We start from the raw sequence: 112,560 nt of genomic DNA, 5'->3' as shown, positions 1-112,560 counted from the left end.
AATCGCGTTGTAGATTGGGCGGCCGCTGACTTTGTCCCAGACCACCGTGGTTTCACGCTGGTTGGTGATGCCGATGGCGGCGACCTGGTCATGGTGCAGGCCGGCTTGTGCCAGGGCCTCGACCATCACGGCGCTCTGGGTCGCGAAGATTTCCATCGGGTCGTGTTCGACCCAGCCGGCTTGCGGGTAATGCTGGACGAATTCGCGCTGGGCTGTACAGACCACGTTGGCGTCGCGATCGAAGATGATCGCTCGGGAACTGGTCGTGCCCTGATCGAGGGCAATGATGTAGTTCTTATTCTGTGTGTCGGTCATGTCGATTGCCTTGGACGGAAAGAAGGAGTGGGTACGTAGCCTGGGAGGTAAAAAACCGCAGGACCCAGGCTGGCGCGTTCAAGAAATTCGGCTGTTGCCGCTGGCGACAGGTTCAATTGCATCAGTTGTAGCAGGTGCGGCGTTGGGCAGGTGACGGGCAATCAGCCCGCGGTACGCTGCGGCGCCGAGGCAGGCACCGACAATCGGTGCAAAGATCGGAATCAGGAAATAAGGAATGTCACGCCCGCCGGTGAACGCCATTTCACCCCAACCGGCAAAAAAGGTCATCAGCTTGGGGCCGAAATCGCGGGCCGGGTTCATCGCAAAGCCGGTCAGCGGCCCCATGGCGCTGCCGATCACGGCAATCAACAGGCCGATCAGCAGTGGCGCCAACGGGCCACGGGGCAGGCCGTTGTTGTCGTCGGTCAGGGCCATGATGACCCCCATCAGGATTGCCGTGATGACCATCTCGACCAGGAATGCCTGGGCGGTGTTCAGCAATGCATGAGGATAGGTGGAAAACACCGACGCCAGTTCCAGGCTGGCCTCTGAACCACGGATCATATGGTGGGTTTGTTCGTAATCGAAAAACAGATTGCTGTACAGCGTGTACACCAATGCGGCCGAGCAGAATGCGCCAGCGATCTGGGCAATGATGTAGAACGGCAATTTGCGCTTGTCGAAATCGGCAAAAATGCACAAGGCGATGCTGACCGCCGGGTTGAGGTGAGCACCGGAAATGCCGGCGCTCAGGTAGATCGCCATGCTGACGCCGATCCCCCAGATAATGCTGATTTCCCACAGACCGAAGCTGGCACCCGCGACCTTGAGCGCGGCAACACAGCCGGTGCCGAAGAAAATCAGCAACGCTGTGCCGAGGAACTCGGCCATGCATTGGCTTGAAAGCGACGGCTGTTGAAAAGCAGTTGTCATTGAAAACCTCAGTTCTTTTTTTTGTTTGGCGCTTTGCCGAAAGGGGCAAATGCGCGATTTTCACCGCTCCAGGATCCCCATCCTGTTTGCGGCTTACTGCTCGGACACCGAAGGATAATGCTTACGGTATTCGGAAACGAAAAAATATAGACAAGAAACACCGCTGTCAAAGGTCGAAAGTGAACTGTTGGTCATTTTACAACTATTGGTCTCGTGAATGATCGCGGCGGATCCGTACGGAACCTTGGCTGGCACGTGATAAGCGGCTGCGCGTATTTGCCGCGCAGGCGCCTGTAATAGAGCGTTTTGCTGCGGCTTGGCCTAGAATCGTGGTTTGGTATTTCCACATGTATCCCAAGCCTGGAGCCTTCATGACGCCCGCATTGGACCTGTTGAAAAAAGTTCGCGCCGAACATCGCATTCACAGTTATGAACATGACCCAAAAGCACCGTCCTATGGCCTGGAGGCCGCGGAAAAGTTGAGTCTTGATCCAGCGCAGGTGTTCAAGACCTTGCTGGCCAGCAGCGAGAAGGGCGAGTTATTGGTGGCTGTGGTACCGGTCGTCGGAAGTCTGGACTTGAAGGCGCTGGCGCACGCCGCCGAGGTCAAGAAAGTCGAGATGGCCGACCCGGCAGCGGCGCAACGGGCTACCGGTTATTTGCTGGGTGGGATCAGCCCGCTGGGACAGAAAAAGCGTCTGCGCACCTTTATCGATGTCACGGCGCAGCCTTTTGCGACAATTTTTGTCAGCGCGGGGAGAAGAGGGCTGGAAGTGGAGTTGGCGGCGTCAGTATTGGCCGAGCATACCCAAGCCAGCTTTGCGCCGATTGGGCGGGCGTGAAAGAACCGGTAGGAGCAGGCAGAAACCTGGCTCCTACAGAGGGCAGGTAGGTCAGTGCGTGCTGTAGCGCCGCACGCCTGAGTCAACCTGCGGAAGGTGTGCCGCCGTACTTCCCGAGGCCTGGAACAGCACCAGATGTTCTGCCGCCACGCGAATGCCAACCTCGCTATCGATCTGATGATCGGCATGGCTGGGGAAGATGGATTCCAACTGAGCGCCGGTGGGCAACAACAAACGGTACAAGGTCGAAGCGCCCAGGAACGTCTTGCCGACGATCCGGGCTTTCAAGGGGCTGTCCGGGGCATAGACAATATCATCCGGACGCAGCAACACATCTACCGCACCGCCGATCGGCCAGGTATAGGCGCGGTTGCCGCGCAGTTCACCCAGCTCGGTACTGACCGACTCCGGGGTATTCAACTGGCCACGGATGAAGTAACCCTGGCCAATAAAACTGGCGACGTAAGGTGTCAGCGGTTCGTGGTAGAGGTTGTAGGGCGTATCCCATTGTTCCAGGCGACCCTCCTTGAAGACGCCGACATGGTCACTTACCGCGAAGGCTTCTTCCTGGTCGTGAGTCACCAGAATCGCACTGGTGCCTCGCGCCTTGAGAATGTCGCGCACCTCATGACTCAGCTTGCGCCGCAGTTCGCCGTCGAGGTTCGAGAAGGGCTCGTCCAACAATAGCAATTGTGGTTCGGGTGCCAACGCACGGGCCAAGGCCACCCGTTGTTGCTGGCCGCCGGATAGCTCATGGGGGAAGCGCTTGCCCAGGCTTTTCAGATTGACCAGTTCCAGCAATTCACCCACGACATGCTCTTTTTGCGGATGCTTGCGAATGCCGAAGGCAATGTTTTCGGCCACGCTGAGGTGCGGGAACAGTGCGTAGTCCTGGAACACCATGCCAATCCGGCGTTTCTCGGGAGCCAGGGTAAAACCTGCGCTGGAGAGGGTTTCACCGGCGAGGGTGATTTCCCCTTCGTGTATCGGCTCAAACCCGGCAATCGCCCGCAGCGTGGTGGTCTTGCCACATCCCGAGGAGCCCAGCAGGCAGCCGATGTCGCCGGCATTGAGGTGCAGATTGAGGTTCTGCACCACCCGTTGATCCTGATAACCGCAGGCCAGGTTGCGCAGATTCAGCAGAAGTGGCTGACTCATGCGTGGTGGTACGCCGGCGGGACCAGGAATTCCAACAGCGCTTTTTGCGCGTGCAGACGGTTTTCCGCCTGATCCCAGGCCACCGAGCGTTGATCGTCCAGCAGGTCGAGGCTGATTTCTTCGCCGCGATGCGCGGGCAGGCAATGCATGAACAGCACGTCCGGCGCGGCCAGATCGAGCAAGGCGCGGGTGACCTGGAACGGTGCGAACGTGGCCAGGCGCTTGGCGCTTTCGTCTTCCTGGCCCATGGAGGTCCAGACGTCGGTACTCACCAGGTGGGCACCGACCACGGCGTCCCGGGGGGCGCGGAACAGCTGCACGCGACCGCCGGCTTTGGCGAGGAATTCGGCGCTGGGCTCGTAGCCCTCGGGGCAGGCAATGCGCAGGTGGAAGTCGAACTGGATCGACGCTTCTATATAGCTGTTGCACATGTTGTTGCCATCGCCGATCCAGGCCACGGTCTTGCCTTGGATCGAGCCGCGATGTTCGAGGAATGTCTGCATATCGGCGAGCAACTGGCAGGGATGCAAGTCATCGGACAGGCCGTTGATTACCGGTACGCGGGAGTTGGCGGCGAATTCGGTGAGGGTGCTATGGGCGAAGGTGCGGATCATCACCGCATCGAGCATGCGCGACATGACAATGGCGCAATCGCTGATCGGTTCGCCACGGCCCAGTTGGGTATCCCGGGGCGAGAGAAAGATGGCCTGGCCACCGAGCTGGATCATGCCGGCTTCGAAAGACAAGCGGGTGCGGGTCGACGATTTCTCGAAAATCATTCCGAGCACGCGGTTTTTCAGAGGCTCGAACAGTACGCCGCGATTACGCAGGTCTTTAAGCTCAATGCCTCGACGGATCACGCTGACCAGCTCTTCGGGCGTGCAATCCATCAGGGAGAGAAAGTGCCTTGCGCTCATCATTAACTACCTTTTTGCAACAGGCCGCAGATACTCAAAGCCTTGTTTATTGTGACAACGGGCGAGACCTGCGGCGAAAGCCGCACGGGGCGACGAAATAGGGGAAGGCGCGATATTGACATTAAATGTCGCGTCTTACCAATAGGCTACGGTTTTTTTGGGGTGTTCAAAGGGGCGGGAAAAGCACTTTTGAAGCCTGTTTCCTGACTGCAGCGGGTCATTTGTACACTGGCGTCGAGTCCCTTTGCAATGCGCGAGGGCGGATGCAGGCCGGTCTGTGTCGGTTTCGGCAGGTGTTTTGGGGGGCTGCGGGGAGTGCTGAAACATTTTCTAATGTTTGCCCATGGCTCCTCCTGATGCCTGCCGATTCATGCGACGAACATTGCTGGCGCCGTGTGCGGTGGCAGGCCATAGTTTTATGCACGTGCTTATTCCGATGACGCTGTATCCCATAAAAGAGACTGGCCATGACCAAGACTCTCCATCACCGTGCCTGCCATCTGTGCGAAGCCATCTGCGGCCTGACCCTGGAAACCACGACCTCGGACGAGGGCGCAATGACGATTACGTCGATCAAGGGCGATCCCCTCGACACGTTCAGCCGTGGTCATATCTGCCCCAAGGCGGTAGCCCTGCAGGATATCCAGAACGATCCGGATCGGCTGCACCAGCCCATGTTGCGGGTGGGCCGCGAGTGGCAGCCGATCTCCTGGGACGCGGCCTTTGCACTGGCGGCCGAGCGGCTGGCGGGTATCCAGGCGCGTCACGGCCAAAATGCGGTGGCCGTGTACCAGGGCAATCCCAGCGTGCACAACTATGGCTTGATGACTCACAGCAACTACTTTCTCGGGCAGTTGAAAACGCGCAATCGCTTTTCCGCCACCTCCGTGGATCAACTGCCCCATCACCTCACCAGCCACTTGATGTACGGCCACGGCCTGTTGTTGCCGATCCCGGATATTGATTGCACTGATTTCATGCTGATCCTCGGCGGTAACCCGTTGGCCTCCAACGGCAGCATCATGACCGTGCCGGATGTGGAGAAACGCCTGAAAGCCATTCAGGCCCGAGGCGGCAAAGTGGTGGTGGTCGATCCACGGCGCAGCGAAACGGCGGCCATGGCCGATCAGCATTTGTTCGTGCGCCCTGGCGGCGATGCGGCATTGCTGTTCGGACTGCTCAACACCTTATTCAGTGAGAACCTGACCCGCGCCAGTCACTTGCCAGTGGACGGACTGGACGAGGTGCGACAGGCCGTCGCCGGGTTCACCGCGGAGGCCATGAGTCGCCAATGCGCGGTTCCGGCCGAGCAGATACGTCAGCTTGCGCGGGATTTCGCGGCGGCGGACAAGGCGGTGTGTTACGGGCGGATGGGCGTATCGACCCAGGCGTTCGGCACGCTGTGTCACTGGTTGGTGCAGTTGATCAATCTGGTGACGGGTAATCTCGACCGAGTCGGTGGTGCGTTATGCACGGAACCAGCGGTGGATCTGGTGGCGGCGACCTCCGGCGGGCATTTCAATCGTTGGCAGAGTCGGGTTTCCGGGCGCCCCGAGTACAGTGGAGAGTTGCCGGTATCGGCTCTGGCTGAGGAAATGCTCACCGAAGGTGAGGGACAAATCCGTGCCTTGGTGACGGTGGCGGGTAATCCCGTGTTGTCTACGCCCAATGGACGGCAACTGGAGCAGGCGCTGGACGGTCTGGAGTTCATGCTCAGTATCGATCTCTATATCAACGAAACCACGCGCTACGCCGATCTGATCCTGCCGTCGACCTCGGCCCTGGAAAACGATCACTACGACACCACCTTCAATATGTTCGCAGTGCGTAACGTCACGCGCTTCAACCGGGCAATTCTGCCCAAGCCCGAAGGTGCGTTGCATGACTGGGAGATCTTTGTCGGGCTGGCGCGGGCGTTTGCGGCGCAGACCGGCGCGGTGCTGAAGCCGACACTGCCGCCTGCGCAGATGATTGACTTGGGCCTGCGAGCCGGGGCGTATGGCGATGCATCCAGTCACAAGCTGTCGGTAGCGGCCTTGGCTGATTATCCCCACGGGCTGGACCTTGGCCCGCTCAAGGCCAATCTGGCGGGGCGCTTGAAAACCGCGAATGCGCGTGTGCAGGCCGCGCCTGCGGTCATCCTGGCGGACTTGGCACGTTTTGCCGCCCAGCCGCTGGCGCGGGTGGACGAATTGCTGTTGATTGGCCGCCGTCACGTGCGCAGCAATAACTCGTGGATGCATAACTATCATCGCCTGGTGAAGGGCAAGCCCCGGCATCAACTGCTGATGCACCCCGATGACCTTGCCAGCCGCCAGTTGAGCGACGGCCAGCGTGTGCGGGTCAGTTCGCGGATCGGCGTGATTGAAGTCGAAGTGCTGGCCAGCCTGGAGATGATGCCTGGCGTGGTCAGCTTGCCCCATGGCTGGGGCCATGGTCGCCCTGGGGTGCAAATGAGCATTGCCAGCGCGCAGCCCGGGGCGAGTGCCAATGACCTGACGGATGAGCGGCAGTTGGACGAACTGTCGGGGAACGCGGCGCTCAATGGGGTGCCGGTCAAGGTAGCGGCGGCGTGACGCAGAGAGTCTGTCGGGGAGTCCGAGCGTCGTGCCGGGCTTTGCGTTACAATGCGCCACCGTGCCGGCCCATGAGTCGGAAAGTTCCAGCCGAGGTGTTCCATGGATATCATCGAAACGATTAAAGAGCAGATTGCCAACAACACTATTCTGCTTTACATGAAGGGCGCACCTAACGCGCCTCAGTGCGGCTTTTCCGCGAAGGCGTCCCAGGCCATCATGGCGTGTGGCGAGAAATTCGCTTACGTGGATATCCTGCAAAACCCGGAAATCCGCGCCAACCTGCCGAAGTACGCCAACTGGCCGACCTTCCCGCAATTGTGGGTGGCCGGCGAACTGGTCGGCGGTAGCGACATCATCACCGAGATGGCGGCTGATGGTTCGTTGCAAGCACTGATCAAAGATGCTGCGGACAAAGCTGCTGCGAAGACCGAAGCCTGATCTTGCAGGCGCTGGCTTGCCCGCGAAGGACTTGAAAGCGCCGCGTTCCACCAGGAGCGCGGCGTTATCGTTAGCGTTTTTCGCGGGCAAGCCGGCTCCTACAGAAAGCCGGTCAATAAAAAGCCCCGCGTCTCTGAAAGAGAGCGGGGCTTTTTAGTGGTCGCGAACTAAGGGTTATTCACCCATCTGCGATTGCAGGTAGTTTTCCAGTGTCACTTTGCCGATCAGGCCGACTTGGGTTTCCAGCCAGTCGATATGCTCTTCCTGGTCTTCGAGGATGTCTTCCAGCAATTCACGACTGCCGAAGTCACTCGCCTTTTCACAGTGAGCGATGGCGGCCTTGAGGTCGGCCAGGCTTTTGCGCTCGAAGTTGAGGTCGCAGTTGAGCATTTCCTCGGTGTGCTCGCCGATGTTCAGCTTGCCCAGGTCCTGCACGTTCGGCAGGCCTTCGAGAAACAGGATGCGCTTGATCAGCTTGTCCGCATCCTTCATGGCCTGGATCGATTCCTTGTATTCATGCTTGCCCAGCTTTTCCAGGCCCCAATCTTCATACATGCGCGCATGCAGGAAATACTGATTGATCGCGACCAGTTCATTGGCAAGGATTTTGTTGAGTTGCTGGATGACTGAGATGTCGCCTTTCATGACTGGGGTCCTGCCCTGTATTCGCTGTATATAAGGCGGAGTTTGAGCTGCACGCTGATTACTGTCAAACCTAAGTTGTTGAATAATAAATGAAAATTAATCGGAATAAGAATGTTTGTGTTCCGCGTCTTGGCGCTAACTGTTTGAATTACGGACATAAAAAAACCGGACCCTAAGTCCGGTTGTTTAAAATACGTTGATTTAAGCGTGTGTAAATTCTGCCGAGTAGGGGATCGCCGCCTGAGCCGTTTGCAGTTGCGTCAGGGTTTCCCGTACCACTTGCTTGGCCAGGCAGGCGCATTTGCCGCATTGGCTGGCGACGCCGGTGGTTTCACGCACTTCCTTGTAGCTGCAGCAACCTTCGTAGATTGCTTCGCGGATTTGTCCGTCGGTGACGCCAGTGCAGAGGCAGACATACATAAGGGAGAACCGTCGCGGTTTAGGCTTAAGTGCGATGGATCTTAATGTTAACGAGAATGATTGTCAAAGTAGTTTCTCAAGCCTTTGCGCCTGGACGCCTGTGCACTGACGAACGGTTTTTTCAGTGTATGATGATCGGTCTTCACGAAGCGTGACCGCGTCACAGGCCTGTCGTTTATACGCGGCAGACTTGAGGTCGGTCCTTTTACTTCATCGTCACCCCTACATCAGGAGATATCCAATGAGCGTACTCGTCGGCAAACAAGCCCCGGATTTCGACGTACCTGCCGTCCTCGGCAATGGCGAAATCGTAGACAGCTTCAAACTGTCTGAAGCCATCAAAGGCAAATATGGCCTGGTGTTCTTCTACCCGCTGGACTTCACTTTCGTCTGCCCGTCGGAGCTGATCGCCCTGGATCACCGCATGGACGATTTCAAGGCGCGTAACGTTGAAGTGGTAGCTGTTTCCATTGACTCCCACTTCACCCACAACGCCTGGCGCAACACCGCCATCAATGATGGCGGTATCGGCAAAGTCAAATACACCATGGCTGCCGACATGAAGCACGACATCGCCAAGGCCTACGACGTAGAGTCCGAAGGCGGCGTGGCTTTCCGTGGCGCGTTCCTGATCGACGACAAGGGCGTTGTCCGCTCGCAGATCATCAACGACCTGCCGCTGGGCCGTAACATGGAAGAGCTGATCCGCCTGGTTGACGCCCTGCAATTCCACGAAGAGCACGGCGAAGTCTGCCCTGCCAACTGGAAAAAAGGCGACAAAGGCATGAACGCTTCGCCAGAAGGCGTTGCGGCTTACCTGACCGAGAACGCTGGCAAGCTGTAAGCCGCGTCGAGGTACAAAAAAACCGGCCTGAGAAGGCCGGTTTTTTTATGCGCGGGATTTGCCTTCAATCGTTGAAGTCTTCCCAGCCACCCATCTGTTTCCAGCGGTTGACGATGCCACAGAACAGGTCGGCGGTCTTCTCGGTGTCGTAGCGCGCCGAGTGGGCTTCGCGTCCGTCGAAGTCGATACCGGCAGCCTGGCAGGCTTTTGCCAATACGGTCTGGCCATAGGCGAGGCCGGCCAGGGTCGCGGTGTCGAAGCTGGAGAACGGGTGAAACGGGTTGCGTTTCATGTCCAGGCGCGCCACGGCGGCATTCAGGAAGCCGAGATCGAAGCTGCTGTTGTGACCGACCAGGATCGCGCGCTTGCAGCCGTTGGCCTTCAAGGCCTTGCGCACGCCGCGGAAGATATCGGTGAGGGCCGCTTCTTCACTGACCGCCATGCGCAACGGATGGTCGAGTTTGATCCCGGTAAACTCCAGGGCCGCCGCTTCGATGTTGGCGCCCTCGAAGGGTTCGACGCGGAAGAAATGGGTGTGTTCCGGATACACGAAACCCTGTTCATCCATGCCGATGGTGGTGGCGGCGATTTCCAGCAACGCATCAGTGGCGCAGTTGAATCCGCCGGTTTCTACGTCAATGACCACCGGCAGGTAGCCACGAAAGCGTTCAGCCATCGGGTGGCGTGAACCGCCGCCATGACCTTCGTGTTCGTCGTCGAAATGATCTTCACTCACGCGTGTTCCTCCAGCAGGCGCCAGCGCAGTGTTTCACCGGCGCGCAGCGGGATAACGGTCAGCTCGCCAAATGGCAGGCTGGCAGGGGCGGTCCAGTCTTCACGGACCAGGGTGATGCGGTCGGTATTCGCCGGCAGGCCATAGAAACGCGGGCCGTTCAGGCTGGCGAAGCCTTCAAGCTTGTCCAGCGCGTTACGTTGCTCGAACGCTTCGACATACAACTCGATCGCCGCGTAGGCGGTGTAGCAACCGGCACAGCCGCATGCGGCTTCCTTGGCGTGCTGGGCGTGGGGCGCCGAGTCGGTGCCGAGGAAGAACTTTTCGTTGCCGCTGGTGGCGGCATCGAGCAGTGCAACCTGGTGGGTATTGCGCTTGAGGATCGGCAGGCAATAGAAGTGCGGTCGAATCCCGCCCACCAGCATGTGGTTGCGGTTGTACAGCAGGTGGTGCGCGGTAATGGTCGCGGCGACGTTGGCCGAGGCTTCGGTGACGAATTGCACGGCGTCGGCGGTGGTGATGTGTTCAAACACCACTTTCAAGCTCGGGAACAGTTCGACCACGCGACGCATGTGTTCGTCGATGAAGATCTTTTCGCGATCGAATACATCGACATCGCCACGGGTCACCTCACCGTGGATCAGCAGTGGCATGCCGACTTCGGCCATGGCTTCGATCGCCGGCAGGATCTTGTCGATGCTGGTCACGCCGGAGTCGGAGTTGGTGGTCGCGCCGGCCGGGTACAGCTTGGCGGCGTGCACAAAACCGCTGGCGCGGGCCTGGCGAATTTCTTCGGGCTGGGTACGGTCGGTCAGGTACAGCACCATCAACGGTTCAAAGCGGCTGCCGGCGGGGCGCGCAGCCAGGATGCGCTGGCGATAGGCGTCGGCTTCGGCGGCATTGCGTACCGGAGGTACCAGGTTAGGCATAATGATGGCACGGCCAAACGTGCGCGCTACATCGGCCACGGTGTGGGGCAACGCAGCACCATCGCGAAGATGAATATGCCAGTCGTCGGGACGCAGCAGGGTCAGGCGGTCGGACATTGGGGATTCCAGGCGGGTCAATCTGGTGGGAATGCTACCGGAAAAGACACTCGCAGGCACCCGCTATCAAGTTTTGCTGAATGCTACCGATATCCCTGGGTATGCCTTAACGACGTATGACGCCTTGATGTGTTGTAGAAACCAGTGGAGCCGCCCGTGCGCCAGCATTATCTAGCCCTGCTCAGCGTATTCGCCAGCTTGCCCGCGATGGCCCTGACGTTCCAGACGCGCCTGGAGAATGTCGAGTGGAAGGTGGAAGGCGACAAGTTCGAATGCCGCTTGAGCCAGCCGATTGCCGATTTTGGTTCTGGCGAGTTCTTGCGCCGCGCCGGCGAGCAGGCGACATTTCGCCTGAAAGCCTACAACGGTTCGCTGGGCGCTGGTTCCGCGACATTACTCGCGGCCGCGGCGCCGTGGCAGCCGGGACGCGGTGATATCAATCTCGGCGCAGTGCGCGCCGGCAGCGGTGATGTGCTGTTCAACAGTTCCCAGGCCCAGGCCGGGCGTTTGTTCAATGGTCTGTTGGAGGGGCGTAGCCCAACAGTGCGCCACTATTCACGGGATGGCGGCTATTCCGAAATCCGCCTGTTGCCGGTGAAGTTCAACAAGGCCTACAACGACTATCAACTGTGTACGGCAAAACTGCTGCCGATGAACTTCGAGCAGATCAAGCAGACCCAAGTGGGCTTTCCGGGTGGCGGCATCGATCTGGACCCGGCCGCCAAGGCCAAGCTGATGGTCATGCTGGAGTTCATCAAGGCCGACCCCACCGTCAACCATATCGAACTGGACGGCCACTCGGACAACAGCGGCAATCGCCTGGCCAACCGCGACCTTTCCCGTCGCCGTGGCCTGGCCGTGATGGATTTCCTCAAGGCCAACGGTGTTCCCGAGTCGCAGATTGTCCTGCGTTTCCATGGCGAACGTTATCCGCTGGTGCCAAATACCAGCCCCGCCAACCGGGCGAAGAACCGGCGTGTGAATATTCACCTGGACCGGGTGCCTGTCCCCGAGAAACCGGCGCCCCAGGCCACCGCCCCGGCGAACGCGGCCGCCACCTCCTGAGGTGCGGCCATTCGTCGCGAGCCCGACATAATCTGTCGCTTTATCTTCATTTGCTGTCGCGCCCCTGTAATTTCACGGTTTTGAACGGTAGAATCATCGGCTTTCCGTAAAACCCCGTGGAGTGATGGCATGGCCGACGTAAACAAGGTCGTTCTCGCGTATTCCGGCGGCCTGGACACTTCGGTGATCCTCAAGTGGCTGCAGGATACTTATAACTGTGAAGTGGTGACCTTCACCGCTGACCTGGGTCAGGGCGAAGAGGTCGAACCTGCACGTGCCAAGGCGCAAGCCATGGGCGTGAAGGAGATCTACATTGACGACCTGCGCGAAGAGTTCGTCCGCGATTTCGTTTTCCCGATGTTTCGCGCCAACACTGTCTACGAAGGCGAGTACCTGCTGGGTACCTCCATCGCACGTCCCTTGATCGCCAAGCGCCTGATCGAAATCGCCAACGAAACCGGCGCCGACGCCATTTCCCACGGTGCCACCGGCAAGGGCAACGACCAGGTCCGTTTCGAATTGGGCGCCTATGCCCTGAAGCCAGGCGTGAAAGTGATTGCCCCTTGGCGTGAATGGGATCTGCTGTCCCGTGAGAAGCTGATGGATTACGCTGAAAAGCATGCCATCCCGATCGAGCGCCACGGCAAGAAAAAGTCCCCGTACTCGATGGATGCCAACTTGCTGCACATCTCCTATGAAGGCGGCGTGCTGGAAGACACCTGGACCGAACACGAAGAAGACATGTGGCGCTGGACCGTCTCTCCAGAGAACGCGCCGGACAAGCCGCAATATCTGGAACTGACCTACCGTAACGGCGATATCGTCGCGTTGGACGGCGTCGAAATGACCCCGGCCACCGTACTGGCGACGCTGAACCGTATCGGCGGCGAGCACGGCATCGGTCGTCTGGATATCGTCGAGAACCGTTACGTGGGCATGAAGTCCCGTGGCTGCTACGAGACTCCGGGCGGTACCATCATGCTGCGCGCCCACCGCGCTATCGAGTCCATCACCCTGGACCGTGAAGTCGCTCACCTCAAAGACGAACTGATGCCCAAGTACGCCAGCCTGATCTACACCGGCTACTGGTGGAGCCCGGAGCGTCTGATGTTGCAGCAGATGATCGACGCCTCCCAGGCCCACGTGAACGGCGTGGTGCGCCTGAAGCTGTACAAGGGCAATGTGATCGTCACCGGGCGCAAGTCCGATGAGTCGCTGTTCGACGCCAATATTGCCACCTTTGAAGAAGATGGCGGCGCTTACAATCAGGAAGACGCCGCAGGCTTCATCAAGCTCAATGCGCTGCGCATGCGCATCGCGGCCAACAAGGGTCGCAAGTTGTTCTAAACTGTTAGAACGATCATAAAAAATGGCTCCTCTAACGAGGGGCCATTTTTTTATGTCCGGAAAAGCTGTAAGCATATGTTTATAACTGTTTAAGATGCTGCCGAATATTCGGCAGAAGTTGGCCGTGTACGATATATCTATTTTTGCTGTGCTATTTTTTAGTTTGGCAAGTGCTTTCTATTTGAGTGGCTATAAAATTCAAAAAAACCTGTAGGTTATAACGTGTTTGTCAGCCAAGTCGGCGCCTGACTGCAAGATGTGCCTGGGAACTTTTCTCCAAGGACCTTTCTGCACGTGGATAGCGTCAGGTTTAACGTTTGCAAGGGACATTTCCTGAAACCCGTGTGCGGCGCGTTTATATTGGCCACGGAGTATGGCTATTTTCATTCGAAATATGTTTGCCTGCGGAAAGTTCTGAAAGCTCGAATGGAATATGACACGTCCTTACAGGCGTTTTTTTGTAGGTTAATTCCCATAGCTTTGTGGGGACGGTCTCTGCTTGCTGTTACTTGGGGGGGAGTGCTATGCCAAGAAGGAAACGACTAGGCTATTGTGCGGGCTCTGAATAATTCGAACAGCGAAATTGGACTTGCCCATGAATAAAGTGCTGATCGTGGATGATCATCCCGTCATTCGCCTTGCTGTACGGATGCTAATGGAGCGTCATGGATACGAGGTTGTTGCGGAGACCGATAACGGTGTCGATGCATTGCAACTCGCTCGGGAGCACATGCCGGACATTGTCATTCTGGATATTGGAATTCCTAAGCTCGATGGCCTGGAAGTTATTTGCCGGCTATCGTCAACCAAACAGGCGCAACCCTTCAAAGTGCTGGTGCTGACGTCCCAGGCTCCTGGCCACTTTTCCATGCGCTGCATGCAGGCGGGGGCGGCGGGCTACGTGTGCAAGCAACAGGACCTTACCGAGTTGCTCAGTGCGATAAAGGCAGTGCTGTCTGGCTACAGCTACTTCCCCAACCAGGCGCTCAATTCGGTGCGGTCCACGCAAGGGAATGCCAGTGAAGCGGACATGGTCGAGCGGCTCTCGGGCCGGGAGATGATGGTATTGCAGCAACTGGCGCGCGGGAAAACCAACAAGGAGATTGCCGATGGCATGTTCCTTAGCAACAAAACCGTGAGTACCTACAAGACTCGCTTGCTGCTCAAGCTCAATGCTCGATCGCTGGTGGATTTAATAGAACTCGCGCAACGTAACGGTCTGGTATAAACGTCAGGTGCAGTGTCGGGCGCCGTCGACGTCCGCACACAAAAAGCCTCCCGGCGGAGGCTTGTGGATGTGACCCGCTGGATTAAAGGTCGAAGTCGTAATCGGCCAACTGTTTTTGCAAGCGTCGCTCTTCCAGAAGGTTGTCGATTGTGCGGCGTTTGCTCAAATTGGTCTTGGCCACTTCTACAGGCGCTTCAGTCGCCTCATCCGAGTCCGTGGCAACAAAGTCATCCTCTACATCCACATCCAGTTGTTCTTTGCCAGTGCTCATAAGGTTAACTCCAGGCTAAGACTGCCATTGGCGCTCCTTATATCGACAAACGTCGGCCGGGTAAAAAAGATTTTTTCAATCGACTGATCCATAAAACCCATGGTTGCTCAATCGTCGGACGTCTTTTCCTTGTATTCGCACAAATCTTCGATCCGGCAGCTGCCGCAGCGGGGCTTTCGAGCCTGGCATACGTAGCGTCCATGCAGGATCAACCAGTGGTGGGAGTCGAGCAGGTAAGGTTTGGGTACAAACTTCATCAGCTGTTTTTCCACCTCCACCACATTTTTTCCTGGTGCGAGCCCGGTGCGGTTACTGACGCGGAAAATGTGCGTGTCCACCGCCATGGTCAATTGGCGAAACGCAGTATTGAGCACCACATTGGCGGTCTTGCGACCGACTCCTGGCAGGGCCTCGAGTGCCTCACGGGTTTGCGGTACTTCGCCGTTGTGACGCTCCACCAGCAAGCGACACGTCTCGATGACGTTTTTTGCCTTGCTGTTGTACAGGCCAATGGTCTTGATGTAATGCGACAACCCTTCAACCCCAAGCGCATGGATCGCTGCCGGTGTATTGGCCACGGGGAACAATTTGGCGGTGGCCTTGTTGACGCCAACGTCTGTCGACTGTGCGGACAAAATCACCGCGATCAGTAGCTCGAACGCTGAGGAGTAAGCCAATTCGGTTTTCGGTTCCGGGTTGTCTTCGTGCAGCCGACGGAAAATTTCCAGGCGTTTTGCGGCATTCATGGCGCGAACGGTTCCTTGCAAGCGGTCAGTGTGGTTTTGAACGGTGGGCCCAGGCCTGCCATCCGGCGAGCAGCAGGCCGAGCAGAATAAGCCCGCACGGGGCGAATGTGGCGAAGTGACTATCGATCAGGACGCGTGACAGCGTCATTGCCCACAGCAGCAGGCTGAATACGACAAACAGGCGAAACCGCAGCTTACCCTGGCCGGGTTGGAAGAACCCAGCCTGTTCGAGCAACACACATTGAACACCCAGCAGCAACAGATAAGCGCTCAGGTCCGCGGACACCTCCAGCGCCACGACCTGTACCGCCAAGTCGCCGCAACTGATCCAGGTCGCCGCCAGCAACACGCTCGCCATACGCAAACGGTGGCCACTGAGGTGATGACGAATCAGCTGCATGCTCACACTGTAGATCGTCACAATCACTGTCGAGACCATCCAGAAAACCAAGGCTTTCACCCAGGTGTCACTGACGCCAAGCACCGCTGGCAGTATCAACGCACCTACCGGCCAGACGGACTTACTCATCGGCGGGCCGCTCCAGCAAGTGCTGACGGTGCTCGTCAAAATAGCGCAGGGCGTCATGGATTGCGTTGAGCACGGCGCGCGAAGTGACAGTGGCGCCGGCCATTTGATCGAATTGTCCTCCGTCTTTTCTCAGGGCCCAGGCCCGCTCTTGCGGAGTGTTTGGCGCCAATCCCTTGAAGGCGGCAAGCCAGGGATGACCGGGTTCGGCAATGTGCCCGCCCAGACCAGGTGTTTCCGATTGCTTGAGGGTTTTTACCCCCAGTAATTTTCCATTGCTGGCGATTGCGATCAACAATTCAATACTGTCGTTGTAACCGATGGTTTGTGAGTGCAGGACCACGGCGCTTGGCTGCCCTGACAGCGTCGCGAGATAGCCATTGAGCAGTCGACTGTTGTTCAGCGCTACCGGACTCGCGAGCAGCGGATGCGCCAACGGCTGATTGTCGTAGCCAGCCAGCGGCAAGACATCCAGCAACCTGCGGTGTTGCAGATCGCGCTGTTGGGCGGCAATGGGCTGGGTGGTCAGTTGCTGCAGGGTCACGGTCAGGCCAGCGCCGGCGATAGCCACCAGCATCACGATGACTATTTCTCGTGTGGGCTTCATCCATCCACCGCCTGTGGCTTGGGTGCTGCCAGGCGTTCAAGCGCGGGCACCGCCAGGTTCATCATCAATACCGCAAACGCCACGCCATCGGCGTAACTGCCGCATGTGCGGATCAGGTAGGTGAGCAACCCCACGCCGATACCAAACAACAAACGCGCACGTGGGCTTTTAGCTCCGGATACCGGCTCGGTCACAATAAAAAATGCCCCGAGCATGGTTGCGCCGGTCAGCAGATGAAACAGCGGGGCGCCATGGGAATCCGATCCGGAGCCGTTCCAGCACACCAGGCTGATGACGAACAGGCTGGCGAGCATGCCCACCGGCGCGTGCCAACTGAAAACCCGTTGTTGAAGCAAAAAGACACCGCCGGCGAGAAACGCCAGATTGACCCATTCGCTGCCTTTGCCGGCGATGTGGCCGAAAGCCGGGCTATTGGCAAACAGTTCGTCGATGGTCAGGCTCTTATTGATTCGCAACGTATCGAGGGCCGTGGCCTGGGACCAGGCATCAGGTGCGTTGCCCGGTATGCCCAACACCTGTTGCAGACCCGCCAACAGGTCCATGCCATGGGGAGCAGGCCAGTGCGTCATCGGTTGCGGGAAGAGCACCAGCATCAGTGCATAGCCGAGCATGGCCGGGTTAAACGGATTCCGGTTGCCGCCATACAGGTGTTTCCCCAGCAGCAATGCACTGGCGACGGCGGCCACACCTATCCACCACGGGCAGTAAGGTGGCAGGGCCAAGGCCAGCAAGGTTGCGCTGACCAAGCCGCTGATATCACCGGGCGGCAAACCCAGCTGGTGCCTGCGTAGATGACAAATGCTGGCTTCCACGATCCATGCGCAAGCGCCTGCCAGGATCAGATTGATCAACACGCCCCAACCGTAAAACCAGAACAGCACCACCACCCCGGGAACTGTCGCCAGCAGCACGCGTTTCATTGCCTGTTGCTGATGGTCGACGGTCTCAAGTGTTGACATGCTTATCCACCAGACGTTGAGCGTCATCGAGCCGGTGTCGGGCGGCGGTCAACTCGGTTTCGCTGGTGCCCGGCTGACGCTGCAGTTTGCTCAGTGCGGCGCGGTGCATCGCCAGCTGGATTTTTGCACGCTTGAGATCGGGATCCTGATCCGGCGTGGGGGGCGCTACGACAGGGTTGTTCGCTTCGAGCAAAGCCAGCGCCTGCTCGGCCGCTTCAAACTGCTGCTGCAGAAGAATCAACTGCGACTGCTGTTCAAAGGTCGGCGGATGGCCAAAGGCTTTCAGGGATTTATTGAGTTGGGCCCGGCTCATCGCGAGGGTGATCTTGGCCTTTTTCAGCGCAGCGTCCATGTCTGCGGTTTTTTGTGCGCGGACGCGTTCAATCGCTGCCTGCAGCGGATTGCTCTGCATTTCCTCACTGGGCGTGGCGCGCTGGGTGCGAGCCAGGCGTTCGGCAAGCCGGAGCGCTTCCTCACGCTGCAGGCGCGCATTGCGCTGTTCGAAACGACGTCGGGCACGCTCGCGCTTGGTCGCGCGGGCTTGGTGCTCCTGGGCGCTGGTGGCCAGGCCACCGACAATTGGCAGCGTCTTGCCCGGTGACAGGGGGTGCATCTCAATGCAGTCCACCGGGCAAGGCGCGACACACAGGTCGCAACCGGTGCATTCATCAACGATCACCGTGTGCATCAGCTTGGCCGCGCCGAGGATCGCATCCACCGGGCAGGCCTGGATGCACTTGGTGCAACCGATGCATTCGGCTTCACGGATAAACGCCACTTGCGCCGGCGCTTCGCCCCGTGAGGTATCCAGCTCCACTGGCGCCACGTTCAACAGCTGTGCCAGGCCGGCGAGGGTCTCTTGACCGCCCGGTGGACACTTGTTGATGGCTTCGCCTTGGGCGATCCCTTCAGCATAGGGCTTGCAGCCAGGATGCCCACATTTGCCGCATTGGGTTTGTGGCAGCAAAGCGTCGATACGTTGAATCAGGCTCATGGTTTGATCATTGCGTTGAAACCCAGGAAAGCCACGCTCATCAACCCGGCACCGATCAGTTCCAGCGGCAGGCCTTTGAAGGGCTGGGGAATAGCGTTACCGGCGACACGTTGGCACAGATCGCTGAACAGACCGAGCGCCAGCCAGAAACCGAGGCCGGTTCCCAGGCTCAGGAGTGCCATGTCGACCAGGCCCTGATCGTTCCGGGCATCCGCCAGCACTACCCCGAGTACACCGGCGTTGCCCAGTAGCAGCGGCCATAGTCCGTCGAACGGTAGCCGTGGTGCCCACCTCGACAGGACGCGCAGCAACGGTTGAATCAGCCACGCGGTCATCGCCAGCCACATAAACAGTCGCAGCGAAACCAGCGCCGACGGTAGCAGCAAATAGTGATGCAGCAGGTAGCCCGATACGCCACTGAGTACCATCAGCAACAGGGTTGCGAGTCCCAGGGCATGCACCCGTCGACGCTCCGGAAACTGATCGTCGGGCAGCGGCATGCGCAACACGAAGTGGCTGATCAGGGCGGCGCTGGCAAGAGGGACAAGCATATCGGTCATGGTCGGGCCGGTTAAGCGAACAGGGCCTGATTATCCGGCAAGCACGGGGAGGGCACTACCTGAAACCGCCCGATAGCGAGCCATTGTCGTGACTATCGGGCGGTTTCAGTGTTACTTGATGCGCTGGCCAGGCTTGGCGCCGCTGTCGGGGCTCAGCAGGTAGATTTCCTCACCGCCGGGGCCCGCGGCCATCACCATGCCTTCGGAGATGCCGAAGCGCATCTTCCGTGGCTTGAGGTTGGCAATCATCATGGTCAGACGGCCTTCCAGCTTGGCCGGGTCCGGGTAGGCGCTCTTGATTCCGGAGAACACGTTGCGTTGCTCGTCACCGATGTCCAGGGTCAGGCGCAACAGCTTGTCAGCCCCTTCAACCGCTTCGGCCTTGAGGATCAGCGCGACGCGCAAGTCGACGGCGGCGAACGCGTCAAACTCGATTTCCGGGGACAGCGGATCCTTGGTCAGTTCGCCATTGCCCGCGGGTGCTGTTTCACCGGTGTCGGTCTGGCTGGCGGCGAGGTCTTCTTTCGACGCGTCGGTCATGGCCTGGACTTTTACTGGATCAATGCGGGTCATCAGCGGTTTGAAGGCGTTGAGCTGATGGTTGCTCAGCAGGCGGGCGTGGTCGTTCCAGGTCAACGGCGCGACATTCAGAAACGCCTCGGCATCGGCCGCCAGCAACGGCAGGACCGGCTTGAGGAAAATCACCAGTTGGCGGAACAGGTTGATGCCGGTGGCGCAGATCGCCTGGACTTCATCCTGCTTGCCTTCGAGTTTGTTCAGCGACCACGGCGCCTTGTCGGCGATCCAGGCATTGGCGCGGTCGGCCAGGCCCATGATCTCGCGCATGGCGCGGGCGAAATCGCGGGCTTCATACGCGTCGGCGATGCTTGGCGCGGCAGCCAGGAAGGCCTCGGTCAGCTCTGGCGCGGCATTCACCGGGACCATGATGCCGGCGTTGCCCTTGTGGATAAAACCGGCGCAGCGGCTGGCGATATTGACGACTTTGCCGACCAGGTCGGAGTTGACCTTCTGTACGAAGTCTTCCAGGTTCAGGTCCAGGTCGTCGACCCCACGGCCCAGCTTGGAGGCGTAGTAATAACGCAGGTATTCCGGTGACAGGTGATCCAGGTAGGTGCGCGCCTTGATAAAGGTGCCACGGGATTTGGACATCTTCTGGCCGTTGACCGTCAGATAACCGTGCACATTGATGCCGGTCGGCTTGCGGTAGCCCGAACCTTCGAGCATCGCAGGCCAGAACAGCGCGTGGAAGTTGACGATGTCCTTGCCTATGAAGTGGTACAGCTCGGCCGTGGAGTCCTTGCCCCAGAACGCGTCGAAATCCAGCTCAGGCGTGCGGGCGCAGAGGTTCTTGAAGCTCGCCATGTAGCCAATCGGCGCGTCCAGCCATACGTAGAAATACTTGCCCGGCTCATCGGGGATTTCGAAGCCGAAGTACGGCGCATCCCGGGAGATGTCCCACTGTTGCAGGCCGGCGTCCAGCCACTCGGCGAGCTTGTTCGCCACGGCGTCTTGCAGGGTGCCGCTGCGGGTCCAGGTCTGCAGCATCTGCTGGAAATCCGGGAGCTTGAAGAAGAAGTGCTGGGAATCCTTGAGCACCGGAGTGGCGCCAGAGATGGCCGACTTCGGGTCCTTCAGATCGGTAGGCGCATACGTCGCGCCGCATTTTTCGCAGTTATCGCCGTACTGGTCTGCCGTACCGCATTTCGGGCAGGTGCCCTTGATGAAGCGGTCGGCCAGGAACATTTTCTTTTCCGGGTCGAAATACTGGGTGATCGAGCGCGTGGCTATGTGCCCGGCGTCACGCAGCTTCAGGTAGATCTGGCTCGACAGCTCGCGGTTTTCTTCGGAGTGGGTCGAGTGGAAGTTGTCGAAGTCGACCAGGAACTCGGTAAAGTCGGCGCTGTGTTCAGCCTGCACGTTGGCGATCAGTTGTTCCGGGGTGATGCCTTCCTTTTCGGCGCGCAACATGATGGCCGAACCGTGGGCGTCGTCCGCGCAGACATAAATGCATTGATTGCCGCGATGCTTCTGGAAGCGCACCCACATATCAGTCTGGATGTACTCAAGCATATGGCCAAGGTGGATCGAACCATTGGCATAGGGCAGGGCGCTGGTGACGAGGATCTTGCGTGGCTCGGACATGGGGCTCGGCTACTTGATGAAACGGAGGTCGGCCACTATAAAGCGCCGGGAAATATATTTCACCCCGTGCGGCTGTTTCAGCGTTTTCCAACGTCGCGAAACATGCCCTTCGCCGCCGGAACGGTTAGGATAGCCGCCTGTTTTAGTCTGTCTTTTCGGGAGTAGCCCATGAGCGCCGTTAATCGTGCAGCGGTGGAAGCCGTCCTTCGCCAGTACACCGACCCCTATCTGAACCAGGACCCGGTCAGCGCCGGCTGTGTCCGGGCCATTGACGTACGGGGCGATCAGGTCACGGTCCAGCTTGAGTTGGGTTACGCCGCGGGACTGTTCAAAAGTGGCTGGGCGCAGATGCTGCAAATGGCGATTGAAGGCCTGGACGGTGTCAGCGCCGCGCAGGTCGATATCCAGTGTGTGATTGCGCCACACAAGGCGCAGGCGCAGATTCCGGGCATGGCCAACGTCAAGAACGTGGTAGCCGTGGCGTCGGGCAAGGGCGGCGTGGGCAAGTCCACGACAGCAGCCAACCTGGCGCTGGCCCTCGCCCGCGAAGGCGCGCGGGTCGGGATTCTCGACGCCGACATCTATGGTCCCAGCCAAGGCGTGATGTTCGGCATTGCCGAAGGCACCCGCCCCAAAATCAAGGACCAGAAATGGTTCGTGCCGATCGAGGCTCATGGTGTGGAAGTGATGTCCATGGCGTTTCTGACCGACGAGAACACGCCGATGGTCTGGCGCGGGCCGATGGTCTCCGGCGCCTTGCTGCAACTGGTCACGCAGACCGACTGGGGCAATCTGGACTACCTGGTGATCGACATGCCGCCGGGCACTGGCGATATCCAACTGACCCTGGCGCAAAAGGTCCCGGTCGCGGGTTCGGTCATCGTGACCACGCCGCAGGACCTGGCGCTGCTGGATGCCCGCAAAGGTGTGGAAATGTTCCGTAAAGTCAGCATCCCCGTGCTGGGTGTCGTGGAAAACATGGCGGTGCACATCTGTTCCAACTGTGGTCATGCCGAGCATTTGTTCGGTGAGGGCGGCGGTGAGAAGTTGGCCACGCAATATGGCGTCGAACTGCTGGCGTCGTTGCCGCTGTCGATGGGCATTCGTGAACAGGCCGACGGCGGCAAGCCAACCGTGATTGCCGAGCCCGACGGCCAGATCGCCATGGTCTATCAGGAACTGGCCCGTCATGTGGGCGCGCGAATTGTCCTGCAGGAAGCGGGTTCACAGGCAATGCCGACCATTACTGTCAGCGACGACTGATCGGACTGAAAGTAAACAAGCCTCGACCTTGTCGGGGCTTTTTCTTGTGTGGCGCAGTTCCTGGACGGTGCCGATTACGCTTTTACCCGGTTGCTGGTGTAAGCATTCGCTTACTTTTTCGTAAGCGTTCGGTCTATTTGCCCTCCCGGCACGTCTCGATGGGTCAGCTGAAGTTTCTATCTCATTGAAAAACAACATCTATTTATTCTGTTTCAAGTGGGTCAGCAGTCAGTGATTGCGATGGGTTCCGTTTGAACTTAATCGGGAAGTCTCTAACATCAGTCCTGTGTCCACGGATTGACACAGTCATCAAGGAACGATGATTCAGGGAACCTCGCAGGATGCGATTCATCAGGATGATGAAAAGGAACACAGGGACTAGGGAAAAAATGTGGGCGGGTCAAACCGCCCCTTTTTTTTGCCTGTAGAAAAGTAGAAAGCCCTAAACGCAAAAAGGCCCGCAAGGGGCCTTTGAAGAACAGCGACGCAATCAGCGTTCGAGGTCTTTGATCTTGCCTTTCACGCCATCCCACTCTTCTGCGTCAGGCAGCGATTCTTTCTTCTCGGTGATATTCGGCCAGATTTCCGCCAGTTCGACGTTCAACTGAATAAACTCCTGCATATCCTCCGGTACTTCATCTTCGGAGAAAATCGCAACGGCCGGGCATTCTGGCTCACACAGGGCGCAGTCAATGCACTCGTCCGGGTGGATGACCAGGAAATTCGGGCCTTCGTAAAAGCAGTCCACCGGACACACTTCTACGCAGTCGGTGTACTTGCACTTGATGCAGTTGTCGGTGACGACGAAGGTCATTTCTAATTCTCTCCTCAGGCGGCGGCAGCGAAACCCCTTATGGCAGGGCTCGCGAGGTTCGGGAGCGATAGTCTGCGAACCAGGCTAAAAGCCCGCAGCATCCCAAACCGCGCGAGATAATATCAGCTTGCAAGCGTCTGCGTTAGACCCGTGTCTTCAGTGCATATAGCAATTCCAACGCTTTTCGCGGAGTCAAGTCGTCCAGGTCAAGCTTTGCCAACTCATCCAGCACCGGATGCGGCAGGCTGGCGAACATATCGCTTTGCTGCGGCACGCCCGGTTTGCTGGTGGCTTTGGCTGGGCTGGCGACCACCGACTCGTGAGGCAGCGCGGTGGTTTCCAGGCGGCTCAGGTGTTCGCGCGCGCGGCTGATGACAGGTGTCGGGACTCCGGCCAGTTGGGCCACGGCCAAGCCATAGCTCTGGCTGGCCGGGCCCGGTAGCACGTGGTGCAGGAACACGATGCGCTCGTTGTGCTCGGTGGCATTGAGATGCACGTTGGCCACCAGCGGTTCGTTTTCCGGCAACACCGTCAGTTCGAAGTAGTGGGTGGCGAACAATGTATAGGCCCGCAGTTGAGCCAGGCGCTCGGCCGCCGCCCAGGCCAGGGACAGGCCGTCGAAGGTGCTGGTGCCGCGGCCGACTTCATCCATCAGTACCAGGCTGCGTTCGGTGGCGTTGTGCAGGATATTGGCGGTTTCGCTCATTTCCACCATAAAGGTCGAACGGCCACCGGCCAGGTCATCGCTGGAACCGATACGGGTGAAGATGCGGTCCACCAGCGACAGTTCGCAACTGGCTGCCGGCACGAAGCTGCCGATGTGCGCCAGCAGCACGATCAAGGCGGTCTGGCGCATGTAGGTGGATTTACCGCCCATGTTTGGACCGGTAATTACCAGCATGCGGGTATCGTCGTCCAGCGACAGGTCGTTGGCCACGAATGGCGTGGTCAGCACCTGCTCCACCACCGGATGGCGGCCCTGGACGATACGCATGCACGGCTCGCTGACAAAACGCGGGCAGTTCAGGTCCAGGTTCAGCGCACGTTCGGCGAGGTTGCTCAACACATCCAGTTCGGCCAAGGCGGCGGCGGTGTCTTGCAGCGGCGCGAGGCGGCTGATCAAGTCTTCGAGCAAGGCTTCATAGAGCATCTTTTCGCGCGCGAGGGCGCGACTTTTGGCCGACAGCGCCTTGTCTTCGAATTCTTTCAACTCCGGCGTAATAAAACGCTCGGCACCTTTAAGCGTCTGACGTCGCTGGTAATCGATCGGCGCCTGCTCGGCCTGTTTGCTTGGCAACTCAATAAAGTAGCCGTGGACGCGGTTATAACCGACCTTCAGGTTGGCCAGGCCGGTGCGGGCTTTCTCGCGAGCTTCCAGGTCAATCAGGAACTGCCCGGCGTTTTCGCTCAGCGATTGCAGCTCATCCAGTTCGCTGTCGTAGCCGGTCTTCAATACGCCGCCATCACGGATGATCGCCGGCGGGTTGTCGATGATGGCTTTTTCCAGCAGGGCCGCGAGGTCCGGGTAGGTGCCGGTGGTGACGGCCAGCTGCTGCAGGTGCGGCGTGTCCAGTTCGCTCATCGCTATTTGCAATTGCGGCAGGGCTCCGAGGGCATCACGCAGCCGCGCCAAGTCACGGGGGCGCGCGTTACGCAGGCCGATCCGCGCCAGGATGCGCTCGATGTCACCGATTTCCTTGAGCTGCGGCTGCAGCTTTTCAAAGCGATAACCATCCAGCAGGCAGGTAATGGACGACTGACGCGCTTGCAGCACCGTCAGATCCCGCAGCGGGCGGTTCAACCAGCGGGTCAGCAAGCGGCTGCCCATCGCGGTCTGGCAGCGATCGACCACCGATTGCAGGGTGTTATCGCGGCCGCCGGCGAGGTTGGTGTCCAGCTCCAGGTTGCGACGGCTGGCGCCGTCCAGCACCACGGTGTCGTCCAGGCGTTCATGGCGCAGGCTGCGCAAGTGCGGCAGGGCGGTGCGCTGGGTTTCCTTGGCATAACTGAGCAGGCAACCGGCAGCGCCGATCGCCAGGGTCAGTGTTTCACAGCCGAAGCCCTTGAGGTCTTGCACCGAGAATTGCTGGCACAGGCTTTTCAGCGCTGAATCGCGCTCGAAATCCCACGGAGCACGACGCTTGGTCCCACGGCGTTTTTCCGCCGGCAGGTCCTTGGGCCAGTCATCCGGGATCATCAGCTCCACCGGATTGATGCGCTCCAATTCCGCCAGCAGGTTTTCCCAGCCCTTGATTTCCTGCACGCTGAAGTTGCCGCTGGTGATATCCAGCACCGCCAGGCCAAACAGGCGCTCATCCCCCAGCACCGCGGCGATCAGGTTGTCACGACGTTCATCCAGCAACGCCTCGTCACTCACCGTGCCCGGCGTAATGATGCGCACCACCTGGCGTTCCACCGGTCCCTTGCTGGTCGCCGGATCGCCGACCTGTTCGCAGATCACCACCGACTCGCCCAGCTTCACCAGCTTGACCAGATAACCTTCCAGCGAGTGGTAGGGAATCCCGCACATCGGGATCGACTGCCCGGCCGACTGCCCACGCGCGGTCAGGGTGATGTCCAGCAACTTGGCGGCCTTCTTCGCGTCCTCATAGAAGATCTCGTAGAAGTCGCCCATGCGATAGAACATCAACTGGTCCGGGTGCTGGTTTTTCAGGCGCCAGTACTGTTGCATCATCGGGGTGTGGGAGGACAGATCGGAAGTGTTTTTACTCATCAGATACTTAGCGGATTCGTTGAAAGTGATGGGGCAAAGGGGGCACTTGGCCCTAATGCCGATCAGTTAAGCCTTTTTCTGTAGGAGCGAGCTCGCTCGCGAAGAACGCCAAGGCATCGCGTTTACCCAGAATGCACGCGTTATCGTTGATGTTTTTCGCGAGCAAGCTCGCTCCTACAGTAGTCGGCGTTCCTTTAACTGACCGGCATTTGGCGCTTGGCCCAGCATTTTTTGCGATGGACGCAAGGTTAACACGCAAGGTCAGTGCTTCGCAGCGCGTAGACGGCCAAGCGTAAAAACGGTTTTTATGCATGAAATATGCAAAATAGCATTTGCCATCGATTAAAACTGGCCTCAATATCCGCGCTATGCAAAAACGCAACGTTTCTATCGTATTAAGAGAGCTGCTGGATCGCGACGCAATCTCCCCCACGGAGCTGCATCGCCGCACCGGTGTGCCTCAATCCACTCTGTCCCGGATCCTCAGCGGCAAGATCGTTGATCCGTCGGACAAGCATATCTCGCGCATTGCCGATTACTTTCGCGTCAGCACCGACCAATTGCGCGGGCGCGCGGCCGCAGTGTGGCAGGATGAGCGTGATCCGATGCATTCGGAACTCAAGGACATAAGCCTGTGGGACGACGATACCCCCGTCAATGATGACGAGGTCTCGATCCCCTTTCTGCGCGAGGTTGAATTGGCTGCTGGATCAGGAAGATTCGTCATCGAGGAAAGCGAGAAGGCCAGCTTGCGTTTCGGCAAGCGCAGCCTGCGTCACAATGGTGTGCAATTCGACCAGGCCAAATGCGTAACGGTACGTGGCAACAGCATGCTGCCAGTGCTGCGTGATGGTGCGACGGTGGGCGTCAATGCTGGCAAGAGCGGAATTGGTGACATTGTCGATGGTGACCTGTATGCCATCAATCACAACGGTCAATTGCGGGTCAAACAGCTCTATCGCCTGCCTACGGGCATTCGTCTGCGCAGTTTTAATCGCGATGAACACCCGGATGAGGACTACAGCTTCCAGGAAATCCAGGAAGAGCAGATCAGCATCCTCGGTCACGTTTTCTGGTGGGGCATGTACGCCCGGTAACCGCAGTCTGTAAGAAACCAGCCCGCTGCTACGCGGGCTTTTTTTCGCCTGTAAGAAACCCGATAAGTGACTGACCGACACCGCCTTTATGCGTTCGTGCATTGCACTGCTAAAAATAAATGCATTTATGCATTGACTGTATATGCATACATGCATATTCTGTGTCTCAAGCCAGCCGGAAACGCTGGTGGAGGCGGCAAGGATGCCGCCAGGAAAGACAAGGATGTCACGCAATACCGGCATGGACGCCACCGAGCGGTGGCAAGGATGCCAGGCAACACCGGCAGGACGCCGACGCTCTTTAGTTTCACGGTTTTACCACAGGCAGCGATGAACCGGCCTTGACGGTTCAGAGGGTTGGCAACTGACCCGGGTGTGCAGCGTAAAGCACCAAAAGCAGTTATCCGGCGGACAGGGATCGTGGTCGGAAAAACATCTAGGAAAGATCCGTACCGCGCCAGTAGCGCCGAAAGATCGAGGACTGCATTACTGAAAAGCCTGGGCAACCGGGCTTTTTGGAATGCTTACCGCTAAACCATCCACCCATTCATCAAAACACCGGCGACGTGCCGGTTTTACTCATTCCAGGAGGCGTGACATGACAGACGAGCAGCAAGCGTTAGCGGAAATGCCTATCTGGCTGGTCATTATATTGGCCCTGATCGGCGGGGTTTCAGGCGAAATGTGGCGAGCCGACAAGGAGGGCGCTCGCGGTTGGTCACTGGTGCGGCGGCTGGCCTTGCGTTCCGGGGCGTGCATGGTGTGCGGGGTGTCGGCACTGATGTTGCTGTACGCCGCCGGCATGTCGATCTGGACCGCCGGCGCCCTCGGTTGCTTGACCGCGATGGCCGGCGCCGACGTCGCCATTGGCCTTTATGAACGTTGGGCGGCGAAGCGGATCGGGGTGAATGAGCCGCCAGGTTCCCGCCCGGACCAGCCGTGACAGTTGCAAGGAAGCCACACCATGACACTGATTGAAAAACCTTCACAGCTGCCGATTGCCGTCGGCGAAACGCTGCGCGCCGCGTTCCCCGATCTGCGGGTGGGCAGTCCGCAGGACTTCCTGACGACAGATAAAACCGGCGTGTTGATCACGCTCGAGCGCAATGGCCCGGCTGTGCGCTCCCTTGAAGGGCGCAAAGCCCATGAGTTGTCGGTCTCGCTCAAGGTCGTGGTGGCCCGCGGGGCGCCGCCCTTTGAAGCCTGTGATCTGGCGAGCCGGCTGATGGACCTGGTACTGGATAACCGGTGGAACCTGCCATCGGTCCAGTGCGACGTGCCGATGGGTATTGTCGCCGTGCCGTCGACGTTGGCGGGAGCTGAAACCGATTATGACGCCTGGACCGTTTCTTTCACCCAGACCCTGTATCTCGGCCCACCGCTGCTCGACGACCCCACAGGCACGCCGCTTTTTGCCTGGACGTGGGACGTTTCGGATATCGACGATCCCGATCAATACCAGCCATTGCAGGGGTAGCCCATGTTTGACGCGTTATTACGCCTGCAATTGACGCCCATCATCGAGCGTCTGGCGCAAATGGAAACTCAGCTTGAAGACCTGTACCGGCGCGCCGAGAGTTTTTGTCGGATCGGCGTGTGCCAGGAAGTCGATGCGGCCAGCAATACTTGCAAGGTCAGCCACGGCGAGCTGCTCACCCCGGCCATTCGTTTTTTCAATCCCAGCGCTGGGGCGCAAACCGAAACACGCATCCCCACGGTCGGTGAACAATGTCTGTTGCTCAACTATGGCGGCGGCGAGGGTGGAGCGCAGTCGGTGGCGCTGTTCGGCCTGAACAGTGATCGTTTTCCGCCGCTGTCCAGCGTCGCGACGCTGACCCGTCGACGGCATTCGGACGGTACACAAAGCGACTACGACGCCGCCGGCCACGTCCTTAACTGGATTAACGGTCCCACGGCTTTCACCGGCTCGCGCGAACAGGTGGTATTGAGCCTGGGCGCCGCCAGTTTTACCGTGACTCCCGAGACCATCAGCCTGCACGTCGGCGCAGTCGGCATGCTGCTGAACGCTTCTGGGGTTCATTTGAGTGGCCCGGTGGTGGATCACCAGGGCCGAGTCATCAGCACGGCATAAGGATTTGCCATGATCGGAATTGACAGAAATACCGGGGTCGCGGTGGACGATTGGCTGCAATTCGTCCAGCGCGCTACCCGGGCGCTGACCACGCCATTGGGCACCCGGCAAAAGCGTCCGCTTTACGGCTCGATGGTCCCGCAATTGCTTGGACAGAACCTGGGAGATGATCTGTTGATCCTCGCCCAAAGCCACGCCGCCCAGGCGTTCTACAACCCCCACAATGGCATTGCTGATTTTGCTCCTGAGGTCATTGTCGCCAATCGCCAGGGTGCCGGTTTGCTGTTGCGTTTCGCCGGCACCTGGAAAAACCGCAAGCAATCCTTCGAGGTGGTGACATGAGCATGTTGATACCGGGGCAGAATCAGTTGGCTCCTCCGGCGATGGTTGCCGTCGACGAATTCGAGCCGTTACTGGCTGAGTTCAAGGCATTCGTCGTGGGTTACGTCGCCGAGCGTTCGCCGCACAATGCAGCAAAACTCAAGGTCAGCCTGGAAAACCAGAGCGAATTGCTGACGCTGGCCCTGGAGGCTTTTTGCGTTCGGCTGCAAACCCATGAACGCAAGTACAACGCCCGCATCCAGCAGATGCTGGCCTGGTGGGCCACCGGCAGTAACCTCGACGCGCGCCTGGCCGACATGGGCCTGGAGCGCCAGGTGCTGGATCCCGGAGATCCAGCAGCGTTTCCGCCCGTGCCACCGATCCTGGAAAGTGACGATGACGCACGCTTGCGCTATTACCTGGCGCCCCACGCGCCGGCGGCGGGTTCGCGGATGCAGTATCGGCGGGAAGTGTTCACCCTCGGCGAGCGACCCGTGGTGAAGGTGCAAAGTGCGGCGCCAGGTGTCGTGACCGTCAGCTATACCTTCGACCCGGATGGTTACGCGGCGCAGGTCAAGGATGGCAACGGCCGCCGCACCGCGCCCGGTGAAGTGATGGTCACGGTGTTATCCCGGGAAGGCAACGGGCAGCCCTCGACGGCGTTGCTTGACGGTGTGCGTCGACATTTCGCACGGCCGGACGTACGACCGGAAACCGATCGAGTGAGCGTGCAGGGGGCGCAAATCCTGCCTTACAAGATTCGCGTGGTGGCCAAGATCAACGCCGGCCCGGATTCCGGGTTGACCCAGGTGGCGGCCCAGCAACTGCTGCAAACCTATGCCGAGTCTTGTCATCGTCTCGAAGGGCGCGTGGATCCAAGCTGGATCGACTACACCATCCATACTGCTGGCGCCGTGCAACTGGAGATTCTTGAACCGCTGGAGCCGATTATCACCACGGCCTTCCAGGCCCCGTATTGCACGGGCGTCGAGGTCGAGGTGCGCACGCTATGAGTAGCTATGCACCGAGCCTGTTGCCGGCCAACAGTTCGCCGCTGGAAAAGGCACTGGATCTGGGGCTGGGGCGCTTGCTCGACCGGGTCGCTCCACCCTTTCCGGGGTTGATGAATCCGTTGCGGACACCGCTGGAGTTCCTGCCTTACCTGGCGGCCGACCGTGGTGTCAGCGAATGGAACGCCGACGCCAGCGAGGCCGAAAAGCGCCTCACGGTGGCATTGTCCTGGCAGATCCAGCGTCAGGCTGGCACACCCAAGGCGTTGAGCCATGCCGTCGAATCCCTGGGGTTCACCCCCAACATCCTGGCCTGGTATCAGCAACGACCGCAGGCCCAGCCTTACACCTTCGACGTGCAGGCAATCGTCGGCGCCAGTTGGTCCAGCGGTGACCACAACCGTTTGATCCGCCGCATCAACGCCGCCAAGAGCGAGCGGGATCAGGCCACCATCACCATCGTTTATCCGTTGGCAGGGGGTCTTTCCCTGAGCAGTGCGGTGCATGCCCCGTTGTGCGAGGGCGAACTATCGCTGGGGGGCGCGCTGCCTGAACGGGTGCTGGGTGCTCGGCTTAACAGTGCTGGCGTGGCCCAGTACTACACCATTAACGACTACGACCTCAGGGCGCAGCCATGACAGATGACATCACGCGCCTGGTGCGCTTCACCTCCAAGGGTTTGGATGAAGTGCTACAGGCAAAGAACCAAGGCTTGAAAGGCGAAATCACCCACATCGGCGCCGGCACCGGTCGCTACACCCCCTCCGGCACCGAAACCGCCCTGCGCAACGAGCGCCAGCGGGTAGCCATTGTGGATTACGAGGACTTGGGTAACCGACAACTCAGGATGGCCGCGCTGTTTGATGGCGAAGGGGAATATGAAATTGGCGAGTTTGGTTTCTATCTCGCCAGCGGGACCTTGTTGGCGGTGTATTCCGTTGCAGGGAAGTTGCTGACGTATAAAGCGGCGGCGGCTCGGGTGCTGCAAAAGTTCACGCTGGATGTTTCGCCGTTGCCGGCGGATAGCGTGACGATTGTGGTGGGGAATGAGAATTTGAATGTGTTGTTGACGGAGGAGTTGGCAGCGCTCTCGGCTGCCAGCATTGACCACATGACCCGAGGTCTAGGCGTTATGTTTCGTGTGATGGCGTTGGAGGCAAAGGCTACATAATCAATTTGCCGATGTTGGGACAGGTTTTTCACCTGTCTGATAGCACTTCAAGGAAGAGCTCATTACATACAAGGAGTTAGAACATTGAGTACAGAACAGCAGTTGGCCGCCGTAGTAAGTGCGGCAAATAACCTGACAGGTGTGGTGACAGGTAAGGTTGGAGAGATCGACAAAGCTATTGCGGAGGCCCGTCGAAAATATGAAGAGCAGCTAGCGGGTCTGGATCGCCGGTTGCCCCGGTTGGCCCTAACGAAGAACTTCACTTTGGCGCCGGATGCCACAGGTGAGTTGATTGATGGTTGGGCTGTGCATCAGCACGTTACTGCTAAGAAGTTGCGTACTCTCACTCAGCTCTCTCAAAGTGCCGGTCGCCCTCAGAGTGATATCGATTTTATGCGACAAGTCCAGACTGATGTGAGTGAGCAGTTTCCCGGCTTTAATATTGGCGCCTCTGAATATTGGCGAAAAGATATTAACGTCTGGCAAATGAAGTGGTCGGTAAACACTGGAACTCATTGGCTTGCATTTCCCTATGCTATCGATAGCGATAGGGTCAGCGGGGGTACGCCTCTGACTTTGAACACACACTCGACCATTGGCGCTTTTGTTCGAGTGTTAGAGGGGACTGTTAGTGGGGTCTGGGCTACTGGAAGCGAGAAAGGCAAGTGGCGCTGGTGTTCGGTTGTGATCCCACCGACTGGAATTTTTTCACATTACATGCATATCCATCCCTCGCGCTCATCGGACGAAGGCGTGGTCGAGGTGATGCTCGCTGGTGCCTGCACGGGTGTTGTTACTCATCCAGCCGACTGGGGAACTATGTTGGCTTTGGGTTAAGGAGAATATTGATGAAACCTGAATTTGTACCCGCTGAGTTGCATCCGCTAATCAAGTGGAAACTGGTCCGCGCCTCCCGCGACGCCGACCTGGCTGCCAGCGATTATGCGGCGATGCCTGATTATCCAATGCCGGATAAGGACCGGCCGGTGTTCATGGCTTACCGTCAAGGACTGCGAGACATCCCCGATCAAGGTGCTGACCCGGACGCGGTGGTGTGGCCTGAAAAACCGGCCTTCCTGAAGTAATCCCCACACCGCGAAAGCGGTTTTTTTTCGCCTCCCCAACGCCCCTCCCGCAGGGGCTTTGGCGTTTTATACCCGGAGATTTTCCATCATGGCCAACCGCCAAACCTACACCGTCCTCATCCCGTTCCCCATCGGAGGTGGCCATTGGTCCACCGTCGGTCAGGAACTTGATCTGCTGGACGTCGAAGCATCTGCCTTGCGCACCGCCGGTCGTCTGGAGCTGACCAGCATCCTGGATGCCGCCAAGGACACCCACCCGGCCACGCAGGCCACCACCGAGAAGGCTGAATAATCATGGCTGAGGTTTTGAACTTCGAGCATAACGGCATCACCGTCAATGCCACTGAATCCCCCGAGGCCATGGGTGGCCTGGGTGACAACGTGATCGGTCTGGTCGGCACCGCGCCCAATGCGCATGCGTCGATCCCGAAAAACGCGCCGTTTCGCATCAACAGCTTTACCACCCAGGCGCTGCTGGACCCGAGCGGCGCCGAGGCGGGCACACTGTTTCAGGCGGTGTACCAGATCCTCAAAGTGGTCAAGGTGCCGGTTTACGTGGTGATCGTCGAAGAGGGCGCCACCCCGGCCGACACAATCAATAATGTGATCGGCGGCAACGAGCCGGTCACCGGCCGCAAACTGGGCCTCGCCGCCCTGAGCAGCGTCCCCGAGGACCTGACCATCATCGGCGCTCCAGGCTTTACCGGGAGCAAGGCGGTGGCTGGTGAGTTCGCGTCCTTCGGCAAGCGTATCAAGGCTCGTGTGGTACTGGATGGCAAGGATGCCGCAGTCGCCGACCAAGTGACTTACAGCGGTGAGTTGGGCGGCGCGGACCTCGGTTTCGACCGTTGCCTGCTGGTGCACAACATGCCGTCGGTGTATTCCAAGGCGGCCAAGAAAAACGTGTTCCTGGCACCCTCGTCGCTGGCCATCGCCGCATTGGCCAAGGTCAAGCAATGGGAAAGCCCGGGCAATCAGGTGACTTTCGCCGAGGATGTTTCCCGCGTCGTCGAGTACAACATCCTCGACACCTCCACCGAAGGCGACCTGCTCAACCGCTACGGCGTGAGCTATTACGCCCGCACCATCCTGGGCGGCTTCTCGCTGTTGGGCAACCGCTCGCTCACCGGCAAGTTCATCAGCTATGTCGGCCTGGAAGACGCCATCAGCCGCAAGCTGGTCAAGGCCGGCCAGAAGGCCATGGCGCATAACCTGACCAAGTCGTTCATGGATCAGGAGGTCAAGCGCATCAACGACTGGCTGCAAACCCTGGTCGCCGACGAAACCATTCCTGGCGGCAGCGTGTACCTGCATCCGGAACTCAACAGCGTCGAGAAGTACAAGAACGGCACCTGGTTCATCGTCATCGACTACGGCCGCTATGCGCCGAACGAACACATGGTTTATCAACTCAACGCCCGCGATGAAATCATCGAGCAGTTCCTGGAGGACGTTCTCTAATGTTTACCAACCGAGTCAGACAGGCCATTGCGGCCACCCTCCAAGGCCTGCCGTTGTCGGCGACTGTGGAAGAATTCACTCCGCCGAAGATCGAGTTCGACATGGAACCCATGTCCGGCGGGCGTTTCATCGCCGAGGAAATGGCCAAGAGCGGCAAGGTGCTCGGGGCCACCCTGGTGTTGCAAGGCGCCGGTCCGGAAATCATGCTGGCCCTGGGCGTTCGCTTGGGTGAAGACATCCTGCTGAACGTGCGTGAAGCGGGCCAGGACCAGGATGGCAAGACCTTCTTCACCTATCACACCGTCGGCGGCAAGCTCAAATCCCTGACCGAAGCCAAGCTGAAGATGGGCGACAAGGCCACCACCACCCTGGAGCTTTCCTGCCGCACCTACAACCGCCTGGACAATGGCGTGCCGGTGATCGACATCGACGTGCGCACGCAGAAATTCATGCTCAACGGCGTCGACATCCTCGGTGATGCCCGGCGTGCGGTGCTGATGCCGTAAGGCGGTCGAAGATCCGGTGCGGGCACCGCCAATGTGGCTGCCCGCCCTGGTTTTTTGACGTTTTTGGATTGCCGTTTATCAAGGAATTGACCTTATGGCCTGGATGCCTCCACTTCACCTCTTGCTGTCCCCGATCACCGCCGACAGCGGCGTCATGATCGAGCAGATTCAACTCAAGCCACTGTTCTACGCGCCGCAAAAAGAAGCCCTTGCCCGTGTCGGTGACGATGAAGACGAGCAGTTCTTCGAGCTGGCGAAACTCGCGACCGGTCTGTCGGAAAAGGAACTCGACCAACTCAAGCGTCCGGACTACGTGAGCATTGCCCAGTACGTACATGACATGTCAACGCGTCCGGCATCGTTCTTCCTGGAGGACGCTGCTGAAGGTCGTGAGTCCCTGACCCGCGAACAGGTGCAACTGCTGCTGCCGCTCGACGTCGCCGGCCGCACGCTGACCGAACTGTCCCTGGAAATGCCCGCCCTGCGCGCCACCAAAGTGATGAAAAAACTCACCACGGCCAAGGAGCGCGCCGAGTTCATCACGTCCCACTGCAGCGGCCTGATGATTCCCGATCTTGCAGGCTTGAGCGTGCCCGACTGGACCGAACTGCAGGAGCGGATCGACGATTTTTTAAACCAGCCGGCGGCCTTCTTTCGGAGCGCGACATCGACGTAATCCTCGATGTCGTGCCGCTGATTTACTCAGTCAACGAAACGGAGATCCTTGATTGGGACGCCGGTAAAGCATTGCGCCGCTACGACATTGCGATCACTCGCCTTGGCGTCAAACAGGAGTAGAGCGGGATGCAAGAAAACTATTCGCTCATCTACGTCGCGGCCAGGGATGGCCGGCTCGGCAGTGGTGGGAATGCCGATATCAGTCACATTGGCTCGTTACAACCGCTCACGGGGGCCTCGGCCCTGGACCAGGTCCAGCCACCTTCGGGGCTGAACCTGCTGAATGTGGGGCTCGAACTGAGTGGGTTGTCGCTGTCTCTGGGGCTATTGCGCAGTCATCTGGATGCGCTCAACACACGGCTGTCAGTGCTCAACGCATTCGATGCTCGTCCTGTGAAAGCCGAAGAGCGTGCCGACAGCAGGCCTTCAGACGAGCAGCAGGACAAAACCGGAGAATCACCGGTCGTCGCGGTGGACCTGCGTCTGACTCGCGAAGCCATGACCCTGGGTGATGGACCGATTTTTGATCTGGCAGGTGCGCTTCGGTCTTCAGGTAACCACCTTTCTTATGCCAAGGCCGACTCCGATGTTTCCGCGTCGTCGATCAAGCTCAAGCGAGACGAATACAGCGAGAGCAAGGCACGCCTTTCCAACACCCTTGGGGCTGCTTCGGTGTGGCTGGAAGCGCCTTCGCTCAACGTGAAGACCGCTGTGGTCGACGGTATCAACACCCTGGCAAGCCGTTCGCCGGCAGCGGCTGACGCGGTTAAAACCGTTGGCGCGGTGGCGCCCTCTGTCACTTTTCTCGCTTCTGAAGCCGTCTCCGGGCTGTGGGATACGATCAAATCACGGGTCTCGGGCAACCTCATCGACAAGGCTGCCGGCAAGCTGGGCGGGCCGCTCGGTGCTCTGCTCAAAGAGAAAGGCAAGGACGCCTCGTGTTGTTGCCCGGATAGCCCTAAGCGCAGCGCGTTGGATGCCACGACTGCGCGGTTGCCCGAGAGCGTGGGCGACACCGTCAGGAAGAAAGGCAAGGCGCGCTCCCCGGGCAAGCTGCAACCCCGGCGCGTCGGGTTGCCCAAGCCGAACAGGCCGGTTCAGTCGCGGCTGTCTGCGCAGGCCGCGCAGCCGGCGCGCACCGATAAACGATCCGACCTGAACCTGTATCAGCGCACCGAGCGAGTCGAGCGTGTACCTGCGCTCACTATCAAGGGCGAGCCGTTGCAACCGTTTTTGCAGACGTCCGTCGCTCGGTCACCGGGCGGTTTGCCTGGCAGTTCATTGGCCCCCTCCATGGCGCCACCTGCGAGCAACGTGGTGTCCCGCCGAGGGGCGAAGGGACTGGCAACGGGATTGTCGGGTGCCATGAGCCGCTTGGAATCCGTCGCGACGCGGCGGTTTACCCCGTTGCGCGTCGCGACGGCGACGATGGAAGCCGTGCAGGGCGTGCGCGACGGCGACATGCGCGCTGTCAGTAGCGGCCTTGGTACAGCGGGTGGCGCCTGGGGCGGTGCGTCCGCCGGCGCGGCGCTCGGCACGTTGATTTTTCCCGGCGTCGGCACCGCGGTGGGTGGCGCGTTGGGCGGGCTGCTGGGCAGTGAGGCCGGCGCATGGATGGGCGACAAACTCGGCGGTCTGGTGGATCGTCTGCGCTCACCCGAAGAGGTCGGCACACAACTGACCAGCGCGCCAGCGGATAACCGGCAGATCAACTTCGCGCCGGTTATCCAGATCAGCGGCCAGGCCCCGGCGAGCGCCCAGGAGCTGGCGAATCTGGTGATTCAAACCCTGCAGAACCAATGTATGCCGATGCTGACCGATTCACTGGCGGTCCGGCGCAATGCAGCACTGACCGATGGAGGTGATTAATGCGGCAGCAGATGGTATTGGGCAGCTTCATTTTCGGGCTGTCGCGAGGTTTTGCCTATTCCACGCTCCAGCGCAGCAGTGATGGGGGCTGGGCCAATCTGGAGATTGTCGCCAGCAAACCCCAGTCGCGACAGAACGGCCAGAAACTGGAAAAGCTGACCTTTGGTGGCAGCGCCATGGCCGCGGTGGGCATGCAGCGGCTGGATGAATTGCGGGCCCTGCAGGACGCGCGGGCACCGTTGCCGCTGGTGGATGGCATCGGGCGTAACTGGGGGCTGTGGCGCATCGTCGCGCTGACAGAGAGTCAAGCCAATGTGATCGATGACGGCACCGCCATGCTGATCAAGTGGACTTTGGTGCTGGAGGAGTTCGTCAATGCGTAGAGTTCGGAGTATTGCCGGTGATTCGGTCAACCTGCTGCTTTACCGCGAGCTGGGGCGTTGTGATGACGCTGCCGAGGAAACCCTCTGGCGGCTGAATCCCGGCCTCGCTGAGCATGGTCCGGTGCTGCCGGCGGGGATCTGGGTGATTGTGCCCGAAATGGAGGCGCGGCCCGGCGCTGCGCGTCCGGTTTCGGCCTGGGATTAAGGAGGCGTCATGGCAATGGGATTTACCCCGACCGTGGAAATCTACGGGGCCAACGGGGCGTTGATCAATCCACGGTTGATGCAGTGGAAGCACACTGACGCGGCCGGGATCGAGTCCGACCGGCTGGAATTGACCATCAATATTGAGGGCCTCGAAGGCCTGCCCAGCCTGGGCGGCAAAATCGGCTTGCGCGTGGGTTACCTGGAATCGGGTCTGGTGGAAAAAGGCGAATTCGTCATTACCCAAAGAACCCCTTACCTGTTTCCCATGCGCCTCGCTATCGTCGCGACGGCAGCACCGTTCAGCGTGGCTGACCAAAGCGGTTATCGGCAGCGCCGCTCCGCCAGCCACGGGCCCACGACCCTGGGCGCGCTGTTTCGCCAACTGGCGACGCGGCATGGGTTTTCGCCCCGCGTCGCGCCTGCGCTGGACGGGATTTCGATACCTCACATCGACCAGTCCAACGAAACCGACATGGGCTTTATCACCCGGCTCGCCAGGCGCTACAACGCGGTGACCAAACCGGTCAATGAGCTGTATGTGCTGGCTGAAAGTGGTCAGGTCAAGTCGCTCTCTGGCCAGCAATTGCCGGATGTGCGGCTGTCGATAACCAACGATAACCGCCCCGGCGAACAGGCGTTTATCAGCGCCAGAATCGATGAACAAGCCCGCGCGAAATACCAGGGCTGCCGTGTCAGTTGGTGGGATGCGGCAGCTTCCCGGCAGCGGGTGGTCGAGGTCGGTATCGCGCCGTTCAAGACCTTGCGCCAGCGTTGTCAGAATGCCGACGAGGCACGCGCCGTCGCCGAGGGTGAGCTGCGTCGCGTGGGGCGTGAAGGGCTGACGATAGCGATTGATTGCCCTGGCAATCCGTTGTTGTCCGCGGAAGGGCTGTTGCTGCTGGATGAAACCTGGCCGGGGTATATGCAGGGGCGGTGGTCGATTGACAAGGTGACGCACTCCGGCGACCCGACGGCCGGCTATCGCAGTTCGATCATGGCCAGGGGATTGGCTTCCTGAGTAAACGGAGATTGAGGATGATGACACTCGCGCAACTGCAACAGATTCTGCCCAACGCCCGCTCCCAAGCGGGCGTTTTCATATCCGCGCTGAACGCGGCAATGCTGCATTATCAGATCATCGCGCCCCCGCGCATGGCTGCGTTCGTCGCCCAGATCGGTCACGAATCCGGCGAGCTGCGCTACGTGCGTGAACTGGGCGGTGATCGCTACCTGAGCAAATACGACACGGGGACCTTGGCCGCGCGTCTGGGCAACACCCCCGAAGCTGACGGTGACGGCCAGAAATATCGTGGTCGTGGGCTGATTCAGATCACCGGCCGGCGTAATTATCGGGTGTGCAGCCAGGCGTTGTTTGGCGATGATCGCCTGCTGTTTTTCCCAGAGCTGCTGGAGCAGCCGCAATGGGCGGCCGAATCCGCCGCCTGGTTCTGGAAAAGCAATGGTTTGAATGAGCTGGCCGACAAGGATCAGTTCACCACGATCACTCGCCGTATCAACGGCGGGGTCAACGGCCTGGAGCACCGTTTGCAATTGTGGGCGCGGGCGAGGGCGGTACTGTGCGTTTCTTCGAGTTGATCCCGCTCGCCTATCGACTGATCGCTGGGCGGGTGCTGCTGGCCATCGTGTTCGGCGCCGCGTTCGCTCTTGCCTGGCATCTCCAGGCCTGGCGCTATACGGCGCGGCTTGAACATCAGGCAGCGGTGCAGATGGATGCCCTCAATCAACACAGTCAGGCGGCATTGCGACAACAGCAAGCCGAGCAGGAAAAACGCTTGGCCCTTGAGCGGCGACTCAGCGCCAGCGACCAACAACATGCCCGGGAGTTAAGTGATGCACAACGTGATCAAGGGCGCTTGCGCGACCGCCTGGCCACTGCTGATGTGCGCTTGTCAGTCCTTCTCGACGCCGCCGCTCCCGCCAGTGGCTGCCCGCTGCGAGCCGCCGCCCCCTCCGGCAGCGTGGTTCATGGAACCCAGAGAGCCGAACTTGACCCGACGCATGCTCAACGAATTATCGGCATCACCGACAGCGGCGATAGTGGATTGATTGCGCTGCGGGCATGCCAGGCCTATGTGCGTGCCATTGCGCGCTAGCGTCCTGATCCAGTCTGTCACTTGCGCCTGCAACTGCCTCCTGTAGGGTAGGCAAACGCCCGCCCATTCCAGGAGACGACCGTGAAGGAAATTACCCAACTCGCCGCTGAACTAGGTCGGCGCTTGCAGGTGCTCAATGCCCACGTCACCACGGCCGAGTCGTGTACCGGTGGTGGTATCGCCGAAGCGATTACCCGGATTCCGGGAAGTTCCGCCTGGTTCGAGGCGGGTTACGTCACGTATTCCAACCGCCAGAAAACGCTCCAGCTCGACGTGCCGCAAGCGTTGTTTGCCAGGGTCGGGGCGGTGAGCCGTGAAGTGGTCGAAGCCATGGCCAGGGGCGCCCAGGAAAAAAGCCTGGCGCGCTTCTCGGTGGCGGTCAGTGGCGTCGCCGGCCCGGACGGTGGTTCCCCGGATAAGCCGGTGGGCACGGTTTGGCTGGCCTGGGGCGTTGGCGAGGGCGTCAGTGCTGAACTCGAGCACTTTACGGGCGACCGCGATGAAGTCCGCCGACAGACGGTAAAAGCCGCGCTTGAGGGGTTATTGCGACGAGCTGCAGCAGAAATAGAAAATCAGGGGTAGGCGATCCCGGATGTTTGTGGAACAATACTGTCTACTTATACAGGTGTTGGCCGTCAGGCCTTATTGATTACGTGAGGACTTTAATGGACGACAACAAGAAGAAAGCCTTGGCTGCGGCCCTGGGTCAGATCGAACGTCAATTCGGCAAGGGTGCCGTAATGCGTATGGGCGATCATGACCGTCAGGCGATCCCGGCTATTTCCACTGGCTCTCTGGGTCTGGATATCGCACTCGGCATTGGCGGCCTGCCAAAAGGCCGTATCGTTGAAATCTACGGACCTGAATCTTCCGGTAAGACCACCCTGACCCTGTCGGTGATTGCCCAGGCACAGAAGCTGGGCGCCACCTGCGCGTTCGTCGATGCCGAGCACGCCCTGGACCCTGAATACGCCGGCAAGCTGGGGGTCAACGTTGACGACCTGCTGGTTTCGCAACCGGACACGGGTGAACAGGCGCTGGAAATCACCGACATGCTGGTGCGCTCCAACGCCATTGACGTGATCGTTGTCGACTCCGTGGCCGCGCTGGTGCCAAAAGCTGAAATCGAAGGCGAAATGGGCGACATGCACGTCGGCCTGCAAGCCCGTCTGATGTCCCAGGCGCTGCGTAAAATTACCGGTAACATCAAGAACGCCAACTGCCTGGTGATCTTCATCAACCAGATCCGGATGAAGATCGGCGTGATGTTCGGCAGCCCGGAAACCACCACCGGTGGTAACGCGCTGAAGTTCTACGCTTCGGTCCGTCTGGACATCCGTCGTACCGGCGCGGTGAAGGAAGGCGACGAGGTCGTGGGTAGCGAGACCCGTGTCAAGGTTGTGAAGAACAAGGTGGCTCCCCCTTTCCGTCAGGCTGAATTCCAGATTCTCTACGGTAAGGGCATCTACCTGAATGGCGAGATGATCGACCTGGGCGTGGTGCACGGTTTTGTCGAGAAGTCCGGTGCCTGGTATGCCTATAACGGCAGCAAGATCGGTCAGGGCAAAGCCAACTCGGCCAAGTTCCTGCAAGACAACCCGGATATTGCGGCGGCTCTCGAGAAGCAGATTCGCGACAAGCTGCTGACTGCGGCGCCAGACGTCAAGGCTGCGGCCAACCGTGAACCTGTTGACGATATGGCAGAAGCAGACGCTGATATCTGAGTCAAACGATGACGGTGGTACTGGATACGCTCGTCGCCGTAAGGCGCACCGCAATGGACCTGCTCGCACGACGCGAGCATGGTCGAGTCGAGCTGACGCGCAAACTGCGTCAGCGCGGCGCTTCTCCCGAGATGATTGATACGGCACTCGACCGCTTGACGGAAGAGGGACTGCTGTCAGAATCCCGCTATCTCGAAAGTTTTGTGTCCTATCGAGCGCGCTCTGGCTACGGCCCGGCGCGAATTCGTGAAGAGTTGAGCCAGCGCGGATTACAACGCGCCGACATCGATCTTGCGCTGCGTGAGTGCGGTATCAGTTGGCAAGCGCAGTTGGAAGATACCTGGCGTCGCAAGTTTGCCGGCCATCTGCCTGTTGACGCTCGAGAGCGTGCCAAGCAAGGACGTTTTCTGAGTTATCGAGGATTCTCGATGGAGATGATCAGTCGCCTGTTGAGCGGCCGAGAGATGGATGATTGAAATGGTTAGCCATCACCCGCCAAAAGGCCCGCTATGAAAATAGCGGGCCTTTTTTGCGTTTGGCTCATGCCGTTTCTGTAGCGCGTAAGCGAGTTTTTTCCTGGGATTCAGCCCAGTTTTCCGGCAGGTTGATGTAATCCACCAGCTCACGCAGGCGGCCCTGATTACGGCCATTGAAGTTGAACACCAGCCGCGTCAGATGGCTGAAGTGGGGTTCATCGTGTTCTTCCCCCGCGTAGGCCAGTTGATGGAAGTCATCACTGAGGCGCAGGTCTGCGAAGGCCGTCTGAATATGCGCCAAGGCGTGATCACTGAGAGGGTGATTCATGCGCACCACAAACTGGCGTTTCAACCAGCGGGTTGAGTGGAAGTTGGCATAGAACTGATTGATTTCATTGACCGCATCTTCGGCGCTATACACAAGACGCAGCAACTTGAGGTCCGTGGGCAGGATGTAGCGGTCGGCTTCCAACTGGCTGCGAATAAAATCCAGGGCGCTTTGCCAGAAATTGCCACCGGGCGCGTCCAGCAGCACCACTGGCACCAACGGGCTCTTGCCGGTCTGGATCAGGGTCAGCACTTCCAGCGCCTCGTCCAGGGTACCGAAGCCTCCTGGGCATAGCACCAGGCCGTCGGCTTCCTTGACGAAAAACAGCTTGCGGGTAAAGAAAAAGTGAAAGGAGAGCAGGTTGTCCGTGCCATCAATGGTCGGGTTGGCATGTTGCTCGAAGGGCAGCGTGATATTGAATCCCAGGCTGTGCTTCAGACCCGCGCCCTCGTGAGCGGCGGCCATGATGCCGCCGCCGCCGCCGGTAATGACCATCAGGTCCGAGCGCGCGAGCGCGGCGCCGACTTCCCTGGCCAAGGCATAGAGCGGACTTTCCAGCGGTGTGCGTGCGGAGCCGAACACAGTGACCTTGCGGCGCCCCTTGAACTGCTCCAGCACGCGAAACGCATGGTCCAGTTCGTGTATGGCCTTCAAGGTGATTTTGGCGTTCCAGCGGTCACGGTCGTCACGGGCCATGCGTAGCACGGTGAGGATCATGTCACGGTAAAGAGGGATGTTCGGGCTGTCGGGGGCAATCAGGTTGAGTTGCGCGTCGATCTGCTGAGTGAGATCGGTCCCGTTTTCTTGAAAATGACGGAGCAGGAGGTCATTCGGTAGGTCAGGCATTCAACTTCTCCTTCTTCACAGAACCCTGGGTGACGACGAGAGATTCATCGAGACCCCGACACTCATGTGTCGCTGCCTGCCTCGGCATGTCGCCGGACAGGGCATGAAAGTTCGCCGGACCCTCGGGCAGTCGAGGGCGACGAAACCGGCTCTGTATGTTCCTTATGTTTAAAAACCTTTGCACTGCAAGTAACGCGAGGGCAAGCCTCTTTTGCCCTGGAATTGTTACTGGATGACTTGATCATGAGCCCAAAAACTCATGCCTGGCAATCGCTTATTGGGCTTGGCACGGCTAGGCGGGGGGAGGGCGGCAGCGCCGCTGGTCAGCGGCGTGCGGTAAACAACGGTTACTTTTTCTTCGCCGGTGCCGGGCAATCAGATTCCTGAAACTTGACCGACGCCACTGGTCGATTGGTCTTGTTTTCAGTGATTTCATAACGCATCACTGCGCCCTTGGCCATCAGTTCGCGGTAGCCCTTGTTCAGGCAAACGCTCTGGCCCAGCTGAAAATACACGGCCTTGGGGTTGGCGCGCATTTGCTCGGCACGGTCGGGCATCACGCTCAAGTGATCAATCAACTGCATGCCTTCGACGGTGTAGGCCACTTCCAGGGTTTTCTCGTCAATTTCCCGGGGCAGGTCTTTGTTACTTTCCGTCGCCACGCTTTGCAGCTTCTTGTTCATTTGCAGCTCCAGCAAGGAAGCTGCCTGGGCGCCCAGAGGCAAAACCAGCGCCAAGGCGGCGGTCGGGGCGGCAAGGCGCAACATAAGACGCAGCATGAAACTCTCCTGATTCGGTTACTGGTCCATAGACCCGTCACTGCGCTGTGCGTTCAGTGACGCAAGATTATAGGTGACCCCAGGCCTGTACAGCCAGGCGTATCGGCCGCCAGTGCGATTGCTCGCCGGCCGCTCTGGTAAACTGCAGCAACTTTTGCCCTTCCCGAGTTCTGCCCGTGTCGATTTCCAGCTTTTTGCAACGGCGTATCCGATGAGCCATGCGGTCTCCCGTTTACGCGCCCAGCGCCTGGCGCGTGCCATCCGACCCTTTGTCGCCCGCGGATCCCGCGCCGAGCGCTGCGCGGGATGCCGGGTCATTCCTGAATACTGCCTGTGCGCCTGGCGTCCCAAGGTCCAGGCCAAATCCGCTGTGTGCCTGCTGATGCACGATGTCGAACCGATGAAACCGAGCAATACCGGCTGGCTGATTGCCGATGTGGTGGGGGATACCACGGCGTTTGCCTGGTCGCGGACGGAAGTCGACCCCGAGTTGCTGACCTTGCTGGCCGACCCGCAATGGCAGCCGTATATCGTCTTTCCCGGAGAATTTGTCGCGCCTGAACGAGTGGTCAGCGAGGTCAAGCTTGAGCAGGGCAAACGTCCGCTGTTTATTCTGCTGGATGGCACCTGGAGCGAGGCACGCAAGATGTTTCGCAAGAGTCCGTACCTGGAGCATTTGCCGGTACTGAGCCTGGCGCCCGAGCAATTGTCTCGTTATAAGCTGCGTCGCTCGAAGCGGGACGATCATTTCTGCACCGCCGAAGTGGCGGCCCTGTGTCTGGAGCTGGCCAGTGATCAGCCGGCGAGTGAAGTCTTGGATGCCTACCTGGATGTGTTCAGCACTCACTACCTGGCGGCCAAGTTCCTGTTGCCTCTGGACCCGGACGACGCTGTCCATGCCCGGCTGGCGCCTTATCTATAGCGCTTATGACCAGACGACGTTTGCATGATGGCACTGTAGGCCTTCAGCCCGCTAAAATGCTCTCTGGTGGAACGCTTGACCGCCCAGGCCGTGCTGGGCATGCTTGGCGCCGATTAGGGCGCCGTCGCAGATTTGAGACGTCTTTTTTGCGCTTTTGCTAGTTAACGTGCTCTTGGGTGACAACCTCCTGGCTGGCACCTTGTGCGTTGGTGAGTACTGAACCCATCGGTACTCCCATAAAAACAGGATCATTTAATAAATGGCCACATACGAAATCCTGATTGCCGATGACCATCCCCTGTTTCGCAGCGCTTTGCATCAGGCCGTCACGTTGGGGCTGGGCGCGGACGTTCGACTGGTTGAAGTCGCCAGCATCGCTGAACTGGAAACCCGTCTGACCGAAAAACCTGATTGGGACCTGGTCTTGCTGGATCTGAATATGCCCGGCGCCTATGGTTTCTCGGGCCTGGTGCTGCTGAGAGGGCAATACCCGCAGATTCCGGTGGTGATGGTTTCAGCCCAAGAGGAAGCGTCGGTGGTGGTGCGCTCCAGGGAATTCGGCGCGAGTGGTTTCATTCCAAAATCGAGTGCCATGGAAGACATCCAGAAAGCCGTGCGCACGGTGCTGGATGGGGATGTTTCCTGGCCGCCCCAGGCCTTTGAAGAGATCAATGTCTCCGATGAAGCCAAGGCTGCGCGTGACGGTCTGGCCAGCCTGACGCCCCAGCAGTTCCGGGTGTTGACCATGGTCTGCGAAGGCTTGTTGAACAAGCAGATTGCCTATGAACTGAGCGTGTCTGAAGCCACTATCAAGGCTCACGTGACAGCCATTTTCCGCAAGCTCGGGGTGCGTACACGTACCCAGGCTGCACTGCTCCTGCAACAGCTTGAGTCAATTTCGCAGCAATAGGACGGTATTCGTTCACGTTTTTTTGACTGTGATTACTCTAGTTTCCCCACACCTTTTTGCTCAGTTGCCTACTCTATGTCGCCTTTCAAAGGTCAAACCGGTATCAAACGTATTTTCAACGCGGGGGGCTATTCTCTGGATGGTCTGCGTGCGGCTTTCACTGGCGAGGCGGCTTTTCGTCAGTTGGTGTTGCTCAACGCAATCCTGATTCCGTTGAGCTTTTTCCTGAATGTCAGTCGCGTAGAGCGCGCCTTGTTGATTGCCGTATGCCTGTTGGCGTTGATTGTCGAGTTGCTCAACTCGGCAGTGGAAGCGGCGATTGACCGCATTTCCCTGGATCGCCATCCCCTGTCGAAAAACGCCAAGGACATGGGCAGCGCCGCGCAGTTTGTGGCATTGACCATGATTACCCTGGTGTGGGCGGTAATCCTGATCTAGGCAATGTTCGGCAGCACGATCTCGTCGCTGCGCTGCACCCCGGCGGTGAACGCGCGGCACAGCTCGAGGAATTCGCGCATGGCCGAGGTCTGGTATTTCTGTTTGTGCCAGATGAAGTAAAACTGCCGGGCCAGGTCCAGGTCCGGCGTTTCCACGGGCACCAGGCTGCCACGCCGAAATGCATCCCGTAGCGCCAGCCGGGAAATGCAGCCGATCCCCAATCCCGACTCCACCGCACGCTTGATCGCTTCGGTGTGTTCCAGTTCCAGGCGGATATTCAGTGCGCTGCGATGATGACGCATGGCCTGATCGAACGTCAGGCGGGTGCCGGAACCTTGTTCCCGCAGGATCCAGGCTTCATGGGTCAATGCTTCCATGGTTGCCTGGCCACGCTGGGCCAGCGGGTGCTGCGGCGCGCAAAACACCACCAACTCATCTTCGACCCAGGTTTGCACCTCGATATCCGGGTGGCTGCAGTCGCCTTCGATTAGACCCAGATCAATTTCGTAATGTGCCACCTGATGCACGATATGCGCAGTGTTCTGCACGTGCAGCTTCACCTGGCTCTCTGGATGCTGCTGCATAAAGCTGCCGATCAGCAACGTGGCCAGATAATTGCCGATGGTCAAGGTCGCCCCGACCGCCAGGGAGCCGAAGCCGGACTTGCCGTTGAGCAGGTCTTCGATTTCCTTGGCCTGGTCCAGCAGTGCCACCGCTTGAGGCAGCAGCTGGCGACCGAGCGCGTTGAGGCTCAGGCGTTTGCCGGCACGGTCGAACAATTGACAGCTGGATTGACGCTCCAGCTCGGTAATCGAGGTGCTGGCGGCGGATTGCGATAAGGCCAGAAGGCCAGCAGCGCGCGAGACGCTTTCCTGCTGGGCGACGGCGACGAAGACTTGCAGTTGACGGAGAGTAAATCGCATATCGATATAACCGATAACCCTTATCTTAATAATTCAGTTAACAGATATTGTCGCCGCCATTAGAATGCTGTGCAATTGCGTACCTATCATTTGGCGCAGACCCATCTCCAGGAGTCCCACGTACATGAGCAACATGAACCACGAGCGTGTCCTCAGTGTTCATCACTGGAACGACACTCTGTTCAGCTTCAAGTGCACCCGCGATCCGGGCCTGCGCTTCGAGAACGGTCAGTTCGTGATGATCGGCCTGCAGCAGCCCAACGGCCGCCCGCTCATGCGCGCCTATTCCATTGCCAGCCCGAACTGGGAAGAGCATCTGGAGTTTTTCAGCATCAAGGTGCCGGATGGCCCGCTGACTTCCCAATTGCAGCACTTGAAGGAAGGCGACGAGATCATCATCAGCAAAAAACCGACCGGCACCCTGGTGCTGGACGACCTGAAGCCGGGCAAACATCTGTACCTGCTCAGCACCGGTACCGGTCTGGCGCCGTTTATGAGCGTGATCCAGGATCCGGAAACCTACGAGCGTTTCGAAAAGGTGATCCTGTGCCACGGCGTGCGTTACGTCAACGAAGTCGCCTACCGCGAGTTCATCACCGAGCACCTGCCGCAGAACGAGTTCTTCGGCGAGGCCTTGCGTGACAAGTTGATCTACTACCCGACCGTGACCCGCGAGCCGTTCGAGAACGAAGGCCGGCTGACCGACCTGATGCGCAGCGGCAAGCTGTTCAGCGATATCGGCCTGCCGCCGATCAATCCCGAGGATGACCGCGCCATGCTGTGCGGCAGTCCGAGCATGCTCGATGAAACCAGCGAAGTGTTGAACAGCTTCGGCCTGAAGGTTTCGCCGCGGATGCGTGAACCGGGTGATTACCTGATCGAACGAGCGTTCGTCGAGAAATAAACGCCGATCAAAAAATGTGGGAGCGGGCTTGCTCGCGATAGCGGTGTACCAGTCGATAAATTCGTTGACTGACACTCCGTCATCGCGAGCAAGCCCGCTCCCACATTGGGTTTGCGGTTTTATTCAGTTGGAATGACTTCCAGCACACAAATCATCCCGGCCTCGGGATAATGCCAACGCACATCTACATCCCAGAACTGCGCGCCATATTCGCGTTCAGGCCCGGGCGTCTGGTACGCCGGCCGCGGATCCTGTGCCAGGCACTGTTCAATCAGCTCCACCAACGGCTCGCCAAGACGCTGAGCATGGGTGTGAGCCTGTTTCAGGGCGGTCTTCAGCCACTGCACGGGAATCAGTGCCGGCGCGGCGCTGGCGATGCTATTGGTCGCGCTATCGATGATATCGGCGTACGGCACATACGGCTTGATATCGAGAATCGGCGTGCCATCGAGCAAATCTATCCCGGAAACCCACAGCCGGCCGGCTTCTACCTTGTCCAGCTTCACCACCGACTGGCCAATGCCGTTCGGGCGATGGGTGGCGCGGGTGGCAAACACGCCCATGGACTTGTTGCCGCCCAGGCGCGGCGGACGCACCTTCAATCGCGGTTTGTCTTCCAGGGCCTGATGGAACAGAAACAGCAGCCACACATGGCTGACCTGCTCCAGGCCCTCGACCGCCTCGCTTTGATCGAACGGTGTCACCAGTTCCAGCACGCCACGGGCAGCGGGCGCCAGTTGTGGCTGGCGCGGGATGGCGAACTTCTCCTTGAAGCAGGAGCGCACGAAGCCGATGGGGGAAACGTTATAGGCCATTACTGGAGTCTCAAGTGGCAAGCTTGCAGCTTGAAGTCACATGCTACACGCCACAAGCTTTTAACTTGCCGCTTGAAGCTTGCAGCCGCTTCTTAAGCTCTGACGCGCAGCGTCAGCCCCTTGAGGAAGTTACGCAGCAATTGGTCGCCACAGGTGCGGTAGTTGGTGTGGCCGAACTTTCGAAACAATGCGCTCAGTTCAGGCTTGGACACCGGGAACTCGGCTGCCTTGAGGATGGCGTGCATGTCGTCTTCCTTGAGTTCGAAGGCCACACGCAGTTTCTTGAGGATGATGTTGTTGGTCACTGGCGTTTCAATCGGCTGCGGTGGACGGCTTTCATCCTTGCCGCGCTTGAAGATCACCAGGCCATCGAGGAAATGCGCCATGACTTCGTCAGGGCAAAATACAAAACCCTCTTCCTCGTCCTTCTTGAGGTAGGTCAGCAGGTCGTCCTTGGTGACTTCCATGCCGCCGAGCTTGATGATTTCGACCATCTTGTTGTCACTGATGTCGAGCATGTAGCGCACACTGCGCAGTACGTCGTTGTGAATCATTTGGGCAATCCTGGTATTCAGCTGTGGACACCGCCCGGAGAGGCGATGTCGAGAGATAGAGCGAGTTAGAACTTTTCTTTGCCGGACAGATAACGCCATTGGCCCAGCGGCACCTTCCCGATGGAGACGCCGCCAATGCGGATGCGGCGAATGGCAACGACCTTCAAGCCAATGGCTTCGCAGAACAGGGCAATCACTCCCGGCTGCGGGTTTTTCAAGGCAAAGCGCAGGCGGTTCTCGTTTTGCCAGCTGGCTTTCACCGCCGGCAGCTCGCGGCCTTTGTACATCAGGCCGTGGGCGAGACGGTTGAGGCCGTGTTCCGCCACATCGCCGGACACTTCGACGATGTATTCCTGCTCGATCTTGGCGGCGTCGGCCGTCAGCTTGCGCAGGATTTTCCAGTCCTGGGTAAACACCAACAACCCGCTGGCCTTGGCTTGCAGGTCGGCGCTGGCGGTCAATCGCAGGAAATGGCCTTTGAGCGGACGCTTGCTGAAGCGATGTTCCGGCGACAAGGTCTCGGCGCTCAAGGATTGCATCGCGCTCTCGATATCCATTCCTGCGGGTGCATTCAGCAGGATAGTCACAGGTTCGGGAGGCGTGGCCTTGGCGTCGGGATCAAGTTCGACTTTTTGTGTCGAGACCTTGAACTGTGGCTCGTCGATCACTTCTCCATCCACCGAGACCCAGCCACCTTCGATGAACAGCTCGGCCTCCCGACGGGAGCAGCCGACCAGCTCGATGAGGCGTTTGGAAAGGCGTATGGGGTCAGTCATGACAAGGGCCGTAACAAAAAGGGGGCGGCTATTGTACCTGTGTGGAGTCGGTTAAGCCCGGCTCCATTTCATTTAGCCGCGTTGCGTTTGCGCCCGCTCCTGGCGCAAACGCATGTGCAATAACGGATAAGGTTGTCCCATGCCGTCATGCTCCGTACGCCCGATCACTTCAAAGCCTTCCTTGAGATAGAAACCCAGGGCTTGCGGGTTCTGTTCGTTGACGTCCAGTTCGTCGGCGTTCATGCAGTCAACCGCATAGCGCAGCAACTGCCGCCCCAGACCCTGGCCTCGGTGTTGCGGGTCGATGAACAACATTTCGACCTTGCCTGCGGCGACGCCGGCAAACCCGGTGATACGTTGGCGTGAGTCCTTGGTGCAGACCAGCATCACCGAGTCCAGATAACGGGTCAGCACCAGGTTTCTCAACCGCTCGATGTAACTGTCTGGCAAAAAATCATGGGTGGCCCGGACCGAGGCCTCCCAGATTCGAGTCAATTCCGGATAGTCGCTGCTGTTGGGGGTGTGGATAACCGAATGCTGTTCCATGTCCGCGGCTCCTTGCTGCTGTTGGGCAAGACAATAGACCTAAAAAAGCCCCGCATCTTGTCCAGAAGCAGGGCTTTTCCAGTTTTTTACTGCTTAGTCGCGTTTTTGCGCCCAGAGGTCGTATTCATCGGCGTCCGTCACCGTGCACCAGACCTTGTCGCCGGGCTTGAGACCGCTGGCGTCGTCGATAAACACGTTACCGTCAATCTCCGGGGCATCAAAGAAGCAACGGCCCACCGCGCCTTGCTCATCGACTTCATCGATCAGTACTTCGATTTCCTTGCCGATGCGCAGTTGCAGGCGCGCCGAGCTGATGGCCTGTTGATGGGCCATGAAACGCTCCCAACGGTCCTGCTTGACATCATCCGGGACCACCGCGGCGTCCAGCAGGTTGGCGGGGGCGCCTTCCACCGGCGAGTACTGGAAGCAGCCGACGCGGTCCAGTTGGGCTTCGGTCAGCCAGTCCAGCAGGTACTGGAAGTCTTCTTCGGTTTCGCCGGGGAAACCGACGATGAAGGTCGAACGGATGATCAGCTCCGGGCAGATCTGGCGCCAGTTCTTGATCCGCGCCAGGGTCTTGTCTTCGAAGGCCGGGCGTTTCATCGCCTTGAGCACTTTCGGGCTGGCATGCTGGAACGGGATGTCCAGGTACGGCAGGATCTTGCCGGCGGCCATCAACGGGATCAACTCGTCGACGTGCGGGTACGGGTAAACGTAGTGCAGACGTACCCACACACCGAGGCTGCTCAGGGCTTCGCAGAGTTCGGTCATGCGGGTTTTCACCGGCGCGCCGTTCCAGAAGCCGGTGCGGTATTTGACGTCGACGCCATAGGCGCTGGTGTCCTGGGAAATCACCAACAGCTCTTTGACGCCGGACTTGACCAGGCGCTGGGCTTCGTCCAGCACGTCGCCCACCGGGCGACTGACCAGCTTGCCGCGCATCGACGGAATGATGCAGAAGCTGCAGCTGTGGTTGCAGCCTTCGGAAATCTTCAGGTACGCATAATGGCGCGGCGTCAGCTTGATGCCTTGTGGCGGCACCAGATCGATCAACGGGTTGTGATCCTGGCGTGGCGGCACCACATCGTGCACGGCATTAACCACCTGCTCGTACTGTTGCGGGCCGGTCACGGCCAGCACGCTTGGGTGTACGTTGCGGATATTGCCTTCTTCCACACCCATGCAGCCGGTCACAATGACCTTGCCGTTTTCCTTGATGGCTTCGCCGATCACCTCCAACGACTCCGCCTTGGCCGAATCGATGAAACCGCAGGTGTTGACCACCACCACGTCGGCGTCCTGGTAAGTGGACACGACGTCATACCCTTCCATGCGCAGTTGCGTCAGGATGCGTTCGGAGTCGACCAGAGCCTTCGGGCAACCCAGGGATACAAAGCCAACCTTGGGGTTGGCTTTTGCGATGGTGGTGGACATGTCTAACCTCGGTATTGAATGACGCCGCCAGTCGTGCACGAACAGGCGGCGGACGGGCACTTGGCGTGCCTCTGATCAAAAAGTGCGCAATTCTAGCGACGGCAGCCGTACTTGACCAGCTTTATGCAGGGAAAAACGACGAGTGCTGCGTTATGCTTCGCGCCGCTGTACCAGGCGAATGCTGTTGGTCAACAATTCAACTGTTACTAGAAGTAAAGCAGTGCATGCTGTGGACCGCTCCGGCGCTCGTTCGCGCACGCGTTGTTTATATCGGGCCTCAGGGCAAAGGGCGGGAGTGGTAGATGGGTCAGGCAAGCAGTCAGGCAACAAGTGCCGAGCATTCCAGTGCAAGGCCGATCGGCATGCTGGTGGCAGCCGTCGGGGTGGTCTACGGCGATATCGGCACCAGCCCGCTCTACACCCTCAAAGAGGTGTTTTCCGGTGGTTACGGGGTTCAGGTCAACCATGACGGCGTGCTGGGGATCCTGGCGCTGATCTTCTGGTCACTGATCTGGGTGGTCTCGATCAAATACATGCTGTTCGTGCTGCGTGCCGACAACCAGGGCGAAGGCGGCATCATGGCCCTGACAGCGCTGGCCCGCAGAGCGGCGGGCAACCACCCGCGTTTGCGGGGTTTTCTGGTGGTCTGCGGTTTGTGCGGAGCGGCGCTGTTTTACGGTGACAGCATGATCACCCCGGCGATTTCCGTGTTGTCGGCGATTGAAGGCCTGGAGCTGGCGTTCGACGGCCTGGAGCGTTGGGTGGTGCCCGTGGCGCTGGTGGTGCTGGTGGCGCTGTTTTTGATCCAGAAGCACGGCACTGACCATATCGGCAAGTTGTTCGGGCCCGTGATGGTGATCTGGTTCCTGGTGCTGGCTGGGCTCGGGGTTCGCGGTATCCTCACGCATCCCGAAGTGTTGAGCGCGGTTAACCCGGTTTGGGCGGTGCGTTTCTTCGTGGTGCACCCAGGGATCGGCGTGGCCATTCTCGGTGCCGTGGTGCTGGCGCTGACCGGTGCCGAGGCGCTGTACGCGGACATGGGGCACTTCGGCCGCAAGCCGATCGCCCGGGCCTGGTTCCTGCTGGTGTTACCGGCATTGATGCTCAACTACTTCGGGCAGGGCGCCCTGTTGCTGGGAGACCCGCAGGCGGCGCGCAACCCGTTCTACCTGCTGGCGCCGAGCTGGGCGCTGCTGCCATTGGTGGTGCTGTCGACGCTGGCGACTGTGATCGCCTCTCAGGCCGTGATCTCCGGTGCGTTCTCGCTGACACGCCAGGCAATCCAGCTCGGTTACATCCCGCGTATGCACATTCAGCACACCTCCAGTGCCGAGCAGGGACAGATCTATATCGGCGCGGTGAACTGGTCGCTGATGGTCGGCGTGATTCTGCTGGTGCTGGGCTTCGAGTCCTCGGGCGCGCTGGCGTCGGCCTACGGCGTGGCGGTAACCGGGACCATGCTGATGACGACAATTCTGGTTTCGGCCGTGATGTTGCTGTTGTGGAAATGGCCTCCGGTACTGGCGGTGCCGGTGCTGCTGGGTTTCCTGCTGGTGGATGCGCTGTTTTTCGCGGCCAACGTACCAAAGGTCGTGCAGGGCGGCGCCTTTCCAGTGCTGGCGGGGATTGTACTGTTTGTATTGATGACCACCTGGAAGCGCGGCAAACAGTTATTGGTGGAGCGTCTGGATGAAGGTGGCCTGCCGTTGCCGGTCTTTATCGGCAGCATCCGTCTACAGCCGCCGCACCGTGTGCAGGGTACCGCCGTGTTCCTCACTGCACGGCCGGATGCGGTGCCCCATGCCTTGTTGCACAACTTGTTGCATAACCAGGTGCTGCACGAGCAAGTCGTGTTGCTGACGGTGGTCTACGAAGACATTCCGCGCGTCCCCGTCGAGCGGCGTTTCGAGGTCGACGCGTACGGTGAAGGGTTCTTCCGGGTGATCCTGCACTTTGGTTTTACCGATGAGCCGGATGTGCCGCAAGCGCTCAAGTTGTGTCATCTGGACGCGCTGGACTTTACGCCGATGCGTACCACTTACTTCTTAAGCCGCGAGACCGTGATCGCTTCCAAGCTCGAAGGCATGGCGCGCTGGCGGGAAGGGTTGTTCGCGTTCATGCTCAAGAACGCCAACGGCAACCTGCGCTTCTTCAAGTTGCCGGTGAACCGGGTGATCGAGTTGGGCACGCAGGTAGAAATGTAGGGGGCAGTTGCAAGCTGCAAGTGGAGAGATGTTCTTCTCTGCTTGCCGCTTGCCGCTGCTTCACTGCCTTTTTTCGATAATGTCCACGAGCCGCTTGGCCAGCGCCGGGTAGTTTTCATCGAAGTGATGGCCGCCGGGCAGCTTCAGGGCTTCGCCCACCGCAGTCTTGTCGGTGCAACCGCTCTCGTCGGCTTCTTCCGCGCCATAGATGCACACCACTTTGGCCGCCGGCAGCTTGGCCATTTCCGGACCGGTGGCGGCTTCCTTGCCGGCGTTGCCCAGCCAGCCTTCGACTTCGATCTCAAAGCTGCCGGTGCGGGCAAAGGCCAGCAGAATGATTGCATTGACGCGCTGCTGTTCGGTTTCCGGCAGGCGATTGTAGATGGCCGGCAGAACGTCGGCACCGAACGAATAACCGGTCAGTACGAAGCGTTTGGTGCCCCATTTCTGCCGGTAGTGTTGCATCAGTTCGGTCAGGTCTTTCGCGCTTTGTTCCGGGGACTTGTGCTGCCAGTAATAGCGCAGGGTATCGATGCCGACGACCGGGTAGCCGATCTTGGCCATTTCCCCGGCCACGTCGCGGTCCAGGTCACGCCAGCCACCGTCGCCGGAAAGGAACAGGGTCACGGTGTCCCTGGTTTCGCCTGCCGGCACTTCCACCACCGGGATCGCCAGGCCGCCGTTGTCCGAACCGACCAATTGTTTGCGCAGCTCGTTGTTCAGCACCTGCGGATAGTGAATGTCATAGTCGCTGATGCTGGTGGTTGCGCCCGGCGTATCGCGTACGAAGCTGGCACTTTCATCGTCAGGGTTATCGTTCCACGCCACCAGCCAATGGCCGTGGGCTGCGGTTTTTGGCAACGGGTCCGCGCAGCCTTCCTGCGCCAGGGTGAAGCCGACCGAGATCGCGTTGGCGTTGTCGTCGGTTTGCCCCGCCAGCCAGCGCCAGGCCAGCGCGGCGCCAGGGCCGATACCGCTGACGAGTGTGGCCGGACCTTGAAGTTGGCCAAGGGCGGTGTGCAAGGCTTGCTCCTGCAGTTTGCAATCGCCCTTGGGTAGAGTCACCTGCACGATTTGCGCGGCAGCGCTCTGGCTGAGGGCAATCAATTGATTGTCGCTCAACACGGCGTCAGGCATTACCGCTACGGCCACCCGGGCCTTGACCGTGGTGCCGGGGGTGACGCGGGTCAGCGCCGAGCCATCGGCCTGGGGCAGTTGCTCCAGGACCGGCAGTGGCGCGGGGCGATTCCAGTACCAGTAGCCGCCACCCAGAATCAGGGCCAGCACCACCAACAATGCCAATACATACCGCCAGGCGCGTCGAATCATCAGCGTTTCACCAATCCAGTCAAGCCGCCCGCGATCAGGGCGGCGGTATCGGCCAGTGCCACCAGTGGATCAAGTCCGGCGGGCACAGCCATGTAACGAGGTTCCCAGTCGGGCTGGAACTTGTCTTTGAAGCGGCGCAAACCCTGGAAGTTATACAGTTGCTCGCCACGGCGGAACACGATTGAACCCAGGCGCTGAGTCAAGGGGGCGCCGCGTCGTGGCTGCAGGCCCGACAACGGCACCATGCCCAGGCTGAAGCGGGCGTAGCCGTGATTTTTATAGTGTTGAATCAGGCCGATCATCAGGTATTCCATGGTCAGCTTGGGCGCTTCAGGGTGTGCGCGCATCAGGTCGAGACTGGCAAGGTCATGGTTGTAGGTCTCGAGCAGGTTGGCGAAGGCCACCGGGCGCCCTTCAAAGCGAATCACCGCGATACGAAAGTGCTTGAGGTAGTCGTGGCTGAAACGCCCGAGGGAGAAGCCTTTTTCCCGCACGTTTTTACCGGTCAGCCAGGCATCGGAAATGACTTTGAGTTCGTCCATCGGCGCCTGGCCCGGTTCGTGGATTTCCAGGCACAGACCGTCCCGGGTCCCACGATTCCAGGTGTAGCGCAAATCCTTCATTTCCTTGCCCTTGGCCTCCAGGTCAAAGCGCTTGAGGTCGACCCTGGCTTCTTCACCCAATTTGATCGCGGTCAGGCCGATGTCCATATAAAAGGGCAGGTTTTCGGCGCGCACCTGATAGAACACCGGGCGGGCGTGATGGATGTCGCACAGGTCACGGAACTGCCAGATCATTTCGGCGCGCTGCTGCATCGGACCAATCGGATCGTACAGCGCCACCAGGCTGCGCCCGCGACGGGCGTACATCAAAAATGCGTCATCGTTGGGGTGGAACAGCAGCGCCTTGTCGCCGGTCAGCGCCAGGCCGCCATCGGGTTGTGCCGAAGCCATCAGGATTTTGCTGGCGCGCTCCAGTTCTTCGGGTGTCGGCAAGTGAATCACCGGACGAGCCGTGCGCAACAGCCAGGTCAGAGACACAATCACCAGCACCACGGCGGCTCCCAGCAGCGAACGCAGGCCTCGTGGAGCATTGGCGTCGAGCGTGAACTGCCACCACAGTTCATGACTGTAGGGCACGTCCTGATAGGCGAACAGCAACAGCCAGATCGACGCGCCGAGTACACACAGGCTGGCAACCAGATACAGCGGCGAGAAGGGCAGTTCGGTCAAGCGACTTGGGCGGTAAAACGAGCGACGGAAGATCGCCAGCAAGGTGGCGGTCAACGTCATCAAGCTGGCTTCTTCCCAGTCGAAACCCTTGAGCAGCGACAACAGTGCGCCCACCAGCAGCAGGACAATGGTCAGCATCCACGCGGCTGACAAGCGACGACGCAGGCCTTGGGCGAGCAACAGGCAGAGCACGCCGATCAGGCTGGCGCCAAAGTGCGAGGCGTCAATCAGGCGGTGAGGAATCAGGAAGCCGATGTTTTCCAGGCGGGAGTCGATTTCCGGTGTGGCGCCGGAAAACAGCAGCACCACACCGGACAAAAAAACCAGCACCGCCAGCACGGGGGCCGCCAGGCCAGAAGCAACCCGCAGGCTTCGCTGGGCCTGGAACAGGCGCTGGGCTTCGTGGATCAACAGGAAAACACAGGCGATCAACAATGGCAGTACCACATAGATCATTCGGTACAACAAGAGGGCTGCCGCCAGCGGCGCAGCCCCGAGTTTGTTGGCAAAGGCGGCCAGCAGGATCGCTTCAAACACGCCGACGCCACCCGGCACATGGCTGAGCACGCCAGCGGCGAGCGCCAGCAGGTACACCAGCAGAAACGTGCCAAAAGGTGGCGCTTCGGGCAGCAGCATATAAAGCACGGTGGCGGCCGCGGCGACGTCCAGGGCGGTAATGATCAACTGGATTAAGGTCAGGCGGCTGCCCGGCAGACGCAAAGTCCGGCGACCGACCCTGACCAGTAGGTTGTCCGGGTAGGGTTGCTCCGGCAGGCGGCGTCGATAAATGCCGAGGCACAGCGCGACTGTCAACAGCAGCACCACGCCTGCAATACTCCCCAGCAGGCTGGCGGGCAAATGCAGTGCGCTGGCGGCGGCGGGCAAGTTGCTCAGGGTTGCCAGTGCGGCCAGTGGGGGCAGGGCGCACCCCAGGGCCAGGCTGGCGAACACCGTCATACGGGCCACTTCTGGGGCGCCGATACCCTGTCGGGCATACAAGCGATAACGCACCGAACCACCCGACAGCATCGACAGGCCAATCGCATTGCCGATGGCAAACGCGGTAAAGCCACCGTAGGCCAAGGTCTTGGTGGGCAGTTTCACACCGGTATAGCGTGCGCCGGAAAATTCGTAGCCCAGCATAATGATGAAACCCACGACGGCGGCAGCGAATGCGCCCAGCAGGGAAGGCATCGGCACTTCGAGGATCGAATCATGAAGGGCATGCAGGTCCAGCTCGAGCAGCAGGTGCCGGCAGGCAATCAGGGCGATTGCAAACAACAATAAAGTGACCGCCAGCCCGATGGGTTGCCGGTACTTGCTTAACAGATTCAGCCAGCGCAAGCGCGAGGGCGTGATCGGTTGCGGGGCTGTGGACGTATCTTGTGGTTCTGGTGGGTTGGCGCGCATCAATCACCTCGAGGATTGTGCGCGACAGGATGGAGGCATCCGGTCAAGTTACCAATCCCTACGGACAAAAATAATTACAAATTTTAGCGCGAATCACCGGGCCGGCGACAGCACCCGTTGGCTGCGAAAGGGCGTGCCTGGGTAGGCAGGATAGCGTGTGACGGAATGGACTCCATAAACCCATCGCGGTTTCATGAAAAATGCCATGCCGTTGTTTAACAACAACTTTTTCACCGGATACAAAAAAGGCCACTCTTTCGAGCAGCCTTTTTTGATGTTTGGTTGCGGGAGCCGGATTTGAACCGACGACCTTCGGGTTATGAGCCCGACGAGCTACCAGACTGCTCCATCCCGCGTCTGTGGGCGGCATTCTACAGCCCAGCGCCAAGGTGTCAACCGTTAAACGGGGAATAGGTCAAATAAGTGTAAATAAACCGGTATTTGTCATCACCGAGCGCTAAGTGCCCGGTGGGGAAGGTTTTTTGTCAGACGATCTTGGGGAGGGCAAAAACAATCGCGCACAAAAAAGGCCACTCTTTCGAGTAGCCTTTTTTGATATTTGGTTGCGGGAGCCGGATTTGAACCGACGACCTTCGGGTTATGAGCCCGACGAGCTACCAGACTGCTCCATCCCGCGTCTGTGTGTCGGCATTCTACAGAGGATCGCTGTCATGTCAACCGTTGATTCGAAGAAAAGCGCTTGTGGTTCAAATGGTTAGCTCGTCAACGGTACCTGCTTCAGGCATTCGGGCCCAGCCAGGACAAGGCTTCCAGCTCTATTGGGGGCTGCGGTTTGATTGAAGAAATAAATTCAGTACGGCATTTTCCTACCGCTTTATCAGAAGATTCAAAGTACTGGTGCTATATACAGGTGTGAGTGCGATACTGGCATTCCGTTTCTTCCGTTGGCTGGCCAGCTCCTTCTTTTTTATGACGCAGCGCAAAATCATCCACGTCGACTGTGATTGCTTCTACGCCGCCATCGAGATGCGTGACGATCCGACCCTGGCGCAAAAGCCCCTTGCGGTGGGTGGTTCGGCGGACCGGCGGGGCGTGATCGCAACCTGTAACTATGAAGCGCGGGCCTACGGTGTGCGCTCGGCGATGTCCTCCCGCCACGCCTTGAAGCTCTGTCCTGACTTGACCATCGTCAAGCCGCGCATGGATGCCTATAAAGAAGCCTCGAAGGAAATCCAGGCAATCTTCCGTGATTACACTGACCTGATTGAGCCGCTGTCCCTGGACGAAGCCTATCTGGATGTCTCCGATTGCGCGCATTTTGGCGGCAGCGCCACGCGCATTGCCCAGGACATTCGCCGGCGGGTGTCTAATCAACTGCACATCACGGTTTCCGCGGGGGTCGCGCCGAACAAGTTCCTGGCCAAGATCGCCAGTGACTGGAAAAAGCCGAACGGGCTGTTCGTGATCACTCCGGAGCAAGTGGAGGACTTTGTTTCCACGTTGCCGGTGAAAAAGTTGCATGGCGTCGGCAAGGTGACAGCTGACAAGCTGGCGCGGCTTGGGATTGAGGACTGTTTACAGTTGCGGGAATGGACCAAGCTGGCGCTGGTGCGAGAGTTCGGCAGCTTCGGTGAGCGGTTGTGGAGTCTGGCGCGTGGGATTGATGAGCGGCTCGTACAGAATGACAGTCGCCGACAATCCATCAGTGTCGAAAATACCTACGACATTGATCTGCCGGATCTCGCCAGTTGTCTGGAAAAACTCCCCGAACTCATGGAAACCCTGGCCGGGCGCATGCTGCGTATCGACAGCAGCTATCGACCGGGCAAGCCATTTGTCAAAGTGAAGTTTCATGACTTTACCCAGACCACGCTGGAGCAGGCCGGGGCGGGGCGCGACCTGGAGAGTTATCAGCAGTTGCTGAGCCAGGCATTCAATCGGGGCGCAAAACCGGTCAGGTTACTGGGAATTGGCGTGCGTTTGCTGGACTTGAGCGGTGGCAATGAACAGCTGGAGCTGTTCACCCGATAGCCGCAAAAGCACAGTCACCTGGCGCCTGGATCCGCTACCAGCCGCCCACCGTCCCGGGTCAAGGCCTTGAGGAATTCCTGCTGCAATTCGGGATCATTGCGGGTCAGTTCGATCAAGCTCTGTTCCAGTTCGCTGGCTTCTTCTTCCAGGCCCAATTCCGACAAGCGTTTGACCCGGTGCACCCATTGGCTGACTTCATCATCCTCGAGGTCGTCGTAGATCAAGTCGTGGGCTTCCAGCAATTTGCCGCGCAGTGTCTTGCTGATGGCCAGGGATGAGTCCGAATGAACATCGTCCTGGGCATCTTCGATACTGATCTGCAAGGTGCGGACCTGACTCAGGTCTTGTTCGGCGAACGGGCTGTCCAGCAGGTTCAGGCGCAATACGCCGTTGCGGTCAGTGGTCATCTCGTGAGTCTGCCTGCCGGCCTTTACCTGGACCGGTCGCTCGCTCCACGGCAAGCTGGAATACTCCAGGCGCCTGTCGCGCTGGACTTCATCGATAGCCGCCAGGTTCTGTTGCGCGCGGCCGTGGGATGGCACGTTCATGAACGGGTTGAGCCCGGCCACGCCGTAATTGATCCAGTCGTGGGTCATGCTGTCCGGCAGGTGGCCGAGGGCGAAGATATTGGCCACATTGGCGCCGGCCCCCGCCACCACCGCCACCGCGCCGAGCGGGATCTCATAGATTTCCCGCCATGGCTGGTAAGGCGTATAGCGATCATAATGGCGCGTGACTTCAAATTCAGTGACCTCGAAGGTCCGCTGCTCATGAATGCGCACTCGACGTTGCGGCAGCTCAAGTACTTTAGGTTCGCCGACATCGATCTGCAGGCTATGGTCGAGCAATTTGCGCTCGACACGTTCCTCGTGCTCGCTACGTTGCGACATCTGATTGGCGCAGCCGCTGACCAGCAGGGCGCCGCACAAGGCGGCGCCCCCCAGGACTCTGGTGTTTCGCTTGAACATGACTTCTCTTGATCTGGTTTTCAGCGACGAATACGCGCCTGAAGGAAAGACAGCACGTCCGCCACCGGCAACGGTTGGGCTTCGGCTTCGGTCCGGCTCTTGTATTCCAGATTGCCATCAGCCAGGCCGCGGTCGCTGACCACGATCCGGTGCGGGATGCCAATCAGTTCCATGTCGGCGAACTTGATACCCGGACTGGTTTTCTTGTCGCGATCATCCAGCAGCACCTCGAAACCCGCCGCCGTCAATTCGGCATACAGTTTGTCGGTGGCTTCGCGAACCTGCTCGGTTTCATAGCGTAGCGGTACCAGGGCAACCTGGAACGGTGCCAGCGCGTCGCTCCAGATGATGCCTTTTTCGTCGTTGTTCTGTTCGATGGCCGCAGCCACCACGCGAGAAACGCCGATGCCGTAGCAGCCCATTTCCAGGGTGATCGGCTTGCCGTTTTCGCCCAGCACTTCGCACTTCATCGCTTTGCTGTACTTGTTGCCCAGCTGGAAAATGTGCCCGACTTCGATGCCGCGCTTGATTTCCAGGGTGCCCTGGCCGTCCGGGCTCGGATCACCGGCAACCACGTTGCGCAGATCGGCCACGGTTGGAACCGGCAGGTCACGTTCCCAGTTCACGCCGAAATAGTGTTTGTCGTCGATGTTGGCGCCGATGCCGAAGTCGCTCATCAGTTCGACCGAGCGGTCGATGATGATTGGCAAGGGCAGGTTCAGCGGGCCCAGGGAGCCAGCGCCGGCGCCAATGGCGTCGCGCAGTTCGGCATCGCTGGCCATGACCAGCGGGTTGGCTACGCCCGGTTGTTGCGCGGCCTTGATTTCATTGAGTTCGTGGTCGCCACGGATCACCAGGGCGATCAGCTTGCCTTCTTCTTCGGCGTGCACGATCAGGGTCTTGATGGTCTTTTCAATCGGCAGATTGAATTTTTCCACCAGGGCCGCGATGGTCTTGGTTTCTGGCGTGTCTACCAGGCGCAGCTCTTCAGAAGGCGCGGGGCGGGAAGTTTCCCGTGGCACGGCTTCGGCTTTTTCGATATTTGCCGCGTAGTCGGAACCGTTGCTGAAAGCGATATCGTCTTCGCCGGACTCGGCCAGTACGTGGAACTCATGGGAGCCGGCGCCGCCGATGGAGCCGTTGTCGGCTTCGACCGCACGGAACTTCAAGCCCAGCCGCGTGAACACGTTGCAGTAAGCCTGGTGCATGCGCTCGTAAGTGATCTGCAGCGAAGGCTGGTCGGCGTGAAACGAATAGGCGTCCTTCATGATGAATTCGCGGCCGCGCATCAAACCGAAGCGTGGGCGGATTTCGTCACGGAATTTGGTCTGGATCTGGTACAGGTTGAGTGGCAACTGTTTGTAGCTGCTCAACTCGTTGCGCATCAGGTCGGTGATCACTTCTTCATGGGTCGGACCGGCGCAGAAATCGCGGCCATGACGATCCTTGAAGCGCAGCAATTCAGGGCCGTACTCTTCCCAGCGTCCGGATTCCTGCCACAGCTCAGCCGGCTGGGTGCTCGGCATCAACACTTCCAGAGAGCCGGCGGCGTTCATTTCTTCACGAACGATCGCTTCGACCTTGCGCATCACCTTCAAGCCCATGGGCAACCAGGTGTACAGGCCAGAGGCCAGTTTGCGGATCATGCCGGCACGCAGCATCAACTGGTGGCTGATCACGACCGCATCGGAAGGCGTTTCTTTCTGTGTGGCGAGCAAATATTGACTGGTGCGCATGGTAGGCCGTTGTCGGTTGCTTGGACTTTGAGTGACCTGGGATTGTACGGGCGGCAGCGGCTGGAGTACAGGCTGCAGGAGCGAGCTTGCGCGCGAAGGACCTCAAGGTGGGCCGGGGGTTGGGTACATATCCGTTTTTTTGGTACGGCCACTATTGGTTTCGCTCTTACAGCGAGTCACTTTGGAAAAGCCCCAAAGTAACCAAAGGGCTCTTGCCCCACCACTCGGTGCCTCGCCTAGGCTCGGCATGCCCGTCGTCCGACATTGATTCGGGGGGCCGCCGCGACGGGCCATCCATGGCCCAACGCGGCTATCCCGGCATCCATGCCGGGATGCCCCCCGAATCAATATCGGACTACGGCCAGCGTGGTTTAACGGGGCGCCTAAGATCAAAATCAAAAACAGAGCGAGGCGGCCTAGTAGCCGACCTGATCTCTTGCGAGCGTGCCTCTTCTCTGTAGGAGCGAGCTTGCTCGCGAAGATCGTTAACGATGACGCGGAAAATCTGACACCCCGAGGCGATCTCAAGTTTTTCGCGAGCAAGCTCGCTCCTACAGAAAGCGGCTCTGTTTTTGATCTTGATCTTAGGCGCCCCGTTAACCACGCTGGCCGAACGCAGGCATTGCGCAGTGGGTATCCCGGCATGGATGCCGGGATAGCCGCGTTGGGCCATGGATGGCCCGTCGCGGCGGCCCACGGAGCAATGCCGGAGAGAGGGCACACCGAGCCAGAGCGAGGTGCCGAGTGGTGGGGCAAGAGCGTTTTGCTTACTTTTGCGCTGTTCAAAAGTGAGTCGCTGTAAGAGCGAAACCATAAGAAGCCGTTACCGCAGCAACGGATATGTACCCAACCCAACCCAACCAAGACATACCTATGCCCCCCACAGGATCGCTTTCAGTCCGAGGTGGGCGGATTCAGCCGCAGCCGCCGGCTTTCCTGATACCAATGCAGGGCAATCAGCAACAAGGTCGGCACCCCCAGCAACGCCGTGATCAGGAAAAAATCGTGATAGCCGAACTTCTCCACTATCACACCTGAGTAACCCCCGATCAGACGCGGCAACAGCAGCATGATCGAACTGAGCAAGGCGTATTGGGTGGCGGAGAACTTCAGGTTGGTCAGGCTCGACAGGTAGGCGACAAAGGCCGAAGTCGCCAGGCCGGAGCTGAAGTTGTCCAGGGAAATGGTGAAGATCAGCATCTGCAAGTCCGCGCCCATGCCGGCGAGCATCAGGAACAGCAGGTTGGTGCCGGCCGAGGTGATGCCGCCGATAAAGAGGATGGGCAGGATGCCGAAACGCACGATCAACAGACCGCCCATGCCAGCGCCGACCAGCGTCATGATCAGGCCGAAAATCTTGCTCACGCTGGCGATCTGGTCCTTGGTAAAACCCTGGTCGATGTAGAACACATTGGCCATCACGCCCATCACCGTGTCCGACATGCGATAGGTTGCAATCAGCCCCAGCAGCAACAGCGCTTGCCAGCGGTAGCGCAGAATAAAATCATTGACCGGTGTCAGCACCGGAGCAAGGCCGCGGCGGCCCATGGTCGAGAGGCACAGCGCGGTCAGCGTGATATAGAGGATGGCCCGCAGGAAGGCGCGATCCTCCAGCAGCAGGTCGAGCAGGCTGACACCCTCGAACAGCACGCTGGCGAAGTCGGTGTTGTACAGCTGGGTGAACATCGCGGGCACCGATACCAGCAAGATGATCAGCACGAACACTGACATCAGTTGGTGCGCGAAGCTGTAGCGCCCCGCCTGCAGCTGGGTGCGCAGTGGCACATCGGGCTCACGCATGAACAAGCTGGTCAGCAGGGCCGGGATCATCAAGACACCGAACAGCACGTAGGTGCCGGTCCATGCCGAGTGTTTATAGTTGAAGCCGGTGGAGCCGAAGCCTTCGGCGAAGAACAGTGCGCCGGCGGTGGCCAGCAGGGCGGCGATGCGGTAGCCGGACATATAGCTGGCCGCGAGGGCCGCCTGGCGGCTGTCGTCGGCGATTTCCAGGCGATAGGCGTCGACCGCGATGTCCTGGGTGGCGGAGGCGAAGGCGACGACGACGGCAATGGCAATCAGCCAGGACAAATGTTTTTGCGGGTCGCAAAAGCCCATGCCGATCAATCCGAGAATCACCAGCACCTGGGACAATACCAGCCAGGAACGGCGACGCCCGAGCTTGCCGAGCAGCGGTAGGCGCCATTGGTCAAGCAGCGGCGACCAGACCCACTTGAACGCATACGCCAGGCCGATCAGGCTGGCATAGCCGATGGTTTCGCGGGCCACACCGGCTTCGCGCAACCACACCGACAGTGTCGAGAACACCAACATGTAAGGCAGACCGGCAGCAAAGCCGAGCAGTAACAGCACTAATGTCGAGGGGCTGGCATAGGCAGCGAGCGCGGCGCGCCAGGTTTTACGGGGCATGGGCTGGAGTCTGCCTCAGATTACGGAAACAAAGCGCGCACTCTAACCGCTGTGCTCCACCGGGCGCCAGCCATGACGCTGAATATCAACGCGATTGTTCAGGATACGCACACCTTCGCTGCGTAAACGTGCACGTTGCTCATCGCCCGCCGGACTGCCCACTGGCAGACTTATCCGACCGCCGGCAGCCACCACTCGGTGCCAGGGCAGTTTCGAGCCGTCGGGAAGCTGGCTGAGGGTGCGCCCGACCCAGCGGGCGGCCCGGCCAAGCCCCGCCAGGTGGGCCAGTTCGCCATAACTCACCACGCACCCTTCTGGCACTTGGGCCAGGGTCAGGTACAGCGCGGTCCGGCGCATCTCGGCGGGCGTTTGCGGGGTTTCGGCGGGTTCGTTCACTGTAGGCGGATCCAGTTGAAAGGCGTCGTCTCATTGTAAGAAACGTCTGTAAAAGTGGTGCTGAGAATTGAACTCAATACAAATCCTTGAGTCAGTCCTTGCTAAGACGGCAACTACCCCGATAATGCCCCTTTTTCCGCCAAACTTGAGCCCCTCATTCGCTTATGTTGTCCAGAACCCTGCTTTGCGTCGCTGTATTCGCTGCTTCTACACCCTTGTTGGCCGATACCGTCTGGTTGAAAAACGGCGATCGCCTGACCGGCAAGATCAAGGTTTTCGACGGCGGCAAACTGCTGATCCAGACCGAATACGCCGGCGCGATCCCGGTGGACTGGAAACAGGTAAAAACCCTTGAAAGCGACCAGGAGTTGCTGGTCAAGCAAGACGCCTACATCGGTGAGAAAGCCAAGTCTCTGCAGGCGGCCGAGGATGGCAAGGTGATCCTGGCCAACGGTGAGGCCCCAAAAACCGTGGAGTTGGCGAGCATCCAGCAGATCATCAAGCCCAAACCGGTGATCGAAGACCTGGTGTGGAAGGGCAATGTCGATGTGGCGCTGGACTACAAACGCGCGGAAAAAGACACCGACGACTACGACGTGGACTTCAAGACGTCGGCGCGTCACGGCAAATGGCGGCACACCGCTGAAGGCGAATACAACCGCGAGTTCCAGAATGACGTGGTCACCACCGACAACTGGAGCGCCGAGTACGCCCTGGACCGCTTCATTACCGATCATTGGTTCTGGCAGGGACGCTTGACCTACAAACGCGACAAGGTCGAGGAACTGAGTCGCCAGCGCACCGTGGGTACCGGTCCGGGTTATCAATTCTGGGATGACGAATTGGGTGCCTTCTCCCTCGGCTCGCTGCTCAACCGCACCGACTATGAATACCAGGACGGTGGCAAGGATAACTTCTATTCCCTGGCGATGAAGTGGGATTACAACCGCTACCTGATCGGCAAGACGGTCGAGTTCTTCACCAATGGCGAATTGGGTAAACCCTTGGCCGGCCCTGCCGATTACTCCCTCGATGCCGAAATCGGCTTGCGCTATAAAGTCACCGAATGGGCCTCGCTCAACCTCAAGGCCGAGCGCGACATTGTCAGTGGCGGCTCGCAGAGCGATTTGAGCAAGACCCGCTACACCGCGGGCTTTGGTGTGGCCTGGTAATCAACAGGCGCGGGCGGGCTTACAAGCGTAACCCGCCATCCAATTCCACAATCCGCCCGGTGTAATAGTCGTTCTCGAAGCTATACGCCACCGAATGGACAATCCCTTCCGGCCGCGTCGAGCTTTTCCTGATTGAGCTCGACCAGCGCCAGGTGTGCACCTTTGCCGGCAAAATACTCGGCCATGGAACGCCCCAAACCCTGGCAACCGTCGGTGATAATGATTACTTTGTCGTTGAGATGCATTCGCATGTCCTGTGAGCAGGGTTAAGCGGTTGCCCCAGTCCGTTTTTGGACGGAATCTATCGAAGGAGTCATAAGTTGAGCGCGCACGTTGCCAAGAACGCCCGAGAACTATTGCTCAAGGAGTACCGTGGAGCGCTCTCCACGCTGTCCAAGGCCATGCCCGGCTTTCCCTTTGGCTCGGTAGTGCCGTACTGCCTGGACGAAGAAGGACGGCCATTGATCCTGATCAGCCGGATTGCCCAGCACACCCACAACTTGCAAAAAGACCCCAAGTGCTCATTGCTGATCGGTGAGCGCGAAGCCGAGGATGTGCAGGCCGTGGGGCGCCTGACCTACCTCGCCGAAGCCGAGATGCTTGAGGGTGAGGCTGCCATTGCCGGGGCTGCAGAGCGCTACTACCGCTATTTCCCGGAATCGGCGAATTACCACAAGGCCCACGATTTCGATTTCTGGGTCCTCAAGCCAGTCCGTCACCGCTATATCGGCGGCTTCGGCGCGATCCACTGGCTCGATCAATTGACCCTGGCCAATCCGTTCGCCGGTAAAGCCGAGTCGAGCATGATCGAACACATGAATGGCGATCACGCCAAGGCCATCGCCCACTATGTCGCGTTGGCCGGTTTACCGACGTTCGAGCCCGCCCGGCTGGTCGGTATCGACAGCGAAGGCATGCACCTGCGCATTAGCCAAGGCCTGCACTGGCTGCCTTTTGCCGACACTTGCAATACGCCGACACAAGTGCGAGAAGCCCTGGTTTTCCTGGCTCACGCTGAGGCATGGCCGAAAAAAGCCACGGTTTAAGCTTGAATTAATGCAAGGGCGACGTCATCTAAGGTCTAGTAGCAAGGCATTCTTGCGTTGAGGAACCATTTGATGCGCCCTTTTTTATTGCTCTTTCTGCTGTTCCCGGTGTTGGAGCTGTTCGTATTCGTCAAGGTCAGCGGGGCTATCGGTTTTTTCCCGGCGCTGCTGCTGGTTATTCTGGGCTCGATGCTCGGCGTGTTCGTATTGCGTATCGCCGGCCTGGCCACCGCACTGCGTGCCCGTGAAAGCTTGAACCGTGGCGAGTTGCCCGCCCAGACCATGCTCGAAGGCCTGATGATGGCCTTGGGTGGCGGTCTGTTGATCCTGCCGGGTTTCGTCAGCGATGGGCTCGGCCTGATTCTGCTGTTGCCTGTTACCCGCCGCTTTCTGGCCGGCAAGATGCGTCAGCGGGCCGAAGAAGCGGCAATCCGCCAGCGGGCGTTTGCCGATGATTTGCAACCCCGCGGCGGCCCCGCGCCTCGTCAACCGATTGAACGCGAGGGTGACGTGATCGAAGGTGAGTTCGAACACCGCGACTCCAAATAATCGCTCAACAGACACGGCGCCTCCCACAGGCGCCGTGTTGTTTTTGCGTGGGGCGCCAGACACAAAATTTTTCATCCTGGGCCCTTGTAATAAGCTTATTCGCCCTTATGTAACGGTCACCGCAAGGTTTCTGGTGGCGACACCAGACAGACTTCCGCGTTTTGCTTGGCGAACCGCGACCGGCACTGCCGGAACTTAACCTGCCGGAATTGATACCGGCCGATGAACAACACAATTAGGAGAGATCGACAATGAAGCTTCGTCCTCTACATGACCGCGTCGTCATCCGTCGCAGCGAAGAAGAAAAGAAAACCGCCGGCGGTATCGTTCTGCCAGGTTCGGCTGCTGAAAAAGCCAACCACGGCGAAGTGATCGCTGTCGGTACCGGCAAAGTGCTGGACAACGGCGAAGTACGGGCGCTGGCCGTGAAAGTGGGTGACAAGGTTGTATTTGGCCCTTACTCCGGCAGCAACACCGTGAAAGTCGACGGCGAAGACCTGCTGGTAATGAGCGAGAACGAAATTCTCGCTGTTCTGGAAGGCTGATTCCCCGCTCATTTTCCCGTTACTACAAAGTATTTAAGGAATATCGATCATGGCTGCTAAAGAAGTTAAATTCGGCGATTCCGCCCGCAAGAAAATGCTCACTGGTGTCAACATCCTGGCTGACGCAGTAAAAGCGACCCTGGGCCCGAAAGGCCGTAACGTAGTGATCGAGAAGAGCTTCGGCGCTCCGACCATCACCAAGGACGGCGTTTCCGTCGCCAAAGAAATCGAACTCGACGATCGTTTCGAGAACATGGGCGCGCAGCTGGTCAAAGACGTTGCCTCCCGTGCCAACGATGACGCAGGCGATGGCACCACCACCGCGACCGTCCTGGCTCAGTCGATCGTCAACGAAGGCCTGAAAGCCGTCGCTGCCGGCATGAACCCGATGGACATCAAGCGCGGTATCGACAAGGCGACCATCGCCATTGTCAAAGAGCTGAAGAACCTGTCCAAGCCATGCGCCGACACCAAGGCCATCGCTCAGGTCGGCACCATCTCGGCCAACTCCGACAGCTCCATCGGCGACATCATTGCCGAAGCCATGGAAAAGGTCGGTAAAGAAGGCGTGATCACCGTTGAAGAAGGCTCGGGCCTGGAAAACGAACTGTCGGTTGTAGAAGGTATGCAGTTCGACCGTGGCTACCTGTCCCCGTACTTCGTCAACAAGCCGGAAACCATGGTTGCCGAGCTCGACAGCCCGCTGATCCTGCTGGTCGACAAAAAGATCTCGAACATCCGCGAAATGCTGCCAGTACTGGAAGCCGTGGCCAAGGCTGGTCGCCCACTGCTGATCGTGTCCGAAGACGTTGAAGGCGAAGCCCTGGCGACTCTGGTCGTGAACAACATGCGCGGCATCGTCAAGGTCGCAGCCGTCAAGGCTCCGGGCTTCGGCGACCGTCGCAAGGCCATGCTGCAGGACATCGCTGTCCTGACCGGCGGTACCGTTATCTCCGAAGAGATCGGCCTGAGCCTGGAAAGCGCGACCCTGGAAAACCTGGGTAGCGCCAAGCGCGTGACCATCTCCAAGGAAAACACCATCATCGTTGACGGTGCTGGCGTACAAGGCGACATCGAAGGCCGTATCGCGCAGATCCGTGCCCAGGTTGCCGAAACGTCCTCGGACTACGACCGTGAAAAACTGCAAGAGCGTCTGGCCAAGCTGTCTGGCGGCGTAGCGGTGATCAAGGTCGGCGCTGGTTCCGAAGTTGAAATGAAAGAGAAGAAAGCCCGCGTTGAAGACGCCCTGCACGCAACCCGCGCAGCCGTCGAAGAAGGCGTGGTACCTGGCGGTGGCGTGGCGCTGATTCGTGCCCTGGAAGCCATTGTCGACCTGAAAGGCGAAAACGCTGACCAGGACGTGGGTATCGCGGTTCTGCGTCGTGCCGTTGAAGCTCCACTGCGTCAAATCTCCGCCAACAGCGGCGACGAGCCAAGCGTTGTGGTCAACGAAGTCAAGAACGGCAAAGGTAACTACGGTTACAACGCTGCGACTGGCGTGTACGGCGACATGATCGAAATGGGCATCCTGGACCCTACCAAGGTGACTCGTTCGGCTCTGCAAGCGGCATCGTCCATCGGCGGTCTGATCCTGACCACCGAGGCTGCCATTGCCGAAGCACCGAAGAAAGAAGGCTCAGCTGGCGGCGGTATGCCAGACATGGGCGGCATGGGTGGCATGGGCGGCATGATGTAAGCCAGCCTTACCCCCGTACTGAAAAAGCCCCGCCTGAGTGATCAGGCGGGGCTTTTTTATGTCCTGCATGCGTAATTCGGTGGTCGTTGTTATCGACACAGCGCTACACAAGCCTGACACCCGCAACGTGCAGGTTGCGTTAACTGATAGTGAAAAACTTGTGAGTCACGGCAATCGGTTGAAAAAGTGCATAGAGTCTTGCGTCAGCCCTAGCCGCCAACCGGACTTGGCCTTAAGCTGCGCGAGCCAACACGGCCGTTACCGCGTACGGAGACAATGCCCATGCGAATTCTACTGGTTGAAGACAACCGCGATATTCTGGCCAACCTGGCCGATTACCTGGGGATGAAGGGGTATACCGTCGATTGTGCGCAGGACGGTTTGTCGGGGCTGCACCTGGCGGCCACCGAACATTACGACTTGATCGTTCTCGACATCATGCTGCCGGGCATCGATGGCTACACCCTGTGCAAACGCCTGCGCGAAGATGCACGGCGCGATACGCCGGTCATCATGCTGACGGCGCGTGATCAATTGGATGACCGCCTGCAAGGCTTCAAATCCGGCGCCGACGACTATCTGCTCAAGCCGTTCGCGCTGTCGGAACTGGCCGCACGCATCGAGGCGGTGCTGCGCCGTGCCCAGGGCGGCGGTCGTCGTGAATTGCAAGTCGGTGACCTGATTTACGACCTCGACACCTTGGAAGTGACCCGCGAAGGGCGCCTGCTCAAACTCAACCCGGTGGGCCTGAAGTTGCTGGCGGTGCTGATGCAGAAAAGTCCGCATGTGCTGCGCCGCGAGATTCTCGAGGAAGCGTTGTGGGGGGATGACTGTCCGGACAGCGACAGTCTGCGCAGCCACGTTCACCAATTGCGCCAGGTGATCGACAAGCCCTTTGCCAAGCCGCTGTTGCAGACGGTGCATGGCGTGGGATACCGCTTGGCCGAGGGTCGAGATGGAGTTTAAGCAAAGCCTTGCCCAGCGGATCATCATCGCCTTCGCGCTGATGAGCGCGCTGGTGGCGGGGGCGTTTGCCATGGGCATCGTCGCCACTGTGCATCTGGTGGAAGAGAAACTTATCTCGGCCGGCCTGGGCGGCGACCTGCAACGTTTGCTGTTGATGGACAGCGTCGAGGATTGGCGCCACCGGCCCGAGCCCGACCAGTTGTTCTACTTCAGTGGCGGACACGGGGATTTTGAGCTGCCCAAGGATTTGCGGCACTTGGATTCGGGCTTTCACGAAGTCTTTCGCGAGCAGCTTTCATACCACGCGATGGTCGAGATCGTGGACGGTCGGCGGTATGTCCTGCTGCAAGACCAGAGCGATTTCGAAGAGCGTGAGCGGGTATTGTTCGCGGTGGTGCTGGTGGGTTTTGTCCTTAGTCTGGCGCTGGCGGTGTTCCTCGGCTGGGTCCTGGCCCGCAAGGTGATGGCGCCGGTGGTACGCCTGGCCCGCCAGGTTCGTCATCGCGATCAATTGCTCGGCCTGGCCCCACCGTTGGCTCCGGACTACGCGGCCGACGAGGTCGGCGAGTTGGCGGTGGCGTTCGACGCGACCTTGGGCCGTCTGCGCCAGGCCCTCAACCGCGAACGGTTGTTTACCAGTGATGTAAGCCATGAACTGCGCACGCCTTTGATGGTGCTGGCCAGCTCCTGCGAATTGCTGCTGGAAAATCCGGCCATCGATGCGCGTGGGCGCAATCAGGTCGAGCGTATCGCCCGGGCCTGCGAAGAAATGCGCGAACTGGTGCAGACGTTCCTGATGCTGGCTCGCGCGCAACACGACGACACCACGATGTCGCCGCAAGTCGACCTGGCACAAGTGGCTGAGGACTTGCTGGGGATCTGGCGTGATCCGATCGAGCGCAAGGGTATCGAACTGTTCTACCAGCCGGGCAATCCATTGGATACCCGCTACAACGCCACCTTTTTGCATGCGGTAATGGGCAATCTGCTGCGCAACGCTCTGCATTACACCGAGCAAGGATTTATCCGCCTGACGCTGGAACCCAGCGGTTTTGTGGTGGAAGACACTGGCGTGGGGATTCCTGAAGACAAGCGCGAAGCCATGTTCGAACCTTTCGTGCGTGGTAACGAAAAGCGTGGCGACGGCCTGGGCCTGGGGTTGTCGCTGGTGCAACGAATCTGCGAGAACCAGGGTTGGGTGGTCAGTCTTACCCCGATGGAGCCCCATGGCTGCCGGTTCCATGTGGAGTTGAGCCAGGGCAAGTCCTGAGGTTGTCTGTGTCGTCGGGCTCGGCTGCGGATCTCAGCACGTTCGACGAAGATGGCCCCATGCTATGCCTGTTACCTGTAAAGTTTTGTAATGTTTAATCTTTGGACGGGATGTTTTTTTCACAATTGGTTGACCTGAGGATGACACGCAGCTGTTTACGGTTGTAGGCATCAGTAACAGGAGACCGTTGATGGCTACCCCGATCAAGCTCGAATTTTCCGAAAAATACGACGACCAGCATGCGCAGAATTATTTGCTCAAGCATCAGGACAATCTGGCGCGTCGGTTGTCCCACAAACGTGATGAACAATTAGCCCGAGGTGCGCTGGCCATGGCTGGCGAGCCCGGTCTGGTGCTGGATCTACCGTGTGGTGCGGGACGTTTCTGGCCGTTGCTGGCAGAGAAACCCAACCGCGTGATTATCGGGGCCGACAATTCCGAGTCGATGCTCAAGGTTGCCACGGTGGCCCAGCCGGCCGAAGTGGTGAAACGGGTACGACCCTTGCAGACGTCGGCCTTTGATATCGATTTGCCAGACAATGCTGTCGACAGCATCTTCTGCATGCGCCTTATGCACCATATCGGTGATCCTGCGCACAGGCTGGCGATATTGCGTGAGTTTCAGCGGGTTACGCGCGATAGCGTGATCATTTCGTTGTGGGTGGATGGCAATTTCAAGGCCTGGAAACGCAAGCGTTCCGAAGTAAGGCGGCGCACCAAGGGCGAGCAGGAAGGTTACCAAAATCGGTTTGTGTTACCGGCTGCTACTGTCGAGGCAGAATTTGAGCAGGCCGGTTTCCGTGTTCAGGAATACCTGGATTTCATACCGCTGTACGCCATGTGGCGAGTGTATGTATTGCGTAAGAGGTAAGAGGATGGCAGTTGAGTGCGTGGTAGGTAGTGAAGTAGCTCCCGAGGAGCGATTTGATTATTTCTGGCGTCAGAAGGGCGAGTGGGTCGAGGAACCCAATCGGCGCCGAGGCGGTGAAAGTGGCGTGCAGCGCGTGATCGGCAGCAATGGATGTTTGCTCTACTGCAAGCGCCAGACCGGCCACATCTACCGCAGTTGGCTGCATCCCTTGGGACGTCCTACCGTACTGCGTGAGCGTGATGCGCTGATGGGCCTGCGCCAGCTGAATGTGCGTGTGCCGGAGCTGGTGTTCTGCGAAGCCCGCCGCGACCCTGAGCATCAGTGGAAAGCCTTGCTGGTGACCGCGTCGCTGGACGGTTTCGATGAAATCGAAAACTGGTACGCCGCGGGTGGCCGTGAGCAATATGGCGAACAGGTGCATGAGCGTCTGCTTCAAGAGTTGGCGCAAACCCTGGCGCGTATGCACAAAGGTCGCTGGCAGCATGGTTGCCTCTACATCAAGCACGTTTTCGTCAGGGTCAGCGGCGTGGGTGATGCGGCCACTGTCGAAGTGGCCTTGCTGGACTTCGAGAAATGCCGCCAACGTCTGACCGCTCGTCAGGCCGCTTCCCATGACATGCTGCAATTGCGGCGCCATTCGTCGTGGAATGCTTCCGATTGGCAAAAACTCAGCTACTTTTACGAGGCGGCGTTTGGCAGCGCTATCAAAGGTTTAACCTAATGAAGCTAGAAATAGCGCGAGGTTTGTTTCTGTTGGCGGCCTTGGGCGTTGCGTCCTTGGCTGTGGCTGCCTGGGAGCAGCCACGTACAGAAGTCCTGAGTGCGGTGGAGGGTGGCGGGCAATGTCCGTTGCCACGGATCGCGAAGGTGACAGGTGTGACCCAGCCTGATCATCAACTGTTGCTGTTTATGTTTGGAATGTCCCAAGGGATGAGGCCAGCGAGTTGAATGGTTTTATGATCGATTAAAAGGCCTCGTGTTGTTGCGAGGCCTTTTTTTTGGGTTTTTGAGGGGGTATCTGTTGTTGCGGTTACGGCTGCCAATGCCCTCTACAGAAGGCATTGGTATCTCCATATGTTTATGGGCTGGTTGGTTGGGGTACATATCCGTTGCTGCGGTCATGGCGGCTATTGGTTTCGCTTTTACAGCGAGTCACTTTGGGCTGGGCCGACATTCCGGCTTTTCCAAAGTGACCCGCCGTAAGGGCGGAACCCATAGAGGCCGTTACCAAAAAACGGATATACCCCCCATCACCCCCCATCACCCCCGATCCCCCCGCGCCAACAACGTATAAACACAAGGCAGTACAAACAAGGTAAACAGCGTCCCAATCGACATCCCGGTGGCAATCACCATCCCGATGTCATACCGGCTTACCGCGCCGGCGCCCGTGGCGAAGATCAACGGCACCATGCCAAACACCATCGCCGCCGTAGTCATCAATACCGGGCGCAGACGAATCGCCGCTGCCTCTTCCACCGCTTCTCGCGGCGTCAAGCCCTTGTCCTTGCGCAATTGGTTGGCAAACTCGACGATCAGAATCCCGTGCTTGCTGATCAATCCGATCAACGTCACCAGCCCCACCTGGGTATAGATGTTCAAGCTCGACCAACCTAGGAACAGCGGAATCAATGCCCCGCAGATCGACAGCGGCACCGTCACCAGAATCACCAGGGGATCACGGAAACTCTCGAATTGCGCCGCCAGCACCAGGAAAATGATCGCCAGCGCCAGCCCGAAGGTGACCCACAGTGCACTGCCTTCCTGGATAAACTGGCGTGACGCGCCGCTGTAGTCGAACGCATAGCCGGCAGGGGTTTCTTCAATCGCGATTTGGCGCACGGTATCGATGGCTTCGCCCATGCTGACAATCGGGAAACCGGAAATCAGCGCCGAGTTGAGTTGCTGGAACTGGTTCAGTTGTCGAGGGCGGGCGCGGTCGGTGATGCTGATCAAGGTCGACAGCGGCAACAGTTCGCCCTGGGTGTTTTTCACGTAGTAATTGTTCAGCCACTCGGGGTTGTCGCGGTAGGCGCGTTCTACCTGGGCGATCACCTTGTAGCTGCGGCCATCGATGGTGAAGCGGTTGATCTCGGCTTCCGCCAGCAGGGTCGCCAGCGTACCGCCCAGATCCTGCATCGACACACCCATCTGCGCGGCCTTGGCGCGGTCGATGTCGACCACCACTTCCGGCTTGTCGAAGGCCAGGTCGATATCGACAAAGGCAAACTTGCCTGACTCCATGGCGCGCTTTTTCACCCGGTCGGCCACTTGCAGCAGAGACTCGTAGTCGTTGGGCGTGTTGATCACGAAACCAAAGGGCAGGCCTTCACCGGTGCCGGGCAGGGAGGGCAGGTTGAAGCCGAACACTTGCAGGCCCGGGATCTGCTCCAGGCGTTTCTGGACCTCGGGCAGGATCTCCATCTGGGTCCGGCTTCGCTCGTTCCAGGGTTTGAGCAGGAACCCGCCGATGCCGGACTGCACGCCGTTGAAACCGTTGATCTGGAACGAAGAGTAGTACTCCGGGAAGTCCTTGAAGATCGTGATGAACTCGTCGGTGTAACTGTTCAGGTACTCCAGGTTGGTGGGCTGCGGTGCGCTGGCCATCATGAAGATGATGCCCTGGTCCTCGTCCGGCGCCAGTTGTGACTGGGTGAACTTGAGGAACACTGGAATCAGGCAAAGTACGATCAGCGCAAACACGATCACCACCGGTCGGGTGTTCAGGGTGCCGTGCAACATTGTCTGGTAGCGGCGCTTGAGGCCTTCGAAGATCCGGTCCAGGCGATGGGCCAGGCCCGTGGGGTTTTCATCGTGGCGCAGCAGCAGCGCGCACATCATCGGGGACAGGGTCAGCGCAACGATGCCGGAAATCACCACCGCGCCGGCCAGGGTCAGGGCGAACTCCTTGAACAGCGCGCCCATCAGTCCTTCAAGGAAACCGATGGGCGCGTAGACCGCCGCCAGGGTAATGGTCATCGACACCACCGGCATCGCGATCTCCCGGGCGCCTTCCAGGGCGGCATCCAGAGGTGTCTTGCCTTCCTCGATATGTCGGTGGATGTTCTCCACCACCACAATCGCATCGTCCACCACCAGGCCGATGGCCAGGACCATTGCCAACAAGGTCAGCAGGTTGATGGAATAGCCCATCAGTTGCATGAAAAACAGCACGCCGATCATCGACAGCGGGATGGTGATCACCGGGATCACCACCGAACGCAGCGCCCCCAGGAACAGGAACACCACGACGATCACGATCAGTACCGCTTCAAACAGGGTCTTCACGACCTCGTTGATCGAGGCCTGGATAAACAGCGTGGCGTCGTAGGCTATTTCCGCCTTGAGGTTGGGCGGCAGCTGCGACTCCAGCTCCGGCATGATCTTACGCACTTCCTTGATCACGTCCAGCGGGTTGGCGCTGGGTGTAGCCTTGATGCCGATATACACCGAGGGCGTGCCGCCAAAGGAACTGATGGCGTTGTAATTTTCCGCGCCCATTTCGACCCGGGCCACATCGCCGAGCAGGACCCGGCTATCGCCATCGGTCTTCACGGTGATGGCGGCGAAGGCCTCGGCGGTCTTGAGGTCGGTGTTGGCGTTAACGCTCGTGACCACGTACTCGCCTTTCACCTCGCCAGCCGCGGAAAGGTAGTTGTACTGGCGCACCGCATCGGTGACGTCGCTGGCGCTCAGGCCGAAACCTGCGAGTTTTACCGGGTCCAGCCACAGGCGCATGGCGAATACCTGATTGCCGAGGATTTCGGCTTCGGCCATGCCGGGCAACGTCGCCAGTTTGGGTTGGATGACCCGTGACAGATAGTCGGTGATCTGTGGGTTGCTCAATTCCTGGCTGGAAAAGCTGATGTACATCAGCGCCGAGGCGTCCGCGGCTTCTTTGCTCAGTACCGGGTCTTCGGCGTCTTGTGGTAGCTTGTTCTTGACCTCATTGGCCTTGGCCAGCAGTTCGGTGAACAGGCGGTCGCTGTTGGAGCCGATGCGTGCATAGATTGAAATCACCGAAAAATTCTGCCGACTGACCGAGGTCATGTAGTCGATACCTTCGGCGCTGGCCAGACTTTGCTGCAACGGCTGTGTGATGTAGCCCTGGATGGTTTCGGCATTGGCCCCGGGGTAAGCGGTAGTGACCGTGATCAGGGCGTTTTCCATGGAGGGGTATTGGCGCAGCGGCAGTTTGCTGTAGGCCTGGAAACCCAGCAGCACAATCAGCAGGCTGACCACCATGGCCAATACCGGGCGGCGGATGAACGTGTCGGTGAACGCCATGGCTCAGTTCCTTGAACCGTCGGTGCGCGGAGCCTGGCCAGGAGCGGCCGGCAGGTTTTTGTCCGGGGTAATGGCGATATGGGCGCCGGTGTCCAGCTTGATCTGGCCGGCGCTGACCACTTGCTCGCCGCTGCTCAGGCCCTTGGTCACCAGCACCAGCCCGCCGCGACGTTCACCGGTCTCGATAAAGCGTCGCTCGGCAATCAAGATCGGCTGGCCGTCGGGGTCTTTTTCGAGACTGCCGTCTTGCGTCTTTTTCTGCGTGACGACGTAGGCCGAGTTACCGTAGAGGGTGTAGGTAATTGCGCTTTCCGGTATGACGACCTGGGGTGCCGGGTCGGGCAACAGGACTTGCAGGCTGGCGAACATGCCCGGCAACAGTTGGCTATCGGGGTTGGCCAGGGTGGCACGTACCAGCACGTTACGGGTGCTGTCTTCGACCTTGGGGTTGATGGCGCTGATAGTGCCGGGGAAGGTCTGCTTGGGATAGGCCGAGACTTCCACCTGCACCGTTTGCCCAACGGCGACTTTGGGCAGCACCTGTTCTGGCACATAGAAGTCGACGTAGAGGCTACTGAGGTCCTGCAACGTGGCGATCACCGTGCCACTGGCGAGGTAATCGCCAACGTCCACCTGGCGGATGCCGATGGTGCCGCTGAAGGGGGCAACCATGTGTTTCTTGGCCAGGGATGCCTTGAGCTGATTGACCGTGGCCTTGTTCTTTTGCAACTGCGCCGAAAGGCGGTCGAACTCGCCTTTGGAGATGGCCTGGCTGCCCACCAGTTGGCTGCCGCGACCATAATCGAGTTGGGCCAACCCCAGGTCGGCCTGGGCGGTTTGCAGCAGGGCACTTTCCACCGCGCTGTCGAGTTGCACCAGCGGTTGTCCGGCCTTGACCTTCTGTCCTGACTCGAACTGCAGCTCTTTGACGGTGCCGGCGATCTCCAGGCTCAGGCTGACTCCTTGCAGCGCCTTGAGCGTGCCCACCGCTGGCAGGCGCTGTTGCCAGGGCTGTTCGAGCGCCGTGGCGACGGCCACGCTGATCGGCGGTTTGGGGGCTGAAAAGACCTGGATTTGCTGGTAGATGGAAAAGGCTTTGTAGCCCCCCAGCAGCAGGATGATCGACAGCACAACAGCCAACATGATGAGCATGCGACGACGCAGCATATTCCGGTTCCTTGGAAAATCTGGGACAGACGAAGACAAACAAAACGGCACATTACTCCGAGTGCCGGGAGGTTTCCAACTGCCAATCCTGACCGTTGGAAACCCGGACAAGGGCCGGCAAGCCGGCACTTGCCGTCAGATCAGGTGCAAATGGTTGTCCCAGAGCCCTGCGGGCAACTCCAGGGGTTTAGCTACCAATTGTTTCTGCCGGCAATCATAGAAACGGCAGCGGCCCTGGCCCGAGGTCACGACAAATCCATCCGCCACCGCGCCGACACCGGCGCAGTCCGGCAACGGTCCGTCCAGGCGCAGCTCGCCGCTGTCCATGTCCCAGATAAAGAACCGATTGCCCCGTGGCGCGGTCAACGCCACCAGGCGCAGCTCACTGTGCACAGCGACGCTGGCGGTATAGTGCCCCATGGCTCGCAACTGCTCGTCAGCCACTGGAAACGCCACGAAGGGTTGGCCTGGGCGCTTGATTGCCAACAATTCGGAACGCTCCTGTGACGGCCCCATGAACTGCTGCCCGGTGAGGATGGTGCCGTCGCTGGCAATCCCCATGTGCCGCACGCTGTTCATTAGTTGGCTCAGGGTTTCCTTGCTCAACAGCGTACCGTCGCGCTGCATCAATACCAGGCTCGGTTCCATGGCTTCCAGGTTCATCTCGACCCGGCTTTCGGCTTCGGTGCGAATCCCGCCGTTGGCCACGATCAGGGTTTCACCATCAGGCATCCACGACACTTGGTGCGGGCCGATGCCATGGGTCGAGAGCTCACCGCTGTGGACCAGCCGCTCACCCTCGAACTTATATACGCCGAGCAGGCCGCGGCCGGGGTCGGTGGTGTCGTTTTCCGTGGCGTACAGCCAGTCGCCGTTTTTGTGGATCACCGCGTGGCCGTAGAAATGTCGGTTGGCCCGGGAGGTAACGGTTTGCAGCAGCGTACCGTCACGCAGGTCCAGCAGATAGCTTTCGGTGCCGGGGCGACGGGCGACGAACAGCGCGATGGGCAACGTGGGGTGGTTGATGATGTCGTGGCAGCGCTGAGCGACCTGGGTGGCAAACACCTGGGTGCCGTCCAGGCGATAACCAACGGCGTAATGCTTGCCGTCGGCGTCATCCCGTGCCGAAAGCAACAGCGGGCTGTTGCCTTTGTTTTTGAACAGCGTCCAGCCACCCAGGGTGACCGCACTGAGCAGCACGCTACCGATGGCCAAAGCCTGTCGCCTGAGCATCATCAGTCACCGTCGTTGGCATTAAAGCCGAGTTGGATGCCGAGCGCCTTGGCCAGTTCGCCTTCGTGCAGGCGATGGACGACGTTGAGACTGGCGTAGATCTCGTCGAGTTGCTGGCGCCCGGCTTCATCGGCCAGCAGCTCATCGAGGGAACGCTGATTGCTGGTTAACAGCTTCAGCGAGTTGGCGTAGGCCGCATCGATCTTGTCGGCCAGGGGTTTTTGATCCGCCGGCAACAGGCCGCGCAAGCCTTTGTTGTCGACCCCGACCCACACGGTCTGGGCCGCCGCGAGGCTGGCGTGCAGGCTGCGCAGGGAAGACTGGCTGCGCCACGCATCGGCCTGGAATGGCTGCGGGATGCCTTTGGTCTGGCGACCCATGGGCGTGCCGAGTTTTTTCTTCAGGGTGTCGAGGGCGGTGACCTGGACACGCAGCAGTTCAGCGATGGCTTCGTGGGAGTCGGCGTAGCGCTGATTAGGAAACTTGCTCATCTGCGCCAGCATGCCGTCGGTGCTGTTCCAGTTTGCGAGGATTTCTTCTGCCAGCAGCTTCTGGTGTTCGCCGATGGCAATCAGCAAGGGGCAGTAACGGGCTTTCTGAGCCTCATCGGCGATGTCGGGCTTGGCGTCATACAGGATGTACTCGTAAGCCGACAGGCCTTGTACGACCACGCTTGCTTTGGCCAGGGCGGCGGCATCGATCTGCGGCTGGGCGGTGGCCAGTTGCTCGACCTGGCGCCCGACCAGGTTTTTCTTGTCTGGCCAGAACTGCACCTGCCATGGACGGTTGCCCTCGGCCAGCGGACCGATCAGCAGCGGTTGCAACTCGGCCCAGGCTTTTTGCGCATGCAGGAAATCGGCACGCGCGGTCTCCAGTGTTTCCTTGCCCTGGCAGTAGGCCAGGGCGCTGACCGCCAATTGCCGGTCGGCTTCGACCCAGCGGCTGTACGTCGGCAGGATCACTTGCTTGGCGATGGCGGCCGAGGTGACGGCTTGCGGGTCCTGAGGCGAGCAGGCGCCGAGGGCGAGCGCGGCAAGGCTGGTGAACAACAACTTGGGACGGAACATGTCGAGCTCCCTTCAATAATTGGGGCAAAGCTTATAGAGAATTCAGGAACGCGAGCAACGCGGCGCGCTGTTCGGCGTTGAAAGACAGCACCTGTTGCTGCGCCGCCTGGGCTTCACCGCCGTGCCACAGCACGGCTTCGAGCAGGTTACGGGCGCGGCCGTCATGCAGGAACTGAGTGTGGCCACTGACGTTTTGCGTCAAACCGATGCCCCACAGCGGCGGAGTGCGCCAGTCGCGGCCACCGGCCTTGAATTCGGTACGGTTGTCGGCCAGGCCTTCGCCCATATCGTGCAACAGCAAGTCGCTGTAGGGGCGGATCACTTGATTGGCCAGCTCGGGTTCAGCGGCGGTGCTCGAGGTGGTGAAGCTCGGGGTGTGACACGACTGGCAGCCGGCCTGATAGAACAGGCTCTTGCCGGCCAGCACCTGTTGCGCATTCACATCGCGGCGGGCCGGTACGGCGAGGTTGCGGCTGTAAAACAGCACCAGGCGCAGGATGTTCTCACTGACCTCTTGCTCGCCATCCTCGCCATTGCCATTCGGCGCCTGCTTGCAGGCCACTTGCGCGTCGGTGCAGTCATCGAAAGGTCGCAGCGCGGTGGTCAAGCCCATATCGCCGGAAAACGCGTGAACGTTCTGTTGATTGAGGTTCGGTTGCCCGGCTTTCCAACCGAAACGGCCGAGGACGGTTTTCTGTTGGGCATCGTCCCAGACCCAGTTCGGACGTCCGAGTACGCCATTTTTATCCGGCTGCTTGCTGGCGTTTTGCAGGATGTCGGCGTCGGCAATCGCTTCGAGCAAACCGAGGCCAATCATCGGCGGCGCCACACGCGCGGAAAAAACTGTGTCCGGGTGCATGGGCCCGTAGCCCAGTTGGGTGATGTGCAGCGTCGGCTTGCGCAGTTCGACCACGCTACCGTCCTTGAACCTGACGTTTACCGGGGTGTAGTCGACGCGCACCTTGCCTTCGGGGACTACGCCGGGCACGGCCATGTCCTGCAACTGTCCGCCATAGACCGGTTCGGGGACGACGCCAATCTGCTCGATGAGCTTGGCGTAAGGCGGCGCGTCCGGGATCGACAAGCGCACCAGCATCGACACGGCGTTGTTGGCGTCGGGAGCGGGCGGATGACCTCGGCCGTCCTTGATATGGCAGTTCTGGCAGGCATTGGTGTTGAACAGTGGCCCCAGGCCGTCCCTTGCGGTGGTGGTGGCCGGTGCAATCACCCAGGGATTGCGGAAAAAACTGTTGCCCACGCTGAAGTCCAGGCGCCGGGTCGGTGTCAGGTTGGCCGAGGGCAGCGAGAAGGCATTATGGTCAGCCTTGCGTACCGTCGCGCTGCCTCCCGAGCGCGCCTCACCTGGCTCTGCCTGGGTAAAAACCGCAGGCGGAGCGTCATCGCAGGCACTCAGGCTCGCGGCCATCAAGAGTGCAGACACGCGAAGCAGCAAACGGGGCATCGATAATCCTGGAAAACGAGCGGCGGTGGATGAAATTCGGGGGCAAAGTCTAACAGGGCAGGGCGAATTGAATAAGAGCAATTATCGTTTGCTTGCATCCGTTTCATTCCCGTTAGAATGGCGGCACATTTTTCTGGAGGTGGCCAATGCAGGCTCTCGACGCTTTGCTTAACCGTGTATCCGTACCGCGACTGCTGGAACCGGCACCGACCGTTGAACAGCGCGAAGTGCTGTTTGCCGCCGCCATGCGTGCGCCAGACCACGGTCAACTGCGACCTTGGCGCTTCCTGACCGTGGAAGGCGCGGCCCGCGAACAGATGGGCACACTGCTCGCCGAAGCGGCCCGCCTGCAGGACCCCGAGGCGCCGCAAGCGGTGATCGACAAGGCGCAGAACGGCCCCTTGCGCGCGCCGTTGGTGGTGGTGGTGATTGCCCGTCTGCAGGAGCATTTCAAGGTGCCGAAATCCGAGCAACGACTGGCGGCGGCGTGTGCGGCGCACGCTATTTTGCTGGCGGCGTATGCCCAGGGGATTGGTGCGGTGTGGCGCACGGGGGAACTGTCCTATTCGCCCCACGTCGCTCAAGGCCTGGGCTTGAATGCAGGCGAAGAAGTGATCGGCTTCCTGTACCTGGGCACCCCGCAAAACCCGCCACGCACCGCGCCGAAAGAAGACCTGACAGCCTTTGTCAGCGCCTGGCCTCCTCATTAAAGGCGGGTGTTGATGCGCTACCGGCAAGGCCCCTACGGGATACTTGGGTCAGGTTTGCCCTTGCTCGGGTGAGTTACACCCGAAACTGATCCATCAGTTTCATCTGCTGATTGGCCAACGCATTGAGCTGGCTGCTGATGGCCGCCGATTCCGTGGCCTGGCCGGTCAGGGTTTCGGTCACGCTGCGGATCGCCGAGACGTTGCGGTTGACCTCTTCGGCCACGGCGCTCTGTTGTTCGGCGGCGCTGGCGATTTGCAGGTTCATGTCGCTGATCACGGTCACGGCGTCGCTGATCTTGCCCAGCGCCTGTGCGGCCTGATGAATCTGCCCGGCATTGCTCTGTGCCTGATTCTGGCTCGAGTGCATGGTCGCGACCACCCCACGGGTACCGCTCTGGATGCGTTCGATCACCAGGCGAATTTCCTCGACTGAATCCTGAGTGCGTTTGGCCAGGTTGCGCACCTCGTCCGCGACCACCGCAAACCCGCGCCCGCTTTCCCCGGCACGCGCGGCCTCGATCGCGGCGTTCAACGCCAGCAGGTTGGTCTGCTCGGCGATGCTGCGGATCACTTCCAGCACCGAACCGATTTGCTCGCTATTGACCGCCAAGGCTTCGACTTCCGTCACCGCTTTGCTGACTTCCTCGGCCAGGGTGGTGATATCGCGGGTGCTGCGCTCGATGATCGACATGCCTTCGCGCGCCGATTGGTCGGCACCACGGGCGGCGCTGGCGGCGCTTGACGCGCTGTTGGCAACCTCGTGAGCGGTCGCGCTCATTTCGTTGGACGCGGTGGCCACCTGATCAATCTCACGGAACTGCACTTGCATGCCTTCGCTGGTCTGCCGGGCAATTTCCGAGGATTGATCGGCAGTACCACGGGCTTCGGTGATGCTCTGCTTGATTTGCGCGATGGTCGGTTGCAGCTTGTCGAGGAAGCGATTGAACCAACTCACCAACTCGCCCAATTCGTCTTTCTTGGCGTAGGCCAGGCGTTGAGTGAGGTCGCCGTCGCCGCTGGCAATATCCTTGAGCATGGCGGCGACGCTGTTGATCGGACGGGTGACGCCGGTGGCGGCCAGCCAAATCAACAGCAGGCCCAGCAACCCGGCGGCGGCACCGACCAACAACGCGGTGAGTGTCCCCCTGGCATGGGTGTCGTCGAGTACCGCTTGCAGCTTTAACGAATCCGCCAGCAGCACTTGCTTGGACAAGTCGATCACGACGCCCCAGGACTTGGCGTCGGCAATCGGCTTGACCGGATACACGGCGCGAATCACTTCGCCTTGATCAAGCAGTTTGCGGCTGTCACTGGCGAGCAATTGCACGATTTCCTTGCCACCGACGCCGAGCACCTCGCCGATGTTCTTACCGACCTTGTCCGCCTCGCCGCTATAACCCGCCAGCAATCCGCTGCCGGCCACCATCAGCAAGTGTCCGGCGCCGTCGAACAATTCACGCTGGGCGCTGTCGGCCGCCGCTTGCAGGACATCCAGGGCGATATCGACGCCCACTACCCCGATCACTTTGCCGTCGGCGAGCAACGGCAGGGAGATGGTGGTCATCAATACCGACTTGCCGGCTATCTCGTCGGCATAGGGATCCAGCAAGCATGTGCGCCGCGTATCACGTGGGCAGGTGTACCAGATGTTGTAGGGCGTACCGCTGAGGTTGAGGGTGGTCTTGGTCAGGTCCTCTTCCACCATCACGGTGTTCAAGCCTTCACCGCCGGCACGGCTCCAATAGCTGGAAAAGCGTCCGGCTTCGTTGGAGGCGCGCAGCGTGTCGTCGATAAATTCGCTGTCCTTGCCGTCCAGGGCATTCGGCTCGAAGGACAGCCAGATGCCGAGCACTTTGGTGTTACGTTCGAAAGCAGTCTTGATGCGCTGGTTGAGTTCTTCGCGCAGGGTCGCGGCTTCCAGCGAGCGCTTGCTCGCCATGGTGCGCAAGTCCATGACCTGGTCCGCAAGGGCTGTCACGACCAACAGGTTCTCACCGAAGGTTTTCTGCAGCTGGACCGCCTGCTCGGCGGCCTTGGCTTGCAGCAGGTTCTCGACGCTGGCGGTCAGCATGCGCGAGCTTGAGGTGCTGATCAGTTGCTCGCTCTGGTTGGTCTGGTACATGTTCAGGCTGACGATCAGCACTATCACACCCAGCAGGCAGAGGCCGGACAGCATGACGATTTTCAAGCGTATGGACAGGGCGTCGAACATGGCATTACTCGCGTTTAACTTATTGGTAGGCAAGCAGAGTCAGGGGATAACTCTAAAGGCCAAGTCCATTCAGCGTTATGTCCCGAACATCGGCATCGGCGGGTAATTCATGAGTGGCAGGTGATGAGTGGTCGCGGGCTACAGCGGCGTTTGCACCTGGCGTTCCGGCCGTGACCAGATCCACAGATTGCCCAGGCTCATCCCGACAATCGCCAGGTAGATCGGCCAGCCGTGATCCAGCATCACCAGCATCAACACCGCGCACAGCAGCATGCTCGCGGTGGCGCTGACCTTGGCCCGGCGGCCGATGATCTTGCCATTGCGCCAGTTGAAGAGGATGGGGCCGAACAGTCGATGGTTTTCCAGCCAGGCGCTGAGGCGTGGCGAGCTTTTGGTGGCGGCCCAGGCGGCCAGCAGGATGAATTCGGTGGTGGGCAGGCCCGGCACGACAATGGCGATCAAACCTATCCCCAGGCTGACATAGGCCAGCAAGCCGAACAGGATTCGGGCGATCTTGGAGGAGGATTGAGGTTTGCCGGTCATGAAAGAGGCTTGCGTGATTAAAGGGTGAAACAAACTTGGATAGATAGCGTGTTGAATCTCGCCGAGCAAGCGTCAGTTTGACCTGAGCACAAGGTGAGCTTGCCCGGCCACGTTCAAGGCGGTATCTACGGGTTAATTTATGACTTCAAGCTCAGGCCAGTTCAGGGGTCGTAGCGTACGCCTGTTCCAGCAGCACGGTGAAGCGCTCAAACGCCTCAATCGCGCCTTTTTCCACATCGGCTTCTTCTTCGGGGCTGAACTCCAGGCCGTCAAGGGTGCGGGTGAAGCGCTTCCAGCCTTCGGCACGACCGCCAGCCGGTTCGCCCAGGTGACGGGCCCCGAAGGTCTCGCCCAGGCCCAGGCCGACAGCACGTTTGATCAGGAAAGCCGCGCCCAACTTGGAGCCTTCGGAGACGAACAGCCAGCCCAGGGCTTCGGCCTTGCTCGGGTTTTTCACGGCGCCGGCGACCGGTGCCGGAACCTCGCTCTCGAGGTCGGCCAGGTCCAGCCTGGCGGCGTCGGCGCGGCAACGCTCGGGCAGATCCGGAATGATCTTGATCAGCTCGGCGTCGTTGTACAGTGACACCAGTTCCGACTGGAACAGGTATTGCGCGACCACGAAACGGGCAAAGTTGGCGCGGGTTTCAAACGGCGCGTGAGCCTTGACCAGCGCGTCGAGCTTGGTGTGGGGCTGGTGAGTGATCTGGTTCAGGCGCTGGGAGCGCAGGCTTGGGCGTTCTGCGGTGGAGGAAACTGTCATGTTGTGTCCTTGGAAAGAGAGCAAGCGCCATGTGACGCTTGAACGTGGCAGTGCTGTAATGACTAGACGAACAAGAAGACGCGGCACAGTAAAAAATCCTCACCCCACCCGTGATAAAACGGGCGGATGAGCTGGCAGGGATCAGATGTCCCAGATCAGGTTGATCGCGACGTTGCGACCTGGCTGGGTCAGGCGGTCCAGGCTGGCGGGGGAAGTCACACCCGCTTCGCCGACACCGTCGTAGCTGCGTACGTCATCCCAGTTCCAGTATTTCTTGTCGGTCAGGTTGTACAGGCCGCCGTTGACGGTCAGGTCGTCGGTGACTTTGTAGAAACCGGTCAGGTCGACGATGCCGAAGCCCGGGGTCTTGAACGGTCCGTTGGCGGTGTTGCCGTCTGGAGAAAAGAAGGTATTGCGGTCGACGCGATTCTGTTTCTTGACCAGCGTCCAACTGACCAGCGCGCCGTAGCGGTCCTGGTCATAACCCAGGCCAAATACGCCCTTGAGCGGGTTGACGCTGTTCAGCGGCTCGCCGGAGTCGTCGTTACGGCCGTAGGTGTAGCCAATCGCACCCTGGGTATACAGGCCTTGCGGCGCACCTGCCGCATCCAGATTCATGCGACCTTTGAGCTCAATCCCCTTGGTGGTCGCGCGCTTGATGTTTTTCGCCTGGAAGGCCGCTAATTCGCCGCCGGCGACAGCGGCGTCTTCATCAATGAAATCGCGGAACTTGTTGTAGAACACCGCCACTTCAAACGAGCCTGAGTCGAAGTTGCCGCGAATGCCGGTTTCGATGCCCTTGCTGGTTTCCGGCTTGAGGTTGGGGTTGGGCTCGACGATGTAGCCTTGCTGACTGTTTTCAAAGCGTCCGAACAGCGCTTTGGCCGATGGCGTGCGGAAGCCTTCGGCGTACTGGCCAAACCAGGTGTACTGCTCGGTCAGCGCGTAGGTCAGGCCGAATTTGGGGGTGACGCGGTGCCAGTTTTTTTCCTTGTTGCTGTGGTCATATTGCCGCTGAGGATCGACGGTGTTGAGGAATTCTTCGGTCAGCTTGGGTTTGAGGTGGATGTAGTCGTAGCGCAGGCTCGGCAGGAAGGTCCAGTCATTCCAACTGATCTGATCCTGCACGAACAGCGCGTAGCTGTTGATGGTCGGGTCGGGGAAGTCACTGGCTTTTTTCACGCTGTCTCCGGCCGACGGGCTGGGGGCGCCGATCGCCGTGCAGCCGGCGCCTACGGCCAGGCATGTGGCGGCGCCTTCACGGGATCCGGTGACTTTCTGCTGTTTGAGCGTGGTGCCGTAGGTCACCACGTGATCGGTTTCGCCCATGGCGAAGGCCTTGTCCAATTGCGCATCGAAGACCCACTGTTTTTCTTCGTAAAGCGTGTCGCGGGTACGCAGTACGCGACGGCCTGCCTGGTAGATTTCGGCGGTGGCCTGATCGGTCTTGGCGATCTGGTAATTGAGGCTGGTCTTGATGTGATCGGCAATCGGCGAATCGAGCGCGAAGCGGTTTTCGATGCCGAAGCGCTCGCGGGTGATGGTGTCGTTCCCTCGCCGGTCTCGGTAGAGGTTGAAGCCTTGACCGCCGACAAACGGGCCACCGACCGCATTCTTCATATTGATGTCGCGATCGTCCTTGTACTTCTCATACGTCAGGCCCAGACGGTTCTCATCGCCGTAATTCCAGCCCAACTTGGCCAGTACGTTGCTGGTTCGGGCGTCCTCCGGGTTGGCGGCGGTACGGGCCAGGCCGGTGGCATTGTTGCCATCGTAGGATTCGGTTTCATGACCGTTGCGCTGGCTCAGGTGCAACAAACCGTCGAAGTCCTGCACGCGGCCGGCCACGGTGCCTGAGGTCAGCCAGCTTTCGTCGGCGGAGCTGTAGCCGGTTTTCAGGCGTGCGCCGTAGTCCTGGCCAGGCTTGATGATGTCGTCTGGATCAAGGGTGAAATAGCTCACCGCGCCACCGATGGCGCTGCTGCCGTACAGGGCCGAAGCCGGGCCGCGGAGGATTTCCACACGCTTGACGATTTCCGGGTCGACGTAGTTGCGGCGTGTCTTGGCGTAGGGGCCGTTGAAGAAGTTGTTCGGTACTTCGACACCGTCCACCTGGGTCAGGATGCGGTCGCCATCAATGCCGCGAATGTTGTAGCCGGAATTGCTCGAGCGGGTGCCGGCCCCACCGACCGAAACACCCGGCTCGTAGCGCACCAGCTCACGGATAGTGTTGACGTTCTGGCGATCCAGCTCCTCGCGCGCATGCACGCTGACCGTGTTGGGGACGCTGCTCACGTCCTGCGCCTGGCGGGTGGCGCTGATGGTGACTTGTTGCAGCGTGATGGCGCTGCCCGCCGCGCGTTTTTCCAGGACGATGTTGTTATTGCCCAGCTTGCGGTAGCTCAGGTTGGTCCCCACCAACAACCGCTCCAGGGCCTTTTCCGCGGTCAGCGAACCGCGCGCGCCGGGAGAGGAAATGCCTTCGCCCAGCTCAGCCGGCAGGCCGACTTGCCAGCCGGTCACGGTGGTAAAGGCGTTCAATGCCGATACCAACGACTGCTGCTCGATGCTGAAGGTGTAATTGGCGTGGCTGCGCGAAGCGGACTCGGCGGCGACGGCTGTCATCACCGGGCTGCCCGCGAGCAGGATGGCGGCGGTCAGCAGGCAAAGACCTTGCTGACGAGCGGGGGAGGAGGACCGGCGGTTGAAACGAGACGACATCGAAAGCGCTCCGGAAGGTACGAATCTTATAGTTGCGAAACCGATTCAAATGCGAATCAGTTGCATTGGCTAAGACGAGACGTACCAGCGCTCACTATCGAGTAAAAATAATTATTCTCAATTGAGAATGACCAGCGCCGGGAATTCCGAGAGTTTGGCCGAGGTGATGTGGGCGAGGGAACGCACCACGTCCAGTGGTTGGTCCAGGCGGTAATTGCCGGTCACGGCGACGCTGGCCAGCCGTTCATTGGTGTTGACGATCCAGCCAGGGTAGTAACGCCGCAGTTCCGCCAGCACTTCGCTCATCGGGCAGTTTTCAAAGATCAGGCGGCCCTTGACCCAAGCCAGATCCTTGGAGACGTCGAGCCGGGCCGGCGGGCCAAAGCCATTGGGTCCGACGCGGATGCTTTCACCCGCGCTCAGGCGCACCCGGTTGTTGCCGGAAGTGGTACTCAGGTCGACATCGCCGCGTTGCACCTGGACCTGGGCTTCACCGTTGAGGTAACGCACGGCGAAGGCGGTGTCGCTGACGCTGGCGCGCACCGGGCCAGCCTCGATTTGCAACGGCAGGCCATGGTTGGCGGCGATTTCGAAAAACGCCTCTCCCTGATACAGCCGCGCAATGCGTTGATGATTATTGAGGGTGCTGGAGAACGCCGAGTTGGTATTGAGCAACACCTTGGAACCGTCATCGAGCTGCACACGCTGACGTTCGCCAACCACGGTCAAGTGATCTGCCTGCAGGCGCACCGGCACGTTGCTGAAACTGAACAGCCCGAGCAACAACACCGCAGCGGTAGCCAGGGGTTTCCAGTGGGGTTTTACCCGACTCCACGCGCTGGGCCTGCGGGGCGCATTGAGGGCCACGGCGGCACTATGGACGGGCGCTCCGCTCCAGGCGGCCTGGGCTTTGGCGAAGGCTTGGGCGTGGGCCGGATCGGCGGCCAGCCAGGCCTGGAACTCGGCTTGCTGCCCGGGCGCCGGGCATTGCAGGGCGACCAGCCAGTCGAGGGCTTGGTCCATGGCCGTATCTTGCAACACCTCATGAGCAAGCTCATGGGGGAGCAGTTTTTTCGGATCCGTCACGGTGTTCCTCGGGTCTTCGCCACGTTTTATTCGAGGTCTTACAAGGTTTGCGACATTTTTGTCGGTTTGCCCTGACAAAGCTTAAGGGGGATCGAGTCGTTCAGCCACACCCACACAGATTGCCATGATCAGTTTCAGTTCCTTTTGCACGGTGCTCAGGGACACCTCGAGCTGGTCGGCGATCTCTTGATAGCTGCAGCCATGCAAGCGACTGAGGATGAATATGCGCTGTTGGCGGGGGCTCAACTGCCCAAGGCTGATGCTCAGGTGTTCCAGCAATTGTTCGGCGTGGGTTGCGTCTTCCGGAGTGCTGTCGGGGGAGGCGACGTTTTGCAGGACGTCCATCGGGACATCCTCCTGCAATGTACGGGATTGAATCCTGCGCGAGCGCAGATGATCCAGTGCCAGGTTGCGTGCCGTCTGGAAAACGAAAGGTTCGAGGTGGTCAATCCGTCGTTCACCGAGGGCCCGGGTGACACGCAGATAAGTTTCCTGCAACAGGTCCTCGGCGGTGCTGGGGTTATTCACCATTCGCTGCAAGGTGCGCAGCAGAATCACCCGTTGGGTCAGGAAGACGTGATTGAAGCGAGATTGGCTCACAGTGATACCAGAGCGATTGGTAGTTAATGATAATGCTTATCATCATCGAAAATGGCAAGGGGGTTGGGTGGGGGTTGGGTTGGGGACATATCCGTTGCTGCGGTAACGGCTTCTTATGGTTTCGCTCTTACAGCGAGTCACTTTGGAAAAGCCCCAAAGTAACCAAAGGGCTCTTGCCCCACCACTCGGCACCTCGCTCAGGCTCGGTGTGCCCTCTCTCCGGCATTGCTCCGTGGGCCGCCGCGACGGGCCATCCATGGCCCAACGCGGCTATCCCGGCATCCATGCCGGGATACCCACTGCGCAATGCCTGCGTTCGGCCAGCGTGGTTAACGGGGCGCCTAAGATCAAGATCAAAAGCCAGAGCCAGAGCAGATCAACAGACCGCTGACTTCGTCAGCGAATAAGGATGTAGAAGCAACGCCGCGTACGCTTCAGAGATCAGGTCGGCTACTAGGCCGCCTCGCTCTGTTTTTGATTTTGATCTTGGCGCCCCGTTAAACCACGCTGGCCGTAGTCCGATATTGATTCGGGGGGCATCCCGGCATGGATGCCGGGATAGCCGCGTTGGGCCATGGATGGCCCGTCGCGGCGGCCCCCCGAATCAATGTCGGACTACGGGCATGCCGAGCCTAGGCGAGGCACCGAGTGGTGGGGCAAGAGCCTTTTGGTTACTTTGGGGCTTTTCCAAAGTGACTCGCTGTAAAAGCGAAACCAATAGTGGCCGTACCCAAAAAACGGATATGTACCCCAACCCAACCCAACCCAACCCAACCCAACCCACAACCCACAGGCAACCAGACAACCAAGCCCTACTTATTCGGCGTTACACAACGCCAGACAGTTATCCAGCATGCGATTGGAGAACCCCCACTCGTTGTCATACCAAGCCAGAACCTTCAACAGCTTGCCACTGGACTTAGTGTGATTGGCATCAAAAATCGACGACAACGGGTTATGGTTGAAATCGCTGGAAACCAGCGGCAGGGTGTTGTAGCCGAGAATCTTCGAATGCTGGCTGGCCTCCTTGAGCAAGGCATTAACCTCATCCGCACTGGCCTCGCGCTTGAGCTGCACGGTCAGATCCACCAACGACACGTTGATCACCGGCACACGCACGGCCATACCCGTCAGCTTGCCCGCCAATTCCGGCAACACCAGGCCCACGGCTTCGGCGGCACCGGTCTTGCTCGGGATCATATTCTGGGTAGCGGAACGCGCACGGTACGGGTCCGTGTGGTAAACGTCGGTCAGATTCTGGTCATTGGTGTAGGCATGAATCGTGGTCATCAGGCCGCTTTCGATGCCCAATTCGCGGTGCAGCACCTGCGCGACCGGGGCCAGGCAGTTGGTGGTGCACGAAGCGTTGGAGATGATCTGGTGGGATTGGCGCAGAATGTCATGGTTCACGCCATACACCACGGTGGCGTCCGCGCCTTTTGCCGGTGCCGAAATGATGACCTTGCGGGCGCCGGCGCTGATATGGGCAGCGGCCTTGGCGCGGTCAGTGAACAGACCGGTGCATTCAAACACCACGTCGATTTTTTCCGCGGCCCAAGGCAGGTCGGCCGGGTTGCGAATGGCACTGACCGCAATCCGGTCACCATTGACGGTCAGGCTTTCCTGATCGTGGGCGACCTCGGCATCGAACGTGCCGTGGACGGTGTCGTATTTGAGCAGGTGGGCATTGATTGAACTGTCGCCCAGATCGTTGATGGCGACGATCTGCAAATCCTGGCGGTAACCTTGGGTATAAAGTGCGCGCAGGACGTTGCGGCCGATGCGGCCAAAACCATTGATTGCAATTCGAAGAGTCATTTGAAAGCGCCTGTCGTCGATTTGTTGTAAGAATTACAAGATTATTCGCATAAAAATAGAAAACAAGCCTTTTTAGTGGCAATATTTTGTTCAATCTACAACGAGTGACCTGAATCAACTGGTCCGATTGATCAAGTAACTGTCCGCCAACCTCTTTGCGGCGGGCTTTTGATCAGCATAGACACTCAGGTCGCCACATCCGTTAGCCTGGAGTTCTACACATGCATCCCCGCGTACTTGAGGTCACCGAACGCTTAGTCGCCCGCAGCCGTGCAACCCGTGAGGCTTACCTTGCGCTGATTCGTGGCGCTGCCAGCGACGGTCCGATGCGCGGCAAGCTGCAATGCGCCAACTTCGCCCATGGCGTGGCCGGTTGCGGCACCGAAGACAAGAACAGCCTGCGCATGATGAACGCTGCCAACGTGGCAATTGTTTCGTCATATAACGACATGCTCTCGGCGCACCAACCCTACGAACATTTCCCCGAGCAAATCAAAAAGGCCCTGCGCGAGATCGGTTCGGTCGGTCAGTTTGCGGGCGGCACCCCAGCCATGTGCGACGGCGTGACCCAGGGCGAGCCCGGCATGGAGTTGAGTCTGCTGAGTCGCGAAGTGATTGCGATGTCCACGGCGGTAGCGCTATCCCACAACATGTTCGACGCCGCGCTGATGCTGGGGATCTGCGACAAGATCGTCCCCGGCCTGATGATGGGCGCCCTGCGTTATGGCCATCTGCCGATGATTTTCGTCCCGGGCGGGCCGATGCCCTCGGGCATTTCCAACAAGCAGAAGGCCGACGTGCGCCAGCGCTACGCCGAAGGCAAGGCCACGCGCGAAGAGCTGCTGGAATCGGAGATGAAGTCCTACCATAGCCCCGGCACCTGCACTTTCTACGGCACCGCCAACACCAACCAGTTGCTGATGGAAGTCATGGGCCTGCACTTGCCGGGCGCGTCTTTCGTCAACCCGTACACGCCGCTGCGCGATGCGTTGACCCGTGAGGCGGCGCATCAGGTCACGCGCCTGACCAAGCAAAACGGCGCGTTCATGCCGATTGGCGAGATCGTCGACGAAAAATCCCTGGTCAACTCCATCGTCGCCCTCAACGCCACCGGCGGTTCCACCAACCACACCTTGCACATGCCGGCCATCGCCATGTCGGCGGGCATCATCCTGACCTGGCAAGACATGGCCGACCTCTCCGAAGTGGTCCCGACCCTGTCCCACGTCTATCCGAATGGCAAAGCCGACATCAACCACTTCCAGGCTGCGGGTGGTATGTCATTTTTGATCCGTGAACTGCTCGGCGCCGGCTTGCTGCACGAAGACGTCAACACCGTCGCCGGCCACGGCTTGAGCCGCTACACCCAGGAACCTTTCCTGGTGGACGGTGAACTGGTCTGGCGCGATGGCCCGGTTGATAGCCTCGACGAAAGCATTCTGCGCCCGGTAGCCCGTGCCTTCTCCCCGGAAGGCGGCTTGCGCGTGATGGAAGGCAACCTCGGCCGTGGCGTGATGAAAGTGTCCGCCGTGGCGCTTGAACACCAGATCGTCGAAGCGCCGGCGGTGGTGTTCCAGGACCAGCAGGATTTGGCCGATGCCTTCAAGGCGGGTCAATTGGAAAAAGACTTCGTCGCCGTGATGCGCTTCCAGGGCCCGCGCTCCAATGGCATGCCGGAGCTGCACAAGATGACGCCGTTCCTTGGCGTGTTGCAGGACCGTGGCTTCAAGGTGGCGCTGGTGACAGACGGGCGTATGTCCGGCGCCTCGGGTAAGATCCCCGCCGCGATTCATGTCAACCCCGAAGCGCAGAGCGGCGGTGCGCTGGCGCGGGTCAAGGATGGCGATATCATTCGTGTGGATGGCGTCAAAGGCACCTTGGAGATTAAGGTGGACGCCGAAGAATTTGCAGCGCGCACGCCTGCCTCGGGCCTCCTGGGCAATAACCTGGGGGCTGGTCGCGAGTTGTTTGCGTTTATGCGCCTGGCCGCAAGCTCCGCAGAGCAGGGCGCCAGCGCCTTTACCTCTGCCCTGGAGACACTTAAGTGAAGCTTGCGCTGGTTGGTGACATCGGCGGTACCAACGCCCGTTTTGCGTTGTGGCGGGATCAGCAATTGCACTCGATCCGGGTGCAGTCCACGGCGGACCATGAAAGCCCCGAGGAGGCCATCAAGGTCTATCTCAAGGAGCAGGGCTTGGAGATCGGCGCCATCGGCGCGGTATGCCTCTCGGTGGCCGGGCCGGTGAGCGGTGACGAATTCAGATTCACCAATAACCACTGGCGCTTGAGCAAAACTGCCTTTTGCCAAACCTTGCAGGTCGAGGAGTTGTTGCTGGTCAATGATTTCTCGGCCATGGCGCTGGGCATGACACGCTTGCAGCCCGATGAGTTTCGCGTGGTCTGCGAAGGCACCCCGGAGCCGTTGCGCCCGGCGGTCGTGATCGGACCGGGCACCGGCTTGGGGGTCGGCACCCTGTTGGACCTGGGCGCCGGCCGTTGGGCCGCCTTGCCGGGCGAGGGTGGCCATGTCGACCTGCCTCTGAGCAGTCCACGGGAAACCCAGTTGTGGCAGCACATCTACAGCGAAATCGGGCATGTCAGCGCTGAAACGGTATTGAGCGGTGGCGGTTTGCCGCGTCTTTACCGGGCCATTTGCGCGGTTGACGGGCATGTACCGTTATTGGACACCCCCGAAGCCATTACGGCCGCGGGGCTGGCGGGCGATCCGGTGGCCATGGAAGTCCTGGACCAGTTCAGCATTTGGCTGGGCCGCGTGGCGGGCAACAATGTGCTGACCACCGGAGGACGTGGCGGTGTGTACATCGTCGGTGGGGTGATTCCGCGGTTTGCCGACTTCTTTGTCAGCAGCGGTTTTACCCAGAGTTTTGGCGACAAAGGCTGCATGAGCGACTACTTCAAGGGCATCCCGGTGTGGTTGGTGACCGCACCGTATTCCGGCTTGACCGGGGCGGGAGTGGCGTTGGAGCAAGCGTTTGCCTGACCGGCTCCACCCATAACAATAAGGAGGACCCCGTGAGCGTAATCAGTAAATCCATTCTCCTCGTCGATGACGACGAGGAAATCCGCGAATTGCTGCAAACCTACCTCAGCCGCGCCGGCTTCCAGGTGCGGGGCGTGCCGAATGGCGCGGGGTTTCGCCAGGCAATGAACGACGCGCCGTGCGACTTGGTGATCCTCGACGTGATGCTGCCCGACGAAGACGGTTTCAGCCTTTGTCGCTGGGTGCGCCAGCACCCGCGCCAGGCCCAGGTGCCGATCATCATGCTGACGGCCAGTTCGGATGAAGCCGATCGGGTTATCGGCCTGGAACTGGGCGCGGATGATTACATCGGCAAGCCCTTCAGCCCACGCGAACTGCAGGCGCGGATCAAGGCCCTGTTGCGTCGTTGCCAGTTTGGCCAGGAGCGCGGCGGCGATGTGCTGGTGTTTGATGAGTGGCGCCTGGACATGATCAGCCACCGGCTGTTTCATCTGGACGGCGAGGAAGTGATCCTTTCCGGCGCCGACTTTGCCTTGCTGAAACTGTTTCTCGATCATCCCCAGCAAATCCTTGACCGCGACACGATCGGCAATGCCACCCGTGGTCGTGACCTGATGCCGCTGGACCGGATTGTCGACATGGCCGTCAGTCGTCTGCGCCAGCGCCTGCGTGACACCGAAAAACCTCCACGGCTGATCCGCACCGTGCGCGGCAGCGGCTATCAATTGGCGGCCAATGTGGTTGCCAGTAATGCCCATTAAGCGACTGAACGAACTGCGCCGGCGGATTCCGGTACCGCGTTCGTTGTTAGGGCGAATGCTGCTGCTGACCTTGCTGGCGGTATTGTTTGCCCAGACGCTGTCCAGCGTGATCTGGGTTTCACAGTTGCGCGCCACCCAGCTCGAAGGACTGGTCACCAGCGCCCGCAGTCTGGCCCATTCGATGACCGCCAGCGTCAGCTATTTCCGCTCTCTGCCGGTGGCATACCGACCGTTGGTGCTGGACCAGTTGCGCAGCATGGGTGGCACGCGTTTTGTGGTGACACTCAACGACAAACCGCTGGACATGCAGGTGTTGCCGCAAACCCCGCGTAAGGCGGCGGTGCTGGACGCGGTGCAAGACGTGTTGCACGAGACGTTGGGGCGCGACGTGCATATTTCGATCGAGTTTGTCAGTGCCGAAGACCTGCGCATTTTCAATGCCGGCTTGAAGCTGGATGAATTGCCGCGATCCTGGGCGCATTACGCGTTGACCCTGGAGCCGGTCAACCCGCCGGTGCTGGTCACGCAAATCCAGTTGGCGGCCGGCGAGTGGTTGTATATCGCATCGTTGTTGCCGGAGCCCTATACCAGCCTTGAAGAGCAAGGCCTGCCGTCCCAGCAGGTGTGGTTTATCGTGCTGACCAGCGGTTTCCTGTTGCTGTTTATCGGTCTGCTGGTGCATTGGCAAAGCCGCCCGCTCAAGCGCCTGGCGCGCGCGGCCCGGGATATGTCGCTGGGTGCCGATGTAGAGCCGGTGGCCGAGGGCGGCGGCAGCGAAGTGGTGGAAGTGGGGCGTGCGTTCAATGCCATGCGCGATCGCATCAGTCGCTACCTGACCGAGCGTAGCCAGTTGTTCAGCGCTATTTCCCACGACTTGCGCACTCCGATCACGCGCCTGCGGTTGCGGGTGGAGTTGTTGGAAGATGAGAAGCTGCAAGTCAAGTTTGGCCGCGACCTGGATGAGCTGGAACTGTTGGTCAAAGGCGCGCTGCAGTGCGTCAAAGACACCGATATTCACGAGAACATCGAGCCGGTGGACCTCAATCATGTGCTCGACTGTCTGGTGGAGCCGTACCTGGCACCCAACGGCAACGGGCGCATCACTCAGAACGGTCGCGCGCTGGCGGCGTTCCCGGGCAAGCCGCTGGCGCTCAAGCGCTGTATTGGCAATTTGATCGACAATGCCTTGAAGTACGGGCAGAACGCCCATTTGCACATCGAGGACAACGGCGCAGAGTTCATTCTTCACGTCGATGACGAAGGCCCCGGCGTACCGGAGCAGCGGCTGGAGCAGGTCTTCGAACCGCACTTCCGACTCGCCGGTCAGCAGCAGGGCTACGGGTTAGGCCTGGGCATCGCGCGCAATATCGCCCACAGCCATGGCGGCGAAGTGAGTTTGCAGAATCTGCGCGAAGGTGGCCTGCGGGTCACGTTGCAGTTGCCCCGCAGCCTGGATTAAACGCTCTGGCGCAAGCGCGCCAGATCGCGCAACGGCGGTGCGCCAAACAGGCGGCTATACTCGCGGCTGAACTGCGAGGGGCTTTCATAGCCCACCCGATAACCCGCCGCCGAAGCTTCCAGGCCTTCGGCGAGCATCAAGCGTCGCGCTTCCTGCAGGCGCAATTGCTTTTGATACTGCAACGGGCTCATGGCGGTGATTGCCTTGAAGCGATGATGCAGGGTCGAGACGCTCAGGTTCACCTCCTTGGCCAAGTCATCGATGCGCAGCGGCTGTTCGTAATTGCTGTTGAGCCAGGTGATGGCTTGGCTGACACGATGGCTCTGACTGTTGGCGACCGCAATTTCGTACAGCCGGTAACCCTGCGGGCTACGCAATAGCCGGTAGAGAATTTCGCGGTTGATCAGCGGCGCGAGCATCGCGATGTCTTTGGGACTGTCCAGCAGGCGCGTCAGGCGCAGCACGGCATCGAGCAGTTGTTGGTCGATATGGTCGACATACATCCCGCGCGACGTCGGGCGCGTGGGCACACCCATGGGGCCGGCTTCGGCAATCAATGCGGTGAGTTGCGCCGGGTCGATGTTTATGCGGATCGACAGGTTGGGGTCTTGCGGCGTGGCATCGATGATCCGGCCCGCCACCGGCATCGCTACCGAAAACACCAGGTAATTGAGCGGGTCGTAGGCGAAGGTCTCGTTGGCCAGGCGGACTTCCTTGCTGCCGTGGGCCAGGATGCATAACGCGGGCTCCACCAGCACCGGCATGAAGTCCCGGGGGGCGTTATGGCGGTTGAGGAACAGCGACGTGATCGCCGTACCGTAGGAACCGTCCTCCCAGGTGTGGCGACGCACGATACCGGCCAGTTCAGCCCGTTGCTTTTCCATCTCGGCATCGAGAGGCGTGGCGTGATAGTCGGGCAACGACATGGGGCGACCTCGGCAAGCTGTGTTGATGGTGCTCAGCTTAACGGCGGGCGGACAAACTGTGTTACGTCAATTCTGCACAATCCTTGCCTGATCCTGCGAAACATCGTGAATCAGGCAAGTCATGCGCCTGAAACAAAGCCTTCATGGGGCAAATATCCGTCACGCCTGATCGTTGTCTTTACGCTTTTCGCAGGATTGTGCAATAAGCCGGCAGGAATCGACTAACCGCCTTTGTGCTCGCGCCCGTATCTTTGGTTGTGTGGCAACACGCCTTCACCGTGCTTGCCGAGCATCACTTCTCAACGGGAGAGTCGAACATGTTTACCCCCATTCCCGCGAGCCATATGGCCTTTATCCGTGCCCATGCCGGGTGCAGCACCGAGCTGGGTGCACGTTTGAGCAGTCTGATCGAGCCGGGCCGCCAGGCGCCGGGTTGTTTGCAGTTTTCGTTGCAGCGTTCCCAGGTCGACCCGGACGTTTGGCTGGTATCGGGTTTCTGGAGCAGCGAGCAGGCGATGAATGTCTACTTCAGTTCTCCGGCGCTGCTGATCTTCACCGAGCTGTTGAACGACATGGTGGTGCGCAGCATGGACTTCCAGACGTTCACTGACACCTCTGCGGTGAATGCCTATGGCGAATACCTGCAACTGGCGGGCTGAACGTCTAGAATGGCCCACTTTCCATTGGCCAGGACCCGCAACATGGCACGTAAAGAGTTTGCCCATCACGAAGCTGTTTCCGCTCTGGTTCGCGAGGATGAAGGCGGTTACAGCGCCGCTATCGCCGTCAAGGCGCTGGATGGCATGGGCGCCCCGCGCTTTCACAAAATCCTCGAAGGCCAGACATTCAAGACCGCCGACGACGCCGATCAAGCGGCCGCGCAGCAGCTCGAACGCTTGATCGACATCGACGCAGAAGGCCAGTTGACCTGGACCGCCACGCCCTTCGCTGCTACGGGCGGTGCATCTTGAACAGGGCTTCAGGCCCGAGCTGGAAGTAATCCGCCGGGCCGCCGCCGCGCAGAATCGGTTCGGCGGCAGCAGTGTCGTAGATACCGTCCTTGAGCAGCCATTTGGCAATGTGCACCGCGACCACTTCGCCGAGCACCAGCCAGCTGGGCACCAACGCCTGGTCGGCGCGCTGCAGTTGAATGATCTGGGTGACCTTGCATTCGAATGACACCGGGCTTTCGCCCACGCGAGGCACGGCGATCACGTTGGAAGCCACCGGCGTCAGCCCGGACAATTCAAACTCATCGACCTCAGGTGAAACGGCGGCGCAGCTCTGGTTCATCTGCTCGGCCAGCGGGCGCGTGGCCAGGTTCCAGACAAACTCGCCGGTCTGTTCGATGTTATTCAGGCTGTCTTTACGCCCGACACTGGAAAAGCCAATGATTGGCGGAATGTAGTTAAAGGCGTTGAAGAAGCTGTAGGGCGCCAGGTTCAGGCGACCTTCGCGGTCCTGGGAGGAAATCCAGCCAATCGGCCGTGGCCCGACGATGGCATTGAACGGATCGTGGGGCAGGCCGTGGCCTTTGGCGGGTTCGTAGAAGTGGATCTCGTCGGACATGGCCGGGGTTCCTGCTGCGCGCTAAAAAGAAGGCGTCATAGTGCAAGCCGTGGCGCCGGATTTCCACCCATGTCTGCGTTCAAGAGTCTGAGATTGATCCATCGATCACATCCTTGCGCGTGGCCGAGGGTTGTCCCGCGGCGTTGCGTGCATAGCTGCAAACAGTGACGGGTAACTGGGATGCCTGAACGGTAACGACACCGGTGATAGGTGCGTAGCGGGCGTCGCTGCTGTCGGCGCAGGACGCGGCGGGCGACGGTACGACATAGGCGTAATAGTGGATAAAACCTGTGTGTTGGTCTTCCCAGGCTAACTGGTAATTCAGGCTGATTTGCGGTCTCGGCGTTGCCGGCATCAAGAATACAGCGTGGGTAAACGCATTGTGCAGCAAGGCCGGGGTCAGGGATTGGTTGCGTGTAGTCACTCCGATGATGCACAGCACATGAGCGCCCAGAGCTGGGCCGATCGCCTGATTGATATAGGCATCGGTCGATGTTGTCGCGTTGTTGTAGCCAGACGGGACGCTACAGTCCTTGACGTTGCGCACTGTTTTGAAACGATAAAAGGGGGCCTCGATGGAAAACCTGAGATTCCAGGTGGGCAAGCTATTTTGCCCGGGCGCCCCTTGTTGTATGTGCACAAAGGGTGGCAGGTTCCAGGGCTCTTCCAGGGTTATCTCGACGGGTTTGAGTTGACAACTCACAGTGTTATTCAGGAACAGTCCGTCGACAAAACAGTGCCGCAGGGTGTGCGCCGGATAGCTGTAGTTGAACCTGGCAGCTTCACACGCGGAGGTGTTTTTGCAGTTGTTAAGGATCTCTTTTTTGATGACGGAGGCGACCTTGCTGACGATGCCGGTGATCTCGTTGGTGTGACGATCCAGCATCGGGCTGCCGGAACTGCCGAACTGCAGGTCGTTACAGCGGTTTTTCATGGCGCTGGAAAAGACCCCGGGATGCTCGACAAAACTGTCTGTTGTGAACTCCTTGCAAGCACTCATGCGCAAGCCTTTCTGGCGAAATCCGCTCGGCGATCCGATGTTGATCACCTCGCGCGCTCCCGAATACTGATAATGCTCGGCAAGTTTGAGCGGCATGATGCCTTCGGCGATGAGTCCAGCCAGTGATATGTCTAGCTCGAGGATCGCCAGGTCAGTGCCGGCCATGCTGCTCCAGTGGGCGGTATTAATGCGCAAAGTGCGCTGTTGTTCAGGAGCGTCGTAGAAATAGTTGAAGGTGATGCTCGCGTCTATGGCTTGGCCGATGTGAGCGGTGCCGTAGCTGAACAACACGCAATGCCCACTGGTCAGTACGTAGGCTGGACCGACGGCTTTGTCTTGTCGGTTGCGGGTATCGAGCAGCACCGCGTTGCAGGTTTGACCGATAGAGTTTTTCAAGCGACCGATACCGGTCCACAACGCATAACGTTGATTGTGGTTCTGGAGTGCTACGGATGGGGACTGATCGGTCAGTCCTTCTGCAAGATCTCTGGCACGGATTTGGCCAGCAATGCACAGCAGCGCCAGAAGCAGGACCAGGGTGATGTAGCGCAATAACATGACAACTCCTCGGTAGGGGGGACTAGCGGGTCGTGTCCGTTTTACTTGACCCGTCGAGCCGAGGGGACGTGCATAGTTATTGAGTCAGCCTGCCCAGGCAGAAAGGGAAATAGGGGGATTGAACACCAGAACGCCGGTTTGTCGGGTGTGTTCGCTTGCACGAATAGACTCGATCAAACCGGCGTTCTTGTGTGCATGTTTCCGGGCTTCATCAGGGGGGCGTTGTGTGTGCCCCCCGAACCGCCTCAGTCCGTGGTGATCCGCGAATGCTTGCGGGTGTCCTTCATGGTCACATAAACCGCCAGTGACACGGCAATACAGGCGGTGACGTACCAGTAGTAGCCGGTTTCCATGCCGATGCTCTTGAACCACAGTGCGATGTATTCAGCGGTACCGCCGAAGATCGACACTGTCAGCGCATACGGCAGGCCAACGCCGAGGGCACGGATTTCAGTGGGGAACAGTTCGGCCTTCACCACCGCGTTGATCGAGGTGTAGCCGCTGACGATGATCAGCGCCGCCATGATCAGGAAGAACGCGCCCCACCAGGTCTGGACAGTGTGCAGGGTCGTCAGGATCGGCACGGTGAACAGGGTGCCGAGGACGCCAAAGGCGATCAGGATCGGCCGGCGACCGACCTTGTCCGAGAGTCCGCCGATGATCGGTTGCAGGCACATGAACAGAAACAGCGTGGCGGCCGAGATCGTGGTGGAGTCGGAAATACTCATGCCGACGGTGTTCACCAGGTATTTCTGCATGTAGGTGGTGTAGGTGTAGAACGCCAGCGTGCCGCCCATGGTCAGGCCGACCACGGTCATCAGTTCCTTGGGGTGGCGCATCAAGGTGCGCATGGCGCTTTCCTTGGATTTTTCTTTTTTGGTGAACGACGCGGTTTCTTCCATGCCGCGACGCAGATACAGCGCAACGACCGCGCACAGTGCGCCGATGGCAAACGGGATACGCCAGCCCCAGGCGTACAGCTGCTCGGTGGTGAGAACCTGTTGCAGCACGATCAGCACCGCCAGCGCGATGAGCTGGCCGGAGATCAGGGTGACGTACTGGAAACTGGAGAAGAAACCACGGCGTTCCTTGGTCGCCATTTCGCTCAGGTAAGTGGCCGAGGTGCCGTATTCGCCACCCACCGACAAACCTTGCAGCAGCCGGGCGAAGACCAGCAGGATCGGCGCGCCGACCCCAATGGTTTCATAGCCGGGACTCAGGGCGATGATCAGCGAGCCGAAGCACATCAGCAGTACCGAGGCCATCAGCGCGGCTTTACGGCCGGCGCGGTCGGCGTAGAGCCCCATCAACCAGCCACCGATCGGGCGCATCAGGAAACCTACGGCGAAGATGGCGGCGGTGTTGAGCAGTTGCGCGGTGGTATCGCCTTTCGGGAAGAAGGCCTTGGCGAAGTACAGCGAGAAAGCGGCGTAGACGTACCAGTCGTACCACTCGACCATGTTGCCGACCGAACCGCTGAAGATCGATTTGATGCGGCTGGTGGTGGTGCGTGCTTGCGCCGGCGCGGCCGCCGACCCCAAAGGCAAGGTATTGGAGTTATCCATTGAAGGATCCTTCATCTAATTGTTTTTGTGGAGCGCGCTTGAGCGCAGCCTGCCGGAGCTATAGCAGGAGCTGTGCCAAACGGATGAAGGCCCGGTCTAGAGGGGGTGTGGGATTTTTCTGAGCGAAAAGTCGCTGATGTTTTGAATGCCGTGAGCGGAAATCCGCTTACGACCATTGAAGCGTCTACTGTAGGAGCGAGCTTGCTCGCGAAGATCGTGAACGATGACGCAGGAAATCTGACACCCCCGAGGCCTTCTCAGGTTTTTCGCGAGCAAGCTCGCTCCTACACACGGCGCACCGAGCCTGAGCGGTGGTGCTGCTTAAAGAAACATTTCACGCGCCAAGCCATGGCGCTGCATCTTTTCGTTCAGCGTGCGCCGCGGCAGTTGCAGCTCGGCCAGCACCGCCTTGATATCGCCCTTGTGCCGGCTCAGCGCGGCTTTCAGGCAATGCGCCTCGAAGGCTTCCTGCTGAGCCGCGAGGGATTGCCCGGCTTCAATCGCGTCAGGTTCCGGGTCATCCAGGCCGAGTACCTGGCGTTCGGCAACGTTGGCCAGTTCGCGCACATTGCCTGGCCAGTCATGGCTGAGCAGACGTCCCAGTTGCGGCCCGCTGAGCGGCGCAAAACTGCGGCCCAGGCGGTCGGCGGCGCTCTGGGCGAAGTGCTCGAACAACAACGGAATGTCTTCGCGACGTTCGCGCAGCGGTGGCAGCCGCAGTTGCGCAACGGTCAGCCGGTAAGCCAGATCCTCACGAAAGCGTCCGGCCCGTGCTTCGTCCAGCAGATCCGGTTTGGTCGCGGCAATGATCCGCAGATCCACCTTGATGCTCTGGTTGGAGCCCAGGCGCTCGAGTTTCTGTTCCTGCAATACCCGCAGCAATTTCACCTGCTGGGCCAATGGCATGCTTTCGATCTCATCGAGAAACAAGGTGCCGCCGTCGGCATATTCCAGCTTGCCGATGCGCTTGCCCTGGGCGCCGGTGAACGCGCCGCTTTCATGGCCGAATAACTCGGCCTCAAACAACTGCTCGGGAATCGCTGCACAGTTCAGCGCGACAAACGGCTTCTTCGCTCGCGGCCCGAAGTCATGCAGGCAACGGGCGACCAGCTCCTTGCCGCTGCCGGTTTCGCCACGGATCAGCACATTGACCGGCAAGGCCGCGAGGTCCAGCACCTGGCGGCGCAGATTCTGCAAGCCACGCGACACCCCCAGCAGGCTCGACTCCAGCTTGGCCCGATGATCGGCCTGCTGATGCAACCGACGGTTCTCCAGGATCAAGCCGCGCTTGTCCAGGGCCCGGCGCAGGCCGTTGAGCAGCGCGTCGGGGCTGAAGGGTTTTTCCAGAAAGTCATAGGCGCCGTCGCGCATGGCTTCGACGGCCATCGGTACGTCACCGTGACCGGTCAACAGGATCACCGGCAGGTCAGCATCGCGGCGTTGCACCTCGGCCAGCAACTCCAGGCCACTGAGCCCCGGCATGCGTACATCGCTGAGAATTACCCCGGCAAAGTCGCGGGGCAGTTGGGCCAGGCAGTCGTCGGCACGGCTGAACAGTTGCACCTCGAACCCCGCCAGACTCAACCACTGTTCCACCGCGGTGCGGATGCTGGCTTCGTCATCGACGATGATCACGGCATTTAGCATAGGTCTGGCGCCTCCAATGCAATGGGCAGGGTCAGGGTGAAAATTGCGCCGTCATCCTGGTTCGCAGCGCTCAAGCGTCCGCCCAGTTCATGCACGATAGCGTACGACACCGCCAGCCCAAGGCCGAGCCCGTCGCCCACCGGCTTAGTGGTGAAAAACGGGTCAAACACGCTGCCCAGGTGTTCCTCGGCAATGCCGCCGCCGCTGTCACTGACGGTCAGTTGCCACAGTTGCTGGTCGGCTTGCAGGCAGATTCTCAGGCGTTTGTGCGACTTGTCGAGCATGGCGTCGAGGGCGTTGCGCAGCAGGTTGATCAGGACTTGTTCAAGTCTGATCGCGTCGCCACGAACCCAGGCTGGGCGGGTCAACTCCAGTACCGTAGCGATGGATTCGTCGCGCAGCCGCGCATCCAGCAAGTGCAGGGCTTGATCCACCACGGTCGCCAGGTCCAGGCGTTCGCGCAGACCGCTGGGGCTTTTGCGCGCGAAAGTCTTGAGGTGGCCGGTGAGGGCCGCCATGCGCGTGAGCATGTCGTCCAGTGGCGTCAGGGCCTGGTAGGCGTCGTCAATGCGACCGTGATCAAGCAACAGGCGCAAGGTCGCCAGTTGCATGCGCTGGGCAGTCAGCGGTTGGTTGATTTCATGGGCCAGGGCCGCCGACATTTGTCCCAGCGCCGCCAGCTTGGCCGATTGCACCAGACCATCCTGGGCAGTGCGCAGGGCGCGGGTGCGTTCCTGCACCAGTTGTTCAAGTTCTTCGCGACTGCGCTGGCGCAGGCGCGCCAGGCGCCAGCGCTGGGTCAGGAACAGCAGCAGAAACACCAGCGTCAGCCACAGGCCCGCGGCCGCGAGAGCGGCGTTCCGTTGATCTTCGGCGGCAACCTGAGGCTTGCGCAACAGGTGCAGGGTCCAACCTTCGGCTTTCAGCGGCAGGGATTCCCAAATGTAATTGGCGCTGCCGTCAGGGCCGTCGACTTGCATCAAATGGCTGTTCTGGTCAAAGCGTTGCAGGGTTTGGGTGCTCAACGCCAGCAGGGGTTTTTTGTCGTACTGGCGGGTGGCCTTGAGTTCTGCGTGATCACTCTCTGACAGCGGGCGCAGATTGCGATAACGCCAGCCGGGCTGATTGGCAATAAACACGATTCCCCGCGCATCGCTGAGCAGTAGCAGATCGTTGCCCTGGGCCCATTCGCGTTCCAGTTCCGGGAACTCCAGCTTCACCACCATGGCGCCGAGAAATTGCTGATGCTCGTCGAGTACCGCGCTGGACAGGAAGTAACCTGGCACCCCGGTGGTCACGCCCACCGCATAAAAGCGCCCCGTGCCCTGGCTGCGGGTCTGACTGAAATAGGGGCGGAACGCGTAATTGTGGCCGACGTAACTGCTGGGCAAGCGCCAGTTGCTGGCGGCTACGGCCAGGCCGGTGCGGTCCATCAATTCAAGGGTGGATGACTGTGCCGCGGCGTTGATTCGCTCCAGTTTGCGGTTGAGCACGTCCTGAGTGGCTTGATCCAAGGGGCCTTTCAAGGCGTTGATCATCTCCGAATCCAGCGCCAGCACGGCGGGCAGGGCGCGGTAACGTTCAATCAGGGTTTGCAGAGAGTTGGCATACAGCGCCAGTTGCTGGCTGGCGCGGCTGGCATCATTCACCAGGGACTGGCGTTCAGCTTCGCGAGTGGCAAGCGCGGCGGCCAGCACGGCGCCGGCAATAATCAGCAGGGCGTAGAAGGTCAAGCGCAATGGGCGAGGGATCGCGATCATACGAGGATGAACAGCTGCAATAAGGGGCGAGCACGATAGCATGCGCGGCACCGTATTGTGGGTAGAGGGATGTTGGCGCAAGGAGCAGTTGTGGCGAGGGGGCTTGTTGTGGCGAGGGGGCTTGTCCCCCGTTGGGTTGCGCAGCAGCCCCCGAAAAAACGGGAGCGCTACGCACTCCAACGGGGGACAAGCCCCCTCGCCACAGGAAGCCTCATTACCACAGGAAGCCCCTCACTACAGGAGGCTTCATTACCACAGGAAGCCCCCCACTACCGGGGGCCTCATTACCACAGAAAGCCCCCCACTACAGGAGGCTTCATTACCACAGGAAGCCGCCTCACTACAGGAGGCTTCATTACCGAAGGAAGCCCCCTCACTACAGGACGCCTCATTACTACAAGAAGCCCTTCAGCGTTCTCAGTACAACCGAGAACGGTTTATTGCACTTCTACCGCCAGGCTTTCACTGATCTTTTTCTGCCAGATCGCAGGACCGGTGATGTGTACCGATTCGCCCTGACTGTCGACCGCCACGGTGACGGGCATGTCCTTGACGTCAAACTCGTAGATCGCTTCCATGCCCAGTTCGGCGAATGCGACAACGCGCGATTGCTTGATGGCTTGTGCCACCAGGTAAGCCGCACCGCCCACCGCCATCAGGTACACCGCCTTGTTGTCCTTGATCGCTTCGATAGCGGTCGGACCGCGCTCGGATTTGCCGATCATGCCCAGCAGGCCGGTTTGCTCGAGGATCTGCCGGGTGAATTTGTCCATCCGCGTCGCGGTGGTCGGGCCAGCCGGGCCAACCACTTCTTCGCGCACCGGATCAACCGGGCCGACGTAGTAGATAAAGCGACCCTTGAGGTCGACCGGCAGGGCTTCACCCTTGTTCAGCATTTCGACCATGCGCTTGTGCGCCGCGTCGCGACCGGTGAGCATCTTGCCGTTGAGCAACACGGTTTCGCCCGGCTTCCAGCTTTGCACTTCTTCCGGCGTCAGGCTGTCGAGATTTACACGACGTGCCGATGGACCCGCTTCCCAGACGATTTCCGGGTAGGCGTCCAACGGTGGCGCTTCCAGCGATGCCGGGCCCGAACCGTCGAGCACGAAGTGGGCGTGACGGGTCGCGGCGCAGTTGGGGATCATGCACACCGGCAGCGAGGCGGCGTGGGTCGGATAATCCATGATCTTCACGTCGAGCACGGTGGTCAGGCCACCGAGGCCCTGGGCGCCGATGCCCAGTTGGTTGACCTTTTCGAACAGCTCCAGGCGCATCTCTTCGATACGGTTGGACGGGCCGCGCTTTTTCAGCTCGTGAATGTCGATGGATTCCATCAACACTTCCTTGGCCATCACGGCGGCCTTCTCGGCGGTACCGCCGATGCCGATGCCGAGCATGCCGGGTGGGCACCAGCCGGCGCCCATGGTCGGAACGGTCTTGAGTACCCAGTCGACAATGGAGTCGGACGGGTTGAGCATGGCCATTTTCGACTTGTTTTCGGAACCGCCGCCCTTGGCCGCCACGTCCACTTCCACGGTGTTACCCGGAACGATGGAATAGTGGATCACGGCCGGGGTGTTGTCCTTGGTATTCTTGCGCGCACCGGCCGGGTCGGCGAGGATCGAGGCCCGCAGAACGTTTTCCGGCAAATTGTAGGCGCGACGCACGCCTTCGTTGATCATGTCGTCCAGGCCCATGGTGGCGCCATCCCAGCGCACGTCCATGCCGACACGCACGAACACGGTGACGATGCCGGTGTCCTGGCAGATCGGGCGATGGCCGGTGGCGCACATGCGCGAGTTGATCAGGATCTGGGCCATGGAGTCGCGCGCCGCTGGCGATTCTTCGCGCAGGTAGGCTTCGTGCATGGCCTGGATGAAGTCAACGGGGTGGTAATAGGAAATGAACTGCAGGGCGTCGGCAACGCTCTGAATCAGGTCGTCTTGCTTGATCACGGTCATGAGTCGCGCTCCTCTATAAGACGGGAACATTTAATAAAGGTGTCTTCAGATGGGTGTATCGGTCGCTGAAGGCACCTTTCCAAGGCACGCCAAGTGGTGCAGGCGCGACGCTAAAAAGGCGCGGCAGTATAACCCGGCACGGTGGCCGATACACCCGACGATGGTCAAACTCTGCCGCGCATGATTCCCTGTGTTTGCTTTTTCGATCCGAGAATTTCCATGCCTGAACTGTACGTTGGCGAACGCCATTGGCCGGTATCCACCGGCAGCAACCTGCTGGACGCCCTGAACCTGGCCGGGGTGGCCGTGCCCTCCAGTTGCCGAGCCGGTAGTTGCCATGCCTGCCTGGTGCGTTGCCAGGGCGAGGTTCAGGACAAACAGCCCGATGCGTTGAGCGCGGCACAACGTCAGGAGGGCTGGCGCCTGGCCTGTCAATGCCAGGTCATGGGCGACGTGCGAGTTGAAACGTTCGATCCGCTGAAAGATGGCCTGGCCGCGCGGGTGCTGCGGGCCGATTGGCTCACTGCCTCAGTCTTGCGTCTGCGCCTGGAGCCTGCGCGCGGCCTGCGTTATCAGGCGGGGCAGCATCTGGTGCTGTGGGCGGGCAACGTCGCGCGGCCCTATTCGCTGGCCAGCCTGCCTCAGGTCGACGCGTTCCTGGAGTTTCACCTCGATTGCCGTTTGCCCGGTGAATTCACCGATGCCGCGCGCTCGCTCAAGGCCGGCGACAGCCTGCGTCTGGGCGAATTGCGCGGCGGAGCGTTGCAGTACGACCCGGACTGGCAGGCACGACCGCTGTGGCTGATCGGCTCGGGTACTGGCATCGCGCCGCTTTGGGGCGTACTCAGGGAAGCGTTGCGCCAGGATCACCAAGGCCCCATCCGGGTGATTCACCTGGCCCATGATGACACCGCGCATTACTTGGCTGAACCGCTGGCGGCGCTGGCTGCCAGCCATCCTCACCTGACTGTCGAGCTTTGGACGGCGGCGGAGCTGGCCCAGGCTTTGGCACAACTGCGGCTTGTATCCCGGCAAACGCTGGCCTTACTCTGCGGGCATCCGGTCCACGTCGAGGCGTTTTCCAAGCGCCTGTTCCTGGCTGGATTGCCGCGTAATCAACTGTTGGCGGATGTGTTTTTGCCTCGTGGTTGAGCGCTGACTCTTATCTGCGAGAGTGACCATGACCGACGCCATCCTGTTGCAACGCGACCGCGGGCTGCTGATTCTGCAACTTAATCGCCCCGACAAGAAAAACGCCCTGACTCGCGCCATGTACAGTCAACTGGCCGAGGCGCTGGAGCAGGCCGATGCCGATTCGACTATCAATGCCGTGCTGATCCAGGGCAGCAGCGAGTGTTTTACCGCGGGTAACGACATTGGCGACTTTCTCGAACAGCCACCCACGGACCTCGACAGCCCACCGTTTCACTTTATGAAGAGCCTGCTCAACTGTCGCAAGCCGGTGATCGCGGGCGTGGCCGGTGCGGCGGTCGGGATTGGGACAACCCTGCTGCTGCATTGCGACCTGGTGTATGTCAGCGGTAATGCGCGGTTGCGTATGCCGTTCGTGAATCTGGGGCTGTGCCCGGAGTTTGGTTCGAGCCTGATCCTGCCTCGTTTGCTCGGGCATGCAAAAGCGGCGCAATTGTTGCTGTTGGGTGAAGGTTTTTCGGGCGCGCAGGCGGCTGAATGGGGCATTGCCACCGAGGCACTGGACAGTGGCGAAGCGGCCTTGGCCAAGGCGCGGGAAATAGCCGGACGCTTTGAAACCTTGGCACCGGGCGCGGTGCAGGTGACCAAGCAATTGATGAAAAGCGTTGATCGCGAGCAGTTGCGGCAGGTGATCGAGGAGGAGGGGGCGTTGTTTACCCAGCGATTGAGGTCGCCGGAAGCGATTGCGGCGTTGTCGGGGTTTATCAACCGACGCTAACCCAATGTGGGAGGGAGCAAAGCCTCTCCCACATGGTTTTTCAGCTGATCATTCAGACCATTGGGTCGCCAACGTGCAGGATTTTCATGCCGTTGGTGCCACCAATGGTGTGGTAGCTGTCGCCCTTGGTCAGGATGACCCAGTCACCTTTCTCGACAGCGCCGCGTTTGAGCAGCTCGTCGATGGCAGCCTGGCTGACTTGCTCAGGCGGCAGCGAAGCCGGGTCGAACGGTACGGTGTAGACACCCCGGAACATGGCGGCGCGAGCCTGGGTTTCGCGGTGCGGGGAGAACGCATAGATCGGCACCGAGGAACGAATGCGCGACATGATCAACGGCGTGTAGCCACTTTCGGTCAAGGCGATGATCGCTTTCACGCCCGGGAAGTGGTTGGCGGTGTACATGGCGGCCA

108 protein-coding genes, 2 tRNA genes and 3 pseudogenes (2 of these 113 running past the window's edge) are annotated in these 112,560 nt (G+C 59.7%); 57 read left to right on the top strand and 56 right to left on the bottom strand.

The genetic code is table 11. The features are described 5' to 3' along the window. Positions 1–315, bottom strand: the 5' end (the start) of a protein-coding gene (glpK, locus tag AC6CIA_RS18055) for a glycerol kinase GlpK (RefSeq protein ID WP_498313885.1). Its footprint begins 1,191 nt before the window's first position; 315 of the gene's 1,506 nt are visible here — the first part of the coding sequence; it begins with the start codon at positions 313–315; the stop codon falls past the left edge of the window. A 78-nt stretch (positions 316–393) separates the two neighbouring features. Further along, a complete protein-coding gene (locus tag AC6CIA_RS18050) occupies positions 394–1,248 on the bottom strand; it encodes an MIP/aquaporin family protein (protein ID WP_498313883.1) in 855 nt (284 codons plus the stop codon). Between the two features lie 371 nt (positions 1,249–1,619). Between AC6CIA_RS18050 and ybaK the strand changes: the two genes are divergently transcribed. Continuing rightward, complete coding sequence (gene ybaK, locus AC6CIA_RS18045; protein ID WP_339532089.1) at positions 1,620–2,090, top strand: Cys-tRNA(Pro) deacylase; 471 nt, start codon at positions 1,620–1,622, stop codon at positions 2,088–2,090. 51 nt (positions 2,091–2,141) lie between these two features. Here ybaK and AC6CIA_RS18040 read toward each other — a convergent pair whose 3' ends face one another. After that, positions 2,142–3,248 carry an ABC transporter ATP-binding protein gene (locus tag AC6CIA_RS18040; RefSeq protein ID WP_498313881.1) on the bottom strand — a complete coding sequence of 369 codons (1,107 nt, stop codon included), beginning with the start codon at positions 3,246–3,248 and terminating at the stop codon, positions 2,142–2,144. Next, positions 3,245–4,165: an ornithine carbamoyltransferase gene (gene argF / locus AC6CIA_RS18035; protein ID WP_498313879.1), complete on the bottom strand. Its 921-nt coding sequence runs from the start codon at positions 4,163–4,165 to the stop codon at positions 3,245–3,247. The genes AC6CIA_RS18040 and argF overlap by 4 nt, the downstream gene beginning before the upstream one ends. A gap of 467 nt (positions 4,166–4,632) precedes the next feature. Here argF and AC6CIA_RS18030 point away from each other — a divergent pair, with 467 nt between their 5' ends. Together AC6CIA_RS18030 and grxD are read left to right on the top strand one after the other, a co-directional pair. Continuing rightward, positions 4,633–6,741: a molybdopterin oxidoreductase family protein gene (locus tag AC6CIA_RS18030; RefSeq protein WP_498313877.1), complete on the top strand. Its 2,109-nt coding sequence runs from the start codon at positions 4,633–4,635 to the stop codon at positions 6,739–6,741. 102 nt (positions 6,742–6,843) lie between these two features. Beyond that, complete coding sequence (gene grxD / locus AC6CIA_RS18025; protein ID WP_339532093.1) at positions 6,844–7,182, top strand: Grx4 family monothiol glutaredoxin; 339 nt, start codon at positions 6,844–6,846, stop codon at positions 7,180–7,182. A gap of 174 nt (positions 7,183–7,356) precedes the next feature. Here the strand turns inward: grxD and bfr are convergent, their stop codons facing one another. Both bfr and AC6CIA_RS18015 read right to left on the bottom strand, forming a co-directional pair. Next, on the bottom strand, positions 7,357–7,827 hold the full coding sequence (bfr, locus tag AC6CIA_RS18020) for a bacterioferritin (RefSeq protein ID WP_339532094.1): 471 nt from the start codon (positions 7,825–7,827) through the stop codon (positions 7,357–7,359). 201 nt (positions 7,828–8,028) lie between these two features. After that, positions 8,029–8,247, bottom strand: a complete 219-nt coding sequence (locus AC6CIA_RS18015) for a bacterioferritin-associated ferredoxin (protein WP_003208706.1) — start codon at positions 8,245–8,247, stop codon at positions 8,029–8,031. A 241-nt stretch (positions 8,248–8,488) separates the two neighbouring features. On the opposite strand from AC6CIA_RS18015, the gene AC6CIA_RS18010 reads away from it, so the two are divergent. Next, a complete protein-coding gene (locus AC6CIA_RS18010) occupies positions 8,489–9,091 on the top strand; it encodes a peroxiredoxin (protein ID WP_003172097.1) in 603 nt (200 codons plus the stop codon). Between the two features lie 64 nt (positions 9,092–9,155). Here the strand turns inward: AC6CIA_RS18010 and rnt are convergent, their stop codons facing one another. Beyond that, on the bottom strand, positions 9,156–9,827 hold the full coding sequence (rnt, locus tag AC6CIA_RS18005) for a ribonuclease T (protein ID WP_498313875.1): 672 nt from the start codon (positions 9,825–9,827) through the stop codon (positions 9,156–9,158). Beyond that, positions 9,824–10,870, bottom strand: coding sequence for a dihydroorotase (pyrC, locus tag AC6CIA_RS18000; protein WP_498313874.1), 1,047 nt, complete (start codon positions 10,868–10,870; stop codon positions 9,824–9,826). Before pyrC ends, rnt begins: the two co-directional genes overlap by 4 nt. A gap of 156 nt (positions 10,871–11,026) precedes the next feature. Here pyrC and AC6CIA_RS17995 point away from each other — a divergent pair, with 156 nt between their 5' ends. From AC6CIA_RS17995 to AC6CIA_RS17985, 3 genes are all read left to right on the top strand, one after another. Next, positions 11,027–11,935, top strand: coding sequence for a flagellar protein MotY (locus AC6CIA_RS17995; protein WP_498313872.1), 909 nt, complete (start codon positions 11,027–11,029; stop codon positions 11,933–11,935). 129 nt (positions 11,936–12,064) lie between these two features. Next, positions 12,065–13,282, top strand: coding sequence for an argininosuccinate synthase (locus AC6CIA_RS17990; protein WP_498313870.1), 1,218 nt, complete (start codon positions 12,065–12,067; stop codon positions 13,280–13,282). Positions 13,283–13,877: 595 nt separating this feature from the next. Then, a complete protein-coding gene (locus AC6CIA_RS17985) occupies positions 13,878–14,510 on the top strand; it encodes a response regulator (protein ID WP_339532098.1) in 633 nt (210 codons plus the stop codon). Between the two features lie 82 nt (positions 14,511–14,592). Here AC6CIA_RS17985 and AC6CIA_RS17980 read toward each other — a convergent pair whose 3' ends face one another. The 8 genes and pseudogenes from AC6CIA_RS17980 to metG form a co-directional block, all read right to left on the bottom strand. Then, on the bottom strand, positions 14,593–14,781 hold the full coding sequence (locus tag AC6CIA_RS17980) for a PA3496 family putative envelope integrity protein (protein WP_339532099.1): 189 nt from the start codon (positions 14,779–14,781) through the stop codon (positions 14,593–14,595). A 107-nt stretch (positions 14,782–14,888) separates the two neighbouring features. Further along, positions 14,889–15,527: an endonuclease III gene (nth, locus tag AC6CIA_RS17975; RefSeq protein ID WP_084381368.1), complete on the bottom strand. Its 639-nt coding sequence runs from the start codon at positions 15,525–15,527 to the stop codon at positions 14,889–14,891. A 217-nt stretch (positions 15,528–15,744) separates the two neighbouring features. After that, positions 15,745–16,056, bottom strand: a pseudogene (locus tag AC6CIA_RS17970) (Rnf-Nqr domain containing protein); the annotation flags it as partial. Next, positions 16,049–16,660 carry an RnfABCDGE type electron transport complex subunit G gene (locus AC6CIA_RS17965; protein WP_498313868.1) on the bottom strand — a complete coding sequence of 204 codons (612 nt, stop codon included), beginning with the start codon at positions 16,658–16,660 and terminating at the stop codon, positions 16,049–16,051. The gene AC6CIA_RS17965 and the pseudogene AC6CIA_RS17970, both read right to left, overlap by 8 nt. Further along, a complete protein-coding gene (locus tag AC6CIA_RS17960; RefSeq protein WP_498313866.1) occupies positions 16,657–17,640 on the bottom strand; it encodes an RnfABCDGE type electron transport complex subunit D in 984 nt (327 codons plus the stop codon). Before AC6CIA_RS17960 ends, AC6CIA_RS17965 begins: the two co-directional genes overlap by 4 nt. Further along, positions 17,627–18,634, bottom strand: coding sequence for an electron transport complex subunit RsxB (rsxB, locus tag AC6CIA_RS17955; RefSeq protein WP_498313864.1), 1,008 nt, complete (start codon positions 18,632–18,634; stop codon positions 17,627–17,629). Before rsxB ends, AC6CIA_RS17960 begins: the two co-directional genes overlap by 14 nt. Next, positions 18,631–19,194: an Rnf-Nqr domain containing protein gene (locus AC6CIA_RS17950; protein ID WP_498313862.1), complete on the bottom strand. Its 564-nt coding sequence runs from the start codon at positions 19,192–19,194 to the stop codon at positions 18,631–18,633. The genes rsxB and AC6CIA_RS17950 overlap by 4 nt, the downstream gene beginning before the upstream one ends. Positions 19,195–19,305: 111 nt before the next feature. Beyond that, positions 19,306–21,357, bottom strand: a complete 2,052-nt coding sequence (gene metG, locus AC6CIA_RS17945) for a methionine--tRNA ligase (RefSeq protein ID WP_498313860.1) — start codon at positions 21,355–21,357, stop codon at positions 19,306–19,308. 168 nt (positions 21,358–21,525) lie between these two features. Here metG and apbC point away from each other — a divergent pair, with 168 nt between their 5' ends. Beyond that, entirely contained in the window at positions 21,526–22,620 is a 1,095-nt protein-coding gene (gene apbC, locus AC6CIA_RS17940; RefSeq protein WP_498313858.1) for an iron-sulfur cluster carrier protein ApbC, read from the top strand. A gap of 490 nt (positions 22,621–23,110) precedes the next feature. Here the strand turns inward: apbC and fdxA are convergent, their stop codons facing one another. Together fdxA and mutS are read right to left on the bottom strand one after the other, a co-directional pair. Further along, on the bottom strand, positions 23,111–23,434 hold the full coding sequence (gene fdxA / locus AC6CIA_RS17935) for a ferredoxin FdxA (RefSeq protein ID WP_003222178.1): 324 nt from the start codon (positions 23,432–23,434) through the stop codon (positions 23,111–23,113). A 142-nt stretch (positions 23,435–23,576) separates the two neighbouring features. Continuing rightward, complete coding sequence (gene mutS, locus AC6CIA_RS17930; RefSeq protein ID WP_498313857.1) at positions 23,577–26,168, bottom strand: DNA mismatch repair protein MutS; 2,592 nt, start codon at positions 26,166–26,168, stop codon at positions 23,577–23,579. Positions 26,169–26,536: 368 nt separating this feature from the next. Between mutS and AC6CIA_RS17925 the strand changes: the two genes are divergently transcribed. The 23 genes from AC6CIA_RS17925 to recX all read left to right on the top strand — a co-directional run bounded on the left by AC6CIA_RS17925 (position 26,537) and on the right by recX (position 42,362). Then, on the top strand, positions 26,537–27,265 hold the full coding sequence (locus AC6CIA_RS17925) for a LexA family transcriptional regulator (RefSeq protein ID WP_339532108.1): 729 nt from the start codon (positions 26,537–26,539) through the stop codon (positions 27,263–27,265). Positions 27,266–27,863: 598 nt separating this feature from the next. Then, on the top strand, positions 27,864–28,208 hold the full coding sequence (locus AC6CIA_RS17920) for a phage holin family protein (RefSeq protein WP_339532109.1): 345 nt from the start codon (positions 27,864–27,866) through the stop codon (positions 28,206–28,208). A 21-nt stretch (positions 28,209–28,229) separates the two neighbouring features. Continuing rightward, the gene (locus tag AC6CIA_RS17915; RefSeq protein WP_498313854.1) at positions 28,230–28,742 is read left to right on the top strand and encodes a hypothetical protein; all 513 of its coding nucleotides are present in this window, start codon (positions 28,230–28,232) and stop codon (positions 28,740–28,742) included. Positions 28,743–28,745: 3 nt separating this feature from the next. Beyond that, positions 28,746–29,357 carry a phage baseplate assembly protein V gene (locus AC6CIA_RS17910; protein WP_498313852.1) on the top strand — a complete coding sequence of 204 codons (612 nt, stop codon included), beginning with the start codon at positions 28,746–28,748 and terminating at the stop codon, positions 29,355–29,357. A gap of 9 nt (positions 29,358–29,366) precedes the next feature. Beyond that, complete coding sequence (locus AC6CIA_RS17905) at positions 29,367–29,699, top strand: phage baseplate protein (protein WP_084381354.1); 333 nt, start codon at positions 29,367–29,369, stop codon at positions 29,697–29,699. Beyond that, entirely contained in the window at positions 29,696–30,691 is a 996-nt protein-coding gene (locus AC6CIA_RS17900) for a baseplate J/gp47 family protein (protein WP_498313851.1), read from the top strand. The genes AC6CIA_RS17905 and AC6CIA_RS17900 overlap by 4 nt, the downstream gene beginning before the upstream one ends. Then, positions 30,688–31,326, top strand: coding sequence for a phage tail protein I (locus AC6CIA_RS17895; RefSeq protein ID WP_498313849.1), 639 nt, complete (start codon positions 30,688–30,690; stop codon positions 31,324–31,326). The genes AC6CIA_RS17900 and AC6CIA_RS17895 overlap by 4 nt, the downstream gene beginning before the upstream one ends. Continuing rightward, a complete protein-coding gene (locus AC6CIA_RS17890) occupies positions 31,323–31,859 on the top strand; it encodes a phage tail-collar fiber domain-containing protein (RefSeq protein ID WP_498313847.1) in 537 nt (178 codons plus the stop codon). Before AC6CIA_RS17895 ends, AC6CIA_RS17890 begins: the two co-directional genes overlap by 4 nt. Positions 31,860–31,943: 84 nt before the next feature. Continuing rightward, positions 31,944–32,696 carry a hypothetical protein gene (locus tag AC6CIA_RS17885; RefSeq protein WP_498313845.1) on the top strand — a complete coding sequence of 251 codons (753 nt, stop codon included), beginning with the start codon at positions 31,944–31,946 and terminating at the stop codon, positions 32,694–32,696. A gap of 11 nt (positions 32,697–32,707) precedes the next feature. Further along, on the top strand, positions 32,708–32,944 hold the full coding sequence (locus AC6CIA_RS17880) for a tail fiber assembly protein (protein WP_498313843.1): 237 nt from the start codon (positions 32,708–32,710) through the stop codon (positions 32,942–32,944). Between the two features lie 88 nt (positions 32,945–33,032). Continuing rightward, complete coding sequence (locus AC6CIA_RS17875) at positions 33,033–33,236, top strand: hypothetical protein (protein WP_498313841.1); 204 nt, start codon at positions 33,033–33,035, stop codon at positions 33,234–33,236. A gap of 2 nt (positions 33,237–33,238) precedes the next feature. Next, positions 33,239–34,405, top strand: coding sequence for a phage tail sheath protein (locus AC6CIA_RS17870; RefSeq protein WP_339532118.1), 1,167 nt, complete (start codon positions 33,239–33,241; stop codon positions 34,403–34,405). After that, a complete protein-coding gene (locus AC6CIA_RS17865; RefSeq protein ID WP_084381347.1) occupies positions 34,405–34,911 on the top strand; it encodes a phage major tail tube protein in 507 nt (168 codons plus the stop codon). The genes AC6CIA_RS17870 and AC6CIA_RS17865 overlap by 1 nt, the downstream gene beginning before the upstream one ends. A 94-nt stretch (positions 34,912–35,005) precedes the next feature. Next, positions 35,006–35,587 carry a phage tail assembly protein gene (locus tag AC6CIA_RS17860; RefSeq protein WP_498313838.1) on the top strand — a complete coding sequence of 194 codons (582 nt, stop codon included), beginning with the start codon at positions 35,006–35,008 and terminating at the stop codon, positions 35,585–35,587. Positions 35,588–35,715: 128 nt separating this feature from the next. Further along, on the top strand, positions 35,716–37,458 hold the full coding sequence (locus AC6CIA_RS17855) for a glycine zipper domain-containing protein (RefSeq protein WP_498313836.1): 1,743 nt from the start codon (positions 35,716–35,718) through the stop codon (positions 37,456–37,458). Next, entirely contained in the window at positions 37,458–37,841 is a 384-nt protein-coding gene (locus AC6CIA_RS17850) for a phage tail protein (protein ID WP_498313834.1), read from the top strand. The genes AC6CIA_RS17855 and AC6CIA_RS17850 overlap by 1 nt, the downstream gene beginning before the upstream one ends. Then, the gene (locus AC6CIA_RS17845) at positions 37,834–38,046 is read left to right on the top strand and encodes a tail protein X (RefSeq protein ID WP_084381344.1); all 213 of its coding nucleotides are present in this window, start codon (positions 37,834–37,836) and stop codon (positions 38,044–38,046) included. The genes AC6CIA_RS17850 and AC6CIA_RS17845 overlap by 8 nt, the downstream gene beginning before the upstream one ends. 9 nt (positions 38,047–38,055) lie before the next feature. Next, positions 38,056–39,066: a phage late control D family protein gene (locus AC6CIA_RS17840; RefSeq protein ID WP_498313832.1), complete on the top strand. Its 1,011-nt coding sequence runs from the start codon at positions 38,056–38,058 to the stop codon at positions 39,064–39,066. Between the two features lie 20 nt (positions 39,067–39,086). Continuing rightward, the gene (locus AC6CIA_RS17835) at positions 39,087–39,644 is read left to right on the top strand and encodes a glycoside hydrolase family 19 protein (protein WP_498313948.1); all 558 of its coding nucleotides are present in this window, start codon (positions 39,087–39,089) and stop codon (positions 39,642–39,644) included. Next, on the top strand, positions 39,626–40,162 hold the full coding sequence (locus AC6CIA_RS17830; RefSeq protein WP_498313830.1) for a lysis system i-spanin subunit Rz: 537 nt from the start codon (positions 39,626–39,628) through the stop codon (positions 40,160–40,162). The genes AC6CIA_RS17835 and AC6CIA_RS17830 overlap by 19 nt, the downstream gene beginning before the upstream one ends. 81 nt (positions 40,163–40,243) lie before the next feature. Continuing rightward, positions 40,244–40,744, top strand: coding sequence for a CinA family protein (locus tag AC6CIA_RS17825; RefSeq protein ID WP_339532125.1), 501 nt, complete (start codon positions 40,244–40,246; stop codon positions 40,742–40,744). Positions 40,745–40,827: 83 nt separating this feature from the next. Beyond that, positions 40,828–41,886 (top strand): recombinase RecA, encoded by a 1,059-nt coding sequence (gene recA / locus AC6CIA_RS17820; protein ID WP_339532126.1) that lies wholly within the window; start codon positions 40,828–40,830, stop codon positions 41,884–41,886. Between the two features lie 8 nt (positions 41,887–41,894). Next, complete coding sequence (gene recX / locus AC6CIA_RS17815; RefSeq protein ID WP_498313828.1) at positions 41,895–42,362, top strand: recombination regulator RecX; 468 nt, start codon at positions 41,895–41,897, stop codon at positions 42,360–42,362. A 64-nt stretch (positions 42,363–42,426) separates the two neighbouring features. On the opposite strand, the gene AC6CIA_RS17810 is transcribed toward recX, so the two are convergent. Further along, on the bottom strand, positions 42,427–43,536 hold the full coding sequence (locus tag AC6CIA_RS17810) for an LOG family protein (RefSeq protein ID WP_498313826.1): 1,110 nt from the start codon (positions 43,534–43,536) through the stop codon (positions 42,427–42,429). Positions 43,537–43,883: 347 nt separating this feature from the next. Further along, positions 43,884–44,315: a PA3611 family quorum-sensing-regulated virulence factor gene (locus AC6CIA_RS17805; protein WP_084381338.1), complete on the bottom strand. Its 432-nt coding sequence runs from the start codon at positions 44,313–44,315 to the stop codon at positions 43,884–43,886. Positions 44,316–44,526: 211 nt separating this feature from the next. On the opposite strand from AC6CIA_RS17805, the gene AC6CIA_RS17800 reads away from it, so the two are divergent. The 3 genes from AC6CIA_RS17800 to AC6CIA_RS17790 all read left to right on the top strand — a co-directional run bounded on the left by AC6CIA_RS17800 (position 44,527) and on the right by AC6CIA_RS17790 (position 46,585). Then, the gene (locus tag AC6CIA_RS17800) at positions 44,527–45,237 is read left to right on the top strand and encodes a tRNA-uridine aminocarboxypropyltransferase (protein WP_498313824.1); all 711 of its coding nucleotides are present in this window, start codon (positions 44,527–44,529) and stop codon (positions 45,235–45,237) included. A gap of 259 nt (positions 45,238–45,496) precedes the next feature. Beyond that, a complete protein-coding gene (gene erdR / locus AC6CIA_RS17795; RefSeq protein ID WP_084381336.1) occupies positions 45,497–46,147 on the top strand; it encodes a response regulator transcription factor ErdR in 651 nt (216 codons plus the stop codon). 75 nt (positions 46,148–46,222) lie between these two features. Further along, complete coding sequence (locus AC6CIA_RS17790) at positions 46,223–46,585, top strand: diacylglycerol kinase (protein WP_084381335.1); 363 nt, start codon at positions 46,223–46,225, stop codon at positions 46,583–46,585. Here AC6CIA_RS17790 and AC6CIA_RS17785 read toward each other — a convergent pair. Then, entirely contained in the window at positions 46,582–47,508 is a 927-nt protein-coding gene (locus AC6CIA_RS17785; RefSeq protein ID WP_339532131.1) for a LysR family transcriptional regulator, read from the bottom strand. The two genes, AC6CIA_RS17790 and AC6CIA_RS17785, sit on opposite strands and share 4 nt — an antisense overlap. A gap of 124 nt (positions 47,509–47,632) precedes the next feature. On the opposite strand from AC6CIA_RS17785, the gene fpr reads away from it, so the two are divergent. Further along, on the top strand, positions 47,633–48,412 hold the full coding sequence (gene fpr, locus AC6CIA_RS17780; RefSeq protein WP_003189055.1) for a ferredoxin-NADP reductase: 780 nt from the start codon (positions 47,633–47,635) through the stop codon (positions 48,410–48,412). 119 nt (positions 48,413–48,531) lie between these two features. Here fpr and tsaA read toward each other — a convergent pair whose 3' ends face one another. From tsaA to rimO, 5 genes are all read right to left on the bottom strand, one after another. Continuing rightward, positions 48,532–49,227, bottom strand: a complete 696-nt coding sequence (gene tsaA, locus AC6CIA_RS17775; RefSeq protein WP_498313821.1) for a tRNA (N6-threonylcarbamoyladenosine(37)-N6)-methyltransferase TrmO — start codon at positions 49,225–49,227, stop codon at positions 48,532–48,534. Between the two features lie 92 nt (positions 49,228–49,319). Beyond that, entirely contained in the window at positions 49,320–49,781 is a 462-nt protein-coding gene (locus AC6CIA_RS17770; protein ID WP_339532133.1) for a YehS family protein, read from the bottom strand. A 65-nt stretch (positions 49,782–49,846) separates the two neighbouring features. Continuing rightward, positions 49,847–50,557 (bottom strand): rRNA pseudouridine synthase, encoded by a 711-nt coding sequence (locus AC6CIA_RS17765; protein WP_084381331.1) that lies wholly within the window; start codon positions 50,555–50,557, stop codon positions 49,847–49,849. A gap of 72 nt (positions 50,558–50,629) precedes the next feature. Beyond that, positions 50,630–51,103 (bottom strand): GNAT family N-acetyltransferase, encoded by a 474-nt coding sequence (locus tag AC6CIA_RS17760; protein WP_498313818.1) that lies wholly within the window; start codon positions 51,101–51,103, stop codon positions 50,630–50,632. A 93-nt stretch (positions 51,104–51,196) separates the two neighbouring features. After that, complete coding sequence (rimO, locus tag AC6CIA_RS17755; protein WP_498313816.1) at positions 51,197–52,537, bottom strand: 30S ribosomal protein S12 methylthiotransferase RimO; 1,341 nt, start codon at positions 52,535–52,537, stop codon at positions 51,197–51,199. A 302-nt stretch (positions 52,538–52,839) separates the two neighbouring features. Here rimO and AC6CIA_RS17750 point away from each other — a divergent pair, with 302 nt between their 5' ends. After that, positions 52,840–54,741: a potassium transporter Kup gene (locus tag AC6CIA_RS17750; protein ID WP_498313814.1), complete on the top strand. Its 1,902-nt coding sequence runs from the start codon at positions 52,840–52,842 to the stop codon at positions 54,739–54,741. Between the two features lie 60 nt (positions 54,742–54,801). Here AC6CIA_RS17750 and AC6CIA_RS17745 read toward each other — a convergent pair whose 3' ends face one another. From AC6CIA_RS17745 to AC6CIA_RS17730, 4 genes are all read right to left on the bottom strand, one after another. Further along, positions 54,802–56,070, bottom strand: coding sequence for a virulence factor family protein (locus AC6CIA_RS17745; protein WP_498313812.1), 1,269 nt, complete (start codon positions 56,068–56,070; stop codon positions 54,802–54,804). After that, positions 56,070–58,712, bottom strand: a complete 2,643-nt coding sequence (gene mprF, locus AC6CIA_RS17740; RefSeq protein ID WP_498313810.1) for a bifunctional lysylphosphatidylglycerol flippase/synthetase MprF — start codon at positions 58,710–58,712, stop codon at positions 56,070–56,072. Before mprF ends, AC6CIA_RS17745 begins: the two co-directional genes overlap by 1 nt. A 279-nt stretch (positions 58,713–58,991) precedes the next feature. After that, positions 58,992–59,068: transfer RNA gene (locus AC6CIA_RS17735), tRNA-Met, on the bottom strand. A 204-nt stretch (positions 59,069–59,272) separates the two neighbouring features. Further along, positions 59,273–59,349, bottom strand: a tRNA-Met gene (locus tag AC6CIA_RS17730). A 293-nt stretch (positions 59,350–59,642) separates the two neighbouring features. On the opposite strand from AC6CIA_RS17730, the gene dinB reads away from it, so the two are divergent. After that, positions 59,643–60,704, top strand: a complete 1,062-nt coding sequence (dinB, locus tag AC6CIA_RS17725) for a DNA polymerase IV (RefSeq protein ID WP_498313808.1) — start codon at positions 59,643–59,645, stop codon at positions 60,702–60,704. A gap of 14 nt (positions 60,705–60,718) precedes the next feature. Here dinB and AC6CIA_RS17720 read toward each other — a convergent pair whose 3' ends face one another. Both AC6CIA_RS17720 and AC6CIA_RS17715 read right to left on the bottom strand, forming a co-directional pair. Further along, positions 60,719–61,672 (bottom strand): hypothetical protein, encoded by a 954-nt coding sequence (locus AC6CIA_RS17720; RefSeq protein WP_498313806.1) that lies wholly within the window; start codon positions 61,670–61,672, stop codon positions 60,719–60,721. Between the two features lie 20 nt (positions 61,673–61,692). Next, positions 61,693–63,408 (bottom strand): proline--tRNA ligase, encoded by a 1,716-nt coding sequence (locus AC6CIA_RS17715; RefSeq protein WP_498313804.1) that lies wholly within the window; start codon positions 63,406–63,408, stop codon positions 61,693–61,695. A 469-nt stretch (positions 63,409–63,877) separates the two neighbouring features. Between AC6CIA_RS17715 and AC6CIA_RS17710 the strand changes: the two genes are divergently transcribed. Beyond that, positions 63,878–64,210 carry a hypothetical protein gene (locus AC6CIA_RS17710; RefSeq protein ID WP_498313950.1) on the top strand — a complete coding sequence of 111 codons (333 nt, stop codon included), beginning with the start codon at positions 63,878–63,880 and terminating at the stop codon, positions 64,208–64,210. A 92-nt stretch (positions 64,211–64,302) separates the two neighbouring features. Here AC6CIA_RS17710 and AC6CIA_RS17705 read toward each other — a convergent pair whose 3' ends face one another. Both AC6CIA_RS17705 and AC6CIA_RS17700 read right to left on the bottom strand, forming a co-directional pair. Continuing rightward, positions 64,303–65,835 carry an AmpG family muropeptide MFS transporter gene (locus AC6CIA_RS17705; protein ID WP_498313803.1) on the bottom strand — a complete coding sequence of 511 codons (1,533 nt, stop codon included), beginning with the start codon at positions 65,833–65,835 and terminating at the stop codon, positions 64,303–64,305. A gap of 42 nt (positions 65,836–65,877) precedes the next feature. After that, a complete protein-coding gene (locus tag AC6CIA_RS17700) occupies positions 65,878–66,192 on the bottom strand; it encodes an MGMT family protein (protein WP_498313946.1) in 315 nt (104 codons plus the stop codon). 203 nt (positions 66,193–66,395) lie between these two features. On the opposite strand from AC6CIA_RS17700, the gene AC6CIA_RS17695 reads away from it, so the two are divergent. Continuing rightward, positions 66,396–67,403, top strand: a complete 1,008-nt coding sequence (locus tag AC6CIA_RS17695; RefSeq protein ID WP_498313801.1) for a DUF481 domain-containing protein — start codon at positions 66,396–66,398, stop codon at positions 67,401–67,403. An 83-nt stretch (positions 67,404–67,486) separates the two neighbouring features. Here the strand turns inward: AC6CIA_RS17695 and AC6CIA_RS17690 are convergent. Then, positions 67,487–67,648 (bottom strand): annotated as a pseudogene (locus tag AC6CIA_RS17690) (SDR family NAD(P)-dependent oxidoreductase); the annotation flags it as partial. Positions 67,649–67,723: 75 nt separating this feature from the next. Here AC6CIA_RS17690 and AC6CIA_RS17685 point away from each other — a divergent pair. From AC6CIA_RS17685 to AC6CIA_RS17645, 9 genes are all read left to right on the top strand, one after another. After that, positions 67,724–68,449, top strand: a complete 726-nt coding sequence (locus tag AC6CIA_RS17685) for a HugZ family pyridoxamine 5'-phosphate oxidase (RefSeq protein ID WP_498313799.1) — start codon at positions 67,724–67,726, stop codon at positions 68,447–68,449. Between the two features lie 72 nt (positions 68,450–68,521). Beyond that, positions 68,522–68,998, top strand: coding sequence for an FxsA family protein (locus tag AC6CIA_RS17680; protein WP_498313797.1), 477 nt, complete (start codon positions 68,522–68,524; stop codon positions 68,996–68,998). 251 nt (positions 68,999–69,249) lie between these two features. Further along, on the top strand, positions 69,250–69,543 hold the full coding sequence (locus AC6CIA_RS17675; RefSeq protein WP_084381860.1) for a co-chaperone GroES: 294 nt from the start codon (positions 69,250–69,252) through the stop codon (positions 69,541–69,543). Positions 69,544–69,592: 49 nt separating this feature from the next. Then, on the top strand, positions 69,593–71,239 hold the full coding sequence (groL, locus tag AC6CIA_RS17670; RefSeq protein ID WP_498313795.1) for a chaperonin GroEL: 1,647 nt from the start codon (positions 69,593–69,595) through the stop codon (positions 71,237–71,239). Positions 71,240–71,521: 282 nt separating this feature from the next. Next, positions 71,522–72,205: a two-component system response regulator ColR gene (colR, locus tag AC6CIA_RS17665; protein ID WP_498313793.1), complete on the top strand. Its 684-nt coding sequence runs from the start codon at positions 71,522–71,524 to the stop codon at positions 72,203–72,205. Then, on the top strand, positions 72,195–73,475 hold the full coding sequence (locus AC6CIA_RS17660) for a sensor histidine kinase (protein WP_498313791.1): 1,281 nt from the start codon (positions 72,195–72,197) through the stop codon (positions 73,473–73,475). Before colR ends, AC6CIA_RS17660 begins: the two co-directional genes overlap by 11 nt. Before the next feature lie 190 nt (positions 73,476–73,665). Further along, a complete protein-coding gene (locus AC6CIA_RS17655; RefSeq protein ID WP_498313789.1) occupies positions 73,666–74,346 on the top strand; it encodes a class I SAM-dependent methyltransferase in 681 nt (226 codons plus the stop codon). A gap of 4 nt (positions 74,347–74,350) precedes the next feature. Continuing rightward, positions 74,351–75,067: a lipopolysaccharide kinase InaA family protein gene (locus AC6CIA_RS17650; RefSeq protein WP_498313787.1), complete on the top strand. Its 717-nt coding sequence runs from the start codon at positions 74,351–74,353 to the stop codon at positions 75,065–75,067. Beyond that, positions 75,067–75,294, top strand: coding sequence for a hypothetical protein (locus AC6CIA_RS17645; protein WP_498313785.1), 228 nt, complete (start codon positions 75,067–75,069; stop codon positions 75,292–75,294). The genes AC6CIA_RS17650 and AC6CIA_RS17645 overlap by 1 nt, the downstream gene beginning before the upstream one ends. A gap of 312 nt (positions 75,295–75,606) precedes the next feature. Here the strand turns inward: AC6CIA_RS17645 and AC6CIA_RS17640 are convergent, their stop codons facing one another. The 5 genes from AC6CIA_RS17640 to AC6CIA_RS17620 all read right to left on the bottom strand — a co-directional run bounded on the left by AC6CIA_RS17640 (position 75,607) and on the right by AC6CIA_RS17620 (position 83,562). After that, positions 75,607–78,633 (bottom strand): multidrug efflux RND transporter permease subunit, encoded by a 3,027-nt coding sequence (locus AC6CIA_RS17640; protein ID WP_498313783.1) that lies wholly within the window; start codon positions 78,631–78,633, stop codon positions 75,607–75,609. Positions 78,634–78,636: 3 nt separating this feature from the next. After that, entirely contained in the window at positions 78,637–79,800 is a 1,164-nt protein-coding gene (locus tag AC6CIA_RS17635) for an efflux RND transporter periplasmic adaptor subunit (RefSeq protein WP_498313782.1), read from the bottom strand. Positions 79,801–79,935: 135 nt separating this feature from the next. Next, positions 79,936–81,033 (bottom strand): DUF1513 domain-containing protein, encoded by a 1,098-nt coding sequence (locus AC6CIA_RS17630; protein WP_498313944.1) that lies wholly within the window; start codon positions 81,031–81,033, stop codon positions 79,936–79,938. A gap of 2 nt (positions 81,034–81,035) precedes the next feature. After that, on the bottom strand, positions 81,036–82,100 hold the full coding sequence (locus AC6CIA_RS17625; RefSeq protein ID WP_498313780.1) for an imelysin family protein: 1,065 nt from the start codon (positions 82,098–82,100) through the stop codon (positions 81,036–81,038). A gap of 31 nt (positions 82,101–82,131) precedes the next feature. After that, the gene (locus tag AC6CIA_RS17620) at positions 82,132–83,562 is read right to left on the bottom strand and encodes a di-heme oxidoreductase family protein (RefSeq protein ID WP_498313778.1); all 1,431 of its coding nucleotides are present in this window, start codon (positions 83,560–83,562) and stop codon (positions 82,132–82,134) included. Positions 83,563–83,708: 146 nt separating this feature from the next. Here AC6CIA_RS17620 and AC6CIA_RS17615 point away from each other — a divergent pair, with 146 nt between their 5' ends. Continuing rightward, positions 83,709–84,272, top strand: coding sequence for an NAD(P)H nitroreductase (locus tag AC6CIA_RS17615; RefSeq protein WP_498313776.1), 564 nt, complete (start codon positions 83,709–83,711; stop codon positions 84,270–84,272). Between the two features lie 73 nt (positions 84,273–84,345). Here the strand turns inward: AC6CIA_RS17615 and AC6CIA_RS17610 are convergent, their stop codons facing one another. The 8 genes and pseudogenes from AC6CIA_RS17610 to gap form a co-directional block, all read right to left on the bottom strand. Beyond that, entirely contained in the window at positions 84,346–85,101 is a 756-nt protein-coding gene (locus AC6CIA_RS17610; protein WP_498313942.1) for a methyl-accepting chemotaxis protein, read from the bottom strand. Between the two features lie 102 nt (positions 85,102–85,203). After that, positions 85,204–86,211 (bottom strand): annotated as a pseudogene (locus AC6CIA_RS17605) (methyl-accepting chemotaxis protein); the annotation flags it as partial. A gap of 411 nt (positions 86,212–86,622) precedes the next feature. After that, positions 86,623–87,027, bottom strand: a complete 405-nt coding sequence (locus AC6CIA_RS17600) for a YbaN family protein (protein ID WP_498313774.1) — start codon at positions 87,025–87,027, stop codon at positions 86,623–86,625. A 151-nt stretch (positions 87,028–87,178) separates the two neighbouring features. Continuing rightward, positions 87,179–87,787, bottom strand: a complete 609-nt coding sequence (locus AC6CIA_RS17595) for a biliverdin-producing heme oxygenase (protein WP_498313772.1) — start codon at positions 87,785–87,787, stop codon at positions 87,179–87,181. 141 nt (positions 87,788–87,928) lie between these two features. Next, positions 87,929–90,508, bottom strand: a complete 2,580-nt coding sequence (locus AC6CIA_RS17590; RefSeq protein WP_498313770.1) for a TonB-dependent receptor — start codon at positions 90,506–90,508, stop codon at positions 87,929–87,931. A 117-nt stretch (positions 90,509–90,625) separates the two neighbouring features. Further along, positions 90,626–91,594 (bottom strand): FecR family protein, encoded by a 969-nt coding sequence (locus AC6CIA_RS17585; RefSeq protein WP_498313769.1) that lies wholly within the window; start codon positions 91,592–91,594, stop codon positions 90,626–90,628. A gap of 81 nt (positions 91,595–91,675) precedes the next feature. Further along, a complete protein-coding gene (locus AC6CIA_RS17580; RefSeq protein WP_498313767.1) occupies positions 91,676–92,194 on the bottom strand; it encodes an RNA polymerase sigma factor in 519 nt (172 codons plus the stop codon). An 816-nt stretch (positions 92,195–93,010) separates the two neighbouring features. Beyond that, positions 93,011–94,012 (bottom strand): type I glyceraldehyde-3-phosphate dehydrogenase, encoded by a 1,002-nt coding sequence (gene gap / locus AC6CIA_RS17575; RefSeq protein WP_084380478.1) that lies wholly within the window; start codon positions 94,010–94,012, stop codon positions 93,011–93,013. A 221-nt stretch (positions 94,013–94,233) separates the two neighbouring features. Here gap and edd point away from each other — a divergent pair, with 221 nt between their 5' ends. Genes edd through AC6CIA_RS17555 form a run of 4 tightly spaced genes read left to right on the top strand, consistent with a single transcriptional unit; the run spans position 94,234 to position 99,233 of the window. Continuing rightward, complete coding sequence (edd, locus tag AC6CIA_RS17570; protein WP_339530641.1) at positions 94,234–96,060, top strand: phosphogluconate dehydratase; 1,827 nt, start codon at positions 94,234–94,236, stop codon at positions 96,058–96,060. Further along, the gene (locus tag AC6CIA_RS17565) at positions 96,057–97,013 is read left to right on the top strand and encodes a glucokinase (protein WP_498313764.1); all 957 of its coding nucleotides are present in this window, start codon (positions 96,057–96,059) and stop codon (positions 97,011–97,013) included. Before edd ends, AC6CIA_RS17565 begins: the two co-directional genes overlap by 4 nt. A 32-nt stretch (positions 97,014–97,045) precedes the next feature. Beyond that, on the top strand, positions 97,046–97,774 hold the full coding sequence (locus AC6CIA_RS17560) for a response regulator (protein ID WP_498313762.1): 729 nt from the start codon (positions 97,046–97,048) through the stop codon (positions 97,772–97,774). After that, positions 97,764–99,233 carry an ATP-binding protein gene (locus AC6CIA_RS17555; RefSeq protein ID WP_498313760.1) on the top strand — a complete coding sequence of 490 codons (1,470 nt, stop codon included), beginning with the start codon at positions 97,764–97,766 and terminating at the stop codon, positions 99,231–99,233. The genes AC6CIA_RS17560 and AC6CIA_RS17555 overlap by 11 nt, the downstream gene beginning before the upstream one ends. On the opposite strand, the gene AC6CIA_RS17550 is transcribed toward AC6CIA_RS17555, so the two are convergent. Further along, positions 99,230–100,159, bottom strand: a complete 930-nt coding sequence (locus tag AC6CIA_RS17550) for an AraC family transcriptional regulator (protein WP_498313758.1) — start codon at positions 100,157–100,159, stop codon at positions 99,230–99,232. The two genes, AC6CIA_RS17555 and AC6CIA_RS17550, sit on opposite strands and share 4 nt — an antisense overlap. Positions 100,160–100,476: 317 nt before the next feature. Between AC6CIA_RS17550 and AC6CIA_RS17545 the strand changes: the two genes are divergently transcribed. Next, positions 100,477–100,818 (top strand): antibiotic biosynthesis monooxygenase family protein, encoded by a 342-nt coding sequence (locus AC6CIA_RS17545; protein ID WP_498313756.1) that lies wholly within the window; start codon positions 100,477–100,479, stop codon positions 100,816–100,818. Between the two features lie 9 nt (positions 100,819–100,827). Beyond that, a complete protein-coding gene (locus AC6CIA_RS17540) occupies positions 100,828–101,130 on the top strand; it encodes a hypothetical protein (protein WP_498313754.1) in 303 nt (100 codons plus the stop codon). Here the strand turns inward: AC6CIA_RS17540 and AC6CIA_RS17535 are convergent. The 6 genes from AC6CIA_RS17535 to AC6CIA_RS17510 form a co-directional block, all read right to left on the bottom strand. Beyond that, positions 101,111–101,728, bottom strand: coding sequence for a flavin reductase family protein (locus tag AC6CIA_RS17535; protein WP_084380462.1), 618 nt, complete (start codon positions 101,726–101,728; stop codon positions 101,111–101,113). The two genes, AC6CIA_RS17540 and AC6CIA_RS17535, sit on opposite strands and share 20 nt — an antisense overlap. Positions 101,729–101,807: 79 nt before the next feature. After that, positions 101,808–103,286 (bottom strand): trypsin-like serine peptidase, encoded by a 1,479-nt coding sequence (locus tag AC6CIA_RS17530; protein ID WP_498313752.1) that lies wholly within the window; start codon positions 103,284–103,286, stop codon positions 101,808–101,810. Positions 103,287–103,531: 245 nt separating this feature from the next. Continuing rightward, the gene (locus AC6CIA_RS17525) at positions 103,532–104,851 is read right to left on the bottom strand and encodes an MFS transporter (protein WP_339530654.1); all 1,320 of its coding nucleotides are present in this window, start codon (positions 104,849–104,851) and stop codon (positions 103,532–103,534) included. A gap of 321 nt (positions 104,852–105,172) precedes the next feature. Then, the gene (locus AC6CIA_RS17520) at positions 105,173–106,498 is read right to left on the bottom strand and encodes a sigma-54-dependent transcriptional regulator (RefSeq protein ID WP_498313750.1); all 1,326 of its coding nucleotides are present in this window, start codon (positions 106,496–106,498) and stop codon (positions 105,173–105,175) included. After that, positions 106,492–108,258, bottom strand: coding sequence for a sensor histidine kinase (locus tag AC6CIA_RS17515; protein WP_498313748.1), 1,767 nt, complete (start codon positions 108,256–108,258; stop codon positions 106,492–106,494). The genes AC6CIA_RS17520 and AC6CIA_RS17515 overlap by 7 nt, the downstream gene beginning before the upstream one ends. A 437-nt stretch (positions 108,259–108,695) precedes the next feature. Then, positions 108,696–110,219 (bottom strand): fumarate hydratase, encoded by a 1,524-nt coding sequence (locus AC6CIA_RS17510; RefSeq protein WP_339530659.1) that lies wholly within the window; start codon positions 110,217–110,219, stop codon positions 108,696–108,698. A 219-nt stretch (positions 110,220–110,438) separates the two neighbouring features. Between AC6CIA_RS17510 and AC6CIA_RS17505 the strand changes: the two genes are divergently transcribed. Then, complete coding sequence (locus tag AC6CIA_RS17505; RefSeq protein WP_498313746.1) at positions 110,439–111,371, top strand: iron-sulfur-binding ferredoxin reductase; 933 nt, start codon at positions 110,439–110,441, stop codon at positions 111,369–111,371. A 28-nt stretch (positions 111,372–111,399) separates the two neighbouring features. Next, positions 111,400–112,149: an enoyl-CoA hydratase gene (locus AC6CIA_RS17500; protein ID WP_498313744.1), complete on the top strand. Its 750-nt coding sequence runs from the start codon at positions 111,400–111,402 to the stop codon at positions 112,147–112,149. Between the two features lie 52 nt (positions 112,150–112,201). On the opposite strand, the gene pyk is transcribed toward AC6CIA_RS17500, so the two are convergent. After that, on the bottom strand, positions 112,202–112,560 hold the final stretch of the coding sequence (gene pyk / locus AC6CIA_RS17495) for a pyruvate kinase (protein ID WP_339530663.1). Its footprint extends 1,093 nt past the window's final position; only the last 359 of its 1,452 coding nucleotides appear in the window; its start codon lies off the right edge, out of view; its stop codon occupies positions 112,202–112,204.

Source organism: Pseudomonas sp. GQ91 (genome assembly GCF_059758795.1).
The sequence above is the reverse complement of the archived record's forward strand: the minus strand, read 5'-3'. Positions and strand labels throughout refer to the sequence as shown.

Bases quoted from the DNA above. Each gene is read 5' to 3' on its own strand.
- AC6CIA_RS17910 (WP_498313852.1), top strand. From the start codon at position 28,746: ATGTTTGACGCGTTATTACGCCTGCAATTGACGCCCATCATCGAGCGT.
- AC6CIA_RS17595 (WP_498313772.1), bottom strand. From the start codon at position 87,787: ATGACAGTTTCCTCCACCGCAGAACGCCCAAGCCTGCGCTCCCAGCGC.
- AC6CIA_RS17770 (WP_339532133.1), bottom strand. From the start codon at position 49,781: ATGATTCACAACGACGTACTGCGCAGTGTGCGCTACATGCTCGACATC.
- AC6CIA_RS17880 (WP_498313843.1), top strand. From the start codon at position 32,708: ATGAAACCTGAATTTGTACCCGCTGAGTTGCATCCGCTAATCAAGTGG.
- AC6CIA_RS17890 (WP_498313847.1), top strand. From the start codon at position 31,323: ATGACAGATGACATCACGCGCCTGGTGCGCTTCACCTCCAAGGGTTTG.
- AC6CIA_RS17905 (WP_084381354.1), top strand. From the start codon at position 29,367: ATGATCGGAATTGACAGAAATACCGGGGTCGCGGTGGACGATTGGCTG.
- AC6CIA_RS17895 (WP_498313849.1), top strand. From the start codon at position 30,688: ATGAGTAGCTATGCACCGAGCCTGTTGCCGGCCAACAGTTCGCCGCTG.
- AC6CIA_RS17700 (WP_498313946.1), bottom strand. From the start codon at position 66,192: ATGCGCCGGACCGCGCTGTACCTGACCCTGGCCCAAGTGCCAGAAGGG.
- AC6CIA_RS17535 (WP_084380462.1), bottom strand. From the start codon at position 101,728: ATGTCCGACGAGATCCACTTCTACGAACCCGCCAAAGGCCACGGCCTG.
- recA (WP_339532126.1), top strand. From the start codon at position 40,828: ATGGACGACAACAAGAAGAAAGCCTTGGCTGCGGCCCTGGGTCAGATC.
- AC6CIA_RS17745 (WP_498313812.1), bottom strand. From the start codon at position 56,070: ATGATTCGACGCGCCTGGCGGTATGTATTGGCATTGTTGGTGGTGCTG.
- AC6CIA_RS17630 (WP_498313944.1), bottom strand. From the start codon at position 81,033: ATGCTCAGGCGACAGGCTTTGGCCATCGGTAGCGTGCTGCTCAGTGCG.
- AC6CIA_RS17865 (WP_084381347.1), top strand. From the start codon at position 34,405: ATGTTTACCAACCGAGTCAGACAGGCCATTGCGGCCACCCTCCAAGGC.
- AC6CIA_RS17790 (WP_084381335.1), top strand. From the start codon at position 46,223: ATGTCGCCTTTCAAAGGTCAAACCGGTATCAAACGTATTTTCAACGCG.
- AC6CIA_RS17960 (WP_498313866.1), bottom strand. From the start codon at position 17,640: ATGTCAACACTTGAGACCGTCGACCATCAGCAACAGGCAATGAAACGC.
- AC6CIA_RS17845 (WP_084381344.1), top strand. From the start codon at position 37,834: ATGCGTAGAGTTCGGAGTATTGCCGGTGATTCGGTCAACCTGCTGCTT.
- rsxB (WP_498313864.1), bottom strand. From the start codon at position 18,634: ATGAGCCTGATTCAACGTATCGACGCTTTGCTGCCACAAACCCAATGC.
- AC6CIA_RS17550 (WP_498313758.1), bottom strand. From the start codon at position 100,159: ATGTCGTTGCCCGACTATCACGCCACGCCTCTCGATGCCGAGATGGAA.
- AC6CIA_RS17680 (WP_498313797.1), top strand. From the start codon at position 68,522: ATGCGCCCTTTTTTATTGCTCTTTCTGCTGTTCCCGGTGTTGGAGCTG.
- AC6CIA_RS18015 (WP_003208706.1), bottom strand. From the start codon at position 8,247: ATGTATGTCTGCCTCTGCACTGGCGTCACCGACGGACAAATCCGCGAA.
- AC6CIA_RS17920 (WP_339532109.1), top strand. From the start codon at position 27,864: ATGACAGACGAGCAGCAAGCGTTAGCGGAAATGCCTATCTGGCTGGTC.
- AC6CIA_RS17520 (WP_498313750.1), bottom strand. From the start codon at position 106,498: ATGCTAAATGCCGTGATCATCGTCGATGACGAAGCCAGCATCCGCACC.
- AC6CIA_RS17980 (WP_339532099.1), bottom strand. From the start codon at position 14,781: ATGAGCACTGGCAAAGAACAACTGGATGTGGATGTAGAGGATGACTTT.
- AC6CIA_RS17600 (WP_498313774.1), bottom strand. From the start codon at position 87,027: ATGACCGGCAAACCTCAATCCTCCTCCAAGATCGCCCGAATCCTGTTC.
- AC6CIA_RS17650 (WP_498313787.1), top strand. From the start codon at position 74,351: ATGGCAGTTGAGTGCGTGGTAGGTAGTGAAGTAGCTCCCGAGGAGCGA.
- AC6CIA_RS17625 (WP_498313780.1), bottom strand. From the start codon at position 82,100: ATGTTCCGTCCCAAGTTGTTGTTCACCAGCCTTGCCGCGCTCGCCCTC.
- AC6CIA_RS17540 (WP_498313754.1), top strand. From the start codon at position 100,828: ATGGCCCACTTTCCATTGGCCAGGACCCGCAACATGGCACGTAAAGAG.
- rimO (WP_498313816.1), bottom strand. From the start codon at position 52,537: ATGTCCACCACCATCGCAAAAGCCAACCCCAAGGTTGGCTTTGTATCC.
- AC6CIA_RS17900 (WP_498313851.1), top strand. From the start codon at position 29,696: ATGAGCATGTTGATACCGGGGCAGAATCAGTTGGCTCCTCCGGCGATG.
- AC6CIA_RS18030 (WP_498313877.1), top strand. From the start codon at position 4,633: ATGACCAAGACTCTCCATCACCGTGCCTGCCATCTGTGCGAAGCCATC.
- AC6CIA_RS17635 (WP_498313782.1), bottom strand. From the start codon at position 79,800: ATGCTGCGTCGTCGCATGCTCATCATGTTGGCTGTTGTGCTGTCGATC.
- fpr (WP_003189055.1), top strand. From the start codon at position 47,633: ATGAGCAACATGAACCACGAGCGTGTCCTCAGTGTTCATCACTGGAAC.
- tsaA (WP_498313821.1), bottom strand. From the start codon at position 49,227: ATGGCCTATAACGTTTCCCCCATCGGCTTCGTGCGCTCCTGCTTCAAG.
- recX (WP_498313828.1), top strand. From the start codon at position 41,895: ATGACGGTGGTACTGGATACGCTCGTCGCCGTAAGGCGCACCGCAATG.
- AC6CIA_RS17505 (WP_498313746.1), top strand. From the start codon at position 110,439: ATGCCTGAACTGTACGTTGGCGAACGCCATTGGCCGGTATCCACCGGC.
- AC6CIA_RS17855 (WP_498313836.1), top strand. From the start codon at position 35,716: ATGCAAGAAAACTATTCGCTCATCTACGTCGCGGCCAGGGATGGCCGG.
- AC6CIA_RS17835 (WP_498313948.1), top strand. From the start codon at position 39,087: ATGACACTCGCGCAACTGCAACAGATTCTGCCCAACGCCCGCTCCCAA.
- AC6CIA_RS17750 (WP_498313814.1), top strand. From the start codon at position 52,840: ATGGGTCAGGCAAGCAGTCAGGCAACAAGTGCCGAGCATTCCAGTGCA.
- AC6CIA_RS18040 (WP_498313881.1), bottom strand. From the start codon at position 3,248: ATGAGTCAGCCACTTCTGCTGAATCTGCGCAACCTGGCCTGCGGTTAT.
- AC6CIA_RS17645 (WP_498313785.1), top strand. From the start codon at position 75,067: ATGAAGCTAGAAATAGCGCGAGGTTTGTTTCTGTTGGCGGCCTTGGGC.
- AC6CIA_RS17915 (WP_498313854.1), top strand. From the start codon at position 28,230: ATGACACTGATTGAAAAACCTTCACAGCTGCCGATTGCCGTCGGCGAA.
- AC6CIA_RS17675 (WP_084381860.1), top strand. From the start codon at position 69,250: ATGAAGCTTCGTCCTCTACATGACCGCGTCGTCATCCGTCGCAGCGAA.
- AC6CIA_RS17530 (WP_498313752.1), bottom strand. From the start codon at position 103,286: ATGTTATTGCGCTACATCACCCTGGTCCTGCTTCTGGCGCTGCTGTGC.
- AC6CIA_RS18010 (WP_003172097.1), top strand. From the start codon at position 8,489: ATGAGCGTACTCGTCGGCAAACAAGCCCCGGATTTCGACGTACCTGCC.
- AC6CIA_RS17620 (WP_498313778.1), bottom strand. From the start codon at position 83,562: ATGCCCCGTTTGCTGCTTCGCGTGTCTGCACTCTTGATGGCCGCGAGC.
- AC6CIA_RS17760 (WP_498313818.1), bottom strand. From the start codon at position 51,103: ATGGAACAGCATTCGGTTATCCACACCCCCAACAGCAGCGACTATCCG.
- AC6CIA_RS17610 (WP_498313942.1), bottom strand. From the start codon at position 85,101: ATGCAAGTGCAGTTCCGTGAGATTGATCAGGTGGCCACCGCGTCCAAC.
- dinB (WP_498313808.1), top strand. From the start codon at position 59,643: ATGACGCAGCGCAAAATCATCCACGTCGACTGTGATTGCTTCTACGCC.
- AC6CIA_RS17515 (WP_498313748.1), bottom strand. From the start codon at position 108,258: ATGATCGCGATCCCTCGCCCATTGCGCTTGACCTTCTACGCCCTGCTG.
- metG (WP_498313860.1), bottom strand. From the start codon at position 21,357: ATGTCCGAGCCACGCAAGATCCTCGTCACCAGCGCCCTGCCCTATGCC.
- grxD (WP_339532093.1), top strand. From the start codon at position 6,844: ATGGATATCATCGAAACGATTAAAGAGCAGATTGCCAACAACACTATT.
- AC6CIA_RS17655 (WP_498313789.1), top strand. From the start codon at position 73,666: ATGGCTACCCCGATCAAGCTCGAATTTTCCGAAAAATACGACGACCAG.
- AC6CIA_RS17985 (WP_339532098.1), top strand. From the start codon at position 13,878: ATGAATAAAGTGCTGATCGTGGATGATCATCCCGTCATTCGCCTTGCT.
- AC6CIA_RS17875 (WP_498313841.1), top strand. From the start codon at position 33,033: ATGGCCAACCGCCAAACCTACACCGTCCTCATCCCGTTCCCCATCGGA.
- AC6CIA_RS17860 (WP_498313838.1), top strand. From the start codon at position 35,006: ATGGCCTGGATGCCTCCACTTCACCTCTTGCTGTCCCCGATCACCGCC.
- mprF (WP_498313810.1), bottom strand. From the start codon at position 58,712: ATGCGCGCCAACCCACCAGAACCACAAGATACGTCCACAGCCCCGCAA.
- AC6CIA_RS17965 (WP_498313868.1), bottom strand. From the start codon at position 16,660: ATGAAGCCCACACGAGAAATAGTCATCGTGATGCTGGTGGCTATCGCC.
- AC6CIA_RS18050 (WP_498313883.1), bottom strand. From the start codon at position 1,248: ATGACAACTGCTTTTCAACAGCCGTCGCTTTCAAGCCAATGCATGGCC.
- AC6CIA_RS17715 (WP_498313804.1), bottom strand. From the start codon at position 63,408: ATGCGCACCAGTCAATATTTGCTCGCCACACAGAAAGAAACGCCTTCC.
- mutS (WP_498313857.1), bottom strand. From the start codon at position 26,168: ATGAGTAAAAACACTTCCGATCTGTCCTCCCACACCCCGATGATGCAA.
- AC6CIA_RS17510 (WP_339530659.1), bottom strand. From the start codon at position 110,219: ATGACCGTGATCAAGCAAGACGACCTGATTCAGAGCGTTGCCGACGCC.
- pyrC (WP_498313874.1), bottom strand. From the start codon at position 10,870: ATGTCCGACCGCCTGACCCTGCTGCGTCCCGACGACTGGCATATTCAT.
- AC6CIA_RS17810 (WP_498313826.1), bottom strand. From the start codon at position 43,536: ATGCCTGACCTACCGAATGACCTCCTGCTCCGTCATTTTCAAGAAAAC.
- AC6CIA_RS17805 (WP_084381338.1), bottom strand. From the start codon at position 44,315: ATGCTGCGTCTTATGTTGCGCCTTGCCGCCCCGACCGCCGCCTTGGCG.
- AC6CIA_RS17660 (WP_498313791.1), top strand. From the start codon at position 72,195: ATGGAGTTTAAGCAAAGCCTTGCCCAGCGGATCATCATCGCCTTCGCG.
- bfr (WP_339532094.1), bottom strand. From the start codon at position 7,827: ATGAAAGGCGACATCTCAGTCATCCAGCAACTCAACAAAATCCTTGCC.
- edd (WP_339530641.1), top strand. From the start codon at position 94,234: ATGCATCCCCGCGTACTTGAGGTCACCGAACGCTTAGTCGCCCGCAGC.
- erdR (WP_084381336.1), top strand. From the start codon at position 45,497: ATGGCCACATACGAAATCCTGATTGCCGATGACCATCCCCTGTTTCGC.
- AC6CIA_RS17785 (WP_339532131.1), bottom strand. From the start codon at position 47,508: ATGCGATTTACTCTCCGTCAACTGCAAGTCTTCGTCGCCGTCGCCCAG.
- AC6CIA_RS17695 (WP_498313801.1), top strand. From the start codon at position 66,396: ATGTTGTCCAGAACCCTGCTTTGCGTCGCTGTATTCGCTGCTTCTACA.
- AC6CIA_RS17925 (WP_339532108.1), top strand. From the start codon at position 26,537: ATGCAAAAACGCAACGTTTCTATCGTATTAAGAGAGCTGCTGGATCGC.
- ybaK (WP_339532089.1), top strand. From the start codon at position 1,620: ATGACGCCCGCATTGGACCTGTTGAAAAAAGTTCGCGCCGAACATCGC.
- nth (WP_084381368.1), bottom strand. From the start codon at position 15,527: ATGAATGCCGCAAAACGCCTGGAAATTTTCCGTCGGCTGCACGAAGAC.
- groL (WP_498313795.1), top strand. From the start codon at position 69,593: ATGGCTGCTAAAGAAGTTAAATTCGGCGATTCCGCCCGCAAGAAAATG.
- AC6CIA_RS17640 (WP_498313783.1), bottom strand. From the start codon at position 78,633: ATGGCGTTCACCGACACGTTCATCCGCCGCCCGGTATTGGCCATGGTG.
- AC6CIA_RS17840 (WP_498313832.1), top strand. From the start codon at position 38,056: ATGGCAATGGGATTTACCCCGACCGTGGAAATCTACGGGGCCAACGGG.
- colR (WP_498313793.1), top strand. From the start codon at position 71,522: ATGCGAATTCTACTGGTTGAAGACAACCGCGATATTCTGGCCAACCTG.
- AC6CIA_RS17870 (WP_339532118.1), top strand. From the start codon at position 33,239: ATGGCTGAGGTTTTGAACTTCGAGCATAACGGCATCACCGTCAATGCC.
- AC6CIA_RS17615 (WP_498313776.1), top strand. From the start codon at position 83,709: ATGCAGGCTCTCGACGCTTTGCTTAACCGTGTATCCGTACCGCGACTG.
- AC6CIA_RS17555 (WP_498313760.1), top strand. From the start codon at position 97,764: ATGCCCATTAAGCGACTGAACGAACTGCGCCGGCGGATTCCGGTACCG.
- AC6CIA_RS17525 (WP_339530654.1), bottom strand. From the start codon at position 104,851: ATGGATAACTCCAATACCTTGCCTTTGGGGTCGGCGGCCGCGCCGGCG.
- AC6CIA_RS17500 (WP_498313744.1), top strand. From the start codon at position 111,400: ATGACCGACGCCATCCTGTTGCAACGCGACCGCGGGCTGCTGATTCTG.
- AC6CIA_RS17850 (WP_498313834.1), top strand. From the start codon at position 37,458: ATGCGGCAGCAGATGGTATTGGGCAGCTTCATTTTCGGGCTGTCGCGA.
- AC6CIA_RS17950 (WP_498313862.1), bottom strand. From the start codon at position 19,194: ATGACCGATATGCTTGTCCCTCTTGCCAGCGCCGCCCTGATCAGCCAC.
- AC6CIA_RS17990 (WP_498313870.1), top strand. From the start codon at position 12,065: ATGGCCGACGTAAACAAGGTCGTTCTCGCGTATTCCGGCGGCCTGGAC.
- AC6CIA_RS17590 (WP_498313770.1), bottom strand. From the start codon at position 90,508: ATGTCGTCTCGTTTCAACCGCCGGTCCTCCTCCCCCGCTCGTCAGCAA.
- argF (WP_498313879.1), bottom strand. From the start codon at position 4,165: ATGAGCGCAAGGCACTTTCTCTCCCTGATGGATTGCACGCCCGAAGAG.
- fdxA (WP_003222178.1), bottom strand. From the start codon at position 23,434: ATGACCTTCGTCGTCACCGACAACTGCATCAAGTGCAAGTACACCGAC.
- gap (WP_084380478.1), bottom strand. From the start codon at position 94,012: ATGACTCTTCGAATTGCAATCAATGGTTTTGGCCGCATCGGCCGCAAC.
- AC6CIA_RS17800 (WP_498313824.1), top strand. From the start codon at position 44,527: ATGAGCCATGCGGTCTCCCGTTTACGCGCCCAGCGCCTGGCGCGTGCC.
- apbC (WP_498313858.1), top strand. From the start codon at position 21,526: ATGAGCGCCGTTAATCGTGCAGCGGTGGAAGCCGTCCTTCGCCAGTAC.
- AC6CIA_RS17765 (WP_084381331.1), bottom strand. From the start codon at position 50,557: ATGACTGACCCCATACGCCTTTCCAAACGCCTCATCGAGCTGGTCGGC.
- AC6CIA_RS17705 (WP_498313803.1), bottom strand. From the start codon at position 65,835: ATGCCCCGTAAAACCTGGCGCGCCGCGCTCGCTGCCTATGCCAGCCCC.
- AC6CIA_RS17545 (WP_498313756.1), top strand. From the start codon at position 100,477: ATGTTTACCCCCATTCCCGCGAGCCATATGGCCTTTATCCGTGCCCAT.
- AC6CIA_RS17720 (WP_498313806.1), bottom strand. From the start codon at position 61,672: ATGTTCAAGCGAAACACCAGAGTCCTGGGGGGCGCCGCCTTGTGCGGC.